Below are 110,863 nucleotides of genomic sequence, written 5' to 3'. Positions count from 1 at the left end.
CGACGTTGAGGAAGATCCGGATCTTATCCCAATCCAAGGCAAGAACCCCTACCAGCGCGAGCTCGTCGCCCATGCCCGAAGGAGCCGGGCAGGCGGCGTACGAAGCGGATCACCGGGCGAACTGCGCGGTACCGATGGCGGAGAGGGACTCCCGGCACCGCGCGGGTATGCAATTGCTGCATCCCGGCGCAGTCAGCACTCCTATGCGCATGGTGCATGATCCGGCGCAAGCACCCGGATCGGGAAGTTGTTGAAAGCGTGGCCCGCCAGCACCGGTTGTGTGCTGGCGTCGGCGCCTCATTCGGCCGCGGCAGCCTGGACCGGACTCTCGCCAATCTCGAGGTTGGCCAGGAACTTCTCGGCCTCGAGGGCGGCCATGCAGCCCATGCCGGCAGCGGTGATCGCCTGCCGGTAGACGTCGTCCGTCACGTCGCCCGCCGCGAAGACGCCCGGGATCTCGGTCTCGGTGGTACCGGGCTTCACGCTCAGGTAGCCGCCGTGGCGCATGGGCAGCTGCCCCTCGAAGATCGCGGTCGCCGGCTGGTGGCCGATCGCCACGAACACGCCGTCGGCCTTCACCTCGCTGATCTCCCCCGAGCGCGGGTCCTTGAGCCGGACATGGGTCACGTTCGGCGCGGGCTTCTGCACGCCGCAGATCTCGGCGATCTCCCGGTGCCAGAGCACCTCGACGTTGGGATGCTTGAACAGGCGCTCCTGCAGGATCCGCTCGGCCCGGAAGCTGTCGCGGCGGTGAACCACCGTCACCTTGCTGGCGATGTTGGCGAGGTAGAGCGCCTCCTCGACCGCGGTGTTGCCGCCGCCGACCACCACGACCTCCTTGCCGCGGAAGAAGAAGCCGTCGCAGGTCGCGCAGGCCGAGACGCCGCCGCCCTGGAAGGCGGCCTCGGAGGGGATCCCGAGCCACTTGGCCTGGGCTCCGGTGGCGATGATCAGGGCATCGCAGGAATAGGTCTCGCCGGAATCGGCCTCCATCCGGAACGGCCGCTGCTTGAGATCGACCTTCGTGATGTACTCGGAGACGATCCGGGTGCCGACGTGCTCGGCCTGGAGGCGCATCTGCTCCATGAGCCACGGGCCCTGGATCGCCTCGGCGAAGCCCGGGTAGTTCTCGACATCCGTGGTGATCATCAGCTGGCCGCCCGGCTGGAAGCCGGAGATCAGCAGCGGCTCGACCATGGCGCGGGCGGCGTAGATCGCCGCCGTGTAGCCGGCGGGTCCCGAGCCGATGATCACGAGCTTGGCGTGGGTGTGGGCCATCTGTCTCGATCTCCTCAGGCCGGTCCGGCCGCGCGGCGCGCAGCATAGGCGTCGGCGAGCGCCTGCGCGATCACCGGCGTCGCGTCGATGGGCTTGTACGACAGATCCGCCAACTGACCGGTGAACGGACGCAGGGCTCCGGCGATCGCCAGCCCGGCGAACATCCGCCGATGCCGGATATAGGTGCGCGGCAGGTCGAACAGCAGGACCGGCGCGCCGGTGGACACGGCCTCGCTGACCATGTTGGCCGAATCGGAGGTCACGACGATCGCCTCGGCGAGGGCCAGCATGGCGACGTAGGGGTTGTCGCCGGTGCCGTCCCAGAGGAAGCCGCCGGTCTCGGCGGCGAGCGCCTTGACGGCGTCCCGGAGCGGGTTCGGCGTCCGGCGGGAGATCGTCACCATCAGCCGGCAGCCCTGCTGGGCCAAGCCGCGCAGATCCTCGACGAGGCGCGCCATATCGGTCTTGCGGTAGCTCAGGTGGCGGCTGTCGCCGCCGACCAGGACCGCCACGCGCGGGCCGTCGAGGCGCGCGAGCCGCGGATCCGGCCGGGCGCGGGCTGCGGCAGTGCGCGCCGCGGTGACCAAGTGCGGGGCCGTCAGGGTGGTGAAGACGTTGGGACCGCGCAGATCGTCGTAATCCGGCACCCAGATGAAGTCGGCGCTGTCCGCGCCGGTCCGGGGGTCCTTCAGGAAGGCCGTGAACGTCCGGCCGTCCGTAGCGCGGCGCACCGCCCGCAGATAGGGCACGGACCGGCGCCCGGAAGCGATCAGGAGGTCGGGATAGGGTCCCGACAGGGCGCCGCCCCGGCGGCGCGGCCCCTCGCGCGGATCGATCGGTCCCCAAGGCGCCATCCAGCCGAAGGGCCCTGAGGCCGGCACCTGTCGAATTTCGAAGTCGAGGCCCAGCGTCTCGGCGATGCCGACGCACTGGTTCTCATCGCCGGCCTTTCCGTCGGTGACGATCCAGGCGCGCGCGCGGGCCAGTTCGGGCATAGGTTGAAATCGCGCGTCCGGGCGGTTGCGCAGGGCGGATGTCGCCTCCGTTACATCGATGCTTGCCATGCGCTCTGCTCGGGAAACCCGCTTCTGCCCCGGTGCCGAGCCCGACCGCCGGAGCACCGTATTTCGAGATCAACTCTCAGGCTTACTCCCGCGGGAGATCCCGGGCGAGCCACTGAGCGTAGATGTCGGCGATGGCGGCGAGGCGACGCCCCTCGAATTGCGGCCCATACCACGCGCCGCCATAGCTCGACGGCGTCGCGGTCATCTGCGGATGCCGTCCGAGCACCTGGCCCTTGGGCCCGACCAGCAGGGCCTCGCCCTCCATGTAGTCGGTCTGGAAGTTACCGCCGAAGCCCGGCCGGCCACCGCTGCCGGCATAGGGCCGCAGCGACAGTCCGCTCACCACGACGACGAGGCGCGGCCCACGCCCACCGATCCGGCCAGCGAAGTTCTTCCGCAGGGCGTCGGTCAGGTCGGCCGCCAGCGCCTCGGCCTGCAGGCCCGCGCCCTTTTCAAGCAGGGGCCGGACATCGACGCGGATGTCGGAGAAGAGCGGTGTCGCGGGGAAATCGCTCGCCGCCGCGGATCCCGCGACGGCACCGAGGAGCAGGCCGGCGAGCCGGCCCCAGGAACGCGGCGGCATGATTCAGGCGCCGTACTGGACGGCGACGACCTCGTAGGATTTGCCGCCGCCCGGCGTCGTGACCTCGACCGTATCGCCGACGCCCTTGCCGATCAGCGCCCGGGCGATCGGCGAGGTGATCGAGACGCGGCCGGAGCGCACGTCGGCCTCCGGCTCGCCCACGATCTGGTAGGTCTTCTCCTCCTCCGTGTCCTCGTCGACGAGCTTCACGGTGGCGCCGAACTTGATCTTGTCACCGGAGAGCTTCGTGACGTCGATCACTTCGGCCCGCGCGATCATGCTCTCCAGCTCGAGGACGCGGCCCTCGTTATGCGACTGCGCCTCCTTGGCGGCGTGATACTCGGCGTTCTCCGACAGGTCGCCCAGCGCGCGGGCTTCCGCGATCGCCTGGATGATGCGCTGGCGCTCCACCTGCTGGCGGTGCTTCAGCTCCTCTTCGAGGGCTGCGAGCCCGCGCACCGTGATCGGAACCTTGTCTATCGCCATCGTCTCGCGCCACAATGAAGAGGCCCGGCCGAGAGTGTAGCACTCCCTCCGGGCCACGAAATGAAGTCAGCGGAGCCCTGAGGCTCAGGCCGCGAAGTATTCCTGCAACGCACGAACCTTGAGATCGCCTTCTAGATAGGCCTTGATCCCCTCGGCCGCGGCCATCGCGCCGGCTAGAGTGGTGTAATACGGCACCTTATGCAAGAGGGCCGCGCGCCGGAGCGAGCGCGAGTCCGACAGCGCGCCGGCGCCCTCCGTGGTGTTCAGGACGAGGTGGATGCCACCGTTCTTGATGGCGTCGACCACGTGCGGCCGGCCCTCGAGAACCTTGTTGATCCGCTCCGCCGGGACGCCGTTCTCCACCAGGTAGCGCTGCGTACCGCCGGTCGCCAGGATGGTGAAGCCGAGGTCGGACAGGAGCTTCATGGTCGGCAGGATGCGCGCCTTGTCGGCATCGCGCACCGAGACGAACACGGAGCCGGCCTTCGGCACCTGCGTGCCGGAGCCGAGCTGGCTCTTGGCGAAGGCCACGCCGAAGCTGGCATCGAGCCCGATCACCTCGCCGGTGGAGCGCATCTCCGGCCCGAGCAGCACGTCGACGCCGGGGAAGCGCGCGAAGGGGAAGACCGCCTCCTTCACGGCGATGTGCGGCAGGGTCTTCGGCTTGAGCCCGAAGGTCTCCAGAGGTTCGCCCGCCATGATCCGCGCCGCGATCTTGGCGATCGGCTCGCCGATCACCTTGGCGACGAACGGCACCGTGCGCGAGGCGCGGGGGTTTACCTCCAGCACGTAGATGACGCCGTCCTTGATGGCGTACTGCACGTTCATCAGGCCGACGACGTTGAGCGCCAGCGCCATCGCCTTCGTTTGCCGCTCCAGCTCGTCCATGGTCTCGGGCGAGAGCGAGCGCGGCGGCAGGGAGCAGGCCGAGTCGCCGGAATGGATGCCGGCCTCCTCGATGTGCTCCATGATGCCGGCGATGAACACGTCCTTGCCGTCGCAGACCGCGTCGACATCGACCTCGACCGCGTCCGACAGGTAGCGGTCGAACAGGAGCGGGTTCTTGCCCAGCACCGTGTTGATCTGGCCGGTCTTGTCGTTCGGGTAGCGGGCCTTCACCTCGGAAGGGATCAGGCTCGGCAGCGTGTCGAGGAGGTAGTCGGCGAACTGCGTCTCGTCGCGGATGATCGCCATGGCGCGGCCGCCGAGCACGTAGCTCGGGCGGACCACGAAGGGCAGGCCGAGATCGGCCGCGACCAGCCGGCTCTGCTCCACCGAGTAGGCGATGCCGTTCTTCGGCTGCTTCATGCCGAGCTTGTCGAGGAGTCGCTTGAACTGGTCGCGGTCCTCGGCGAGGTCGATGGCGTCGGGCGAGGTGCCGAGGATCGGCACGCCGGCGGCCTCCAGCGCCCGGGCGAGCTTCAACGGGGTCTGGCCGCCGAACTGGACGATCACCCCGTGCAGGGTGCCGGCCTGCCGCTCGGTCTCGATGATCTCCAGCACGTCCTCGGCGGTCAGCGGCTCGAAGTAGAGCCGGTCCGAGGTGTCGTAGTCGGTCGAGACCGTCTCCGGGTTGCAATTGACCATGATGGTCTCGTAGCCGGCGTCCGACAGCGCGAAGCAGGCGTGGCAGCAGCAATAGTCGAACTCGATGCCCTGGCCGATCCGGTTCGGGCCGCCGCCGAGAATCACGACCTTCTTGCGGTCCGAGGGCTGCGCCTCGTCGACGACGGTGCCCGCGAAGGGCGCCACGTAGGTCGAGTACATGTAGGCGGTGGGCGACTTGAACTCCGCCGCGCAGGTGTCGATCCGCTTGTAGACCGGGCGCACCGCCAGAGCGCGCCGGGCCGCGCTGACGGCGGCCTCGTCGGTCTTGGCCAGCACCGCGAGGCGGGCGTCCGAGAAGCCGGCGGCCTTGAGCTGGCGGAAGGCGCCGGCCGTCTTCGGCAGGCCGTGGGCCTTCACGCGGTTCTCCAGGTCGATGATCGCCTGGAGCTGCTCCAGGAACCACGGGTCGATCTTGCAGGAGGCGTAGACCTGCTCGTGGCTGACGCCCAGGCGCAGGGCCTGCGCGACCTTGAGCAGCCGGTCCGGGGTCGGGGTGCCGATGGCCGCCTTGATGGCGTTGTGGTCGTCGCCCTTGCCCAGCCCCTCGATCTCGATGTCGCCGAGACCGGTCAGGCCGGTCTCCAGCGAGCGGAGGGCCTTCTGCAGCGATTCGGCGAAGCAGCGGCCGATCGCCATGGCCTCGCCCACCGACTTCATGGCGGTGGTCAGCGTCGGCTCGGCGCCCGGGAACTTCTCGAAGGCGAAGCGCGGGATCTTGGTGACGACGTAGTCGATCGTCGGCTCGAACGAGGCCGGCGTCGCGCCGCCGGTGATGTCGTTGGCGATCTCGTCCAGCGTGTAGCCGACCGCGAGCTTGGCCGCGACCTTGGCGATCGGGAAGCCGGTCGCCTTCGAGGCGAGCGCCGAGGAGCGCGAGACGCGCGGGTTCATCTCGATCACGATCATCCGCCCGTTCTCGGGGTTGATCGCGAACTGCACGTTCGAGCCGCCGGTCTCGACGCCGATCTCGCGGAGCACCGCCAGCGATGCGTCGCGCATCACCTGGTATTCCTTGTCGGTCAGCGTCAGCGCCGGGGCGACGGTGATCGAATCACCCGTGTGCACGCCCATCGGGTCAATGTTCTCGATGGAGCAGACGATGATGCAGTTGTCGTTCTTATCCCGAACGACCTCCATCTCGTACTCTTTCCAGCCGAGCACGCTCTCCTCGATCAGCACCTCGTTGGTCGGCGACGCGTCGATGCCGCGCTCGACGATGTCGAGGAACTCCTCGCGGTTGTAGGCGATGCCGCCGCCGGTGCCGCCCATGGTGAAGGACGGCCGGATGATGGCCGGAAGGCCGACCTCGGCCAGCGCGATCAGGGCCTGACCCAGGGCGTGCTCGCCGTAGCGCTTGCACCGCTCCGTCTCGCCCGCGGCCCAGCTCTTCTCGTAAGCCGTCAGCGCCGCCTGGCGGGCCGCCGGATCGGTATTGGCCGCCTCGATCCTGGCGATCTCGGCCAAGTAGGCCTGGCGGTCGGCCTTCTTGGCCGCGGAGGCGTTGGCGAGCGCCGATTTCGGGGTGTCGAGCCCGATCTTGGTCATGGCGTCGCGGAACAGGCTCCGGTCCTCGGCCTTGTCGATGGCCTCGGCCGTCGCGCCGATCATCTGCACGCCGTACTTGGCGAGCACGCCCATCTTCTGCAGCGACAGGGCGCAGTTCAGCGCCGTCTGGCCGCCCATGGTCGGCAGGATCGCGTCGGGGCGCTCCTTCTCGATGATCTTGGCGACGATCTCCGGGGTGATCGGCTCGACATAGGTCGCGTCCGCCATGTCCGGGTCGGTCATGATCGTCGCGGGATTCGAGTTCACCAGGACGATGCGGTAGCCCTCCTCGCGGAGCGCCTTGCAGGCCTGGGTACCGGAATAATCGAACTCGCAGGCCTGTCCGATGATGATCGGACCCGCACCGATGATCAGGATCGAGGAGATGTCGGTGCGTTTGGGCATCGTGGGCCTTCTCAGGCCAAGCGCGCCCGATCGGGCACGGCTCGACTGTGGCCCTGCTCCCGGACGCGCGTGGCGGGAATGTCGTTGAGCCCCGCGTTTACACGGGCCACGGGCGCTTTGGAAGGCCGGTGCAACCGCGCAGCCGGGCTACGCGCCCGGCGCATGGCACCTGTTGAAATCTGGCTCAGAACCCGGCGTGGAGCGCCGCCAGGGCCCGGTCGATCGACAGGTAGAACACCCCGAACGCGACCACGGCTGCGGCCGCGAACTCGACGGCGACGTTGGAGAGCGTCTGCGCGCGGCGCAGTGCCTCGCGGCCGAAATAGACGGAGACCCAGGCGAGGGCGAGGACGGCCGGCATGGCGAACAGGTAGGACACCGTGCTCTCGACGCGGTCGAAGCCGCCCGTCGGATCGATCAGGGCCCGGATGTTGCGCACCCAGGGGGCGTAGAAGGCGGCATAGAGGGCGGTCAGCCAGGACAGGCCCACGGCGACGCCGAGATGGAAGGTGAAGCTGCGGTGCAGGCGAGAGAAGTCGTCGCGCGCCTCGTCGATGGTCATCCGGCATTCCCCTGCGACGGGCCGCCGCCGGCGGGCGCGGATGCGCCGCCATTCACAGGCCGTCGTAGGGATTCTTAAGCCGTCCGATCTGGCGGATTTTATGGCCTCGGCGCGGCTCGATTGGGGTCCGGCCTCAGGCGCCCTTCGTCGTCTCCGGCTCGCCGGAGCGCATCAGGGTCACGAACCGCTCGAACAGGTAGTGGCTGTCACGCGGGCCGGGCGAGGCTTCCGGATGGTGCTGCACCGAGAAGGCCGGGCGGTCTGTCAGCGTGAGGCCGCAATTCGAGCCGTCGAACAGGGAAACGTGCGTCTCCACGGCCGAGTCCGGCAGGCTGTTCGGATCCACCGCGAAGCCGTGGTTCATCGAGACGATCTCGACCTTGCCGGTGGTCTTGTCCTTCACCGGGTGATTCGCGCCGTGATGGCCCTGGCCCATCTTCACGGTCCGGCCGCCGAGGGCGAGGCCCATGAGCTGGTGGCCGAGGCAGATGCCGAAGGTCGGCACCTTCTCATCCAGCAGCTTGCGGATCACCGGGACCGCGTAGGCGCCGGTGGCCGCCGGGTCGCCGGGGCCGTTCGACAGGAACACCCCGTCCGGCTTCATCGCCAGGATCTCGTCGGCCGTCGTGGTCGCCGGCACCACGGTGACGTCGCAGCCGGCCTGGGCGAGCAACCGCAGGATGTTGCGCTTCACCCCGTAATCGATGGCGACGACCTTCAGACCCTCGCCGGGCGCACGCTTCCCGTAGCCATTGCCGAGCGCCCAGACGGTCTCGGACCATTCCGACGGCGCGCGGCTGGTCACCGGCGGCACGAGGTCGAGGCCTTCCATCGGAGCGAGCGCCGCGGCGCGGGCCTTCAGGGCCTCGCGGTCGAATTGGCCCTGGGGATCGTTGGCGATCACCGCGTTGGGCATGCCCATGTCGCGGATGCGGGCGGTGAGCGCCCTTGTGTCGACGCCGGTGATGCCGACGATGCCGCGGGCCCTGAGCCAGCCGTCGAGATGCGAGGACGAGCGCCAGCTCGACGGCTTCGTCACCGCCGATGCGATCACCGTCCCGCGGACGCCCGAGGCGGGCGCCGCCTCCAGGCTTTCCAGATCCTCGTCGTTGGTGCCGACATTGCCGATATGCGGGAAGGTGAAGGTGACGATCTGCCCGGCATAGGACGGGTCGGTCAGGATCTCCTGATAGCCGGTCATGGCCGTGTTGAAGCAGACCTCGCCGTCGGCGATTCCGGTCTGGCCGATGCCGAAGCCCTCCAGGATGGTGCCGTCGGCGAGCACCAGCAGAGCCGTCGCGACGGGTTCGGCCCAGGGCTCGGGAGCCCGAGCCTCGGGGGCATGCGCGGCGGCGTCTTGCAGCATCGGGTGAGTCTCGCTTATGTCCGGCCGAAGGCGGGCGCCGGGTTGCGGCGCTCTCGGCTTGCGGCATGATCGTGTGCGGCGCTCTTAGCGAGCGGCCCGCGATGGGGTCAATGTGGCCTCGCTTCCCGCAGGGCTCAACACCCGCAAATCGCAGGCCAGCCCTTCGTTTCGACCGTTGGAAGGTTCACCCAGATGCTGCGCGCCCGCTTCACCACCGAGATGAAGGAGGCCATGAAGGCCGGCGACAAGGGCAGGCTCGCCACCGTGCGGATGATCCAGGCCGCCCTTAAGGACAAGGATATCGAGGCGCGGGGCCTCGGCAAGGAGCCGGCCTCCGATGAGGAGATCCTGTCGCTGCTCCAGAAGATGATCAAGCAGCGCACCGAATCGGCCGCCGTCTACGAGCAGGGCGGCCGCCCGGAACTCGCCGCCAACGAGCGCGCCGAGATCGCCATCATCGAGAGCTTCCTGCCGAAGCAGATGGACGAGGCCGAGACGCAGGCCGCCATCGAGGCGGCGATCGCGGAGACCGGCGCCGCCGGCCCGAAGGACATGGGCAAGGTGATCGCCGCCCTGAAGGGCCAGTTCGCGGGCCGGATGGATTTCGGCAAGGCGAGCGGGCTGGTGAAGGCGGCTCTGGCCGCGAAGGACTGAGGCTGTCCCCGTAATCCCCGGCCATTTGAAGCTGACGGACGCTGCCGGGACTCCGACAGGTCCGGCACGCTATACTCGGCGGTCCCGCAAACCCTCCCAGGCCCCGTGCGCTACCCGCCCCATATCCTGGAAGAGATTCGTGCCCGGCTGCCGGCCTCGTCGGTGGTGGGGCGGCGCGTGCAGCTCAAGAAGGCCGGCCGGGAATGGCGCGGCCTGTCGCCGTTCAACGCCGAGAAGACGCCGTCCTTCTACGTGAACGACCAGAAGCAGTTCTACCACTGCTTCTCCTCCTCCAAGCACGGCGACATCTTCACCTTCCTGATGGAGACGGAAGGCCTGAGCTTCCCCGAGGCCGTGGAGCGGCTGGCCGGGGAGGCGGGCGTCAGCCTGCCCGCGCCGACCGAGGACAGCCGCGCCGCCGAGACCAAGCGCGCCGGCGCCATCGAGGTGATGGAGATGGCCGCCCGCTGGTTCGAGGACCGGCTTCAATCCGGGCAGGGCAGCGAGGCGCGCGCCTATCTGGAACGCCGGGCCCTCGGGCGCGAGATCCAGGAGAAGTTCCGGCTCGGCTACGCGCCGAACGACCGCTACGCCCTGCGCGATCATCTGGCCGGGCAAGGCGTCGAGAAGGGCCTCATGCTCGAGATGGGGCTGCTGGCGACCGGGGAGGGCGTCTCGGTCCCGTACGATTATTTTCGCGACCGGGTCATGTTTCCGATCACCGACACGCGCGGCCGGGTCGTGGCTTTCGGAGGGCGGGCGCTCTCGAAGGATGTGCGCGCCAAGTACCTGAACTCGCCCGAGACACCGCTCTTCCACAAGGGTCGCACGCTCTACAACCTCCACGGCGCCCGCAAGGCCGCGCACGAGCGGAGCTCGATCATCGCGGTTGAGGGCTATGTCGACGTCATCGCCATGACGCTCGCCGGCCATCCCGAGACGGTCGCGCCTCTCGGTACGGCGCTCACGGAAGAGCAGCTCGGCCTGCTCTGGCGCCATGCCGACGAGCCGATCCTCTGCTTCGACGGCGACAAGGCCGGACAGCGGGCGGCGTTTCGCGCCCTCGACCTCGCGCTGCCGCTCCTCGAACCGGGCCGCTCCCTCCGGATCGCGCTCCTGCCGGGCGGTCAGGATCCCGACGACCTGCTGCGCTCAGGCGGCCCCGGGGCGATCGATCAGGTGCTCGCGGCGGCCCTGCCGCTCTCCGAGCTGCTGTGGCGGCGCGCCGTCGAGGCCGGGCCGGTCGATACGCCCGAGCGGCGGGCCGGCCTGACGCAGACGCTGCGCACCACGGTGGCGACGATCCGCGACGAGACCGTGCGCCGCTACTATCGCGACGACATCGAGGAGCGCCTGCGCGGCCTGTCGCCCCGCAGCGCCCGCGCCGCCGGGCCGAGCCCCCGCGGCCGACCGCGCTTCGTCCGGCCCGGCGAGCCGGTATCCCCGCGCATCACCGGCAGCCCGAGCCCGTCGGTGACCGCTTCCGCGGGCTTCACCGGCGCCGCCCCGGTGCGCGAGGCGGTGATCGTCGGCACCCTGCTGGCGCATCCCGAGATGATCGCCGAATTCGGCGAGGAGATCGCCGAACTCGACTTCGAGGATCCGGACGCCCGAGGGCTGCTGTCGGTCCTGCTGGCCTGCGCGGCCGAGGACGAGCGAACGGCGCCTGAAGTGTTGCAGAACCGCATCAACCGCGCCGGACTCGCAGCTGCGGCCGACAGAATCCTCGCGCTCGCACGCTCTCGGGACCGCACGACGCTGGCTCCGCATGCCGACCCCGCACTCCGCGCAGACGCGCTCCGACAGGCGATGATCTTGCACCGGCAGGCAGGAGCGCTACATAGCGAACTTCGCGAAGCACGGCAGGCGTTTGAGAACGATCCGACCGATGCCGGATGGGCATGGCTCTGCGAAGTGAAGGCGAGGCTGGAAACCGTCATCGCCGCCGAGGCTGAGGCCGACGTCCCGGTGTCGAGCGACTCGACGGCCGCGTGATCGCTGTGCAATGGCGGTGGCGGCGGGCGAAATCCCGCCATAGTTAACAATCGGTCAAGCCTCGGGCTTGCATACGGAAACCGACGACTCAAGGCGACTGGAGCGATCCGGCGCCGTTCTCATATAGCGGCGCTGCCGGCGTGGAGCGGCCTCCCTGGGCCTCCGCGGCGCGCCGCACGCGAAACAATAGGCTGATCATGGCGACGAAGGCAACGGAACGGGACGAGACGGACGCTGCCCCCGAGCAGCAGACCGACGGGCCGCTCCTCGACCTGACGGATGCTTCGGTCAAGCGGATGGTCAAGCTCGCCAAGAAGCGCGGCTACGTGACCTACGAAGAGGTCAACGAGGTTCTGCCCGAGGGCCAGTCCGATCCGGACCAGCTCGAGGACGTGCTGTCGCAGCTCTCCGAGATGGGCATCAACGTCGCCGAAGCCGAGGAGACCGATGAGGCGGCCGGCGAGAAGGCTGCCGAGGGCGAGGAAGAGGAGGCCGAAGGCGGCGAAGTCGCCGAGGTCGCGCCCGCGCGCGCCGTCGCGGTGGCCACGACCACCAAGGAGCCGACCGACCGCACCGACGACCCGGTGCGCATGTACCTGCGCGAGATGGGCTCGGTGGAGCTCCTGTCCCGCGAGGGCGAGATCGCCATCGCAAAGCGCATCGAGGCCGGCCGCGAGGCGATGATCGCGGGCCTCTGCGAGAGCCCGCTGACCTTCCAGGCGATCATCATCTGGCGGGACGAGCTCGTGGAGGGCAAGGTCCTCCTGCGCGACATCATCGATCTCGAGGCGACCTACGCGGGTCCGGACGGCAAGAACGCGCCGCAGATCGCCGAGGGCGAGGATTCCGAGGACGGCGAGCCGCCGGCGCCCCCGGAGGGCGGTGACGACGAGGACGACCTCGAGAACAACGTCTCGCTCGCCGCGATGGAAGCCGAGATCAAGCCGCGGGTCCTGGAGACCTTCGACGCGATCGCCGCCAATTACCGCAAGCTGCGCAAGTCGCAGACCGAGGGCACGGAGCGGAAGGCCGCGGGCGAGAAGAACACCCCGGCGCAGGACCAGAAGCAGATCGAGCTGAAGGACACCGTCGTCGCCGACGTGAAGTCGCTGTCGCTCAACAACAACCGCATCGAGGCGCTGGTCGGCCAGCTCTACTCGATCAACAAGCAGCTGATCGGCCACGAGGGCCGGCTGATGCGCTACGCCGAGAGCCACGGCGTCGCCCGCGACGAGTTCCTGCGCCACTACCAGGGCTACGAGCTCGATCCGAACTGGATGGAGCGCGTCGGCACGCTAGGCGGCAAGGGCTGGAAGAACCTGGTCGAGCGCGGCTCGAAGCAGGTCGCCGAACTGCGCGCGCAGATCCTCGATCTCGCCTCCGAGACGGGCCTGGAGATCGGCGAGTACCGCCGCATCGTCAACATGGTCCAGAAGGGCGAGCGCGAGGCCCGGCAGGCCAAGAAGGAGATGATCGAGGCGAACCTGCGCCTCGTGATCTCGATCGCCAAGAAGTACACGAACCGCGGCCTGCAGTTCCTGGACCTGATCCAGGAGGGCAACATCGGCCTGATGAAGGCGGTCGACAAGTTCGAGTACCGGCGCGGCTACAAGTTCTCGACCTACGCCACGTGGTGGATCCGGCAGGCGATCACCCGCTCGATCGCCGACCAGGCGCGCACGATCCGCATCCCGGTGCACATGATCGAGACGATCAACAAGATCGTCCGGACCTCGCGCCAGATGCTGCACGAGATCGGCCGCGAGCCGACCCCGGAGGAGCTGGCCGAGAAGCTGGCCATGCCGCTGGAGAAGGTCCGCAAGGTCCTGAAGATCGCCAAGGAGCCGATCTCCCTCGAGACGCCGATCGGCGACGAGGAGGACAGCCACCTCGGCGATTTCATCGAGGACAAGAACGTCGTCCTGCCGATCGACGCGGCGATCCAGTCCAACCTGCGCGAGACCACCACGCGGGTGCTCGCCTCGCTGACCCCGCGCGAGGAGCGCGTGCTGCGGATGCGCTTCGGCATCGGCATGAACACCGACCACACCCTCGAGGAGGTCGGCCAGCAATTCTCGGTGACCCGCGAGCGCATCCGTCAGATCGAGGCAAAGGCGCTGCGCAAGCTGAAGCACCCGTCGCGCAGCCGGAAGCTCCGGAGCTTCCTCGACAACTGAGCCCCGCCGCGGCTCCGGCCGCGGTGCTCTCCCGCTTACCGCGTTGCCACGGCGCTCCGCGGCATCCAATCTGGCGCCATGCTCGAACGCCGCCCGCCAACGCCCGGATCGCCGACGGCCTTCGCGGATGGCTCGGAGGCCGACGACGTGCCCTTCGGCGCGCTCCAGCCCTCCGTCGGCATCCGCGACTGGCTGCTCGGCGAGGGGGCCCGGATGCCCAACGCCGAGGAGATGCTCGCCGGCCTCGCCGAGCGGCTGATCTCCATCGGCGTGCCGGTGGACCGCGCCTCCACGGCGATCGACACCCTGCACTCGGAATATGCCGGGGTCGGCCGGATCTGGACCCGGGACGGCGGCACCTCCGTGCGGCTGTTCCCGCACGGCGCCCGCTCGACGGACGCCTATCTCAACAGCCCATTTCACACGGTCCACGAAACCGGGGAGTGGCTGATCCTCGACCTCTCCGAGACGCCGGACGACGCCTACGCGATCATCCCGGACCTGAAGGCGGGCGGCTACACGCACTACGTCGTGGCGCCGCTGTTCTTCACCAACGGCACCAAGAACGGCATTACCTTCGCCACCCGCGCGCCGGAGGGCTTCGGTGAGGACGATATCGCGATCCTGCGCTTCGTGATGCCGGCGCTCGCCGCGGTGGCGGAGATGCGGGTCCTCAACAAGCAGCTCGACCACGTCCTGCGGCTCTACGTCGGCGACGAGCCGCACCGCGCGATTCTGGCGGGGGACATCCGCCGGGGTCAGGTCACGCGGATCCGGTCGGCGATCCTGTTCGCCGACATGCGCGACTACACCCGGACCTCGGCCGACATGACCCCCGAGGAGGCGGTCGGCCTGCTCAACGTGTTCTTCGACTGCCTCGTGCCGCCGATCGAGCGGGAAGGCGGCGAGGTGCTGAAGTATCTCGGCGACGGCCTGCTGGCGATCTTCCGTGAGTCCGGCGACGATCTCGGTGGCGCCGCCAAGGGTGCACTTACGGCCGCCCAGCACGCCCTGGCGGCCCTCGATGAGGCCAATGCCCTGCACCAATTCCCGGTCCCGGTGGCCGCCGGCATCGCGCTCCATCACGGCGAGGCGGCCTACGGCAATGTCGGCTCGGGCTCGCGGCTGGATTTCACGGTGATCGGGCGCGACGTGAACCTCGCGAGCCGCCTCGCGCAGCTAAACCGCATCCTCGGCGAGCCGCTGCTGATGTCGAAGCCGTTCGTGGATTTCCTCTGGGGCGATCCGATCCCCCTCGGCGAGCACCAGCTGAACGGCTTCGCGGAGCCCATGGCGGTGTTCCGCCCGAAGTTCCTGCGTCCGCGCAAGCCGAACTGACGTTCGACGCGACGACCGGACCATCGGCCGGAACTGCCCTCCGAACCGGGGGCGGGGAGAGCGTCTCTGGGACTCGGCGCAATCTGCACGCACGTGCGGCGCCGGGTTTCAGGCCCTCACAAGTGCCAGGACGGGAGGAACTCCGACCGGTAGGATGACGGCTGACAGCCCCAGGCCGGATCGATCATCCCGGCGAGGGCTTGACGCGCGAGCGCGCTCGTCCGTGACAGAACATCCCCCGGAACGTCCGGCTGTTTCAGGATGTCGAGACAGGCCGACAAACAGGCGCGAAGCTGACCCGTGTGGAAGGCATGAGCAGAAAATTCCTCCCGCAGCCCGTAGCTGTATACCCAGGGATGCAGGGAGATCCCTTCAGCCGGTAGCGGCAGGGCAAGCCCAGCTTCAGCGTATCGATACCCGGCGGCGAACTTCCTTCTCCGTCTGCAAAAACGGCTGGCGCCGAGCCGCGCTTCCGCCCTCGCCGGGCAGATCGGGATCATTCGATCGTACAGGGCCAGCACAGCACCTTCGGGCTCATTCAAGGCCTCCATGATGTCGGCAGCGCACAGCAATCCGATGTAAACCTCTTCGCTCCAATACCCTAGATCGGCTCTTTTCAGATAATACTCTACGGCCTTGCGGGGCTCTCCGCCGTCCCGATACGAGTTCGCCAGATAGAATGTGTATCGGGCGACCATGAAGGGATCGTCCTCGACGGCCAGGGCACCTTCCAGCACAGCGATGTCGCGCGACTGGGTCCCGTCATCGCGATGCCGCGCCCCATCATTGCCGCGACGCATCGCCAGCGGCAGGGTCGTCAGACTGGGATTTTCAGGGCACTGCAGAAATTCGTGCAGAACGCCGCGGTAACGCCAATCCTTCCGGTTATCGACGAGTTGTGTCCGCCAGTATCGCGTGGCTCCATCCACGATTTCGAGGTTGTACCCGGCCTCGGTGAGCCTGGGCACGACGAACCGTTCCGCATCAATCAGTTCGTCATCGGCGTCGATGATCAGCGCATAATCCGCGTGCGGACGCGCCAGCGTCAAAGCCTCGGTCCGGTTGAAGGCGAAATCGACCCACGGTCGCTCCACGAGAGCACCGGGCAGATCGGCCAACGCTGCCCGGATGACATCCTGGGTCCCATCGGTCGATCCGGTGTCTACGATCACCCAGTGATCAATAAGAGTCCGAACAGAATCTAAGCATCTACGGATGACATGAGCCTCGTTCTTGACAATCATCGACAGGCAAATCGTTTGTCCAAAGCTGTTCATGTCGATTTGAAGCCGATCGTTTTTGAGTGGCGCGCACAGAGACTATGAAAAGCCGCCTGCGTCACCAAAATTGCGTGACGTGGAACGGTGTGAGGCTGGGGTGCGCGCGCGGAAATACGCAGGCTGGATCGACCCGGACTGGTGCGGAACCTTCGGTGCTGCGCTTGGATGCGATTGACCCGCGTTGACGCCGCTTGGCGTGCTCATCCTTGCCAAACAGGCGTAAATTCCGACCTGTAAGCAGAGTGCTGCAGCCCCCAGACCGGGTCGATCATGGTGGCGAGTGACTGTCGGGCCAAAGTGCAAACGCGCGAGCAAACCTCCTCGGGAACTTCCGATTGCTCGAGTATGCTCAGGCACACAGACAGACAAACTCGAAATTGCCCTGTGTGATAAGCGTGAAACGCCAATTCATCTCGCAAACCATATGCATACACCCACGGATTCAGGGATAGCCCTTCGCGGGGCATTGGCAGCAGCACGCCGGCCTCGGCATAGCGGTACCCGGCAGCGAAGTTGCCTGTGATCCTGCAATACCGGCTAGCGGCGTGGCGCGCCTCGGCTCGCGCGGGACAGACGAAGATTGCACGATCATAGACCGTCGAAATCTCCTCCTCGGGCCTGCCCAGGGTTTCCATGATAAGGGCGGCGTTAAGCAGACTGAGGTATACCTCTTCCTCCCAATACCCGAGATCAGCTCGCTTTAGATAAAACTGGAGAGACTTAGCGAGATCACCAACGTCACGGTAGGATCTCGCCAGATAGAAGGTGTACCGTGAGATCATGAAGGGGTCGGTCTCGACGGAAAGCGCCTTCTCCATGGTCGTCAGATCGCGGTATTCTGACATTTCATCGCGGTGACGCGCGCCGTCGTCGCCGCGGCGCATCGATACCGGCAGCATCGGCGTGCCTGGATTCCCCGAACATTGCAAAAATTCGTGGACCACACCGCGATAATGGCAGTCGAAACCATTGTTTATCATCTGTATTCTAAAATATTCTGTCGCCCCGTCTAAGATTGCAAACATATACCCGGCTTCCGACAGCCTCGGCAAAACGAAGCCTTCCGGAACGATAAGCTCGTCGTCGGCATCGATGATCAGCGTGTAGTCGGCGTGCGGACGCGCGAGTTTCAGCGCCTCGGTCCGATTGAAGGCGAAGTCGACCCACGGTCGTTCCACGAGGCGACCCGGACAATCGGCCACCGCCGCTCGGATGACGTCCTGCGTCCCGTCCGTCGATCCGGTATCCACGATGATCCAATAATCGATGAACGGCCGCACAGAATCGAGGCACCGTCGTATGACATGTGCTTCATTCTTGACGATCATCGACAAACAGATGGTCTGACCAAAAGCGTTCATGGAAACGATATTCAAGCTTATATGAATGACCGGTAGAACAGTGATCACGTGCGTAGCATCAAATTAGGTAGCCACAAAGTGGCCTCGTAAAGAATAGAAACCGCTTGTCAGCTTACGACGCGCGTAATATTGGAATGATCTACCGAATAATATCGTGCCGATCATCAATTTTTACAACAATTACGAGTTGTTAAACTTGCTATAATGAGATATGGCGATCTGAATGATGCGCGTTTGCGAGCACGACGGTAAACAAGCTTCCTTTCCGGGCCAAATGGCGCAGCGTGGCATACGCAGGCGCCACTGCGATCTGGCCTCCCTGTGGCCGGTCCGGGTTGCAGGCGTTCGCTTCGATGATGTCCCACGCGGCGGCCCGCCGGATTCCCTCGGCCGACGGTCTGCCAGGGGCATCCGGGCGCGGCGTCGGTACGGGCCTCGGTGACGCCTCAACCCCGCAGGGTCATTGTGCCGCCGCTGACGGTGAAGTCGCGCAGGCGCTTCAGGAACGACATGCCGAGCAGGCTCGTGCTGAGACGCCCCCGCGGAATCACCACCGCGTCCACGTCCCGCACGATGATCGAACCGACCTGCAGGACGGCGATCCGGATCGGCGCCACCCGAACCGTCCCGTTCGCGGTGTTCCAGACACGGCTGAAATCGCCCGCACGGACCCGGATCCCGATCCGCTCGGCATCCTCCTCCGAGAAAGCGCAGGAGCTCGCGCCGGTATCGACCATCATTGATAGAGCGCGACCGTCCATCAGGGCATTCACGAAGAAGTGGCCGTTGCGCCCGGCCTGAAGTGCAACGCCGGCCACCGCGCCGTCGGGAACCGGCGTCGTTGCCGCGGCGGAGGCCGGCGCAGCCGGATCCGAGCGGGTCCGCTCGCGCAGCTTCTGGAAAGCCGTCACCGACAGGAAGCCAATCGTGCAGACGACCACGAATGTGCGCACGCTTCCCGCCCCGGCCCTTCAGAGTGGTGAATTCTCGCCCGGATCCGTGAAGGGCTGGTGCCCGGCAGCCGGATTTCATCCGGCTTGGTATCCGGGCGATGACTGCGTCCGAGGAATGTCCGTCCGCCGGGTGATGCCGATCGGCGGCGGGGTTGACCGATGCGGCGAGGGCGACCAAATCTATCCCCGTTCCAGGGAGATCCCCGGCAAGGGGCTGAGAAACCGCTGGCACGTCCGTCAGGACCTGCGGCGCGGAAATCCTTCGAACCTGATCCGGCTCATACCGGCGTAGGGATTGGACCGCGGCCGCCCGAAAGGCAGGCCACAGCTTCTCACCGAAGCACACGGCCCGGTTCCCGCGACGGCAATCCGCGGAGATGCCCGTGCACCTCGACCGCCCCGCCTCACCGATCGGCCGCCGCCGCAGTCCCGACGGCGGTGTCGCGCCCGCGGCCCTGCCGGCGCGGACCGACGTCGCCGTCATCGGCGGCGGGCTGATCGGCCTGTCGATCGCGTGGCGGCTCGCTCGGGCGGGCCGTGCCGTGACCGTGCTGGAGCGGGACACGATCGGCGCGGGCGCGAGCCTCGCGGCCACCGGCATGCTGGCCCCCGCCGCGGAGCATGAGCCCGGATCCGACCCGCTGCTGCCGCTCGCCTTGGCGTCGCTCCGGCTCTGGCCGGAGTTCCGCGACGCCCTGGAAGCCGAGTCCGGCCGCATGATCGATTACCGCCCAGATGGCACCCTGGTCCTGGCGGTCGGCCGCGACGAGGTCGAGCGTCTGCGCTTCCGCTTCGATCTGCAGCGCCGGTCGGGGCTCGAGGCGGCTTGGCTGCCGGGCAGCGAGGTGCGGCGGCTGGAGCCCGGCCTGCGCCCCTCGGTCACCGCCGGGATCCACTGCCCGTTGGACCATCAGGTCGATCCCCGGATGGTCATGGACGCCCTTACCGAGGCCTGCCGCCGAGCCGGCGTAATTTTGGTGGAGCGGACCCCCGTCACCGGCCTCGACTGGTCGGGCGGCCATGTCGCGGGCGCCCGGGCCGGGGATCGCGGTGTCGCGGCCGAGACCGTGGTGCTGGCCTCCGGTGCCTGGAGCGGGGAGGGCGGCTTGCTGCCGGAAGGGCTCGCCCTGCCGGTCCGGCCGCTCAAGGGCCAGTCCCTGGCCCTGCGCACCACCCCGCGCACCGGCACGCTTGGCCGGATGATCTGGACCGAGCAGGTCCACATGGCGCCGAAGAGCGACGGTCAGCTCATCGTCGGCGCTACCGTGGAGGATTGCGGTTTCCGGCCCGGCGTCACCGCGGGCGGCCTCTACGCCCTGCTGGAGGGCGCACGCCGGGTGCTGCCCGGGATCGAGGAGATGGAGGTCGAGGCCGTCTGGAGCGGCTACCGCCCCACCTCGGACGACGACGCGCCGATCCTCGACGTGATCGCCCCCGGGCTCGTCGCCGCGACGGGCCATCACCGCAACGGCTACCTGCTTGCCCCGATCACCGCCGACGCCATTGCCGGCTTGGTGACGGACGGCGTGCTGCCTGAGGTCGCCCGGCCGTTCACCCTTGCGCGGTTCGGCCGCCCCGAGCCCCGGAGGGTCTCGGCATGAAGCTCTTCGTCAACGGCGAGCCGCGCGAGTGCGCCGCCGAGACCGTGGACGCCCTGTTCCGCCTGGAGGCGGAGGAGAACGGGATCGAGAGCCCGCAGGGCGTCGCCATCGCGCTGAACGGCCGGGTGCTGCGTCGCCGGGACTGGGGCGAGACCCCGGTCGCGGACGGCGACCGCGTCGAGATCGTCCGCGCCATGCAGGGAGGTTGAGCATGGACCAAATTCTTACGCCGCTGCGCCCGGAGAGCGGGGACGACAGCCTGACCATCGCCGGGGTGAGCCTGTCGTCCCGGCTATTCATCGGCACCGCCGGCTACCCGACCCAGGCGATCATGCGCGACGCCGTCGCGGCGAGCGGCGCCGACGTGGTCACCGCCTCGATCCGCCGGGTCTCGCTCCAGGGACACGGCTCGGACACGGTCAAGATCCTGAAGGGCAAGCGTTTCCTGCCGAACACCGCGGGCTGCGAGACGGCCCGCGACGCGATCATGACCGCCGAACTCGCCCGCGAGGCGCTCGATACCAACTGGATCAAGGTCGAGGTGATCGGCGACCGGGAGACGCTCTACCCGGACGTCACCGAACTGATCGAGGCCTGCCGCCATCTCGTGGACGACGGCTTCGTGGTCCTGCCCTACTGCAACGACGACCCGATCATCTGCCAGCGCCTGGAGGATCTCGGTTGCGCCGCCGTGATGCCGATGGGCTCGCTGATCGGCTCCGGGATGGGCGTCGCCAACCCGGCCAATCTCGAGCTGATCTGCCGCCGGGCGAAGGTGCCGGTGGTGGTCGATGCCGGGATCGGCACCGCGTCCGATGCGGTGATCGCCATGGAACTCGGCGCTTCCGCCTGCCTGATCAACACCGCAATCGCCAAGGCCGACGATCCCGTGCGGATGGCCTGCGCGATGGGCCGGGCGGTGGAGGCTGGGCGCGACGCGCATCTGGCCGGGCGGATCCCCCGCCGCGGCCGGGCCGAGCCGTCGAGCCCGCAGCTCGGCCTCGTCGGCTCGTGAGGGCGCTGCCGTCGCCGCTGCTGGCGGTGACGGACCGGCACGGGCATCCGCGGCCGCTCGTCGAGACCGTGCAGGCGATCCTCGACGGCGGCGGACGCTGGATCTGGTTCCGCGATAGGGATCTGGAGCCGGAGGCGCGGAAACGCCTGGGTGAAGCCGTGGCCGGACGCGTGCGGGCTATGAAGGGCGTCCTAACGGTCGGAGGCGACGTCGCGCTGGCGCGCGCCCTCGGTGCCGACGGCGTGCATCTCGGCGGCGGCTCGGGATCGGAGGCGATCGGGGCGGCGCGGTCCGCATTGGGCGAGGCTGCGTTGATCGGCGTTTCGGCACACACACCGCGCGAGGCCGTGACCGCCGCGCAGGCCGGCGCCGACTACGTGACCCTCAGCCCAATCTACGCAACCGCGAGCAAGCCCGGCTACGGACCGGCGCTGGGCCTGACGGGACTCGCGGACAGCCTCGGCGCCGGCCTGCCCGTGGTGGCGCTTGGCGGTCTCGGCCCGGGGACGGTCGGGTCTTGTCGCGCGGTAGGGGCGGCGGGTTTCGCCGTCATGGGCGGCCTGATGCGGGCCGCGGATCCGGCCGCCGCGACACGGGCGCTCCTGAAGGCCTGGAGCGCAGCGGAGACTTCAGCGGCTCGGGCGAGCCCTTGAAGGTCCCCGAGGCAACGTAAAAAACATCCGCCGTCTTTGCGAGCACAGCGAAGCAAGGACGGCCGGTGACGTCACTGCTCTAGGAGCTGGAAGGCCCATATGGCGGGCGCGGAATGGCCCGGTGCGCGGCCCGGAGCGCCGCCGACCAGCGCTCGCGCAGGTCGTGGAAATAGCCCTCGCCGGCCTCGATCCGGTGGTTCACCTCCAGCGTCAGCGCGCTCCGGCGAGCCAGGGCGATGTCGATCGGCAGGCCGACGCCGAGATTCGACCGCATGGTCGAATCCATCGAGACGAGGCTGACCTTCAGGGCGTCGTACAGCTCGGTCGTGTACTTCACCGCCCGGTCGAGGATCGGCTTGCCGTACTTGTGCTCGCCGATCTGGAGGAACGGCGCGTCGGTGCTGCACTCGATGAAGTTGCCCGCCGAGTAGATCAGGTACAGCCGCATCTCGCCGTTCCCGATCTGGCCGCCGAACAGCAGCGAGATCGAGAACCGGATATTGGCGGCCTCGAACCCATCCTTCTCGATCGATCGCACCCGCCGGATCGCCCGGCCGATCAACTGCGCCGCCTGGAACATGGTCGGCGCCTCGACGAGCTTCTGCGGCGGCTCGCCGTCCTCCTCGCCGGGCACGCCCTCCTGGAGCAGGCTGAGCACCGACTGGGTGATCGAGAGATTGCCCGCGGAGGCGAGCATCATCACCCGCTCGCCCGGCACGTTGAAATGGTGGAGCTTGCGGTAGGTCGAGATGTCGCCGAGCCCCGCATTGGTGCGGGTATCGGCGACCATGACTAATCCTTCCTCGACCAGGACACCGACGCAGTAGGTCATCGTCTTCGGGCCCTCGTGCGGTCGGCGGACCGGTGTCTGAACGATCAGGATTGAGCGGAGGCCCTGCCTTGCTCGACCCGAAGCTTCACGTCCAGTGTCTCGGTGCCACCCCCGGTGCGGCTGCCGCGGATCGGCGCCGCGCCGAGGTAGTCGAGACCCGTGGCGACGCGGATGTAATTGTCCGCCGGACTGACGTCGTAGCAAGGGTCGAAGGCTACCCAGCCGAGGTCCGGGACCAGGGCCTCGACCCAGCCGTGGGGCGCCTCGACATCCGCTTGGCCGTCGTCCCGGGCCCGGTAGCCGGCGACGTAGCGGGCCGGGATGCCGATGTGGCGGGCCGCGGCGATGAAGACGTGGGCGAGGTCCTGGCAGACGCCGCTGCCAGCCGCGAACGCTTTGGCGGCCGGAACCGCGTTGCTCGCGGGACCGGGCTCGTAGGCGACGGCGCCCTGGACGGCGCCCATCAGCCGGTGGAGCAGGGCCAGAACCGCGCCGTCACCCTCCGTCGCGACGCGCTCGGCGAAGGCGTGCAGCTCGGGGCTCGCCGCGCACAGATCCGTGTCGCGCAGGTAGAACGGATCCGGCAGGCGCTCGACCGTGCCCCGCACGACGCCGTGCGTGTCGTCGGTGTCGACCTCGCCGGCGACGCGAATGGTGAGCGAGTCGGCCGGCTCGTCCGGGGTAAACCAGTGGACGACGTTGCCGAACCCGTCCTCCCGGGCGGTCAGGCGACCGTCGACGGTGGTGTCGATCCGCCACGTGCGGACGTACTGCCCGTCATGGTCGCGCGGCGTCAGGCGCAGGACCTGCACCAGCCCGCGGGCCGGCTGCTCGTAGGTGTAGATGGTCTCGTGAACCACGCGGATGCGCATGCGCTGTCCCGTCTGTCTCGTTCAGCCGACCAGATACTGCTTGGCGATCGCTTCGCCTACGCTGTTGTTCTCGGCGATGAACGCCTCCACGAACTCGTGCAGCCCCCCGGCGAACACCCGGTTGATGTCCTCGCCGTCGAGCTTCGCGAGCATGTTGCCGGCGAGCCGCTGGCTCGGGCCCCGGCGGCCGTAGGCGTCGGCGATCAGGTCGAGATACTCGACGATCACGCCGTAACAGTTCGCGAAAGAGCGCGGCATCTGCTTGTTGAGCATCAGGAGGTCGGCCACCAGCACCGGCTTGATGCTCTCCCGGTAGACCCAGTGATAGGCGTTGAAGGCCGAGACCTCGCGCAGGATCGTAGTCCATTGGAAATAGTCGAGGCTGCCGCCCACCGTCTCGTCGTGCGGCAGCAGGATCTGGTACTTCACGTCGAGGATGCGGGCGGTGTTGTCGGCCCGCTCGATCGCCGTGCCGAGCCGAGTGAACCAGAAGGCGTCGTTGCGCAGCATCGTCCGGAAGGCCGAGCCGTCGAAGGTGAGCGAGACGGTCTTCACCCAGTCGAGGAAACGGCCGAACTCGTCGCGGTTCAGGTCCTTGCCGGCATAATTGCGCAGCTCAAGCCACGCGCCGTTGATCGCGTCCCACATCTCGGTGGTGAGCGCCGTGCGCACCGAGCGGGCATTCTCGCGGGCCGCCTCGATGCAGGAGCGGATCGAAGACGGGTTGTGCGGGCTGAACGCCAGGAAGTCGCACACCGTGTCGGCGTTCACCGCGCTGTAATGGGTCTTGAACGCGTCCGGATCGCCGGCCGAGGCGAGGGCCGATTCCCACTCGTTGCTGCCGCCGCCGCCGTAGCTCGTCGGCAGCGACGCGAAGCGGTGGGCCGCGTCGAGGATGCGGGCGACGAAATCGGCCCGCTCGACGTAGCGCGAGAGCCAGAAGAGGTTGTCGGCAGTCCTGGAAAGCATCGGTCTTCAGCCAAGTCGTGCGGACCACGATGTCCGCGCCTCGGAACGTCCGGACGTTAGGGCCCTCAGGCGTCGAGAACCCAGGTGTCCTTCGTGCCACCGCCCTGGCTGGAATTGACCACCAGGGAGCCTTCCTTCAGCGCCACCCGGGTCAGGCCGCCCGGCACGATGCGGATCTGGTCGGCGCCGCACAGCACGAAGGGCCGCAGGTCGACGTGGCGCGGGGCAACCCCGGAGGCCACGAAGGTCGGGCAGGTGGAGAGCGACAGGGTCGGCTGCGCGATGAACCCGTCCGGGGCGTGCTTGAGCTTCTTGGCGAAGTCGCCGATCTCGCGCTTGCTCGCGTGCGGCCCGACCAGCATGCCGTAGCCGCCCGAGCCGTTGACCTCCTTCACGACGAGTTCGGACAGGTTGTCCATCACGTACGCGAACGCGTCCTTCTCACGGCAGCGATAGGTCGGCACGTTGTGCAGGATCGGCTCCTCGCCGGTGAAGAACTTCACGATCTCCGGCATGTAGCTGTAGACCGCCTTGTCGTCCGAAATGCCGGTCCCGACCGCATTGGCGAGGGTCACGGAGCCACGCTCGTAGGCGTTCATCAGCCCCGGCACGCCGAGGACCGAATCCGGGCGGAAGACCAGCGGGTCGAGGAAGTCGTCGCCGAGGCGGCGGTAGATCACGTCGACCTTCCGCGGCCCCTCGGTGGTGCGCATGTAGACGACGTCGTCCTTGGTGAAGAGGTCGGACGCCTCGACCAGCTCGACGCCGAGCTTGTCGGCCAGGAACGAGTGCTCGTAGAACGCGGAATTGTAGCGCCCGGGGGTCAGCAGCACGACCGTCGGGTCGCGGGTCGCCGAGCCTGGCGCGAGGCTGCGCAGGGTGGCGAGCAGAGCGTCCGGGTAGTTCTCCACCGGCGCGACCCGGTGCTTCGAGAACAGGTCCGGGAACAGGCGCAGCATCACCTCCCGGTTCTCCAGCATATAGGAGACGCCGGACGGGATCCGGGCGTTGTCCTCCAGCACAAAGAAATCGTTCTCGCCGGTGCGGACGATATCGATGCCAGCGATGTGCACGTAGAGGTCATGCGGCACGCGGAAGCCGCGCATCTCCATGCGGTAATGGGCGTTGCGGTAGACGAGGTCGGCCGGGATGATGCCGGCCTTGATGCATTCCTGGGCGCCGTAGATGTCCTTCAGGAACAGGTTGATGGCGGTGACGCGCTGCTTCAGCCCCCGCTCCAGGAAGCCCCATTCCGGCTTGGTGATCACCCGGGGGATGATGTCGAACGGAATCAGGCGCTCGGTCGATTCGTTGTCGCCGTAGACCGCGAAGGTGATGCCGATCCGGCGGAACAGCAGCTCGGCCTGGCTGCGGCGGGTGTTGAAATGCTCCGGCGGCGTCGAGTCCAGCCACGCCTTGAGCTGGCCGTAAGCGTCGCGAACGGCGGTCGGATCGGCGGCGCTGGCGCCGAATCCGTTCATCTCGCCGAAGGCCGTCACCGCCATCTCGCTCCTCCCCTACGCTCCCGCTCTTGAGGCAAGAGGCGCGCCACGCGTTCATGGCTATAGCCGCAGGCGATAACGCTCAAGGCGGCTGGAGGATCAGATCAATTTCAGACCTTTCAGGCTGGCATGACCGTTCCGGCCGAGGATGACGTGGTCGTGGACGACGATCTTCAGCGGCGCCAGCACGCTCACGATCTCGCGGGTCATCGCCACGTCGGCGCTGGACGGCGTCGGATCGCCGGAGGGATGATTGTGGGCGAGAATGATGGCGGTCGCCGAAAGCTCCAGAGCCCGGCGGGCGACCTCGCGCGGATAGACGGGCGTGTGGTCGACGGTGCCGCGGCCCTGCACCTCGTCGGCGATCAGGTGGTTGCGCTTGTCGAGGAACAGCACGCGAAATTCCTCGCGGGGCGCGAACGCCATGGTAGCGCGCAGGTACTCGTGGAGGGCGCTCCACGAGTCGAGCAGCGCGCGCTCGCGAACAGCACCGCGGGCGAGGCGCCGGGCGGCGGCCTCAATCACCTTCAGGTCGGAGGCGACCCCGGCACTCACACCCTCCACTTCCATGAGCCGTGCCGGCTCGGCGCTCACCACCTCGGCGAAGCTGCCGAACCGGGCGACCAGGGCCTTGGCGAGGGGCTTCACGTCGCGCCGGGGAATCGCCCGGAACAGGACCAGCTCGAGCAGTTCGTAATCAGGCAGAGCGTCGCCGCCGCCAGCCGCGAATTTCTCCCGCAGGCGGTCGCGGTGGCCGTGATAGTGAGGCGGCTCCTTCTCGACAGGGGACGGAACGGCACTGTCGGCGAACAGCCCCGCGTCACCGTCGTCCGCCCCGGGGATCACGACCGGTCAGGCGGCGGGATTGACGGGCTGGTGCAGCCCCTTCGGCGAGATCGTGAAGATCTCGACGCCAGTCTCGGTGACGCCCACGGTGTGCTCAAACTGGGCCGAGAGCGAGCGGTCGCGGGTCACGGCGGTCCAGCCGTCGCCCAGCACCTTCACGGCGGGCCGCCCGAGATTGATCATCGGCTCGACCGTGAAGAACTGGCCGGGCTTGAACGGAACATCGTAGCTCGCCTCGACGTAGTGCAGGATCGTGGGCGCGTCGTGATAGGTCCGCCCGAGCCCGTGCCCGCAAAAGTCGCGCACAACCGAGCAGCGCTCGCTCTCGGCATAGGTCTGGATCGCCCGGCCGATATCGTTGGTCGAGCCGCCGGGCTTCACCGCCGCGACGCCGCGCATCAGCGCCTCGTAGGTGATCTCGCACAGGCGCTGCGCCTTGCGGGGGACCTCGCCGACATAGGCCATGCGGCTCGAATCACCGTGCCAGCCGTCGAGGATCAGGCAGATGTCGAGGTTGACGATGTCGCCCTCGCGGAGCGGCTTGTCGTTCGGGATGCCATGGCAGACCACGTGGTTGATCGAGGTGCAGATCGACTTCGGGTAGCCGCGATAGAGCAGCGACGCCGGATAGGCGCCGTGGTCCATGGCGAATTCGTAGGCGAGCTTGTCGAGCGCCTCGGTGGTGACGCCGGGCTGAGTCGCCTCCATCAGCAGATCGAGGGCCTCGGCCGTGAGGCGGCCGGCCCGGCGCATCCCCTCGAAGCCCTCGGGACCGTGGATCGGCGGCTCCGGGGCGCGGCGCGTGCCCTGCGCGGTGGCCTGTTCCTGCTGCATCGTCGGGACTTTTCGCGGGTCATCAATCGGGCGTGCGACCTATGTACGGTCTGGGAGGCAGCAGGCCAAGCGGGGCCCGGGCAGAGGCGGGCGAGGCTTGCGCCGGTCGCGGGGCTGGCGGCATAAGCGGCCGCGAGGCACCCGGGCGTGCGCAGGCAGAGTCGCCGCGCAATTGGGTTCGGGTCAGGCGAGGGCCGGATGGCAGGCAAGGCGGTACCGCACTTCCACAACGAGCCGGGCGTCCCGGTGATCACGGTCGGCGTGAAGGAGTTCATGTGCATCGGCGCGCTGCCGCCGTTCGACCACCCGCATGTCTTCCTCGACATGGGCGCCGACTCTGAAATCATCTGCCAGTACTGCTCGACGCTCTACCGCTACCGCGCCGGCCTGAAGGCCGACGAGGCGGAGCCGCAGGCCTGCGTGTGGCGGGACGACGCCAAGCTCGCGGCGGAGTAGGCGCGCACTCGCAGTGTCCTCGGACCTTCGACCTCTGCGCATCGGGATCGTCGGGGCCGGGATCGGCGGTCTCACGGCGGCGCTCGCCCTGTCGGATGCCGGCCACGCCGTCACGGTGATCGAGCGCCGCACGGGCTTCAGCGAGGTCGGAGCCGGGATCCAGATCTCGCCGAACGCCAGCAGGGTACTGGCCGCCTTGGGCCTTTCGGCCGCCCTGCGCCGGGCGGCGAGCGAGCCGCCCGGGGTTGAGGTGCGGGCCCTCGACAGCGGCCGCCGCATCGGCGGCGTCGCCTTCGGCGCGGAGGCGCAAAGGCGATTCGGCGCGCCCTATTACGTGATCCACCGGGCCGACCTGCAGACGCTGCTGCTCGACGCGCTGCGCAGCCGTCCAGCGATCCGCCTGATGATGGGACGCACCGTCGCGGCGCTCGCCGAGACGCCGTCCGAGGCCGTCCTGACGGTGGAGGGGGCGAGCGGCTCCCAGGATCTCGCCTTCGATCTCGCCATCGGGGCGGACGGGCTGCGCTCGCGCCTGCGGCCCCACCTCGATGCGGCCCCGCTGCGCCCGGGTCGGGCCGCGGCCCGGCGGGCGCTGGTCCCCATGGAGGCGGCTCCGGAGTTGTTGCGCGGCGCCGCGACAGGACTGTGGCTCGGCCGCGGCCGGCATGTGGTGCATTATCCGGTGCGGGACCGCCAGTTCCTCAACGTCGTGGCCGTGGTCCCCGAGGCGGTGGGCGACGAGGGCTGGGGCCGCCTCGGCGAGCCGGCCGTGCTGCGCGGGCATCTCCGCGGCTGCGCGCCCCCTGCGCGACCTCCTGCGCCTGCCGGATTCCTGGCTGGTCTGGTCGCTCGCCGACCGGGCCGTGGCGCGCCCGCTCGCCCGCGGCCGGATCGCGCTGATCGGTGACGCGGCCCATCCGGTCCTACCCTATCTCGCGCAGGGCGCGGCCCTTGCGATCGAGGATGCGGCTGTCCTGACGCGCGTTCTTGCGGATCAGGCGGATGTGCCGGCGGCGCTCGCCGCGTTCTCCGACGCCCGGACCGCCCGGGTGCGGCGGGTCCAGAAGGCGGCGCGGAGCAATGGCCGGACCTACCATGCCGGCGCCTTGGTTTCGCTCGCGCGCAACGCCGTAATGGCCCGCCTCGGCCCAGACGGCATGCGCGACCGCTACGCCTGGCTCTACGGCTGGACGCCCCCGCTTGATCAGGCCCGCAGCGCCCGCTACCGAAGGCGGCATGCGGACGTGGCGGAACCGGTAGACGCACGAGACTTAAAATCTTGCGGCCGCAAGGCCGTGCGGGTTCGAGTCCCGCCGTCCGCACCAGCACTTAGCAGGTTTCAGGGTACCCGGCCGAACCGGTCGGGGTATCATCTGGGGTAACAGCACAGGCCAGCGCGATCGGTCGGCAGCTGCCTTCGGGACACGTGCGCGGTCCGATCTGCTGCTCAAAATTTCAGCAATTCACTTCTCGGCTGCCTGCGCCGGACGCGCGAGCGGCGTTCGTGAGGGGCGGACATCAACCGGACATGTTCGCGGCTCCAAGGGGAACGGTCAGTGTCGCAGCTGACCTCCACGCCCGCCTTCTCAGTCCGAACCAACTGCCGGGCGGGCGTGGATGCTCGGATCATTCCTCCAAATCCCGATCGCCGCCTCTCAGCCACACCACCTGTGAGGCATGGCCCTCGGGCGCCCCAAGGCTCGGCTCCGAATCACCGCCGTCCTCGAGGTCTGCATCGCCGTCGATGATGTCGAGGGCCGCCACGAGGTGGTCGACGGTGTCGAGCGCCAAGGCGAGGGCCCCCTCGATGCGAGCACGGGTGTCGAGGATGACCGGTCGTGTGCGGCGCCGGAACGGAATGACGTTGCTCATGGTCAGGCTCCCCACGTGGCGTTGATCTCGGCGATGAGTTCGGGGTGCTCGGCGACGCCGCCGGTCAGCACCATGTGCGAGAGCAGCGTGTTCGCCCGCTCCTCGGCTTCGTCATCGCCGACGGGTTGCCGGCGGCGGATCTCCAGGACGACCTCTGAAGCAAGTCGATGCATCCGGTCCGTCTCCCAGTTGATGATGCATCCGGCGTCGGTTCGGGTCTGATCCGCATACCAGAAGCACGGCGCGCTCTCAGCGCTGCTCAACACCTCGCTGGCGCGCACCAGCACAGGGTAGAGGCGGGCGAGTTGCTCGACCGAGAAGCCGCTGAGCTCGGGTTTGAAAGGGGCGCAGGATCTGGGTGGCACGGGCTCGGTCACGGGCAAACCAGGAATTTCCCGGTTTGAGGCTGCCGACATGGGCATTCCCACATCGCGCACGTTGACCAGCCGTGCCGCCCCCTGCTGCACCTGGCGCAGCACGTTCCACCAGCTGTCGGCCGGACCGTGAGGCTCGATCGGCGCGTGTGGACCGGAGGCGTCACTGTCGAGGCGCGCCAGGAGCAGCGCCTTGATGCCGTACCCCGCAACCGTCACAGCCGGGGTATGCACGATCTTCCGGGCGATGCGCGAGCAAGCTCGGTACTCCGGCTCGTCGCCGTTTGCCTCCTCGGCCACCCAGGCGGCCATGAACTGCTCGCCAAGGGCAAACAGGGCGGCATCGGGATGCGTGCCGCCTGTCCTTAGCCGCCCAGCGGCATCACGAGCCTGGGCGGCGCGCTGGCGGAGGTCTCGAGCCTCCGCGGCCTTCGCTGTGTTTGGCTTCCTCATGGCAGCCTCCTCACGCGACCGGCAGGTAGCCGTAGGCGAACACGCCCCCGGCGATGATGAGGGTGGCGGTCAGCAACTCACCGGCCAGGTCGAGGAAGCGCGGGGCCCGGACGTGCGCCGTGTCGGGTCGGATCGGCGCGACGGCCTCCCAGGCTTCCACGGTGCCGGGCGCAGCCTCGTCGGCCTCCAGCGGCGGTTTGGCGCGATTGTAAAGTGCCGAGGGCGAGCGAGAGCGTTCACCGGCGCGCGCCGGTGCTGTAGAATGACGGGTAGCCATGATCGTCTCCGACGGACGTGCGTGGTCAGGGCCGATCGAGTGTTGCAAGCGCTCGGTCGGCTCGTTATTATTAGCGCTAGAAAATGGAGGCCGCAATAGCTAGCGCTAGAAAATCTTCGCGCGGTCGGCCTCGGATCGACGCCACGCCTGTGAACGTGCGGCTGCCGCCTGAGCAGTTGGCGCCGCTCGACGCCTGGATCTCAGATCAGCCGGAGCCCAAGCCTACGCGCCCAGAAGCGGTGCGACACATTCTAGCGGATTGGCTTTGCGCTCATGGCTCCAGGCCAAAACGCCAGGACTTAATCTAGTATGATCAAGCATTTCAGCTAAATATAACTTAATTGCGTGATTTCCGACGCTCATCAAGATCGTTGGATCATGAACCAGTTTTGGGATCATTGTGCCATGGCAGATCGTATCAGGCTCAATTTCATTAAAGCGGAGCGCATCGCTTGCTTCGATAAAATCCGGATTGATTTCAATCCTCGGTACAATTTGATTTGTGGAACCAACGGCGTCGGCAAAACTTCTCTGCTGCTTCTAGCCTCTTCTTGCTTCAACGGTGCATTTCAAAACCAAATGGTCAGGCGCAACACTGCTGCGAGCATGCCAGGCGAGATCGTATATCAGGTCCAAGAAAACGATCGGATCATAAACGCTCAGGGATTTGTAAATAACACTGACCCGGCAGGGGGTGATCAGCCATATGGACAGCGTAGCTTAGCAAATAATGTAATCTTCCTGAACACAAATAGAGATTTCCAGTACCATCGACTTCCGCACATCAGTCCTGGAGAAATTCGCCAGGAGCATATGAATAATGAATTTGCGCAAAGAGGCATTCAATACAACGATATAAAAAATTGGTTTGCCAATAGATGGCTTTTTGAGCCCAGGAGCGACTCGTGGCCACCAGAATACAGGAAAAATCTGGAATTGTCTTTGAAGTGTTTTTCTCTTCTGGACCCAACGGTAAGTCTGTCTCACGTTAACGTTCAAACATATGATGTAATGGTTAACACAAGATACGGCCTGGTGCAGTATGAGTTGCTCTCCTCTGGATTTCGGGCGTCGCTGTCTTTACTACTGGGAATAATAAAAGAAATCGAGGCCCGCAGCTTAGGAGTGGCGGCCGAAGAGTTCGCCGGGATTATAATAATAGATGAGCTTGATTTACATCTCCACCCTGTGTGGCAGAAAAACATACCTCTTGCGCTTCAAGGAACTTTCCCAAACGCTCAGATCATAGTCACGAGCCATAGTCCTCATATGATTCAGAGCGCGAAATCCGATCAAGTTATTGCATTGGTGAATTTTAACGGTGGCTTTCCTCGTGTTTCGGACTTGCCACATTCTGATTATGGCTTCCAAGGGTGGACTATCGAAGAAATCTTGGAAGACGTTATGGGCATGGAGGATACGGACTCTGAAATAAAGAAAGAACTATTTCGCAGTTTTGAAGAAGCCTTAGATGATGAGGATATTGCGCGACTGAGATCAAGTCTGCACGCGATTGAACACATGCTCCATCCAAGAAACAATATGCGCAAGCTCGTCAGAATTCAGGCCGCACCCGTGCTGGGTGCGGATAAATGATCAGAGTCAGCCGCGCTCCGTCACCCGCCGAACTAACCCAGCAAGTGCAGACAGAATTAATCGCAGAATTCGCGAGAAGCGAAGCCTCGGTGTGGAACAAAGATTATATTCGATCCACGTTGATGGCCATGTCTCATTCGAAATGCGTTTATTGCGAGGCTATTGTAAATGAAGAGTCTAAGTACATGGAGGTAGACCACTTTTTATGTAAGAGCAATCACGCACATTTGGTCGTTGATTGGTTCAATTTGTTGCCATCCTGCAAGCGCTGCAATGTTCAGAAAGGGGGTTACGACGTAATCGCCGAGGGTGACATTGTCGATCCAACCCGGGCAAATCCGAAAGATCATCTCTGTCTGAAGAATTATCGCTTTAAACACCTCAGCACTGAAGGTGAAAATACTATTGAAGTATTGGATTTAAATAACTCGCTTAGAATGACGAAGGTGCGTTTCGAAATCGGAGAATCCATAAACGAGAGATTGCTCGACGCTGATACTATATATCGTCAAGTGTTAGGAGCTGTTCGGCCGATGCGTCCGTTGCGAAGGCTGACCCGGACAATCGAAGGATTGCTTGATGAGTGTGGGCCTACGAGGGAGTACAGTGCAACTGCGTCCACGATACTGACTGGGAGCGATATTTACATCAAGTTGAAGGCTTATCTTGAGGCGCAAGGGCAATGGACGATCACAATGGGTATTGCCCATGCAGTAGCTGTAGATGCAGCTATGCCGTGCACGAACTAGGTCGTTCTATGACAAGGCGGATTGAGGAGCGCGCGCCTTACGGACGACTCAACAGCTTCGACTTTCTCTTAAGTTCAGGGATCTCTCCCCATTTTTCGGCTCGCAAAATTTAGCTATCCTACCGCCATGCGCACAGCCCTCGCCGCCCTCGCTCTCGTCGTCGCTGCCGGTGGGGGTATCGACAGGGCCTGGGCTTGGGACGCTTGTGAGGCGATCGCGTTGCGCGATGTCCCGGCCATCGAGGCTCCCGACTCGATCCTGGCGAAGGGAGACATCGACGCGGCCATCACCCAGTACCGGGTCAGCAAGGCGACGAAGCGTGCCGTGTTCTGCTCCCATGGCGGCTACTGTTACCCGACGCACGTGACGATCAAGGGCGAGAAGGTCGAGGCGCTGCGCCTCACCAACTGCAAGATTGGCTCGAAGTCCGACTACCAGGATGACGAGGACACCTTCTATCCGGTCGACATTATCCGCGAGAAGTTCACGCCCGCGCAGCTCCGCCGGTACGACACGGAGGACACCCTATCGCAGATGGGGCTTTGCTCTGCCTGCGTAGGTGATGTGGCAGGCCAATACCTTAGCAAGCCGGAGTCCCGGTGTGGCCGGCTGGTGAAGAGTGCCTTTGAGGGCAATCCGAAGGCAAAAGATGCCCTGCAGAACCCGCCGAACGCCTGTCAGCGGGAGTAAGGCTTAGTCCGCCCGGCGCATCTGAGCGCCGCTGCGTTGCACGACGTCCTGGAACAGCTTGCCGCTGGCCGTCGTCGCCACCCGGGTCTTAGGGCCGGGCTCCAGAACGTTCACGACCACGCTCCCGTTGTTCTCCACCTTGGGCATCGCCACGACTCCGGCACGCGCAGCGGTCGCCGCTACCCTCGCTCCGCCGGTCCGTAAGCCAGCCGCCTCGGCCTGCTGAGCCTCGAACGTCTTCCGTGCGGCTTCCCGTGCCGCCCAGCCGGCGCCGTCGGCTTTGCCTTCGCGCATCGCGGCTGCCTGATCCATGGTCAGGCCGTGCGCACCGCCCATGCTGTTAGGCCGTATGAGCCGAGGAGCGCCGCCCGGCAGCAGATCGGTGCCGTCACCATCCGCGCGCTCGGCAGTTGGGCCAGACTGATCGCGACGTAGTCGGTCGAGGAAGGGTTTGCGGATCGCGTAAGCGAGATCCTTCTTCTGCGGGTTCTCGTATCCGTTGATGCCGAACCGCAGCGAGCCCTCGCCCGTGCCGTTGCGCTTAATCGCGTCGTAGACGTGCCTGTAGCCGCCACGTCCCTCCCGCAGCATCTCGGCCCGGTACATCTGCTGCTGCACGCTTACGTCGCGCCAGTCCTTGCCCATCCGCTCGGCGAGCGCCCGAAGCATCGGAAATCGCTTGTTGCCGCGGGCGTCACTCCACTGGACGGTGCCGAAGGCGTGAGGGTTGATCTTCCGTATAGGGTCCTCGTGATCGCCCTCAGCCGCCGGGTTCAGGTTGAGCCCGCTCTCACCCTGCATCATCGCGATCTGGCCATAGGCCTCGTCACGGGTGAACCCCATTCCGCCCTGGTCGATGGGGCGCTGCATGAATTCCAGCCACGACGCGACGCGCTCACGACCGCCAGTCGTCATGCCGCTGCGAGCTGCCCTGCGCCCGTCATTGCCCGTGTAGCCACCCGGCAAATCAATGGACGGCACTGCCGGCCGCGGCCCGATCGGCGGGATGCTGGGTCGGGTCCCGCCCAGGCCATTGAACCGGCCGCCGCCGCCGAAGCTGCGCCCCGCAAGTCCGCCGAGTCCCTGCTCACCGCGGTAGCCCGGCCCAGATCCGCCTCGGCGCTCGACCTGTGGGCCAGCCGGGCGTGGGCGATCCACCTGCGGACCCGTCGCGTGGCCCCCTTGCGGGCCGCCGTGAATGACGGGGTCATCACCACCCACGGGCAGGTTCGCACCCCCGCCGTAGCCGCCGAACCGTCGGAATCCGCCTCCGCCGCCGAACGCAGCCGTCTGCACCGTGGCGCCACCGAACAGGCCACCCTGCGTGTCCATGGACTGCTTCTGGACGGTGGCGCCGCCGCGACTGGCCTTCATCTCGTCGGTGAGGCCGTCCACGCTCTTGCGGAGCTTCTCGGACGCCTCGAAGTCCTTCTGGCGCTGCTCGGGCGTGCGGCCCTGGAGCGCCTTCAAGCGCGCTTCCGCTGCCTCAAGATCCTTGCCGGCCTGGTCCGAGCCTGGGAGCAGGCCGAGGCGCTGCTGCGTCCGGCCGATGAGGTGCTGCCCCGCCTCGTCGGCGACCTCTTTCATCTTGCGCAAGCGGTCGACGTTCTCCTGAGCGTCGATCTCATCGTCGCCGACCCGTGGGGCCAGCGCGCGAGCGAGCGGCCCGGAGGCGCCGTCGAGGCCACGAGCAGCCTGAGCATACTCACCGCCGCGGATCGCGTGGATGGCCTCTGCAATCTCGTGCATCGTCCTGGCGAGTGAACCGGCCAGCGCCGTTCCGGCCTGCAGGCCCTTCACCGTGTCCTCGCCGAACTGCTTCCAGTTGATCTCGCCGAGCTCCTTCTTGACGCCCTGCAGGCCCTCACGGAGCGATTTGGTCACGTCGGCGCGCTGGCCCGATACAAGCTCGTCCGCCCAGGTTGTCAGGTCCGTGGCCGGGCCCAGCACCTCCCGGGCGATCGTCGTGCCGAGGCGCTGCATCGAGCCCTTGAGGCTGTTCAGCGAACGGTCGAACTTCTCGGCGTCAATGACGTCCTCGATCTTGAACTCGCCGAGCTTTTCGCGCGCCTTCCGAAACAGCTCCAGGACTGGTCCAAGATGGCCGTCGGCGATGCGGCCGAGGTCCTGATTCCCGAAGAACTGCTGAGCGAAGATGCCCCGCTCAACCGGGTTACGGATTGTCTCCATGAAGGCGAGCGCCTTCTTGAGCTTCTCGCCCTCGTCCGAGGTGTGCTGCAGGTCGGTCGCGAAATCCTGGAACGCCTTGCGGCCAGCCGCATCACGGCCCTGCCGGATCACCCAGTTGAAGGCGTCACCGGTGCCGATCGAGAACGTCCGCATCTGAGCGGCGAAGTTCTTGGTCGCGGCGGCAACAGCATCCTGCTCAATGCCGAACCGGCCGGCCACAGACGAAAATTCTTGGAGCGTCTTGGCCGCTACTCCGCTCTCTCGGCTCAACTGGCCCAGACCGGACATGTTGGTGGTGAGCTTGTTCAGCGCAGCCGAGATTCCGGCGACGGCCGCGCCTGCCGTGAGGCCGGTCACGCCGAGCGCGGCGAAGGCCGGGTTGACGACGCTCGACGCGGTGCGAGCGGTCTTCTGAAGCGCGCCCTCGACGGCGCCGAAGCCCTTGGCCAGCGTCTCGCTGTGATTGTTGCCGGTGCGGGCGGTGTCGAGCAGCTGGGCTCGCAGTGCCTTCAGCGGGCCGCTGTAGCGGTCCTGCACCTCGGCTTGCATGCGGAGGACTTCATCGGACACGGCGCTCTCCTACGTGGCAGGCGGATGGCGGGCGGTCAGGCGGCCGCCGCGGTGCCGAGGTCGGCGCGGGTCAGAGGGCGGAACGCGACGCCCGGATCCGGGGCCTTCTGCACGGCCAGGAGCGTGATCGGCGTGGCGGAGGTGTCGGCGACACTGCCGACCCAGCTGCCGTCCTGCAGCGCGGCCTGGACGCGGCTGTCGGGCACGCTCTCAATCGGCACGCGGATGTTCGAGGCGCGAGCCTCGATCGCGCACCCGGCGTAGCTCCAGGCACTCGCATCGCGGACGAACCAGAGCCGGCCCTTGCCGGCGGGATCCTTGGCGGCCAAAGCCGCGAGGTCGTTGTAGGCGTCGGCCATGTCAGGTCTCCAGGGTCGGGATGATGCAGTCGGCGAAGCGGAGTTCGATCGCCCGCTCGGCGGTCAGAACGGTCTCGGCGGCGCGCAGGGCGGTCAGCTCGTGCCGCAGCAGGCCGGTTCGGCGGGACAGAACGTCGAGGTGCGTCGCGTCAGCGGCCTCAGCGGTCGCGGCCGGCACAGCACACGCTCTGCGTCCGCCCGGGTCGCGTCGGCCGACCACAGGCCGCGGGCGAGGCGCCGAAGTTGCTCGGCGGTGACGTGGTGCGGAAGGTCTGTGCCTGCGTCGGCAAAGTGGTCGCCGGCGACGCCCGCCGCGTGCAAGCCGATGGCGCCGGTCGCCTCGATCGCAACCGTGTGGCCGGCTGCGGCGACGATGGCGCCCATGCTGAAGGCTGCCCGGATCGTCACTTCTATCCGCCGGCCGCACTCGCGCAGGATGGTGTAGATCGCCAAGCCCTCAGCGCAGGATCCGCCGGGCGTATCGACCACGACCCGCACCGGGCCGGTCGAATCGATCTCCAGGAAGGATCGGCGCAGGGCGGCCGCGCTGACCCGATCCGGGTAGATCGGCCCATTGATCCAGATCGCGCCGTCCGACCGCGCGAGGGAGTAGCGCCTCACTGGGCGGCCTCCGGAAGCGCGGCGAGCGTGTCGGGCATCGTGCCCAAGTCGACCGGCGGCGCCGCGGGTGGCAGGCCCTTGCCTCCCTCGCCCAGGGCGCCGCTGAATTTCACCACGCGCACCGACCCGTTGCCGTCGGTCTCGAAGCTGGCGTTCGGCTCAATCCGGAGAGCCCGCGTGATAGTCTGGCCGGCCGCGCTGCTCGGCGTGAAGCCGATGCCCTTCGCGATCGCGGTCTGCGCCGCCGGCTCCGGCAGCTCGATATTGCCGGGGAACAGGTCGATCCGGTGGCCCCAGGCGCCTTTGTAATATGCCGGCTGGGCGAGACAGACCCGCACCATCGGGTACGCGATCGGCGCCGGTATCGCCAAGGGCTTCTGCGGTAGCACGCTCGGCGCCGAGCCCTGGCGGATCGCGCGGGCGTTCTCGCGCATGGCCGCCACGGTGCCGGCCGCCGCCGGCACGGCGCCGATGTGGTGGACGTTACCCATGTAGGCCATCGGGTTTTCGCGGGAGAGGATACCTGCGAGGCGGCCCGCGGCGGTGATGATCCCGCCGTCCGGACCGTAGCCCAGGACCGGATCGTGCGGGGCCGAGGTGCGGCAGACGGCTACGAGCCGCTCGCGGGCGGTGTCGAAGGCAGTCGCGGCTCGGTCCAGCTCGGCGGCGGCAGCCTCGATCGCGGCAGCGCCGGCCTCGATCTCGCCGGCGGTCCGGTCCCGCTCACGCCGGTCGCGCTCGGCGGCCAGCCGAGCTTTCGCGTCCTCGATCAAGCCGGCCAGCGTGCGGGCCGCATCCTCGAGCGCTGCACGGTCGTCAGCGGCCTTCCGGCAGGCCTCCGCGACGGCCTTGGACTGCCGGGCGTCGGCGCCGTCCGTGTCGACGAGGAAGCGCCGCTGCTCGGCGATCGCGGCCTCGTGGCGGGTGGTGGCGTCGGTGAGCCGGTTCATCACGCCCGTGCGGCGCACCTCCAGGCTCTGAACCTCGGCCTCCAGGCCCTTCGCCTTGTCCCGTCGTCCCAGCATCTGTGCTCCCCGGATCTGGGGAGCGGCGCCAAGCCCGCGAGGAAAGGCGCCGCTCCTGCCGCGCAGCCCGGCATGACCTCCGGTGCGCAACGAGGAGCAGTGTCGGTGAGAGCTACGGGCCCGGGGAGGTCACAAAAGGCGACAATGGGCCGTCGCGGGGGTCACAAAACGCGACAAGCTGCCGCCAAATTACCCTGAAATTTTGCGGCTTAGCATTACGGCAACATGCCACTCATGGCAATTCTGTATAGTACAATTTGAGATTTGTCTGCGTCCTTCTTATCTGAATCTATGGCAAATCTGCCGGAATAGTTTGTAACAATGCACTTCTTTAGCTCAAAAGAGTCGTCTTTGTCTTTAGCTTTCTTTTGCGCTGCCTTAATATCTCTAAGAGTTTGCTTGACTGTTCGATTGGCTACCAGAGTTGTGTCCGGCAATTTGATGTACTTGTCATTTCTTACAATGAAGTTGACCCATCCAACCTTTTCGAGAGATTTCTCAAATGCTTCTCGACCACTTGATTTATTGTCATGTGTATCGAAGGCGATAAGTTTTGCAGGCAAAGTAAACCCCCAAAGTACATCGAGTTGGGAACAATTGCGAATAGGTGGTTGTTACCCTGCGGGATTCTCTCACAGAGCGCCCCACCTCAGCGGTAACGCGCAAACCTCCCACCATTTCCGCTGCGGATTCGCCGCAAAATGGTGGGAGGCCGTCGCTCGCCATGCTGCTGACGCCCCCTTACGCTGTTCATCGCTTGCCAGCTTTTGCGCCACGTGCCCTGGCCTGCTGAACTGGCTCGATGTCCTCACCGGCGGACAGGTCGGACAGCGCCTCTCGGATCTCGTCCTCGACCCACCGAAGCTGCTCGGGCGACAGCTTCCCGCTGAGCCGGCCGGTGATGCTGAGCGAGCGCTCACGGACCACCGAGAACTCACGCTCTACGACAACGCCCACCTCCTCGATGTTGACGAGCTCGCCCCGGCGCTCGGCGTTCCTCATCTCGGTCTGTTCGGCGAGCGCCCTGTCTTTCCGCGCACGTTCCTGCGCCGGATCCAGATCGCCCTTCGGTATGCCTACGGTTGTGCGCGCGGCCGCCCGAGCCTCAAGCCAATCCAACACGGCGGCCGAGTTGAAAATCCACTCTTTGCCTTTGCTGCCGCGGCCTTTGTACGGGCAGCCAGCACGCACCCACGCGTCGATCGTGGGCAAGCTGCGGCCGGTGTAGTCGGCCAGTTCAGCGCGGTTCAGTGCGCGTCCTCGATGATCGGACATAAACAACAACCCCCTATGCAAATTTCATCGCTGGGAAAGGCCCGAGCCTCGCGCGTTACCTCCGGGGTGGTACCCCTCCAGAAGGACCCAGAGAACTGAGCACCCTCCCTCGCCGTCGTCCCGGCAAGGCAGTGGAGTGCCTGGGTCCCGGACCGGCGCGAAAGCTTTCGTTAACCACGATGCCATCCACTGAAGTGCCTGCGGCCGCGCTCTGGCGCAGGCGTTGCAGTTCTCACCGGCGGAGACATGCGATGGATCAGCAAGCCGGGGACGATCACGAAGACCGTCAGCAGATGGAATGAGGTGCAGCGGGGCACCTCACCGATCACGCCCGCCGCGGCATGTGATTGAGCCATGTAAGTGCAGGCCTCATCTCGGGACTGCATAGCTCGGCCATGACGACTGATGTCCCGCACCCCTATTCGATCACCGTCGAGCCCCTGAAGAAGCCGGAAGGGCAATTCGGCTGGTTGCTGCGCCGGAACGGCACGCTGATCGAGCGCTCGGACCGGCCTTTCACCACCGAGGCCAAGGCCTTCGAGAACGCCCTGCGAGCGATCGAGATCGACACGAAGCCGAGGGTCGGCGGACCTCGCTGATCTACCCATCGGTCGGCTCCGGCTGGCTGGGCATATGCAACTGCAAGCGACCCCCGACCTTCCGTGCCCGGCCAGACCGCAGGCCACGCTGCGCTCGACGCCGTGCGGCCATGGGCTCGATCCCCAACTGACGGGCGGCCAGCTTCACCGGCAACCACTCCGGCCGCTCAGGCTCGGCCAGCGGCGGCATCGTCACGGCGGTCTCGGCGAGCATCCGACGCTGGACGCTGATCGCCTCGTCGAGCGCGACGCGCATGCTCTCCAACTTCTCAAGGACGTCGAGCTGCTCGGCCCTCTGCTCGGCGGCGTTCACGGCGCCACCTCACGCCACGCGGTAGCGGTCCAGCCCGTCGGAAGCCGCCGCCAGTACGGCGCCGGATGCCGGACCGTGCCGCCCGGGTTCCATTTGCAGCCGGCGAACACCTCGACGCGCAGGCGCTCGCCCCCGGCCATCCACCGCTCAGCCTGCAGGTCGATCCGCCGGTCTCGGGGTGCGGCGGCCATCGGCTGCCAAGCAGAACCCGTCACTGGACCGGGTCCTGAGCGGTGCAGGTCATATCGGACAACCAGCGCTCCGCCTTCCTGCGGGCCACCAGCGCCTCCGAAACGCGCTGCTGCTGCTCGCGGTAGCGGGCCAGGGTCTCTCGGCAGGTGGTCAGGACCTCGCTGATCTCGGGCAGGAACTTGCTCTCCCGCCGGATCCGCTGACACGCGGCTGCCACGACGGCCGGCGGAAATCCCTCATCTCGCAGATCGTAGATTAGAGCCTCGAGGTAGATCGGCAGGTTGTGAGGCACCCTGACCCGGGTGTCGATCAGCGCTGCCAAGCACCCCTCGATCACCCCTTCATCTGGCTCAGCACCCAGGGCGGCGCCTAGTGCATCGCTGATTGCCTCCAGCGTCGACATGCTGGCCGCGCCAGCAAGCATTGCTTCAAGGGCGTCGCGATGCTCAGCCTCCAGCAGCGCCCGCCTCTCCGGCGTATCTCTGAGCCCACCCGCCCGCAGGGTCGGGAAGTAGGTTCTGGCCACCGATCTGCCGTGCTCGCGCAGCAGGTGCTCGATCTTGAGCAGTTTTCTCGGATCGGCCGTTGCCGCAGGGCGCTGCTCGAGCGGCACAATCGTGGTCGGCGACAGGGGGTGATCAGCCATGGCTCATCCTCCTGGCCCGGCGCTCCATCAGGTAGGCCGTGGCGCTGTTGGGTTTGATGTCGGATTGGTGCAGCCGGGCAGCGCTGCCGTTATCGGGATTCCGATGACGGGCCGGCTCATCGGTCCAGCGCTCGCCGTTCAGCCATGTCTTGGCGTGAGCGATGTGTTCGGGGTCTTTGCCGGCCGTCGCGGCTGCATAGCGCTCGGCTCCCGCCACCAGCTCGTCGGCAGTAGCCTGCGCCTTGCTCAGGATCCGGTCGAAGACTGGTCGGGCTGCAGCCTTCGCGACCTTCCTGGGATAGACCATCCAGAAGCGATCGAAGGCTGCATCGTCGATCGATTCAGACTTGGTTCCTTTTCCTTGGTTCTTCTTACTAGGTTCGGGGGACCGTTTGGTCCCTACCTCCGCGCACCGTTTGGTCCCTACCCTAGGGACCGTTTCGTCCCCAGGGGTAGGGACAGCCTCGTCCCTAGGTAGGGACCGTTCTGTCCCTAGGTCGCCGCGCTCGAACGCCGGCCGGAAATGGTTCGAGGCGAACGCACGCCCGTCCTCGCGGATCGCGTGCTCGCGGTCGATCCAGCCCTTCACGCGCAGCTCTTTCACGGCCCGCACCACTGATCTCCGCGCGAGCCCTGAGGTACGGGCGAGCCGGTCCAGTGACGGCGTGCACTGCCCTGTCTTGCTGTTGTAGTGGTCGAGGATCTGGGCCAGCACGGCCCGCGCGGCCGGCGACAGGCTCTGATCGCAGCAGGCCGCCACCAGCAGCCGGAATCGATCCACGAGGTCGCCGGCCATCGCTCAGGCCTCCCGCGCGAGGAAGTCGACGGCGAACAGCTCGGAGGCGATCCGGTAGGCCCGGGTCATCTCCTCGCACGTCGAGGTCGGCCACATTGCGCGGATCCAGCGGTAGACCTCGGCTTGGCCGAAGTCCTCAAGGAGGCATCGTTCTAGAATCGCCTGCGCGATCGCCGGGGCTGGATCGCGGCGCGACAGGTGTGCAGCGATAAGCTGGTGCAACGCCGGGGAACCCGTCCCGAGGCATTGGACGATCGCGGGAGCGAGGTCGCGGCAGGTCATCGAGCGCCTCCGCTGCTACCCATCAGACTGCCCAGCCTCGCGTGGAAGGCGACCTCGGCGAGCTCGATCAGGATCTCCGTCTCGGCCGAGTGCGGCACCGCCCATTCGGTCAGGACGCACTTGAGAGCCCGCTCGATCTCGCTGCAGGCTGCGAGCCGCGCAAGCTGGATCGCATCCGGCGGAGCATCTGCATGAGTGGCGGCCTCGGCCGCAAAGATTTCAGCGCCGGCGGCCCCTATCTCCGCCGTCATTTCTCGCAGTACCTGGATGACCTGTTCGGGCTGCACGTCGATGTCGGCTTCATCAAAAGCCACCCGGAGGGCCCGGCCATAGTGGGGGAGCTTCATGCGCGCGCCCTCCAGCTGTCGACGGCCGGGTAGGCAAGCTCGGCGAGCACCGCCGCTGTAGCGGGCGGGAGGCCGAAGCGGCGGGCCAGGAACAGGTCTTGTCGAAGGGGCTGAACCGACGTAAATCTCTCGACGCTAGCCGCCACAGCAGCATTCGAGAGACCCGTGTCGCCCCGCGATGCGGGTTTTCTCATTTCAGGCGGCCTCCCTCTGAGCAGCCTGCCGGGCCTCGAAGGCCTGCAGGTCGGCCAGCCGCCAGTAGCGGCGCCCGTTGATGCGGATCGGCTGCGGGAAGCTCAGTCTAGCGGCCTTCAGCCAGCGGAAGAGCGTCATGTCGCTGACCTGATAGCGTGCCAAGACTTGGGCCGCCGGCAGCATGTCTTCGGGTGATCGCTGAATGCGAGGGTTCATTGCGTCGCTCCTCTGAGGAACACGCTATCTATTGATGCCAGGTGTTGGGGTTTGTCGCCGGGGAAACCGGGAATAACCGGGCAAACTACCCTTCGGAGACTGCCCGACCGAAGGCGCTTATGGCTGCCGCAACGAACCTCTCAACGTCACGCTCATCAGGGGTTTGCCCCTGCTCGACTCGAAACCAGTCGAGCATGAACGCCTTCAGCTTGGAGCCTTCCTGAATGCCCGTCCCATGCATGTGCCCGGCCAATGCACCGCCGGCCATCGCCCAATCATATTTGGCAGGGCGACCGCCCTTGCTCTTCTGCAGGGCGATCCTCGGCCCTTGTTCCGCTGGTGCAGCAACAGGCTGCACAATCTCAATGGCGAGCAGCGGATCATTGGCCCGCAGGAATGCAACCGCCGCCGGGCGGTCCACTGCCAGTGATGAAGTCAGCCAAACTTGACGCTTATGGAAGAAACGAAAATACGGGTGTCGGTCATGCCAGCTTACTTGCACGCTCGCCCAAAACACCTGCGGTATGACGAAATCTTCCTCGCTGAAATCCTCGTCTGTATGGTGCGCGGCTGAGCTTTCCGGTCGGCGCGTCGCGTGAGCCGCCACGGCCCGCAGCGCACCCTTAATCATCGCGGCGTGGATCAACTCTCCGGCCTGTGCATCCGAAATGCCCGCAGAGCTCGCGAGGCGGTCACGAATCCATGCGATGTCGACATGGTCGCTCATCGAGCAGCCTCGCCCACGATCGCCTCGACGTGCTCCGCCCAGGTCGCCAGCGCAGCACGCTTCTCATCCAAGTAGGCGTACCGGTTGTAGATGCCGGCGAGGCCGCCGAGCGTGCCGGACCGATGGTTCAGCACGGCCTCGGTCACGTGGAGCGGGATCCCCAGGCGCGCCATGCCGGTGCTGGCCGTGCGCCGCAGGTCGTGCAGCCGCCAGGGCTTCAGCTCCACACTGCCGGGATCTTGGCCGGCCGCCTCCGCGTCCTCGCGAGCGATCGCCAGCATGGCCTTGTCCAGGCGCGCCTTGGTGGTGGTGTAGTCCGACATCGGCGCGTCGCCGGACCTAGTGAAGACGTACCCTGCGGCGCCTGCAATCCGCGGCACGGCGTTCAGGATTGAGAGGGCAGGGGGCGCCAGCGGCACGAGGTGCTCGAGCGAGTTCTTCGTGCGCTCGGCCGGCAGGGTCCAGAGGTCGCCGTCGACCTCACTCCGGACCATGCGGATCACCTCGTCGCGGCGTTGAGCCGTGAGCAGGAGCAGCTGCGCGGCCGGTCCGAACGGGAAGCCGATGGCATCGGCGGCACGCCAGACCAGACGCACCTCGGCCTCCGTCAGGACACGGTCGCGGCTGGTCTCGGCCAGCGGGGGCTTGAGACCCAGGAAGGGCGTGGTGGCGATGAGCTCGCGCCGCAGAGCAAAATTGAACAGGGCGCGAGTCGCAGCGAACACGCGGTTGGCGCCCGTCGTCATCCCAGCGTCGGTAAGGCCATCGATCAGAGCGACCACCTCACGCTTGGTCACGTCGCCGATCCGCCGCTGGCCCCAGCGCGGTACGATGTGGTTGCGAAGTAAGCCCTCCTGAGTCTCCGCGTAGCCGGGCTTGCCGTTCGGCTTCAGGTGCCGCTCGACGTAGAGGGTCACGACCCGCTCCACGCGATCCTCGGCGGCCACCTTCGCAGCTTCTGCCGTGGCCTTCTTCACCAGGATCGGATCCTGGCCGAGCGCGACGAGCTGCAGCGCCTCCCGGGCCCGGGCCCGAGCGGTGACCAGGTCGAAAAGCGGGTAGGGGCCGATCGTGTGCTTCCGAGGCCTCCCGGCGATCCGATAGCGTATCGCCCACGATTTGAAGCCCGACGGCTGCACGATCAGGTAGAAGCCCGGCAGGGCCGCGTCCGGGATTTCCAGACGAGCCTCGGGCCGTGGCTTGTGGCGTTCGACGCTTTGCACGGTCAGCACCTTTGCTGCCACAAGACGCGCCTTTCGGGGTAACACCGGGGGATGCAGCTTGGCCCGTTAAGGACCGAATTGCAATGTTAGGCGGTGTTGCGCGTCTTCGGCCAAAATGCCAATCGCTGGAGCGGCTTGCGGCGCAAAAATCGTGAGAACTGTTAGGCCGGGTTACCCCGCTGCGCAGTTCTTAAAATCTTGCGGCCGCAAGGCCGTGCGGGTTCGAGTCCCGCCGTCCGCACCAGCGCGCTCACAAACCATCCGCCGCCCGATACACTCTGCCCCGCGCCGCCGTTGGATCGGGGCGCCGGAGGGACAAGGCGTGGTGTACGTATTGATCATCATGCTGGCTGGATCGGGCTCCGCCGTTGGATCCGTCGAGTTCAACAGCAAGCAGGCCTGCGAGGCCGCCGCGCAGATGGTCGCCCACGCGGACCGCCCTTATGGCGGAGCCTCCGCGATCACGGTGTGCGCGCCCAAGGGTTAAGGCAGCGCGCGTCGCAGGGAATCGGCGGCATTTGAGCGATCGCCGAAACCGGGCCTTGTCGTCTCCCTGTCAGGGTCGGGCCCGGGAGATTCCGGCATGATCGACGCCCTTCAGACCGCCGCGACCGGCATGACCCGGGCCACCGACCGGCTCGGGAAAGCCGCCGAGACCATTGCGGCGAGCGGTGCCCCGGTCGGCGACACGGCCCTGCCGCCCGCCGCCCAGCTCGACCTGTCCGGGGCCGCCGCTGACCTGATTGGATCGAAGTCGGCCTTCGCGCTGAACGCCGCGGTGGCCAGGACCGCCGACCGCATGATGGGGCAGATCCTCGACATCAGCGCCTGAGGGCGGGGAGAGCGAGGCAGGCCAGGATCCCGGCCGCCGCGAACAGCAGCGCCACGCCGATGAGGCGATAGGCCACCACGCCCACCGCCCCGCCGACCAGGAACGCCGCGACGGTCAGAAGGTGCAGCCGCAGCCGCTCGGGATCGTGCGGCTTCAGCGGATCTGGGACGGATGCGCCGCGGTCGAGCCAGCGGGCGAGCTCGATGCCGATATCGGTGATCATGCCGGTCACGTGGGTGGTTCGAACGCGCGCCTCGGAGATCTTGGTCACGGCCGCGTTCTGCAGGCCCAGAACGAAGCTCAGGCCGAGAACCAGGGCGTGGCTCCGGACCGGCTCGTGGAGCGGCAGCACCAGCAGGCCGAGGGCGACCAGCAGGATTGCCTCGGCGCAGACGCCGTAGGCGTAGGCGCTCGGTCCGGCCGTCCGGCGGCGGCGACGGATCAGGAGCGTCGCGGACGCCGCGCCGAGCACGAACAGGATGACGAGCAGGCAGGCCTGGACCGCCAGGGCGAGATCGCCCGTGCCGGCACGGTCGGAGATCGCCGAGACGTTCCCGGTCATGTTCGAGGCGAAGAGGCCGACGGCGTAGAACCCCGCGGTGTTCAACGCGCCGGCCACCGCCGCGAGGGACAGGGCGAGCGCCCGGTCGGCCTCGGGTGTACGCGTCTCACCTTCATGGACCAGCATGGATTCGTCGGTCTGGTTGCGGGAGACCGAATTCAGCCCGGTCTCGCCGCAGCCTTCAAGTCATCCGGTGCCTCACCAGCCGCGATAGCCGTCGCCACCGTCCCAATCCCGATGCCAGTGGCGGGCCGGACCGTAGCCGACGGGCACCCGCTCGTAGGTCACCGTCCGCCGGGTGGCGTAGACCGGAGCGTCCTCCTCGTAGACGCTATAGGCGGGGGCCGGCCGCACCACCACCGGAGCGGGCGCGTAGCCGTAATCCGCATAGCCATAGCCGTAGCCGGGGGCCGCGTGGGCCTGGGTGGCGGCGCCGATCAGCGCGCCGGCGGCGAGGCCGCCGATGATGCCGGCCGCGATGGCCCCGCCGCCGCGGGCTTCGGCGGCCGAGGAGGCCAGGGTGCCCGCGCCGATCAGCGCGGCGGCCGAGAGCAGAGCGATGCGTGTCATGACCTGTCTCCGAGGGAAGCGCGGGACGCCGAAGGCGTCCCGGATCACGGATCGGACCATCCCATAACCGCGCTGCACCGCGCCTGAAGTCGCTCTGCAGCTGCGGTTCAGCTTGCCGGTTCGCCGACCGCACCGGGCAGGGCGCGGACATAGCCGCGGGAGATCAGACGGCTGCGCTCCCGGGTCCGCCGCTCGGCCTCCATCAGGTCGGACAGCGCGTCGGCGATGGCGCAGCGCAGGGCAATCCCGGCATCGCCGCCGGCAAAGCCTAGATATGCGGCGCTGATCGCCTCGACCGGACAGGCATGGTCGTCCCGCGCGGCAGCGGCTTGGGTCAGCATCGTGGCCTCCTTCGTTGCGATCGCGAACGAAAAGAGAACAAGCCACAATGGTTAACGTTTGATCAACGCCGCCGACTCTTCCCCGATCGCCCGCCGGAAGCCTGTGGAAAACGGGGATCCAGCTCCCCCGCGTCTGTGGATAAGGCCGGTCACTCCGGCATCCGCGGCAGGGGCTTACCGTCGGCGGGAATCGCATAGCGCGCCGCGTTCAGCTCCATCGCCAGAAAGGTGTAGTAGCCCGAGATCGCCGCCAGATCGGCGACGCCGGCCTTGCCGAACCGGGCCTCGGCCCGGGCGAAGGTCGCGTCCGAGACGCGCTTGGTGTCCTGCAGCTCGGAGGTGAACTCGTACACGGTCGTCTCGTCATCGCTCATCTGGGCCGGCCTCCGCCCGTCCCGGATCGCCGCGATGATCTCGGGTGCAATCCCGGCCTTCTGGGCGATCGGGGCGTGCACGTACCATTCGTAATCCTGCGTCCAGCGTCGGGCGGTCATCAGAATCACCAGCTCCGAGAGCGTGGTGCCGATCTTGGGTTTGTAGCGGAGGTAATCGCCCATCGACCGGGCCAGGGTCATCACCTCGGGGGAGTACATCAGCGGCTCGAAGGGGCCGAAGGGCGGCTTGCCCCGGGCCTGCGCGAAGGCCTCGGCGGCCTGCTTCTGCTCCGGCGTGTAATCCTGGGGCGGGATCGTCGGCAGTCGGTCCTGGGCCTGCGCCGCCGCGAGCGTCGACAGGACGGCGACCGGTAGCGCGGCCAGCGCCAGTGCGCGGCAAAGACGTGTCATCGTTTCACTCCCAAACTTTCTTATTCTCGCGCGGCACGATCGCGTCTGCCCGCGCGATCGGCCAGGGCCTCGATGACCGGAGCAGTACCGAAACCCGCGCGCCGTCACCGGCCGGTCGGAAAGGTTGCGCTGAGCGGCGGGCCGTTCCATCAGCGGCGACGATGCCTGCTCCCTCAACCGCGCTGCCGATCGAGGCGGCGCTCCCGGATCTGCGCGAGGCCCTGGCCGCTCGGAATGGCGCCGTGCTGGTGGCCCCGCCGGGCGCCGGCAAGACCACGCGGGTGCCGCTCGATCTGCTGGACGCGCCCTGGCTCGCCGATCGCAAGGTCGTCCTGCTGGAGCCGCGCCGGCTGGCGGCCCGGGCTGCCGCCGCCCGCATGGCCCAGACCTTGGGTGAGCCGGTCGGCGGCACGGTGGGCCTGCGCGTCCGGCTGGGCTCGAAGATCTCGGCGCGCACCCGGATCGAGGTCGTGACCGAGGGGGTGTTCACCCGCATGATCCTCGGCGATCCGGAACTCTCCGGCATCGGTGCTGTCCTGTTCGGCGAGTTCCACGAGCGCTCCCTCGACGCCGATCTCGGGCTCGCGCTGGCGCTCGACGCGCAGGGCGGATTGCGGGAGGATCTGCGCATCCTGGTCATGTCGGCGACGCTCGACGGCGCCCGGGTCGCGCGGTTGATGGGCGAGGCACCGGTGATCGCCTCCGAGGGCCGCGCCTTTCCGGTGGAAACCCGCTACGTCGAGCGCGACCCGAACCGGCGGATCGAGGAGTCGGTCGCCGACGTCACGCTGCGGGCGCTGCGCGCCGATCCGGGATCCGTCTTGGTGTTCCTGCCCGGACAGGCGGAGATCCGCAGGACCGCCGACCTCTTGGCCGATCGGGTCGATCCGGAGGTTCAGGTTGCCCCCTTGTACGGCGCGCTGACGCCGGCCGAGCAGGATCGCGCGGTCGCGCCGGCACCGGCCGGAACCCGAAAGGTGGTTCTCGCCACCAGCATCGCTGAGACCTCGCTGACCATCGAGGGCGTCCGGATCGTGGTCGATTCCGGGCTGGCGCGGGTGCCGGTCTACGAGCCGGGCCTCGGCCTGACACGCCTGGTCACGGCCCGCGCATCCAGGGCCTCCGTGGACCAGCGCCGGGGCCGCGCCGGCCGCACCGAGCCGGGGCTGTGCTGGCGCCTCTGGTCCGAGGCCGGGACCAAGGCTCTCGAACCGTTCTCGCGACCGGAGATCCTGGCGGCGGATCTCGCGGGCCTGTTGCTCGACTGCGCCGCCTGGGGCGTGGCCGATCCGCGAACATTGGCGTTCCTCGATCCGCCGCCGGCGCCGGCCCTGGCGGAGGCCCGCACCATGCTGGTCGATCTGGGTGCGCTCGACGCGGACGGTCGCCTCACCGAAACCGGGGGCCGCCTGCGCGCGCTGCCATTGCCGCCGCGCCTCGCCCGCATGGTGACGGTCGCGGCCGCCGCGGGCGAGGCGCGCGCGGCCGCGGATCTCGCCGCCGTGCTGGTCGAGCGCGGGCTCGGCGGCGACGGCATCGACCTCGACGCGCGGATCGAGCGCTTCCGGCAGGATCGCGGCGGCCGGGCCGCCGACATGCGCCGGCTCGCGCAGGGCTGGGCGCGGATCGCCGGCGACGGCCCGCAGGATCGGCCGGCATCGGCCGGCCCGCTCCTGGCGCTCGCCTATCCCGACCGTGTCGCCCGGACTCGCGGCCGGGACGGCGAGTTCGTGATGGCGAGCGGCCGCGCCGGCCGCCTCGACTGGCGAGCCCCCTCGCGCGGGAAACCTACCTGGTCGTCGCCGAGCTGGCCGGCGCGGCCGGAGAGGCCCGGATCCTCGCCGCCGCAGCGATCGAACCGGACGCGATCGAGCGGCTCTTCGCCGGCCGGATCGAATTCCGCACAGAGATCACCTTCGACCCATCGGCCGGCGCCCTCCGGGCCCGGGCTGTCCGGCGCCTGGGCGCGGTCAACCTGGGCGCGCGGCCCTTGCCGGTCCCGGCGGAGCCGGAGAGCGCCGAGATCCTGGCGAACGGCATCGCCGCCCTCGGTCTCGACAGGCTGCCCTGGACGCCGGCGCTGTCGCAGTGGCGAGCCCGGGTGCGGTTCCTGCACGCCGCAGAAGACGATGGCTGGCCGGACCTGTCGGACGAGGCCCTGACCAGGGATGCGGGTGCGTGGCTCGCACCTTCGCTCGTCGGCCGAACCTCCGTCGCGGCGATCACGGCCGAGGACCTCGCGGGAGCCCTGCAGGGCCTCGTACCCTGGCAGCTCCGGTCCCGCCTCGACGCGGAGGCGCCGACCCATGTCGAGGTGCCCACCGGTTCACGCATCCCGGTGGATTACGGAGCCGAGGAACCGGTGCTGGCCGTCCGGGTCCAGGAGCTGTTCGGCCTCGACCGTCATCCCGTCGCCGGCGGTCGGCCGCTCGTGCTGCACCTGCTCTCGCCCGCGCAAAGGCCGATCCAGATCACCCGCGATCTGCCGGGTTTCTGGCGGGGTTCCTGGGCGGCGGTGCGCGCGGAGATGCGCGGGCGCTACCCGCGCCATCCCTGGCCGGAAGATCCGCTCAGCGAAGCTCCGACACGCCGGGCTAAGCCGCGCGGGACATGACCCCGGCCGCCCCTTCCACGTTCCCGATATCCGGATAGGACGCCATGACGACCGAGACGAACGCCTTCGACCCATCTGCAGCCGGCTGGACGCTCGTGCAGGACGAAGGCTTCATCGCCCATGTCGGCCCGTTGCACATCCGCGGCACGGACGGCGCCTACGCGTTCCGGGCCGAGCAGAAGCACGCCAACCTGATTGGCGTCGTCCATGGCGGCATGCTGATGAGCTTCGCCGACCGCGCCCTCGGCGAGACCGCCATGCGCGCCGCCGACGGCGCCAATTGCGTGACCATTCAGCTGGAGATGAAGTTCATCGATGTCGGGCGTCTCGGCGACTGGGTCGAGATCCGTCCGCAGGTGGTCAAGCGCACCGGCTCCCTCGTGTTCATGCGGGGCGACGTTCGTGAGGGCACACGCCTCCTGGCCTCGGCCGACGGCGTCTGGAAGATCCTGCGGCGGCATCCGGGTTGACCGGAATCAGGATATCAGTCCTAGTATCGCGGCTTGCGCCGCCGATTTGAGCGGGCAAAGGCTGGGGGGCCGCATGCCAGATTTGCAGACGAATCCGTCCGTTAAAGGGGCCGCAGGCGGGCGCGTCGCGCCGTCGCGACGTGCCGTTCTCGCGGCCGCCGGGTCCGTTCTCGCGACAGCCGGCAGCGCAGCGGCTCGACCGGCGCCGCCCAGCACCATCACCGATCCGCCGCGGGACTTCCGACCCGGTGCGGCACCGACCACCTATTTCACCGATCCCGACGTGATCACGGTGGACCCGGCCTTCGATGCGTATGTGGTGCCGAACAGCGCCATTCGCCGTCTCTGGACCGGCGCGCTCTGGGCAGAGGGACCGGCCTGGAACGCCGTCGGGCGCTTCCTCGTGTGGAGCGACATCCCGAACAATCGCCAGTTGCGGTGGCTGGAGGAGGACGGGCACGTCTCGGTGTTCCGCGCGCCGAGCGGCAACTCGAATGGGAACAGCTTCGACCGCCAGGGCCGTCAAGTGTCCTGCGAGCATGCCGCCCGTCGGGTGGTCCGCTACGAACTCGACGGCTCGGCAACGGTGCTGGCCGACAGCTTCGAGGGCAAACCCTTCAACGCGCCCAACGACGTCGTCCAGCATATCGACGGATCGTACTGGTTCACGGATCCGCCCTACGGCGGCCAGCTCTACGAAGGGCTGCCGGACGAGGCGGGCGGCCCCTCGAACCCGAAGGGCCATCTCAATCCGCGGCTCGGGCAGCCGGCCGGGGTCGTGACGGCGCGGCGCGTCCTGCCCAATGCCGTCTACCGCATCGATCCCGCCGGCCGGATCGATCGGGTCCTCACCGACGATCAGGTTCCGGATCCGAACGGCCTGTGCTTCTCGCCCGATCACCGGACGCTCTACATCTGCTCCACCGGGAAGGGCCCCGGCGACACGGGCCCCGGCGGCAAGGGCGAAATCTACGCGTTCGATATCGGGAGCGGCGGCGCCTTGTCGAACAAGCGCCTGTTCGCGGATTGCGTCGTCGATGGCGTCAGATGCGCGCCCGACGGTTTGCGGACCGACGTCGACGGCAACCTCTGGGTGTCGAGCAACGCTGGCCGGGCGGTCGGCTACAACGGCGTCACGGTCTGGAGTCCGGCGGGGACGCTGATCGGGCGGATCCGCCTGCCGGAGGTCTGCGGCAACCTCACGTTCGGCGGCCCGAAGCGGAACCGCCTGTTCATGGCGGCCAGCCAGTCGATCTATGCCCTGACGGTGAACACCCAGGGCGCAGGTCCGGCCTAGACGTCGTCGGAGCATCCTGCGGCTCCGGCGCAGGTCTGCGCCGGTGAGACCGTGTCGTCGGCCATGGCTGACGACACGGCGGAGCGCTATCTGTAGCGGGCATGACCGCGGATTCCCTATCAGACGACCCCACCTTGAGCCGGCTCAGTGCGGCTCTCGGGGATTTGCCGAAGCGCGGGCTACCGCCGGTCGAGCGGTGGAATCCGCCCTATTGCGGCGCGATCGACATCCGCATCGCGGCCGATGGCACGTGGCACCACAACGGCTCGCCGATCCGGCGCAACAAGCTGGTCAAGCTGTTCTCCACGATCCTGCGGCGCGAGCCGGACGGGCGCATTGTTCTGGTCACGCCTGTGGAGAGCGTCGGGATCACCGTCGAGGATGCGGTGTTCGTGGCCGTCGAGATGGCGGTCGATGGCACGGGAGAGGCGCGGCGCATCGCGTTCCGCACCAACGTCGGCGAGCTGGTGAGCGTCGACGCGGACCACGCCCTGCGCTTCGAGGAGGGGCCCGACGGCGCGCTCAAGCCTTACCTTCACGTCCGGGGCGGCCTATGGGCGCTGATCACCCGGGCGCTGACCTACGACCTCGTGGATCTTGCCGAGGACCGCGTGATCGACGGGCAACCCTGGCTCGGTCTCTGGGCCGGCGGCGTCTTCCACCGCATAGCTCCGGCCTCCGCCGCGTGAGCGATTCCCTCGCCGATTTTCTGGCCCGGGCCGCATCCGGTCTGTCGCCGCATCCACCCGGACCGGACGATCCGACCTCCAATCCGCGCGGTGACCACAGCCTGGATCCGGACGGCGCGGCCCTGATCCCGCCCCCACCGCACCGGCGGGCCGCGGTGTTGGTCCCGGTGGTCTTCCGTGCCGCCGGGCCGAACCTCGTGCTGACGCAGCGCGCCGCGAACCTGCGCGATCATTCCGGTCAGGTTGCGCTGCCCGGCGGAAAGATCGATCCGTCGGATCCGGGACCGGCGGATGCGGCCCTGCGGGAGGCCTTCGAGGAAATTGGCCTCCTTCCCGAATCGGTGCGCCTGCTCGGCTATATTGACCCCTACCTGTCCGGCACCGGCTTCCTCGTGACGCCGGTCATCGGTCTGGTCTCCGAAGAGGCGACCTTCCGGCCGAACCCCAGTGAGGTTGCGGACGTTTTCGAGGTGCCCCTGTCGGTGCTGATGGATCGCGAGCGCTACCGGTTGCGGTCGCGGGAGTGGCAGGGCCGTACCCGATGGTTCTACGCTCTCCCCTTCGGAGAACGTCTGATCTGGGGCGTCACCGCCGGGATCCTCAACAACCTGCGGGAGCGGCTCTACCCGGAACCGGAGCCGAGTCAGGTCCGCCGGTCGGCGGGATAGGCTACGAATCGCCATGCTGCGTCGCGTCCTCGAAGAGTTCGGCCTCTTCCTCATCCCCTTCGCGCTGTTCCTGATCTATCTCGTCCTGGCCGGGCGCAATCCGCTGCGCCGGGTGCATTGGGACGCTCATCTCTGGCGCCTCATCCTCGCCGGCTTGGCGGTGGTGATCGGCACGCTCGTCTACGAAGGCCTGTTCTCCGAGCGGCGCGCCGGCGGTTACGTCCCGACCCACATGGAGAACGGCCGGCTCGTCCCGGGTGGCTTCCGGTGAAGCGCGACCTCGAACGCGGCGGCCTCTCGGCCCTGCTCGATCGCCGGGGAGTGCGTCAGGCGCTCGCGGCCCTGGATGCACCCGGCGCCGAGACCCGGTTGGTCGGCGGCTGCGTCCGCGATGCGCTGCTGGGGACGCCGTCAGCCGATATCGATCTCGCGACGACGCTGCTGCCCGAAGAAGTGATCGCCGCCGCGGGGCGCACGCCGGGGCTGAAGGCGGTTCCCACCGGAATCGAGCACGGCACCGTCACGCTCGTCACCGAGGACGGACCGATCGAGGTCACCACCCTGCGCGAGGATGTCGAGACCGACGGGCGCCACGCCGTCGTCCGGTTCGGTCACGATTTCGCCCGCGATGCCGAGCGGCGCGACTTCACCGTAAACGCGCTCTCGCTCGGTCCGGACGGCCGGCTGCACGACACCGTCGGTGGTCTTCCGGACCTCGAAGCCGGGCGGGTGCGCTTCATCGGCGACCCCGCGACCCGCATCCGCGAGGACGCCCTGCGGATCCTGCGCTTCTTCCGCTTCCACGCCCGGTTCGGCGGTGCCCCCCCGACGCGGAAGCACTCGCTGCCTGCGTGGCCGCACGCGACAGCCTGGACCGGCTGTCGCGCGAGCGCGTCCGTGCGGAGTTCCTGAAGCTGCTGGCGGCCTCCGGCGGTGCGGCCCTGGTGGCGACCCTGAGCGGTACCGGCCTGCTGCTCCGGATCACCGGCGGCGTCGGCGAGCTCGGGCGACTGGAACGCGCCTCGGCCGCGAAGCTGTCCCCGATCCTGCGCCTCGCGGCCCTCGCGGTCGGCGCCCGTCACGATGCCGACCGCCTGCAGGTCCGCCTGAGGCTGTCCAAGAGCGAGCACGCGCAGCTCACCGACTACGCGAAGGTTCTCGCCGTGCTGCACGATCGAGCCGCGCTCGACGGCGCGGCTTTGCGGGCCCTGGCGGCCCAGCATGGCCTGGCGCCGCTGGTCGACGCCCTGACGATCGTCGCCGGCGAGCCGCGGCCTGCCCTGACCGGGGACGCACGGAGCGTTCTCGACGCGCTCGGCGGGGAGGGCGGTTCGCCGGTCTTTCCGCTGGCGGGCGCGGATCTGGTGGCGGCGGGCATCGCGCCCGGTCCCGCAATCGGCCGCGGACTCGCCGCGGCTCGGAAGGTCTGGCTGGAACGCGGCTGCCCGACGGGCGCGGCGGCGCGGGCCGACCTGCTGGCGCGGGCGCTGGACAGCGCCCGCTGAAGCGCGGTCAGAGCTTCAGGAGCGCCTTGGTTTCCTGCAGCTGGACGATCTGGCCGTTCAGCTCCTCGCGCTTCTGAAGGTCCTCGGTGGCATCGCGCTGCATCTCGACCGCCTCGATGTCGCGGTCGAGGGATTCGTGGGTCAGCTCCTCGATCGGGGCCGCGCGCTCGGCCAGCACGGTCACGGACGTCGGCCCGATATCGGCGAAGCCGCCGCGGACATAGATCCGCTTGCCGCTGCCCTGGCTCTCGGTGACCACGATGACGCCGACGCGCAGAGAGGTCAGCACGGGCGCGTGGCCCGGCATCACGGTCATCTCACCCTCGGTGCCGGGCAGCTGAACGGCGGTCACCTCGCCGGAATACAGCGTCCGCTCGGGGCCGACGAAATCGAAGTGGAAGGTGGCCATCTCAGGACGATCCCGGATCCGCGACAGGCTCTCCTCCCCGTTTCGGGGAGGAGGTGGAGATGGGGGTGGTGCAGAAGGCACCGGGGCGCTTCATCCTGAACCGACCCCACCCCCGACCCCTCCCCAAAGTGGGGAGGGCAGGGAAGCACGGCCTCTTACGCGGCCTTCAGCTTCTTGGCCTTCTCCTGGGCCTCCTCGATGGTGCCGACCATGTAGAAGGCCGCCTCCGGGAGGTCGTCGTAGTCGCCGTTCACGAGGCCCTTGAAGCCCTTGATCGTGTCTTCCAGCGCAACCTGCTTGCCCGGCGAGCCGGTGAAGACCTCGGCCACCGAGAAGGGCTGCGAGAAGAAGCGCTCGATCTTGCGGGCGCGGGCCACGGTCAGTTTGTCGTCCTCGGACAGCTCATCCATGCCCAGGATCGCGATGATGTCCTGGAGCGCCTTGTAGCGCTGCAGGGTCTGCTGGACCCGGCGGGCGACGTCGTAATGCTCCTCGCCGAGGATCGCCGGCGACAGCATGCGGGAGGTCGAGTCGAGCGGATCCACGGCCGGGTAAATGCCCTTCTCGGCGATCGAGCGCGACAGCACGGTCGTGGCGTCGAGGTGGGCGAAGGAGGCGGCCGGCGCCGGGTCGGTCAGATCGTCGGCCGGCACGTAGATGGCCTGCACCGAGGTGATCGAGCCCTTGGTCGTGGTGGTGATGCGCTCCTGCAGGGCGCCCATGTCGGTGGCCAGCGTCGGCTGGTAGCCCACCGCCGAGGGGATGCGGCCGAGAAGCGCCGACACCTCGGAGCCCGCCTGCGTGAAGCGGAAGATGTTGTCGACGAAGAACAGCACGTCCTGGCCGTCGTCGCGGAACTGCTCGGCGATGGTCAGGCCGGTCAGGGCAACGCGCGAGCGGGCGCCCGGCGACTCGTTCATCTGGCCGTAGACCAGGGCGCACTTCGAACCCTCGGCGGAGCCGTGCTCCTTCGGGTCGACGTTCACCTTGGACTCGATCATCTCGTGGTAGAGGTCGTTGCCCTCGCGGGTGCGCTCACCCACGCCGGCGAACACCGAGTAGCCCGAGTGCACCTTGGCGATGTTGTTGATCAGCTCCATGATCAGCACGGTCTTGCCGACCCCGGCGCCGCCAAACAGGCCGATCTTGCCGCCCTTGGCGTAGGGGGCGAGCAGGTCCACCACCTTGATGCCGGTGACGAGGATCTGCGCCTCGGTCGACTGCTCGGCGTAGGACGGCGCCGGCTGGTGGATGGCGCGGTAGGTGGTGGCCTGGACCGGGCCGGCCTCGTCGATCGGCTCGCCGATGACGTTCATGATGCGGCCGAGGGTGTTCATGCCCACCGGAACCTTGATCGGCTCGCCGGTGTCGAAGCACTCCTGGCCGCGGGTCAGGCCCTCGGAGGTGTCCATGGCGATGCAGCGAACGGTGTTCTCGCCGAGCTGCTGGGCAACCTCGAGGACGAGACGGGCGCCGTTGTTCTTGGTCTCCAGCGCGTTCAGGATCTCGGGCAGGTGGCCCTCGAACTGCACGTCGACCACGGGGCCGATGACCTGGGTGATCTTGCCGGACTTGTTGGAGCCGGTGCCGGGGATTGCGGTGTTCGCCATCGTTTACCTACCCTTCAAGCTTTGCGGTCGGGTCGCGGTGCCTCAGAGGGCTTCCGCACCCGAGATGATCTCGATGAGTTCCTTGGTGATCATGGCCTGACGCGTGCGGTTGTAGATCAGCGTCTGCTTCTTGATCATCTCGCCCGCGTTGCGGGTGGCCGAGTCCATGGCGCTCATGCGCGCGCCCTGCTCGGACGCGGCGTTCTCCAGGAGCGCCCGGTAGATCTGCACCGTGAGGTTCTTCGGCAGCAGCGTCTCCAGGATCGCCTCTTCGGACGGCTCGAACTCCAGGGCGGCGTTGCCGGCGGTCGCTTTCGCGGTCGCGTCGGCCGGCGGCAGCTCGGCCGGGATCAGGCGCTGCGCGGTCGGGATCTGCGAGATGACCGAGCGGAACTCGGAGTAGAACAGGGTCGCGACGTCGAACTCGCCGTTCTCGAAGCGGGTCAGGATCTTGTCGGCGATTGAGGCCGCGAAGTCGTAATCCACCGGGCGGTTGCCGCGGATGTCCATGCTCTCGACGATCTGGTCTCGGTATTGCCGGCGCAGCGCGTCGAGGCCCTTCTTGCCGACCGTCATGATCTTGACGGTCTTGCCCTCGGCGGCGAGCTTCTGCGCGTGCTCACGCACCGCAAGGCGGACGATCGACGAGTTGAACGCGCCGGCGAGGCCGCGGTCGCCGGTGCAGACGACGAGGAGATGCGTCTGCTCCGAGCCGGTCCCGGACAGGAGCCGCGGGGCGCCGACGCCGCCGACGAGGTTGCCGGCCAGGTTGCCGAGCACCGCCGACATCTTCTCGGCGTAGGGACGGCCCGCCTCGGCGGCCATCTGCGCGCGGCGCAGCTTGGCGGCGGCGACCATCTGCATGGCCTTGGTGATCTTCTGCGTCGCCTTCACCGAGGTGATGCGGTTGCGCAGGTCCTTCAAACTCGCCATCGGGTGAGGTCCAGGTCCATTTGAAAGGGCCTCTCCTCCCCCTTGCGGGGAGGAGCCGGAGGTGGGGGTGGTACAGGCTGGAGCGGTACGGTGCCTCCTGCACCACCCCCACCCCTGACCCCTCCCTGCAAGGGGAGGGGGACATGCCTTAGCCGATCGACTTGGCGACGCTCTCGGCGACGCTCTTCAGCTTGCCGGCGTTCTCGTCCGACAGGTCCTTGGAAGCGGCGATCGAGTCGAGCAGGTCCTTGTGCTTCGAGCGGAGCGTGCTGAGCAGCGCATCCTCGAAGGGTCGGACCTTGGCGACCGGGAGCTTGTCCAAGTAGCCGTTCACGCCGGCGTAGATCACCGCGACCTGCTCTTCCATCTTCAGCGGCGAGAATTGCGGCTGCTTCAGGAGCTCGGTCAGCCGCGAGCCGCGGTTCAGGAGCGCCTGGGTGGAGGCGTCGAGATCCGAGCCGAACTGCGCGAAGGCCGCCATCTCGCGGTACTGCGCCAGCTCGCCCTTGATCTTGCCGGCGACCTTCTTCATCGCCTTGGTCTGGGCCGAGGAGCCCACCCGCGACACCGAGAGGCCCACGTTCACCGCCGGGCGCACGCCCTGGTAGAACAGGTCGGTCTCAAGGAAGATCTGGCCGTCGGTGATCGAGATCACGTTGGTCGGGATGTAGGCCGAGACGTCGTTGGCCTGGGTCTCGATGACCGGCAGAGCGGTCAGCGAGCCGGCGCCGGCGGCATCGCCCATCTTGGCGGCGCGCTCCAGCAGGCGGCTGTGGAGGTAGAACACGTCGCCCGGGTAAGCCTCGCGGCCCGGCGGGCGGCGCAGCAGCAGCGACATCTGGCGGTACGCCACGGCCTGCTTGGACAGGTCGTCATACACGATCACGGCGTGCATGCCGTTGTCGCGGAAATACTCGCCCATGGCGCAGCCGGCGAACGGCGCGATGAACTGCATCGGCGCGGCGTCCGAGGCGGTGGCGGCGATGACGATGGAGTATTCCAGGGCGCCCTGATCCTCGAGCACCTTCACGAACTGCGCGACGGTGGAGCGCTTCTGACCCACGGCGACGTAGATGCAGTAGAGCTTCGCCTTCTCGTCCGTGCCGGCATGGGCCGGCTTCTGGTTCAGGATCGTGTCGAGGGCGATGGCGGTCTTGCCGGTCTGGCGGTCGCCGATGATCAGCTCGCGCTGGCCGCGGCCCACCGGGATCAGGGCATCGATCGCCTTCAGGCCCGTGGCCATCGGCTCGTGCACGGACTTCCGTGGAATGATGCCCGGGGCCTTCACGTCGACGCGGCGACGCTCGGTGGACTGGATCGGGCCCTTGCCGTCGATCGGATTGCCGAGGCCGTCGACCACACGACCGAGCAGGCCCTTGCCGACCGGCACGTCCACGATGGCGCCGGTGCGCTTGACGGTCTGGCCTTCCTTGATCTCGCGGTCGGAGCCGAAGATCACGATGCCGACGTTGTCCTGCTCGAGGTTCAGGGCCATGCCGCGCACGCCCGACTCGAACTCGACCATCTCGCCGGCCTGGACGTTGTCGAGGCCGTAGGCGCGGGCGATGCCGTCACCGACGGACAGGACCTGCCCGACCTCGGAGACCTCGGCCTCCTCGCCGAAGTTCTTGATCTGCTCTTTCAGGATCGCGGAGATCTCGGCGGCGCGGATGTCCATACTCGGGCCTCTGTCGCTGATGCGTCTATATGTGTTCGGGTCGGATGGGGGCGCTTACGGCGCGGCCCGCATCGCGAGGCGGATACCGTTGAGCTTGGTCTTGAGGGAGGCGTCGACCATGCGCGAGCCCATCTTCACGACGAGGCCGCCGATCAGGCTCGGGTCGATCACCAGGTCGACGTCGACATCCGCCTTGGCGATATCGCGCAGCGACGCCTTGATCTCCTCGATCACGGTGTCGGAGGGCTTCTCGGCCACCCGGACCTGGGCGCGCACGATCCCCTTCGAATCCTGGACCAGGGTCCGGAACGCGTCGATCATGTCGGGGAGCGCGAAGAGACGGCGGTTCGAGGCCGCGAGGCGGATGAAGTTGCCGGCGAGGCCGCCGATCCCGGCCTTGTCCAGCACGGCGCCGATGGCGGTTTCCTGCTCCTCGGCGCTGAAGACCGGGCTGCGGACGAGGCGGCGAAGATCCGCGCTCTCCTTCAGCAGCGTGTCGAATTGATTGAGGGAGTCGGCGACCGCGTCGACCTGGCGCTCGTCGCGCGCGAGATCGAACAGGGCGGAAGCGTACCGGCCCGCCACGCCTGCGACCAGGGGACCAGCCTCGGAACCGTTCTGCGCCACCCGTCGCTCTCTTCTCTGGTTGCCCGCCCGCTCCGCGCGCTCCGGCAGGAGCGCGGTGCGTGACCGTTCGGGACGTGGGATCGCGCCGGCAACGGACAGGGTCGAGAACTGTCCTCGCGGCGCGGCGACCGCCTAGCATGCCAGCATGGCCGCGCGCAACACGGCAGGCGCGCCTCGCTGCGCGTCAGGACGGCGGAAGTGTGACGCAGGACCCGCCTCAGCAGGCGAGCCGGTCGCAGCGCCGGACGCTGGCGATCATCTTGGCCATGGCGCGGGCACCCGGATGACCGAGGATGCCGCTGTTGCCGAGGACGTAGGACGGGGTCGCGTAGAGACCGAGATCCGCCGCCATGCGCATCTGGCTCTTGAGCGCCGCGCGCACCTCCTCGCTGTCGGCGATCTCCTCGACTTCCGCCTGCGGGATGCCCAGCGCGGCCGCGGCGGCGAGGGCGCCGGGCCCGTCGATCCGTCCGGGCTTGCCGAGCAGCGTCTGATAGAAGCGCCAAGCAGCCTCCGAGCCGAGCCTGCGCTGGACGGCTAGCATCACCTTGGCGGCCTGGGCCGATTGGGGCGACAGGATCGGATTGTGGACAAGACCGATCCGCAGCTCCGGGTCGCTGTCGTGCAAGGCAACCACGTCGGCGGCCGCCTTCCGGCAGTACGGGCAGTTGAAGTCGTAGAACTCGTAGAGCGTGGTTCCGGCGTCCCGCGGTCCGACATACGTGACCCCGCGCAGGGCCGGGATCTGTCCGGTGATCTCGCCGGGCAGGATCGAGTTCGCCACCGCCTTGCCGTCGTCGCCGGTGACCGCGACGCGCTGGCCGTAGGACTGCGCCCAGACAGGCTTCAAGCCGGCCCCGAGGGTGGCGGCTGCGGCGAGGAGAAGGCGTCGCGAAACAGGCATGGGACTCGTCCGGGGCATCGCTGTCCCGCTCCGGCCGCGCCGAAGCGGAGCCGGACCAGAACCAGGGGGTCGAGTCGGTTTGATGGCCGAACGTCGTGAACGCGGCCCTACCGCAGCCCCTTCGGCCGGTCGCCCGTCGCCCAGGCCAGGGCCTGGTCCAGGCGGTCATTGCCCCAGAACAGCTCGCCGTCAACCGCCAGGAAGGTCGGCGCCCCGTAGATCCCGCGCGAGCGCGCCTCCTCGACGCTGACCCGCAGCTTGGTCTTGTTGGCCTCGGCGGCCGCGGCCCGAACGGTCTGCGTCCCGTCAAGCCCGAGCGAATCGAGGATCTCGGCCACCGCCGCCGGCTCCGCGATGGAGCGTCCCTCGGCGAAGCTCGCGGTGAACACCGCCTTCGAGAACGGCACCAGCCAATCCTGGTCCTGGCCGAGGATGGCGACCCGCACCGCGCTGAGGCTGTTCTGAGGGAACTGGGCCGGGCGCGTCACCGGTGGCAGGCCGAGGCGCGCGGCCTCGCGCTCGACGTCGCGCCACATGTTCTTGCCCTTGGCCGCGTAGAGGTTGAACGGCGAGGTCGTCCAGCCCTGCGAGGCGAAGAGCGGCCCGACCAGGAACGGCCGCCACCGGATCGCGACGCCGGCCTCGGCCGCCGCCGCCTCGATGCGCATCGCCGCGAGGTAGGAGTACGTGGAGGCGAATTCGTACCAGAACTCCAGAATCGGCTGGCGCGCCATAGACTTCGCTTCTCCGATGCACTCTTGCGGCGATGACGACTGGCAACGCCCGCGCCATTTCTTGCACGGCCGCAAGGCCGCCGTGAGGCGAAACGCGGCCGATCTTCCGGCATCTGGCCTACGCGCGAGACGGCGCGCCGGTTGCAGGCCGGTGACACCCGCGATAAGCCGCAGACGCCCCGCCTCAGTTCCGGAAGCCGCATGTCCGTCCCCGCGAAGAGCCCCGTGAAGAAGGTCGTGCTGGCCTATTCCGGCGGCCTCGACACATCGATCATCCTGAAGTGGCTGCAGACCACCTACGGCTGCGAGGTCGTGACCTTCACGGCCGATCTCGGCCAGGGGGAGGAGCTGGAGCCGGCCCGCCGCAAGGCCGAACTCCTCGGCATCAAGCCGGAGAACATCTACATCGAGGACCTGCGCGAGGAATTCGTTCGCGACTACGTCTTCCCGATGTTCCGGGCGAACGCCGTCTACGAGGGCGTCTACCTGCTCGGCACCTCGATCGCGCGACCGCTGATCGCCAAGAAGCAGATCGAGATCGCCGAACGCGTCGGCGCCGATGCGGTCTGCCACGGCGCCACCGGCAAGGGGAACGACCAGGTCCGGTTCGAGCTCGGCTACTACGCGCTCAAGCCCGACGTGACGGTGATCGCCCCGTGGCGCGAGTGGGACCTGCGCTCCCGCGAGCAGCTCATCGCCTTCGCCGAGCAGCACCAGATCCCGATCGCCAAGGACAAGCGCGGCGAGAGCCCGTTCTCGGTGGATGCCAACCTCCTGCACGCCTCCTCGGAAGGCAAGGTGCTGGAGGATCCCGCCGTTGAGGTGCCGGACTACGTCTACTCGCGCACGCTCTCTCCCGAGGAGGCGCCGGACCAGCCGACGATCATCACGATCGGGTTCGAGCGCGGCGATGCGGTCTCGATCGACGGCGAGAAGCTCTCACCCGCGAGCCTGCTGGCCAAGCTCAACGAGCTCGGCCGCGCCAACGGCATCGGCCGGCTCGACCTCGCCGAGAACCGGTTCGTCGGCATGAAGAGCCGCGGCATGTACGAGACGCCGGGCGGCACGATCCTGCTGCCGGCGCATCGCGCCATCGAGTCGATCACGCTGGACCGCGGCGCCGCCCACCTCAAGGACCAGCTCATGCCGCAATACGCGGAGCTGATCTACAACGGCTTCTGGTTCTCGCCGGAGCGCGAGATGATCCAGGCGCTGATCGACAAGAGCCAGGAGAAGGTCACCGGCACGGTGCGGCTGAAGCTGTACAAGGGTGGCGTCCACGTGATCGGCCGCGAGAGCCCGCACTCGCTCTACGACCAGGACCTCGTGACCTTCGAGGAGGGCGCCGTCGCCTACGACCACCGCGACGCGGCGGGCTTCATCAAGCTCAACGCCCTGCGGCTGCGCACCCTGGCACAGCGCAGGAAGCGCGAGGGCTGAGCCCTCAGGCCGGCTGCCAATCCGAGGTCGGAGCCGGACGCCGGAACGCGCCCGGCCCGAGATCGGCGTAGCGCAGGAAGATCTGAAGAGCCGGCTGCATCTCGCGGTGGAGCCGGATCCGGTGCGTCTCGCCGTCCTCGTCATCGTTGGCGGCCGTCTCAGGCACGGCGGCGAGAAGGTCCGCCATGGCGGCAGTGTAGGGTCCTGTGCCGCCGTAAGGTTGCTTCGGGTCCACGCAGGGCACGTTCCGCGCCGCATCCCAGCCATAGGCGAGGCGCGGGATCAGCGCGAGGTGCTCCGCCGTCACCGCGAAGGTTATGTGCTCGGGTGTCTGTCCGGTCTGCGCATCCCGGAAGACATCGCCGACCTCGCCGTGGTCGAGCTTGGCCAGCCCGTTGTGGTACTGGTAGCGGCCGGGCTTCAGCAGGGCGTTCTGGGCGAAGACCGCGAGGCCGTCCTCCAGCGCTCGATGCTCCTCCTCGGCCCCCTCGTCATCGCCCGTGACATTGGCGATGTCGCCGTCGCGGTCGAGGCTGCCATAGGGCGCGTCCGGGTGGACGGTCGGCGCGCCGGGCTCGGCACCACCCCAGGCGACGACCATCCGCCGGATCAGGGCGATGCGCTCCAGGGTGAGGTCGTAGACGGCGTCGCTCATCGAATATCGGTCCCGGACTCTGGCTCTGAAGGCCGTCTTACAGAGGCGGGGCGGCCGCTGCTACCGGCGGACCGGGCCCGATGTTCTTGGTGTTCAGTCCGGCCGGCAGCCAGCCGGGCATTAGCTGCGACCCGTGACGCCCACACGGCCGTCGGCTGAAACACTCCCGTGCCGCCTACCGGCGCACGCAGCCCGTCAAACCCTCGATCTGGCCCATCATGGCCTGGATCTGCGCGGCGCGGCGGCGGACGCCGGGGGAGGGGCGCCCGGCGCTGCGCGTGATCGGGTTCGGCAGGACGGCGGCGAGCAGGGCGGCCTCGCCGCGGGTCAGCCGGCTCGCATCCTTGTTGAACCAATGGCGGCTGGCGGCCTGCGCGCCGTAGATCCCGTCGCCCCATTCGGCGACGTTCAGATAGATCTCCATCATGCGGCGCTTGCCCCACAGGGTGTCGAGCGCCAGCGCCAGCGGGATTTCGACCGCCTTGCGGATGTAGGAGCGGCCCGGCCACAGGAAGACGTTCTTGACGGTCTGCATCGCGATCGCCGAGGCGCCCCGGCTCGGCGAATCCTCATCCTCGACCACCTCGCGGATTGCCCCGAGATCGACGCCGTGGTCGAGGCAGAAGCGCTGGTCCTCCGAGGCGATCACCGCCTGCGGCAGCGCCGGCGCAATCTCCGAGAGGCTCACGGCATCGCGGCTCACAGGCTGAAGCGTCAACCACCGCCCGAGCATCAGGGTCGACGGCGGCATCACCGCGCTATAGACGAGCGCCAGCGTCAGTACGACGACGAACGCGACGGCGGGGAGCAGGATCGTTGCCCCGACGATCTGGCGGACCGGGCGGGAGCGCCGCGGGCGCGCGAGCGGAAGGTCACGACCCGCCGCTCCCCGCCTGCGTCCTGCCTCGCCCACCGCGATCTCGTTCCCGCTCAACTGACACTCGATTGGTTTTCGCAAGGCCAGGACCGGACGCAGCGCCCGATGACCCCGACCCCCTCAACGCAGGCACCGACCGGTTCGGTCAAGGCTGACACGCAGGCCGTCGCGTTTTCCCACAGGCTGGCTGAAGTCGCCGGCATGGTCGAGACCTTCTTGGTCGAACGCCTTGGCCGTGATCTCGGCCCCGGCGAGATCGCGCGGCCGCCCCGCCTGATGGAGGCCATGCGCCACGCCGTGCTCGGCGGCGGCAAGCGCCTCCGGCCCTTCCTCGCCATCGAGACCGCCCGGATGCTCGGCGGCTCCGAGGCGGCGGCGCTCGCCGCCGGCGCCGGCGTCGAGCTGGTGCATTGCTACAGCCTCGTCCACGACGACCTGCCGGCCATGGACGACGACGACATGCGCCGCGGCAAGCCGACGGTGCACAAGGCCTACGACGAGGCCACGGCCATCCTGGTCGGCGACGCGCTCCAGACGCTCGCCTTCGAGATCGTCGCCGACCCGACTTGGCAGCCGGACGCCCGGATCCGGGCCGACCTCGTGCTCGGCCTCGCCCGGGCCTCGGGCCTGGGCGGCATGGTCGGCGGCCAGCTCCTCGACCTCACCGCCGAGGGCCGGTTCGGCGCGGCCAACATGGATGTGGACGACACCCTGCGGATGCAGGCGATGAAGACCGGAGCGATCCTGGCCTTCTCGGTGGAGGCCGGCGCGATCGTCGGCGGCGCCGACGAGGGTCAGCGGGCCGCCCTCCTGCGCTACGGTCTCGCCTTGGGCCAGGCCTTCCAGATCGCCGACGACATCCTCGACCGCGAGGCTTCGCCGGAGGCCATGGGCAAGGCGACCGGCAAGGACAAGGATGCCGGCAAGGCCACGCTGGTCGACCGCCTCGGCATCGATGGGGCTCGGGCCGAGTGCGACCGCCTCGTCGGTGTCTGCGAAGATGCGGTCGCATCCTGGGGTGAGGGTGCCGCCATCCTGCGGGATGCCGCCCGTTTCACGGTCGCGCGCAAGACCTGAGCGGTTCGGCCGGCGGCGCCCGATCCGACGGTTCAAGGGGCCGCCGGATCATCCCCGGCGTTCTCGCCGATGGGTTCATAGCGCGGAGCGAAGCGGTCCGGGGAACGCAGCATTACAGGGACTTGGCGCCGCTGGATCGTGTCGTTTCGCTCGCAAAGACGTATCTGCGCTGTGCCGATCCCATCCGCGCGAAGCGGACGGGATCGGATTGTGCAGGCCCTCAGGCTCGGTTGTTCTTGTTGTAGACGTCGAGGCAAACGGCGGCGAGCAGGACGATCCCTTTGATCACCTGCTGGTAATCGACGCCGATGCCTAGGATGGACATGCCGTTGTTCATCACGCCGATGATGAACGCGCCGATCACGACGCCTGAGACCTTGCCGATGCCGCCGGACGCCGAGGCGCCGCCGATGAAGCAGGCCGCGATCACGTCGAGCTCAAACCCGACGCCGGCCTTCGGCGTCGCGGTGTTGAGCCAGGCGGCGAAGATCATGCCCGCGAGGCCTGCCAGCGCGCCCATATTGGCGAAGGTCAGGAAGGTCAGCCGCTCGGTCCTGATGCCTGAAAGCCGTGCGGCCTTGATGTTGCCGCCGAGCGCGTAGATCCGCCGCCCGATCGTCGTGCGGGTCGTGACGAAGCGGTAGAGCATCACCAGCGCGAACATCACCAACAGCACGTTGGGCAGGCCGCGATAGGCGCTCATCTGATACGCGAAGGCGAGGATCACGATTGTGGTCATGCCGTTGCGGAAGATGAACGCCGCCCAGGATTCGGCCTCACCGCCGTTGCGGAGCCGCGCGGCCCGGCGGCGCCCGTTCAGGCCGACGAGGATCAGCGACAGGGCGAGCGCGATGAGCAGGGCGGTCCAGGGGCCGGCGAAGTTGGCGAGGAAGCCCTTGGCGAGAAGCTGGAACACTTCCGGGAACGGCCCGATCGAGGCGCCCTGCAGGAGTGCCAGCGTCAGGCCCCGGAACACCAGCATGCCGGCGAGCGTGACGATGAAGCTCGGAATGCCGAGATAGGCAACGAAGTAGCCCTGCAGCCCGCCGATCGCCGCACCGACCGCCAGGCACAGGACGGTGGCGGTGAATGGATCGAAGCCGAATCGGACCATCAGAAGGGCCGCGAGCGCGCCCACGAAGCCGACCACCGAGCCGATCGACAGGTCGATATGGCCGGCCACGATGACCAGCAGCATTCCCAGCGCCATCACGACGACGTAGCTGTTCTGCAGGATGAGGTTGGTCAGGTTCAGCGGCTGGAACAGCACGCCGCCGGTGGCATACTCGAAGAACAGGGTGATCACCGCCAGGGCGAAGACCAGGCCGTAATCGCGCAGCTGTGCCATCGCCAAGCGCCCGCGCCGGACCTGCGGCTCGCCCGCGGCCTTGGTGCCCGGAAGGGGTTCGGTCAGACGGATCATGGCCTTGCTCACAGAGATCTCGCTCATCCGTTCAGTTCCTTGGAGCGCATGATCGCGCGCATGATCGCTTCCTGGCTGGCCTCGGCGCGCTGGAACTCGTCCACGAACCGCCCCTCGTTCATGACGTAGATGCGGTCGCACAGGCCGAGCAGCTCGGGCATCTCGGACGAGATCATCAGGACGCCCCGGCCGCCCTCGGCCAGCTCGTTGATGATGCTGTAGATCTCGTACTTGGCCCCGACATCGATGCCGCGCGTCGGCTCGCCGAGGATGAGCACCTTGGGCTGGGTGAACAGCCATTTGCTGAGCACGACCTTCTGCTGGTTTCCGCCCGACAGGTTCACGGTCTGCTGGCCCACGCCGAAGGAGCGGATGCGCATCTTCGAGCGGTAGGCATTCGCGACTCGGTGCTCCGCATCCTCGCCGATGACCGCGGCGGTGGAGACTCCGGGCAGGTTGGCGAGCGTGGTGTTCTTGGTGATGTCCTCGCCGAGCACGAGCCCCAGCTGCTTGCGGTCCTCGGTGACGTAGGCGATGCCCGCCGCGATCGCCTTGTCGATCGTCGAGACATCGACCTCCCGGCCCTCGATGCGGACAATCCCGCTGGTGCCCTGGCCGTAGGACCGGCCGAAGACGCTCATGGCGAGTTCCGTCCGGCCGGATCCCATCAGGCCGGCGATCCCGACGATCTCGCCCCTGCGCAGGTACAGGCTGACATCGCGTACGACCGCCCGCTCGGCATGAACGGAGTGGTGGACCGTCCAGCCCTCCACCTCCATCAGCACGTCACCGATCCGCGGCTCGCGGACCGGGTAGCGGTTGGCCATCGTGCGGCCGACCATGCCGCGGATGATCCGATCCTCGCCGATGCCGCCGTTCCGGCAGTCGAGGGTCTCGACAGTGGTGCCGTCGCGCAGCACGGTGATCCGGTCGGCGACCTTGGAGATCTCGTTGAGCTTGTGCGAGATCAGGATCGACGCAATGCCCTGGGCCTTGAAGCTGAGGAGTAGCTGCAGCAGCGCCTCGCTGTCCGTCTCGCTCAGGCTCGCGGTCGGCTCATCGAGGATGAGCAGCTTGACCTTCTTGGACAGCGCCTTGGCGATCTCGGCGAGCTGCTGCTTGCCGACGCCGAGATGGGTGACGAGGGTGTCGGGATTCTCGGCAAGGCCGACCATGGCCAGCAGCTCCCGGGACCGGGCATAGACCCGGTCCTGGTCGATGATGCCGAAGCGGGCGGGCTCGTTGCCGAGAAAGATGTTCTCGGCGATCGACAGGAACGGGACCAGAGCCAGTTCCTGATGGATGATCACGATGCCCCGGCGCTCGCTGTCGGAGATGTCGCGGAACTGGCCGGGCTGTCCCTCGTAGGTGATCTCGCCCTCGTAGGACCCGTGCGGATACACTCCGCTCAGGACCTTCATGAGCGTCGACTTGCCGGCGCCGTTTTCGCCGACCAGGGCGTGGATCTCGGCCGGTGCGATGCTCAGATTGACGTCGTTGAGGGCTCTGACGCCGGGAAACGTCTTGGATATTCCCCGCATTTCGAGGACGGGCTGCATGCGACCCCTTCCGGCTCGGTCTGCACAGGATTCTGCCCGCGCCGGCGGCACCGGCGCGGAGACAGGTTCGGACGGGGTGGCGCAGGCCGCCGCGCTCACTTGAGCTGGTCGAGGGTGTAGTAGCCGGTGTCGGCGAGGGCCGGCTTCCAATTGGCCTTGGTGACGATCACCGGCGTCAGCAGGAAGGACGGGACGACCTTCTTGCCGTTGTTGTAGGTCTTGGCGTCGTTGATCTCGGGCTGCCGGCCGGCCTCGATCGCGTCGATCATCGCGACCGTCACCTTGGCTAGTTCGCGCGTGTCCTTGAAGATCGTCGCCGTCTGCTCGCCCGCGATGATCGACTTGACCGCCTGCAGCTCCGCATCCTGGCCGCTGACCACCGGCAGCTTCACATTGCCGGAGCCGTAGCCGACGCTCTTCACCGACGAGATGATGGCGGTGGAGATGCCGTCATAGGGCGAGAGCACCGCGTCGAGATGCGCGTTGCCGTAATAGGCCGAGAGCAGGTTATCCATCCGGGCCTGCGCGGTCGCGGGATCCCAGCGCAGCGTCGATACCTTGTCCATGCCGAACTGGCCCGAGCGCACGACGAGCGTCTTGGCATCGATGTAGGGCTTCAGCACCGACAGGGCGCCGTCGTAGAAAAAGTATGCGTTATTGTCGTCGGGCGAGCCACCGAACAGCTCTATGTTGAACGGTCCCTTCCCGTCCTTCAGGCCGAGCGCGTCGACGATAGAGGTCGCCTGCTGAACCCCCACCTTGTAGTTGTCGAACGTGGCGTAATAATCGACGTTCGGTGTTCCCTTGATCAGGCGGTCGTAGGCGATGACCTTCACGCCGCGCTCGCTCGCCTTTGCCAGCACATCGCTGAGCGTGGTTCCGTCGATCGAGGCGATCACCAGCAGCTTCACGCCCTTCGTGAGCATGTTCTCGATCTGCGCGAGCTGTGTCGGAATGTCGTCGTCGGCATGTTGCAGATCCGGCTTGTAGCCCTTGGCCTGGAGCAACTTCACGATGTTGTTGCCGTCGTCGATCCAGCGCTGCGACGATTTGGTCGGCATGGCGACGCCGATCGGATCACCACCGGCCGCCCGCGCCGCCGGCGCGGCCAGCGCGCTCAGGAGTGAGACGCCCAGGACGAACTTGAGAAACATTGGTTTGGCGATCATGGCTCCCCCGTTCTTGCTGTCTTTTCCGGACCTGCGGTAAAACTTCAGAACCGTCGACCGGATCAACGCCGACTTGGACACTCGGTTAAAATCCGAGATCGATCATCACGCGCCCCAGACTTATCGTTATATACGCGCTCTTCTCTGCAGAACGACTTACATCGACAGCAGATATATTCACGAAGATCGTCGCAAATCGTCGATCGCACACATCAGCACGGTGCAGCATTGCCGGTTGAGACGGTGTGCAGTCGGCGTTTTCCCTCTCCGATGACACCGGGTTGGGTCCCGACCGTTCTTCGTTCTCTTATTTGTATGAGTTATGAAAACGGTCGTCAATCGTGGGCATGCGGGGCTGGCCTCGCAGCGGCCGCCTGTGGATGGCGTCTGACGCGGGTCGGCGCGCCCGTGATCAGCGTGCGGCTGGACCGGGACGTTCGCGGTTCGGGATTTGTGCAAGCCGCCGGTTGTCGAGTCGGGACTGCTCGCCCGAATCTCAAACCTGTCGGGATGAACGGGCCGGACGGGCCCGGATTCAAGGGCCCGGCGGCAGCCCGGGAAGCATCGCTATGCGGATCATGTGGTCCGCATAGCGGGACAGGAGCGGCGGCTCAGCCGCGTCCGACGAACGGCATCTTGGTCGCCATGATGGTCATGAACTGCACGTTGGTTTCGAGCGGCAGGCTCGCCATCGTGAGGACCGCCTGTCCGACGTGATCCGGATCCATCACGGCTTCGGGCCGGAGCGACCCGTCCGCCTGGCGGACGCCCGCCTTCATCTTTCCCCCCATGGGCGTGTCAGCGTTGCCGATATCGATCTGCCCGCAGGCGATGTCGTAGGCACGGCCGTCGAGGGACGTCGCCTTGGTCAGGCCGGTCACGGCGTGCTTGGTCGCCGTGTAGGCGATGGAATTCGGCCGCGGGGCGTGTGCCGAGATCGAGCCGTTGTTGATGATCCGGCCGCCGCGGGGATCCTGGTCGCGCATGATCCGGAAGGCGTGCTGCGTGCACAGGAACAGGGCGGTGAGGTTGGTGTCGACCACCTGCCGCCATGTCTCCAGCGGCAGGTCCTCGAGGGGCACCGGCGGGGCTCCGATCCCGGCATTGTTGAACAGCAGGTCGAGCCGCCCGTATTCCGCCCGCGTGCGGGCGAACAGGTTGGCGATCGAATCGGGATCGGTCACATCGGTGGGCACCACGAGCGCCCGGTCACCGCCGATCTGGGCCGCTGTCTCGTCGAGGGGCGCGGGCCGCCGCCCGGACAGCACGACGCGCCAGCCGGCTCCGGCCAGCGCCAGGGCCGCGGCCTTGCCGACCCCCGTCCCCGCCCCGGTCACGATCGCGATCCGACCTGCTTCCGACATGCGCTCCTCCCGGCCTTGTTGTCGCCCGGCTGTAGCGGATGGCCGTCGCGGCGCGAAGGCATCGGCGTTTCAGATGCGCGGCTCGGTCACGCGGCGCCCGCTTGACGGCGGGCGCGCTATGGTGGCCCGAAATGGGAGAGCGTGGAGGGGACGGAACGATGCGGCGGAGACCGACGGCAGAGCTGCGCCGCGTTGCGTCTCCGGCGGTGCACCGGTGAGCGCGCCCGAGATCCCGTTCCTGTCCGGTCTCGATGCCGCGGCCGCCGCGGCGGTCCGGGCCCGCATGGTCCCGGTCGCGGTGCCGGGCGGCCAGATCCTGTTCGAGCAGGGCGCCTCGGGAGACGCGCTCTACACCTTGGTCTCCGGGGCAATCGGCGTCTCGGCCCGCGACCACAACGGCAGCCCCACCCGGATCGCGCGCCTGCGCCCGCCCGAGACTTTCGGCGAGATGGCCCTGCTGTCGGAGGCCCCCCGGGCGGCGACCGTGATGGCCCTGCGCGACTCCCATCTGCTGAAGCTGACCCGCGACGCCTTCGAGGCGGTGATCGCCGAGCATCCGCAGACGCTCCTCTACTTCGCCCGCATGCTGGCCGACCGGCTGCGGGCGATCTACGACGGTTACTCGGTGCATCACGCGCCCCGGATCTTCACGATCCTGGCGGTGACCGAAGGGCCGAACCCAGAAATCCTCGCCCGGCAGCTCGCGGCCGCCTTCGACGCGCTCCTGCCGGGCGAGACCGGCTGCCTCACGGACTGGCCCGAGGGCGCCGACGAGGCGTGGTTCCAGACCTTCGAGGGCCAGCACGCGCGTACGATCTTCGCGGCGCATGAGATCGACTGTCCCTGGTGCCGGCAGAGCCAGCGCCGGGGCGACCACGTGCTGCTGCTCGCCGAGCCCGGCGCCCCGCCGCGACCGGGGGCGGCGGAATACCTAGAGCGGGTGCGCTCCGACTGGATCCGCATGGACCTGGTGATCCGGCAGGATCCCGATGTGCGGCGCCCGAAACCGCTCCATCCCGCCGTCTCGGCGCTGCCGGCCGCGATGCGGATCCAGGTCCGCCACGGACGGCAGGACGACCTCCACCGTCTGGCCCGGCTCGCCAGCGGCGCGGCCCGGGGTCTGGTGCTCGGCGGCGGCGGCGCCCGCGGCCTCGCCCATCTCGGGGTGCTGAAGGCCCTCGGACGAGGTCGCCTGCGCGCCGGACTTCGTCGGCGGCACCAGCATGGGCGCGATCATGGCGGCGAGCCTCGCCATGGGCTGGCCCATCTCGGAGATCCAGTCGCAGATCGAGGCATTCTTCGCCACCAGCAACCCGCTCAACGACTACACCCTGCCGCTCCATGCCCTGACCCGGGGCGCCAAGGTCGATGCCGGCCTAGCGGCGCGCTACGGCGGCGTGCGCATCGAGGATCTGTGGCTGCCGTTCTTCTGCGTGTCGTCGAACCTGACCACCGGGAACACAATGGTCCATCGCTCGGGCGACCTGCCGAAGGCGCTGCGGGCCAGCATCGCCATCCCCGGGCTCCTGCCGCCGGTCCTGTGCGACGAGGGCGTGCTGGTCGACGGCGGCATGATGAACAACCTTCCGGCCGACGTCGCCGCCGGGCTGGAGCGCGGCCCGGTGCTCGCCGTCGATGTCGGCAGCGACCGGGCCTTCCAGGACATGCCCCATCGCGGCTGGAGGGGCCGGCTCGTGCGCAAGCTGATCGGCTCGCCGCTGGCCATGCCCGGCCTCGCGCCGCTGCTGCTGCGCGCCGCGACGGTCTCGAGCGACGCGCAGAGCCTGATGGCGGCGGCCCACGCGACCGCCGTGCTCAAGCCGCAGCTCTCCGGCATCGACCTGCGGGCGTGGTCGCGCTTCCGGGAATCGGCCGAGCTCGGCTACCGCGAGACGCGTGCCGGCCTCGACGCCGGCACCCTGGCGCGCTGGCTCGATCCGCTGCGCTGACGTGTCCCCGTGCGGCAGCGCACGCGCATGTCCCAAGCCCCTGTAACCCCGGGCGCCGGGCGCCGATCTCCCGTCAGAGACGGAATCAGGAGACCAGCGCCATGACCCAGTTCGCCACCCTTCCGGCCGAGGCCCCCGCCGCGCCCTCCCGGACCCTGCTGCACGGCGCGGCCTTCGTGCTGCTCTGCCTGTGGACCCGCAGCTCGCCGGACGAGCTGCGCGACCAGCTGTCCGCCGAAGCCGGCGCCTGCGCGGCGCTCGGATTCTAAGCGGATCGCCCACACGGGTGCGGGCGTTCTCCGCCGATCAGCAGGGAGCGCCGAAGCGGATGGACGTTGCGGGTGTGAACTTTCGCCAAGTCGCTCTGCCGGAGGTGCGCCTGCACGTGGCCGAGGCGGGTCCGGAGAGCGGCCCGCCGACCATCCTGCTGCACGGTTTCCCCGAGTTCTGGTTCGGCTGGCGCCACCAGATCGGGCCGCTCGCCGAGGCTGGCTTACGGGTGATCGTGCCGGATCAGCGCGGCTACAATCGCAGTGACAGGCCGCAAGGCCTCTCCGCCTACCACCTCGACAGGCTGGCCGGCGACGTGCTGGCACTGGCGGATGCCTACGGCCTCCCCACGATCCGGCTCGTCGGCCATGATTGGGGCGGTCTCGTCGCGTGGTGGCTGGCCAGCCGCCATCCCGAGCGGATCGAGCGGCTCGCGATCCTCAACGCGCCGCATCCCGGCATCGTCGGCGCGTATATGCGGCACCATCCCGGCCAGTGGCTGCGCAGCGTCTATGTCGGCCTGTTTCAGCTCCCCGGCCTTCCCGAGCGGCTGCTGACGGCCGACCGGTGCCGCGCCCTCCGGCACGCGCTGACCTCAACCAGCCGGCCGGGCGCGTTCTCGGCTGCCGATCTCGACCGCTACGTGGAAGCGTGGCTCCAGCCCGGCGCGATGACCGCCATGCTGAACTGGTACCGGGCCCTGGTGCGTCTGCCGCGGGACGAGCCGGCCCAGGTCCGGGTCCCGACCCTCATCCTCTGGGGCAAGCAGGACACAGCCCTTCAATCCGGCCTCGCGGAGGCGAGCCTCGCCTTCTGCGACGCGGGCCGGATCCGCTGGTACGAGCGCGCCAGCCACTGGCTCGCGCACGAGGAGCCGGATTCCGTCAACTTGGAATTGACGCGTTTCCTGTCCTGATCAGCACGGGCGAACGCGACAGAGGCATACGCTGCCAGATTGCACAAAGCATCTGGCTTCGCTTTTAAGTTATAAATTCCCCCGCGCCGAATGTCGGCACCACGCGTCACGCGATAATTCATTCCACGTCAGAGACGAAATCGACAGCTTCATTTTTCCTGCACGCTCCGGAACTTCCCTGCGACCATTCTCTTAGGTGGTGGCTCATACGGTAGGATCGGAGTTACTCGTACATGTCTATGCGTTCTCTTCTGACGGCAGGCCTGTTGATCGGCGGCCTGATGGCCGGCGCGGCGACCGCACAGGCGGCACCGTCCATGCCTCAGCCCGGCCTCGCCGGCCACGACATGGTCGAGTCCGTCGTGATGCATCGCCATTACTGCATGCATCACCACCGAATGCACCGGCACCACACCACGCGGCACGAGCGGCGGATGCGCCGGCTCAACACCATGCGTCACGGCAACCCGAACGCGAAGAATCCCGCCCTGCGCGGCTACCAGCAGAACCTGGGCGGCACCACGAACGGCCCGCGCTACTGAGGCGCGGCAGGTCTTCGACGCCGGCCGTGGACGCGTTCGCCGTGCCGGTCCCTCGTCCGCGATGAACCCATCCACCGCCGACGCGGCTTCTCCCCAGCCGCGTCGGTGTGCGTGTCCTGATTCGCGGGCGGCGCTCTGCTAAGAGGCGGCATGGCCCGTACCGCCGTCCGCCCCGCCGCCGACATGACGCCCGCCCCCGGCCTGGATCCGGCCGGCGCGACGCCGATGATGGCGCAGTACATCGAGATCAAGGCCGCCAATCCGGACTGCCTGCTGTTCTACCGGATGGGCGACTTCTACGAGCTGTTCTTCGAGGACGCGGAGATCGCGTCTCGGGCGCTCGGCATCGTGCTGACCAAGCGCGGCAAGCACGCGGGCAGCGAGATCCCGATGTGCGGTGTGCCGGTCGAGCGCTCCGACGACTACCTCAACCGCCTGATCGCCCTCGGGCACCGCGTCGCCGTCTGCGAGCAGACCGAGGATCCGGCCGAGGCCAAGAAGCGCGGCCCGAAATCGGTGGTGCGCCGCGAGGTCGTGCGGCTCGTGACCCCGGGGACGATCACCGAGGACCGGCTCCTCGACCCGGCCAGGGCCAACCTCCTCCTGGCGATCGGCCGCCGCAAGACCGGGGAGGGCGCCGTTGCCTACGGCCTCGCGGCCGTCGACATCTCCACGGGGCGCTTCGCCTTAAGCGAGGTTGCGGGCGGCGATCTGGCCGGGGCGATCGCCCGGCACGATCCGCGGGAGATCGTCCTGTCCGAGGCGATCCACGCCGATCCGGCGCTCGCGCGGATCTGGCAGGAGAGCCGGGCCGCCATCGTGCCGCTGGCGCAGGCCGAGCTGGAACCCGCCGCGGCGGAGCGGCGCCTGCGCGAGCAGTACGGGGTCTCGACGCTGGAGGGCTTCGGCCAGTTCACCCGTGCCGAGATCGCGGCCGCCGGGGCGGTACTCCTCTACATCGCCCGCACGCAACTCGCGGCCCGGCCGACCCTGGCCGTGCCGACCCGCGAGGACAGCGGCGCGACTTTGGCGATCGATGCGGCAACGCGCGCCAACCTCGAACTCACCCGAACCCTGTCGGGGGAGCGGACCGGGAGCCTGCTCGCCACGATCGACCGGACCGTGACGGCCAACGGCGCGCGGCTGCTGGCCGAGCACCTCGCCGGACCGCTCACCACGCTCGACGCGATCGCCCGGCGTCACGCCGCCGTGGCGCATCTGGTCGATGACGGCTCGCTGCGCGGCGCCCTGCGCGAGGCCCTGGCCCGGGCGCCGGATCTCGCCCGGGCGCTGTCGCGCACCGGCCTCGGCCGGGCGGGGCCGCGGGATCTCGCGGCGATCCGGGACGGCTTGGCAGTGGCGGCGCAACTCGGCGCCCGCCTCTCCGCCATCCCGAACCTGCCGGACGAGCTCGTCCGTCTCGCCGGGCACCTGGCCGAGGCTGATTCGGAGCTGATCGCGACCCTGGCGGCGGCGCTCGCCGACGATCTTCCGTTGAGCCGCCGCGACGGTGGGTTCGTGCGGCAGGGCTATCTTCCAGAAATCGACGAGGCGCGGACGCTGGGCCAGGATTCCCGCAAGGTGATTGCCGCCCTGCAGGCCCGCTACGCCGAGCAGACCGGCTGCCGGACCCTGCGCATCAAGCACAACAACCTGCTCGGCTACTTCATCGAGGTCCCGCAATCGGTCGGCGAGGCTTGCCTGAAGGGTCTGCAGAGCGAATTCGTCCACCGCCAGACGATGGTCGACGCGATGCGCTTCACCAGCGTCGAGCTGGGCGAGCTCGAATCCAAGATCTCCGGCGCCTCCGACCGGGCGCTGGCCCTCGAAGGCGGCGTGTTCGACGACCTCTCCGCCCGCGTGCTCGCTGAGGCCGACTCCATCGCCGAGGTGGCCGAGGCGCTGGCCGGGGTCGACGTCGCGGCGAGCCATGCCGAGCTCGCGGTCGAACTCGACTGGCGACGGCCCATGGTCGACGACTCGCTCAGCTTCGTCGTGGTTGGCGGCCGCCACCCGGTGGTCGAGGCGGCCCTGCGCCGGGCGGGCGAGCCGTTCATCGCCAACGATTGCGATCTCTCGGGGGACACGCGCGGCCGGATCCGGCTGATCACCGGCCCCAACATGGGCGGCAAGTCCACCTTCCTGCGCCAGAACGCGCTGATCGCGGTGCTCGCCCAGATGGGCGCCTTCGTGCCGGCCGCCGAGGCGCGGATCGGGCGGGTCGACCGGCTGTTCTCCCGCGTCGGCGCCGCCGACGATCTCGCCCGCGGGCAATCGACCTTCATGGTCGAGATGGTCGAGACCGCGGCAATCCTCAACCAGGCAACGCGGCGCTCCCTGGTGATCCTCGACGAGATCGGCCGCGGCACCGCGACCTTCGACGGTCTCTCCATCGCCTGGGCCTGCCTGGAGCACCTGCACGAGGTGAATGCCTGCCGGGCGCTCTTCGCCACCCATTTCCACGAACTCACCGCGCTGGGCGACCGTCTGGCCCGGCTGGAGAACGCGACCCTCAAGGTCGCCGAGCATCGGGACGGGGTCGTGTTCCTGCACGAGGTCGTTCCCGGCGTCGCCGAACGGAGCTACGGCCTGCAGGTGGCCCGGCTGGCGGGCCTGCCGGGCAGCGTCGTGTCGCGGGCCGGAGCGATCCTCAAGAGCCTGGAGAAGGCGGAGCGCGGCCGCCCGGCGCGGGCGCGGATCGACGACCTGCCGCTCTTCGCGGCCCTCGCGCCGCCACCGCCGCCGGAGCCGCCGCCTGAGGATCCCCTCGGGGCGCTGCTCGATGCCATCGACCCGGACGCGCTCACGCCCCGCGAGGCGCTCGACGCGCTGTATCGGCTGAAGCGCGAGCGGGTGGGAGGGCGCTGAGCGGGCGATCCAATCCCATCGCCTCAAGAGTAGAGGTAACCGCAACAGACGCCCGTCATCCCGGGGCCGCGCAGCGGAGCCCGGGATCCAGACCCGCCGACGCGCCAAGGACTTGCAGGGGCTGAGGGTCTGGTTTCCGGGCTCGCTTGCGGCGCCCCGGAATGACGGGGTGACGCCCCATCCGAGCAGGCACAGAGCCAGAGGCTGCGTGGGGGAATGCTCAGACCGGGGCGGGCGAGAAGCCGTCCGGGCAGGCCGGCTCCTGGCGGCCGGACCGGCGATCCGCTACGTAGTCGAGGGTGCTGGCCACGACACGCTCGGAATAGGGTTTCGCGATCACGCCGATGGCGCCCGCGAAGTCGTTCGGGATGCGCTTGGCATTCGCGGTCATGAACACCACGGTGGTGCGCTGGTCGGCGGAAAGCGCCCGGGCGACCTCGATACCCGTCGGTCCGTCGACCAGGTGGATGTCCACCAGGGCGACATCGGGCGCCGTGGACCGGCCCATCGCGATGGCCTCGGCGGCGTTGCCGGCAACGCCGACCGTCACGTGCCCGAGGTCGTCCAGCAGGCTCTCGAGTTCGAGCGCGATCACGGCCTCATCCTCGACCACGAGGATGCGGAGCGCGGTTTCCACGGCGGCGTTCCCGGTCCCCATGCGCTCTCCGATCCCGGCTTCGCGGCCGCTGAGCTTGAAACGTCCGCGCGGATTTCTCAAGCCGCGGGTTGCAGCGGGATATCGATCTCCACGGTCGTGCCGGGACCGGCATCCGACCACGCGACGGTTCCGCGCATTTGCCGGACGACCATCTCCACCAGATTCCGTCCGAAGCCGGCCGGGTTGGGGGGCGTTGCCGCGAGGCCGACCCCGTCGTCCCGGATGGTCAGGTGCATGCCGCCTTCGTTGCGGCGGGCCACGATCGAGACGCGTCCCTCGCGCGCGTCCGGGAAGGCGTGGCGCAGGGCATTCGCGGTCAGCTCGTGGATGAGCAGGGCGAGGGGCGCCGCCATCGCGGCCGCGACCGCGATCGGCTCGACATCGGCCTCGACCCGGAGGTGATCCGGGTCCAGCCCGGCATTCATGTCGGCCAGAAACTCGGCCGCGAAGTCTCCGAGATTGAAATGCGTGATGTCGCCTTCGGAGTAGAGCATCCGGTGGGCGGTCGACAGCGCACCGATCCGTTCCGCCATGCTCTGAAGCGCGTCGCGTGCCTCGCCCTCCGGGGTCCTGCGGGCCTTCAGCAGCATCAGCGAGGAGATCACCTGCAGGTTGTTCTTTACCCGGTGATCGACCTCGTGGAGTAGCGCCGTCTTCTGCTCCAGCGCCGCGCTGAGGTCGTGGGTCCGCGCGCTGACGAGGCGCTCCAACTGATCGTTGGTGCCGCGCATGGTGACTTCCATCTGGTGGACATGAGTCATGTCCGCCTGGGCGGCGTAGAAGAAGGCCACGCCTTCCGCGTCGGAGACCGGCGTGATGGTCATCGCATTCCAGAACGCCGTGCCGTCCTTCCGGTAGTTGAGCAGCTCGACCGAGATCGGCTCCGCGGCGCGAACTGCGTTGCGGATCCGGTCGACCGTGGCTCGGTCCGTGGCCGGCCCCTGCAGCATGCGGCAATTGCGTCCGACGATCTCGTCCGCGGCGTAGCCGGTCGCCTGGAGGAACGCGTCGTTCGCCCAAGCAATCGGGTTGTCGGGCGCGCGGGCGTCGGTGATCACCATGGGGGACGGGCTGCGCGCGAACGCGTCGACCAACATCGCGGGCGGTGGACTGGGCTCGGGTCGGGCACTCAACTCGGTATTCCACACTCAGGCGGCGTCAACCGTTCGTCCTGCGGCACCTTGATCGCGCCACGCCGCGCGGGACGTGGGCGCCGCGTTAAGCAAGCTTCGATCAAGATTGAGGCAAAAGACATCACAATCCAGCGAAATTCCATGCGGCGTAAGGCTGCCACGATTTCGCGGGATCAAGGCCACGAAGGCTCAGGAGTTCCATGCCATGGCCAACCAGCCACAGGCGACGCGCCGTTTCCGGCTCCGCGACATCGCCGAGGATCGGCGCATCATGCTGATGCTCGCCCTCGGGTTCTCCTCGGGCCTGCCCCTGCTGCTCGTCCTCGGGACGTTCACGCTCCGGCTCGCCTTCTCGGATATCGACGTGCGGGCCATCGGCCTGTTCAGCTACGTGGCACTGCCGTACTCGCTGAAATTTCTCTGGGCGCCCGCGATCGACCGCCTCACCGTGCCGGTCCTCGGCGCGCGCCTGGGTCGCCGCCGCGCCTGGATGGTGACGACACAGGCGGCCGTCGCCCTGTGCCTCGTCCTGATGGCCTTCTCCGACCCGAAGACCAGCCTCGCGCTCCTCGGCCTCGGGGCGTTTTTGGTGGCGTTCTGCGCCGCCAGCCAGGACGTGGTGATCGACGGCTGGCGCATCGACGCGGCCGGCAGCGACTTCCAGGGCATCCTGGCGGCGACATCGAACCTCGGCTACCGCCTCGGCCTGATCACGGCCGGGGCCGGAGCGCTGTTCATCGCCTCGGCCGGGGGCTGGACTCTGGCCTACCTGATCATGGCCGCGCTGATGCTAGTCGGGATGATCGCCGCCCTGCTGGCCCCGTCCTTCGACACGGCCCGCGCCGCCCAGGCGGAGACACCGGCCCGTTCCCGGCTCTGGTCGATGCGCCGCGCCGTGCTGGAGCCCCTGACCGAGCTGCACGGGCGCTTCGGCGGCGCGCTCTGGGGCATCCTGCTGCTGGTGGCGCTCTACCGCCTACCGGACTTCCTGTCCGGCGTCATGGCGAGCCCGCTCTATCGGACGCTGGGCTTCGACCTGAAGGAGATCGCCACCGTCACCAAGCTCTACGGAATCTGGATCGGGATCGCGGGCGGCTTTGCCGGCGGCTGGGCGCTGGCCCGGCTCGGATTGTTCCCGACCCTGCTTCTGGGCGCCTTCCTGGCCGCCTCCTCGCACCTCGCCTTCGCGTGGCTCTCGGCCGGACCGGCCGACCTGTGGCGGCTGACCGTGGCCATCTCCATCGAGAATTTCTGCGGCTCCTTCGCGGGGATCGTGCTGATCGCCTACATGTCGAGCCTCACCAGCGCGGCCTATGCGGCGACGCAGTACGCGCTGTTCTCCTCCCTCTACGCGCTGCCCGGCAAGCTAGTCGCGGGCTCATCGGGCTTCGTCGTCGCAGCGATCGGCTACCCGGCCTTCTTCGTGATGACCTCCCTGGTGGGCATCCCGGTACTGGCGCTCTGCCTCGCGGTCGGGCGCCGCAGCGGCCGTCCGGCCACGAAACCCGCGTCGCGCGAGGCCGACGAGGCGGGGAACCGCATCCCGGGGCCCGAGCTTCCTTCCACGGCGCGCGCCCCGGGGGCGGCGTGAGCGGGATCAATCCAGGGATTTGCGGATGAGCACGAGCGACCTCACCCTCGCCGGCGAGACGCTGCCGGCAGCGGCCCCAGAGACGGTCCTGAGCGAAGCGGATCTGGCGGCCCTGCGCAGGGCCGTTCAGGTCCTGGAGCGCCCGAGCCTCGCGGCCCGCCTCTCCGCGGCGGCGGGCGCCCCACTCGACATCATCGGCCGCTCGCTGCCCGCCCCGGTCACTGAGGCGGTCGGCCGCAGCACCGAGGCCGCCATGCGCGGCGCGATGCGCGTTGCCCTGGCCACCCTCCCGCGCAAGGAACTCGTTCCGGCCGAAGGCGGGGATTTCGGCTCGGCCGCCGGGAAGATCGAGGGCCGGCTCGCGCGCCTGCTCGGGTCGGGAGAGGCCAAGCACAAGGCGATGGTGGCCCTTTCCGGCGCGGTCGGCGGAGCCTTCGGGCTCACGACGCTGGCCGTCGAGCTGCCGGTCTCCACCACCCTGATGCTCCGCTCCATCGCGGAGATCGCCCGCGAGGAGGGCGAGGATCTGGAGACGCCCGAGGGCGCGCTCGCCTGCGTTCAGGTCTTCGCACTGGGCGGCCGCACCGCTGCCGAGCCGGAGGCGGGCTCGCCGCTGACCGAGAGCGGCTACTTCGCGGTCCGGGCAGCCCTCGCCAAGACGCTGGCGGAAGCGGCCCGCTACGCCGGCAGCAAGACCCTGCTCGATCAATCTGCCCCCGCGCTGATCCGCTTCACCGCGCAGATCGCGGCGCGGTTCGGCCTTGTGGTCTCGCAGAAGGTTGCGGCGCAGGCCGTGCCGATCCTGGGGGCTTTCGGCGGCGCGGCGGTCAACACCGCCTTCATGAACCACTTCCAGGGGACCGCGCGGGCGCATTTCACCGTCCGGCGCCTGGAGCGGAGCTACGGGGCCGCCGCCGTCCGAGCCGCCTACGAGGTCGAGAAGGCCGCCCTCGGCATCGCTTGATAAGCCGGCTCAAAATCCGCAAGGATCGTCCGCTTTCGCACATGGCGGATGATGGGAGGCGGACCTGATCGGCAACGCGGAGATGGTAGCCCGGCTGGCGCTGGCGGCACTGTTCGGCAGTGTGATCGGCCTGGAACGCGAGCGCCTGCTCTGGGCGGCGGGTCTGCGGACCCACATGCTGGTCTGCGTCGGCTCGTGCCTGATCATGCTGGTCTCAGCCTTCGGCTTCGCCGACGTGCTCGGGACCGACCATGTCGTGCTCGACCCGTCCCGTATCGCCGCACAGGTGGTGTCCGGCATCGGCTTTCTCGGGGCCGGCACGATCCTGCTGCGCGGCGAGGTCGTGAAGGGCCTGACCACGGCGGCCAGCCTCTGGGGCGTGGCGGCGATCGGGCTCGCCATCGGCAGCGGGCTCTACGTGCCGGCGCTCGCCGCCACGGCGCTGATCGTCGGCATCCTGGCCGGGGTGAAGCCTTTCGAGGAGCGCTGGCGCGACCGGATGCGGGCCCAGACCCTGCGACTCACCGCGCGCAAGGGTGCGCTGTCGATCGACACCCTGCAGGCGGCGACCGGCGAGCGCGCCTCGCGGGTACGGACCTTCACGGTCCGCCCGAGCGCCGACCCGGACTTTGACGAAGTCACCGTGACCTTTGTCCGCCTGTCCCGCACGAGCTTCGAGGCGATCGCCGCGAAGCTGCGGGCTATGCCCGACGTGACGGCGGCAGAGGAGGCGGACGAATGACCGGGGTGCCGGCTCACGCCGCGCCGGCACCCTCGCCGTCGAGGAACAGGCGGTAGGCCGGGTTCTCGGTCTCGTCCGTGGCCGGGTAGCCGAGCGCCTCGATGACCGCGTCGAACCGGGCCCGTTCGCCCGGCGGCACCGCGATGCCGGCTAGCACCCGGCCGTAATCGGCGCCGTGATTGCGGTAATGGAACAGCGTGATGTCGAAGTCCGGGCCTAGCGCCTCGAGGAACTTCATCAGCGCGCCCGGCCGCTCCGGGAACTGGAAGCGGAACAGCCGCTCGTGCGCGACCCCGACGGCCCGGCCGCCGACCATGTAGCGGACATGGACCTTGGCCATCTCGTTGTCGCTCATGTCGAGGACCCGGTAGCCGGCCTCGCGCAGGGAGCCGATCAGCGCCTGCTTCTCGCGCTTGCCCCCGCTGACGTTGATGCCCACGAAGATCTGCGCCTCGGCGCCGGGGGCGTGGCGGTAGTTGAACTCGGTGACGGCGCGCGGACCCAGCGCCTGGATGAAGGCCCGGTAGGCGCCAGGCCGCTCCGGGATCGTCACCCCGATCAGGACTTCCCGCTGCTCGCCGATCTCCGCCCGCTCGGCGATGTGGCGCAGGCGGTCGAAGTTGAGGTTGGCCCCCGACGAGATGGCGATCAGCGTGCCGTCGCCGCCCTCGCGCTCGGCATAGAGCTTCGCGCCGGCCAAGCTCAGCGCGCCGGACGGCTCGGACACGGCGCGGGTATCGCCGAAGATATCCTTGACGGACGCGCACATGGCGTCGGTGTCGACGGTGATGACCTCGTCGAGATGCTCGCGGCAGAGCCGGAAGGTCTCCTCGCCGGCCTGACGCACGGCGACGCCGTCGGCGAACAAGCCGACGGAGGGCAGGCTGACCCGCGTGCCGGCGGCCAGTGCCGCAGCCATGCAGGCGGCATCCTCGGGCTCGACGCCGATCACCTTCGTGCCGGGCCGCAGGTACTTCACGAAGGTCGCGATCCCGGCGGCCAACCCGCCACCGCCCACCGGCACGAAGATCGCCTCGATCGGTCCGGTATGCTGCTCGAGGATCTCCTTGCCGATCGTACCCTGGCCGGCGATCACGTCGGGATCGCCGAACGGGTGCAGGAAGGTCAGGCCCTGCTCGGCCTCGAGGATCTTGGCCTGGGCCAGCGCCTCGCCGAAGGCGTCGCCGTGCAGCACCACCTCGGCACCGCGGGCCCGGCAGGCATCGACCTTGATGGAGGGCGTGGTCCGCGGCATCACGATCACCGCCCGGGCGCCGAGCTTGGCGGCGGCCAGCGCCACGCCCTGCGCGTGATTGCCCGCCGAAGCGCAGACCACGCCGCGGGCGATCTGGTCCGCGCTCAGGCCCGACATCTTGTTGTAGGCGCCCCGCAGCTTGAACGAGAAGACCGGCTGCAGATCCTCGCGCTTGAGCAGCACCCGCCGGCCCAGCCGCTGCGTGAGGCGCGGCATTGCGTCGAGCGGGCTCTCGATCGCCACGTCGTAGACGCGGGCGGTGAGGATCTTGCGGATGTAGTCCGTCACGGTGTGGGGTCTCGGCCGATCTGCGGGGCTATGCCGGCCCAATAGACCCTCCGGCCCGTAGATGCGAGCGCGCACCCCTGGCGCAGATCAGCCCAGTCGCTCGATCAGCGCCGCCACCCAGACCAGCAGCGCCGCCACCTGAGCCATGAAGGTGCCGGCGGAGGCGAGGTCCTTCACGGTGCCGATCATCGGATGGTGGCCCGGATGGACGTGGTCGCAGAGCTTCTCGACGGCGGTGTTGAGGAACTCGGCCGCCAGCATCAGCAGCAGGCTGACCATGAGCGCGACGCGCACCCACAGCGTCGCACCGAGGAGCAGGGCGACCGGCACGCCGAGCGCCAGCAGGACCAGTTCCTGCCGCACGGCCCGCTCGGTGCGGGCCCCGTGGCGCAGGCCGCGCCAGGAATTGAGAAAGGCGAGGACCAGGGCGTTCATCGGGCCGCCTCCGGCACGGAGCGGCTGATCCACTTGGCGAGCAGCGGGCCGGTGAGCAGCACCACGAACAGGCGCAGCGTCTGCACCGCCAGCACGAAGGACACGTCGGCCTTCGAGCCGACCGCGATGATCGCCACGGAATCGAGGCCGCCGGGGCTCGTCGCCAGCACCGCGGTCAGCAGGTCGATCGGAAGCAGCAGGGTCAGCCCAAAGCCCCAAGCGGCGCAGAGGGCAATCACCGAGAACGTCGCCGCCAGGATCCCCGGCAGGGCCGTGAAAGTCAGCCGCAGGGTCTCGCGGGTGAAGCGCAGGCCGACATAGACGCCGATGCAGGCATAGGCGAGCTCGAGAAGGGGCACGGGCAGCGCCATGCGCACGAGCCCGGTGGCGTGGAGCAAGCTGCCGAGCACCATCGGGCCGACCTGCGCGCCGGCCGGGACCCGCAGGGCGAGCGCCGCCCCGGCGCCCACGACGGCGACTGCGAGCGTCGCCAGGAGGGAGAGCGGCCCGGTCACCTCGCCGGCCCCCGCGGCGGCACCCGGAACCGGGGTCTCCATCAGGAAGCGCGCCGCCAGGGAGGCCGAGAACACCACGGCGGCCACGCGCACATACTGCATGAAGGCGACGAGGCGCGGATCCGCGCCGAAATCCTCGGCCATCGCCACCATGGCGGAGGCGCCGCCGGGCGAAGAGCCCCAGGCCGCAGTGGTGCCGGGGAGGACCCGCAGGCGGGTCAGAATCCATCCGACGAGGCCGCTGACCGCGACGGTCACCAATACGACCGCGACGATGAGCGGTCCGTCCTCCAGCAGGGTCTGGGCGATCTGACCCGTGACGGCGTGCGCAACGAGGCAGCCGATGGCCGCCTGCGAGGCCTGGAAGGCGGCGCGCGGCACGCGCAGGCGTGAGCCGCCGACCCCGAACGCGATGGCACCGATCATCGGCCCGAGCAGCAGTGCGGCCGGAAACTGCGCGCGCACCAAGCCGTAGGAGATGAGCGCGGACGCAGCGATGAGGGCGGCCCAGAGGCCGAGTGTGCGGGGAGAGAGCAAGGCGACCGACGAGGAGGTGCCCGCAAGGACCGTCGGGCGTCAGGCGCGCTATAGCGCAATCTTGGCCCTGTCGCGGCAGAGTTTCGGCACGGCGGCCGTGCGCGGCCGTCAGGGCTCTTGCCTCAAGGCTCCTGCGTCAGGGCCGCGAAGGCCTTGTCGAGGCGCGCCCGGGCATCGGTCAGGCTCTGGCGCCGGCTCTCGAGCCAGCCCCGGTCCGTCTCCAGCCGCGCCCGGGCGACGCCGAGCATGCGCCGGATCTCGGCGGGCTGCGGTCCGCCGAGGCCCTTGGCGGCATCGATCATGCCCCGCGCCGACAGCGCCGCCCGGAAGCGGGCCTCGTCGAGGGGCAGCTCCGGCTTCAGCCCGGACCCGGCGGCGGCCTCGGCGTAGATCTTCTGCACCTCCGGGAACGGGAGATCGGCCGGGCGCAGGTCGTGGCCGCGGCCGTAGCTCACGAGTTCGGACGCGAAGTGGTGGCCGAGCCGGAACGGCACGTCCGCCTCGCGCTGGAGCGTGTCGGCGAGTTCGGTGGTCGTCGCGTAATCCGCCGCGACCTCGTCGGCGGCCCGCGCCCGGTCCACGACCAACCCGTCCAGCACGCGGGTCCAGCGCCGGCACATCTCGGCGGCCTCGGCGAGAGTCCGGCCCGGCGGCTCGGCCTGGTTGCGCTTGTAGTCCGGCATGCCCGAATCGACGTTGTGCGCCATGATCACGAAGGCCTGCGCGGCACCGACCACGTCACTTGCTTTCATGCGCAGCCCGTAGAGCGCCACCGGATTGCGCTTCTGCGGCATGATGCTGCTCGGGCCCGTCAGCGCGCCCTCGCGCAGCAGGATCCACGGCCGGGTCTGGTGATACTGCGCGTAGAGATCCTGCGCGAAGCTCCCGGCGGTGGTGGCGAGATTCGCCGCGAGCCCGGTCAGTTCCAGGCCCATATCCAGCGGCGCGAGCTGGCCCGCGTCATAGCTGTTCTCCACGGGCGCATCGAACCCGAGCAGATCCGCCAGGCGCCTGCGATCCACCGGGAAGCTCGACGTTCCGAGCGCCGCCGCGCCGAGGGGCGACAGGTTCAGGCGCGCCCAGGTCTCGCGCAGGCGGTCCGCGTCGCGCGCGAGCGCCCCTGCATAGCCGAGGAGATAGTGGCCGAGGGTCGTCGGCTGCGCCTGCACGCCGTTGGTGTAGGCGGGGATGATCGTGTCCGCCTCGCGCTCCGCCACCGTGAGCAGGGCCGCGCGGGCCGCATCCAGGGTCTCGGCCAGGGCGAGGAGGCGGTCGCGCTGCTCCAGTTTCAGCACCGTCGGGATGATGTCCTGGCGGCTGCGGCCGGAATGCATACGCGTGGCATCCGGACCGGCGATGGCGGTGATCAGCGGCTCGATCTTCAGGTAGTCGTCGGGACGCTCGGCCCCCGGCTTGGCGGCATCGGCGGCGACCTGATCGAGGGCGCGGGCGATGGTCGCCCCAAGGCTGCGCGGGACGATACCGGTCTCCACCGTCATCACCAGCGAGGCGCGGTCGATCGCGTCGATGCGGGCGAACGTGTCCCGGGGCTCGGCACGGGCACCGGGGGCGAGCAGCGCCAGAACCGCCCAGATCGTCGTGCGCCGCATCGGTCCGCTCCGTGGCTTTCGCGGAGGCCAGATAGACCGTTTTCGCGCAGCGTTCCTATTCACATCCTCATGCTGAGGTGCTGCGTGAGCCGCCTCGAAGGAGGGTGTCGTTGGGAAGGCCATGGGCGCGTGGCCTGATCGGCCGGAACGCAGCGCCTCACGCCACCGCATCCCCGTCGCGGCAGGCCGCCGTGCCCGGGGGTGCATGCGCGCGGAAGAACGCGGCGAGGTTCGCCAGCCCGGCGGCGCGTGGGTCGCTCGCCCGCCAGACCAGCGCGATGGTCCGCCCCGGCCCGTCGACGTCGAAGGCCCGCGTCACCGTCAGCCCGGTCGGATCGGGGCCGGAGGGCACGGCCAGAGCCGGGAGCAGTGTGTAGCCGGCGCCCGCCGCCACCATCGAGCGCAGGGTCTCGAGGCTCGTGGCGTGCCGTCCGACCGACGAGCCGGCGCCGCAGGCCGCGATCGCCTGGTCGCGCAGGCAATTGCCCTCGTCGAGGAGCAACAGGTCCGGCCCGGCGATCTCGGTTGCCGAGAGCGCACCGCCCCGGGCGAGGGCGTGCTCGGCCGGGCAGGCCAACCAGAACGGCTCGACGAAGAGCGGCGAGACGGCGAGCCCGTGCAGCGGCAAGGGCAACGAGATCAGCGCCGCATCGATGCGGCCGTCGCGCAGGCCTTCGGCGATCTCGGCGGTGCGCGATTCGGACAGCGACAGCATCAGCAACGGGTACTGCTCGCGCAGCGGACGCAGCACCAGCGGGAAGAAGTAGGGGCCCAAAGTCTGGATCGCCGCCAGGACCAGCCGCCCCGTCAGCGGCGAGCCGCGCCCCTCGCTGGCGAAAGCCAGCAGACGCTGCGCCTCCGACAGGACCACCCGTGCCTGCCGGACGATCGCCTGCCCGGCCTCCGTCAGCAGGACCCGCCGATTGGAGCGCTCGAACAAAGTCAGGCCCAGCGCGGTTTCCAGTTTACGGACCTGCACGCTGAGAGTCGGCTGGCTCACGTTGCAGCGCTCGGCGGCCCGACCGAAATGCCCCTCGTCCGCCACGGCGACGACGTATTCGAGGTCGCGGAGCGACAAGCCGGCGAGATTCATAGGCTGCGCCTATCACAACCTTTGCGACGATGCATTTGCCTCGGGGTCACGCCGGGGTCATAACCATTCACCAGAACGGTTCCAGGTTGGCCTCGTCGTCTGCCGAGAGCCTTCGAAATGGAGAGACGGTACGCATGAGCGATCAACGCCCGATCCTGACCACCCGCCAGGGCCATCCGGTCCGCGACAACCAGAGCACCCGCACGGTCGGCGAGCGGGGCCCGGCGACGCTCGAGAACTACCAGTTCATCGAGAAGATCACGCATTTCGACCGTGAACGGATCCCGGAGCGCGTCGTCCACGCCCGCGGCGCCGGCGCCCATGGCTGGTTCGAGGCCTACGGCAAGATCGGCGACGAGCCGGCCTCCAAGTACACCCGCGCCCGCGTGCTGAACGAGACCGGCGTGAAGACGCCGATGTTCGTGCGCTTCTCGACCGTCGCCGGCGCCAAGGAGAGCCCGGAGACCGAGCGCGATCCGCGCGGCTTCGCGGTCAAGTTTAAGACCGTCGACGGCAACTGGGACCTCGTGGGCAACAACCTCAAGGTCTTCTTCATCCGCGACGCGATCAAGTTCCCCGACATGATCCACGCGTTCAAGCCGGATCCGGTGACGAACCGCCAGGAGGCGTGGCGCTTCTTCGACTTCGTGGCCCAGCACCCCGAAGCGATCCACATGGTGACCTGGCTGAAGTCGCCGTGGGGCATCCCGGCCAATTACCGCGAGATGGAAGGCTCGGGCGTCAACACCTACAAGCTGGTCAACGACCAGGGCGAGGCGGTGCTCTGCAAGTTCCACTGGATCCCCAAGCAGGGCGTCCGGAACCTGACCTCGAGCCAAGCCTCCGAGATCCAGGCCAAGGATGTCGGCCACGCGACCCGCGACCTGTACGACAACATCAAGGCCGGCAACTTCCCCGAGTGGGAATTCGCCGTGCAGATCATGCCGGACGGCCCGAACGACCATCTCTCGTTCGACCCGCTGGACGACACGAAGCGCTGGCCCGAGGATCAGTTCCCGCTGCTGAAGTGCGGCCGGATGGTGCTTGACCGCGTGCCGGACAACTTCTTCGCCGAGGTCGAGCAGTCGGCCTTCGGTACCGGCGTGCTGGTCGACGGCATCGACTTCTCGGACGACAAGATGCTGCAGGGCCGGACGCTGTCCTACTCGGACACGCAGCGCTACCGCGTCGGCGCCAACTACCTGCAGCTCCCGATCAACGCGCCGCAGCCCGGCGTGAAGGTCTATTCCAACCAGCGGGATGGCCAGATGACCTACGGGGTCGACGGCACCGGCCCGAACAAGCACATCAACTACGAGCCGTCGACGCTGGCCGAGGGCCTGCGCGAGGCGCCCAAGCCCGCCAAGGACTACCATCAGCCTGTCCAAGGCAATCTCGGCCGCTACCAGACCTCGCGCACCGAGGACGACTACACCCAGGCCGGCGCGCGTTACCGCTCGTTCGAGGATTGGGAGCGCGAGGACCTGATCGCCAACCTGGTCGGCGACATGAAGCAGTGCCCGGAAGCCATCCAGCTGCGGATGGTCTGGCACTTCTGGCACGCCGACGAGGATTACGGCCGCCGCGTCGCCGAGGGTGCCGGCATCGATCTGGAGAAGGCCAAGGCCCTGCCGCCGCTGCCGGGCCGCGCCGCCCCGGGCAAGCGCCTGCAATCCGAGACCTACTCGGACGGCTCGCAGGCCCATAAGGTCGCCGCGGAGTAAGCCTCGCGCTCTCGACCGCTGAAAAAATGCCCCGCGCGGTCACCCGGCCGCGCGGGGTTCTTGTTTGGAGATCGGGCGAGGGCGGCGATGGCGAGTCACGTGCACCACGGTCCGGGCCCGGACGCCATCATTGGCGGGATGCGGATCACGTATCTGGCGCGCAGCGACGAGACGGCCGACGGCCTCGGCATCTATCGGGTCGACATGGATCCGCATGCGCCGGGCGCCGGTCTTCACCGCCACGCCCGGCTGACCGAGACCTTCGCGGTCGAGGCAGGCCGGCTCGCGCTCCGCGTCGACGGTGCGGATCACGACCTCGGCCCCGGCGATTTCGCGCTGATCCCGCCCGGCGTCGCGCACGCCTTCGCCAATCGCGGCGATCGGCCGGTGCGCTTCACCCTGAGCTTCGCGCCGGCGCTGGGCCGCGAGGGTTTTTTCGAGGGCCTGGCGCGGCTGGCCGCGGAAGGCCGCCTCGCGGATCAGGCCGCGATGACCGACCTGATGGCGCGCTACGATCAGGAACCGCTGGCCGGGTTTGCCGGCTGGAGCGAGGTCAGCGGCTGAGCCGATGCGCCGTTCGGCGCCGGTTCGGCCGCGTTGACCTTGCGGTCGCGACCGGCGGCTTGACCAATCAGGATGGCCGCCGTGGCGATGCCGACGAACAAGGCCCCCGGCACGCCCCAGCCGCCCGTGGCGTCATGGGCAAGGCCGAAGACCAGCGGGCCCAGGCAAGCGCCGGTATAGCCGATGCCCTGCGCCATGGCGGAGAGACCGGCGGCACTGGCCGCGTCGGCGGCGCGGAGCACGATCAGGGTCAGCCCCAGGCCGAAGCAGCCGCCGATCCCGAAGCCCAGCGCGCCGGCAGCCGGGATGCGCAGCCAATCGGCCCCGAAGGCGAGGACTAGGAAGGCCGCGGCGGTGAGGCCCGGGATGGCGACGATCCAGGCCCGCTGATCCCGGGCGCGGGCGGCCAGCATGGCGGTCAGCAGCGCCCCGGGCGCCTGAACCAGCGTCGTGAGCGACGCGTAGAGCCCGGCATCCAGCGCACTGAGGCCGCGTCCCTGCAGGAGCAGCGGCAGCCAGCCGAACAGGATGTAGGCGAGCGACGATTGCAGGCCCATGAAGCCCGTCACCCACCAGGCCAGCGGGCTGCGGAGCAGCCGCCCGGCGGAGGGGGCCGCGCTGGACGCCGTTCGGCGGGCGAAGGGAATCCACAGGAAGGCGGCGGCGAGCGCCGGCAGCGACCAGATGGCGAGCGCCGAGGGCCAGCCGCCCGCGAGCGCGTGCTCCACCGGCACCGCCGCCCCGGCCCCCGCGGCCGCACCGAGGCAGAGGGTCATGGTGTAGAGGCCGGTCATCAGGCCGCCGCTGGCGGCGAAGTCGCGCTTCACCAGCGCGGGCAGCAGAACGTTGTCGAGCCCGATGCCGATGGCCGCGAGGGCCGTTCCGGCGAAGAGCGGCACCAGCCCGCCAAGGCCGCGGAGGGTGAGGCCTGCCGCCAGGATCGCCGAGCCGGCGAGGACCGCGAGGTCGGGACCGATCCGCCGGATCAGCGGCGCCGCCAGCGCGCAGGCGATGCCCAGGCACAGGACCGGCAATGTGGTGAGAATGGCGGCCCCGCCCGCACTCAGGCCGGTGCCGTCCCGGATGGTGGCCAGCAGCGGGCCGACCGTGCTCAGTGCCGGCCGCAGGTTGAAGGCGACCAGCATCAGCGCGACGCCGAGCAGCAGCCGGCCCGACGTTGCGCGGCTCGGGGCGGCGCGGTTCGGGGTCACGGACGCCGCGCGACGAGAGCGCCGCCGAGACAGGCGGCAAGCATCAGCGCGAACGCCGTGTCGCCGAACCTGCCGTACAGCGTACCGCCGGGGATCCGGGCGGGCAGGTCGGCATCGAGCCAGGTCTCCTCGCCGAGGGGTGTGCGGCCGAGGATACGGCCGTGGGGGTCGATCACCGCGGAGATCCCGGTATTGGCGTCACGGACAAGCGGTAATCCCTCCTCGACTGCGCGCAGGCGGGCTTGGGCGAGGTGCTGGCGCGGGCCCGGCGTGTCGCCGAACCACGCGTCGTTGGTCACATTCAGGATCAGTCCCGCCGGCTCCTGCGCCGGGGCCACGTGGCCGGCGGGCAGGATCGCGTGCGGGAAGATCGCCTCGTAGCAGATCGTCGCCGCCACCGACGGCAGGCCGGGCACCGACAGGATCTGTCGGGCGACGAGGGAGCCCGCGGAGAAGCCGCCCGGGATCGCCACGAACTGGCGCAGGCCGAGCGCCCGAAGGGCGGCGTCGAGGGGCGCCGGCAGGTACTCGCCGAACGGGACGAGGTGGACCTTGTCGTAGCTGTCGGAGATCCGGCCATCCCGCCCGATCACCATCACGGCGTTGAAGTAGCGCAGGCGCTCGCCGGGCAGGGGCTCCTCGGCGCGGGCCGCGCCGGTGATCAGGTGCTGCCCGGGCTTCAGGCCGGCAGCCACTTTGGCCAGGGCATCGGGATCGCGCTGTATCAGGAACGGAAAGGCCGATTCGGGCCAGACGATGTGGGTCGGCTCGGGCGCGCCGGCCTCCACGGGCCGCTGACTCAGCTCGATGTAGCGGTCGACGATGTCGGCCCGGTTCTCGGGCCTGAACTTGGCGTCCTGCGGCAGGTTGGGCTGGACGAGGCGCAGGCGAATCCCGGCCACGACCGGATCGGGCGGCCCGAGGCGCTCGGCGCCGTAGACAGCCATGCCGGCGAGGAGGGCGGCGGCGGCGGCAGACGGGCCGAACCGGCCGAGCGGACGCGGACCGGTGGCGAGCGTCGCGGGCGCGGCGCAGGCGAGCACCGCAAGAATGGTCAGGCCGTAGAGCCCGATCAGGGCGGCCCCCTGCATCAGCCAGAGGTTCTGGGCGAGCGCCATCCCGAGGGTGTTCCAGGGAAAGCCCGTGAACACATGGCCGCGCAGCCACTCGGCGGCGGCGATCCCGAAGGCGAGGGCGGCGATCCGCGCGGTTCCACGGCTCCACAGCAGGCCGGCGGCGCCGAAGCCCGCGCCGTAGAACAGGCCGAGGGCGAAGGGGAGGCCGATCACGCCGAGCGGCAGGGCCCAGAGGAACTCGTCGGCCTCCACGAGGAAAGCCCGGCCCAGCCACCACAGGCCGGCGGTCAGATAGCCGAAGCCCCAGGCCCAGCCGATCAGGAAGCAGGGCCAGAACCGCCGCAGCGCGGTGCGGCCGGACGCGGCGCCGTCCTGCAGCCAGACCGCGACCGTCAGCGACACGGCCAGGGCCGGAACGATGCCGTAGGGCGGCATCGCCAGGGCACCGAGCGCGCCGACGAGCCACGCGAGCCCGAGCCGGCGCCAGCCGGTCAGGCGCGCGATCGCCAGGACGGCCCCCGGCACGGCCGCGCGGCCGGGATCAGGGTCCCGTACCGGCGCGCTCGGAACCGCAGCGGACCGTGCGTAGCCGTCCACCAACCGCGTCACGCCGGGACCGTCACGGATGCGGTGTCTCGGCGGCCGGCGGGCTCGAAGGCGGGGGCAGGGCGAGGGGCACCACGTTGCCGATCCGCGCCGCGCCCTTGTGGAAGCGCAGCCGCTTGAGGCGGCGGGGATCGGCGTCGAGCACCTCGAATTCCAGATTGCCGGGTCCGGCGATCAGCTCGCCGCGGGACGGCACGCGGCCGACCAGGGTCACGATCATGCCGCCCAGCGTGTCGATCTCCTCGGCCATCTCGCCGACCGCGGCCGCGAGATCGACGCCGGTCGCCTCCGAGACCTCCGCCAGCGGCGTGCGCGCATCGGCCACGAAGACCTCGTCCTCGCCTTCGACGCGCTGGACCTGCTTGTCCTCCGCGACGTCGTGCTCGTCCTCGATGTCGCCGACCACGACCTCGATCAGATCCTCGATGGAGATCAGCCCGTCGGTGCCGCCATACTCATCGATGACCAGCGCCATGTGGGTGCGGGTCGCCTGCATCCGCACCAGCAGGTCGATCGCCGGCATGGACGGCGGCACGAATAGCACCGGCCGCTGGATGCGCGCGGCCGCCAGGGTCGCCGACAGGTCGACCTTGCCGAGATCGAGGCTGCGCGGCAGACGCGCCGACGGACGCCGCGGGCGCGCGGCGGCGGACGCGTCCGCGGCGCCATCCAGGGCCGCGTCGGCGGATTTCGCCGCGACCGGCGGATTGCGCCGGGACGGCTCGGCCTTGGCGGCGATGTGGTCGGCGAGGTCGCGGATGTGGACCATGCCGCGCGGGTCGTCGAGGGTCTCGCCGTAGACCGGAAGCCGCGAATGGCCCGCGGTGCGGAACAGCTTGAGCAGATCACCGAGGCTGGTGTCGTTGGACACCGCGACGATGTCGGCCCGGGGGACCATCACGTCGCCGACGCGCACTTTGTGCAGGCCGAGGACGTTCTTGAGCATCACGCGCTCGAGCGGGGTGAGGCCGCTCTCACCGGCATCCGGCTCCGCGAGTGCCTCCTCGAGACCTTCGCGCAGGGAATCGCGCGGCTTGAGGTGCAGCGCCTGGAGCAGGCGATCGTACCAGGGCTCCCGGTTCTGGGATTCGCCCTCGGTGGAACTGGGCGCGGCCAGGGCCGCGCCGCGACTTCGATCGTTGGTCATGTCTCTCGGATCTGGGAGCGTTCGGGCGTCGTGCGCTCAGGCGTAGGGGTCCGGGATGCCGAGGGTCGCGAGTGCCGCGACCTCCAGGGCTTCCATGGCGTCGGCCTCGGCCTCGCCGATCTCGTGGTCCTGACCGAGACAATGCAGGGTGCCATGGACGAGGAGGTGGGCGAGGTGATTCTGGAGCGGCTTCGACTGCTCCGCACTCTCGCGCACCAGGGTCTCGTACGCAAGGACCACGTCGCCGAGGGGCGTCGCGGCTTCGTCGTGCCGGGGCTGCGGGGCGGCCGGGAAGGACAGGACGTTGGTCGGCTTGTCCTTGCCGCGCCACGTCCGGTTGAGCTCCTGGACGGCGGCATCGTCGGTCAGCAGGACGCTGACCGCGACCGGGCCGTCCGGCTTCTCGGGGGCGATGGCGAGGCCGGCTTCCACGGCGCGCGCGACGAGGGCTTCGAGGCCGGGAATTTCGGTCTCCCACCGCGCGTCCTCGACGGCGAGATCGATCTCGTGCGGCATGCTCACGCCAGCGGCCGGCGCCGGGGATTCGGGTTGCGGTCGGCCTCGCCATCGCCGTGCGCGGCGCGCTCGTAGGCGGTGACGATCCGGCGCACGAGGTCGTGGCGCACGACGTCGACGTCCTTGAACCGCACGCGCCCGATGCCCTCGACACCGTCGAGCACGTTCACGGCCTCGACGAGGCCCGACTTCTGGCCTGGCGGCAGGTCGATCTGGCTGGGATCGCCCGTGATGATCATGCGGGATCCCTCGCCCAGGCGGGTGAGGAACATCTTCATCTGCATCGAGGTCGTGTTCTGCGCCTCGTCCAGGAGCACCACCGCGTTGGTCAGGGTGCGCCCGCGCATGAAGGCCAGCGGCGCGATCTCGATCGTGCCGGTCTGCAGGCCCCGGTCGACGTGGCGCGCCTCCATGAAGTCGTAGAGGGCGTCGTAGATCGGCCGCAGGTAGGGATCGACCTTCTCGCGCATATCGCCCGGCAGGAAGCCCAGGCGCTCGCCGGCCTCGACCGCGGGACGCGACAGGATCAGCCGCTCGGCATGACCCTGCTCGAGCAGCGACACGGCATGGCCGACGGCCAGCAGGTCTTGCCGGTCCCGGCCGGCCCCTCAGCGAAGACCAGCTCGTTGGTGCGCAGCAGCTTGATGTATGCGTCCTGCGCCTGGTTGCGCGCCCGCACGGCGCCGCGCTTGCGTGTGGCGATCTGGTCGAAATGCGGCTTGTCGGCCTCGGCAGCGACCTCGGCGGCCGGGAACAGGGTCGCCTGGGCGGTGGCTTCGCGGATCGCGCCGTCCACGTCGCCGAGCGTCAGCGTGCTGCCGCCGGTGCGCACCCGGGCGTAGAGCTTCTGGAACACCCGCCGCGCCGTCTCAACCGCGTCGGCCGGTCCCTTGATGACGAGGTGGTTGCCGAGCGCCGTGGCAGTCACCTCCAGCCGGCGCTCGATATGGGCGACGTTTTGGTCGTACTGGCCGAAGACGAGGCTCGCGAGGCGGTTGTCGTCGAAGGTCAGCGGCACCTCGACCGCCTCGTCCGATCCGGCCGGCCGCGCCGCCGGGCCGCGACCCCGCAGGGCGCCACGCGCGCCCGCACCGTCCGATGCGCTCAAGCCCTCATCCTCGCCATCTTCCTCTCCGTCACGCGGCCGCAGCCTCCGGGACCAGCTGCCCGAACAGGCTGTTGGAGCCCGACTCGGTGATCCGCACAGGCACCACCTGTCCAATATGGTGAGGCGCGGCGTCGAACTGCACCGCGAGCAGGTGCGGCGTCTTGCCCGCGACCTGCCCCGGATGCCGCCCGGGCTTCTCCACCAGCACGTCGAACACCCGGCCCTCGGCCGCCCGCTGGTAGGCGTGGCGCTGGCTGTCGAGAAGCGCTTGCAGCTCGGCGAGCCGCGCGGCCATCACGGCCTCCGGCACCTGATCGGTGCGGTCGGCGGCGGGCGTGCCGGGGCGGGGGCTGTACTTGAACGAGAACGCGCTCTCGAAGCCGACATCGCGCACGAGCCGCAGGGTCTCGGCGAAATCCGCGTCGGTCTCGCCGGGGAAGCCGACGATGAAGTCGGACGACAGGGCGATGTCCGGCCGCGCCGCGCGGATCCGATCCATCAGCCGGCGGTACTGGTCGCCGGTGTGCTTCCGGTTCATGGCGGCGAGGATCCGGTCCGATCCCGACTGCACCGGCAGGTGCAGGTAGGGCATCAGGGCCGGCACCTCGGCATGAGCCCGGATCAGCGGATCGTCGAAGTCATTCGGATGGCTCGTCGTGTAGCGGATCCGCGCGATGCCGGGGATCCGGGCCACGGCATGCACCAGCCCGGCGAGCCCGACGGACGCACCATCGGGGCCGTCCCCGTGATAGGCGTTGACGTTCTGGCCGATCAGCGTGATCTCGCGCACGCCCGCTTCGGCGAGTTTTTCCGCCTCGGCCAGCACGGCCGCGACCGGCCGCGAGACTTCGGCGCCGCGGGTGTAGGGGACGACGCAGAAGGCGCAGAACTTGTCGCAGCCCTCCTGCACGGTGAGGAAAGCCGACGCCCCGAGGGTCCGCCGCCGGGGCAGGTGGTTGAACTTGTCCTCGACCGGAAATTCGGTGTCGGCGACGCGGCGCTCCCGGGAACGGGTCAGTAGGTCCGGCAGGCGGTGATAGCTCTGCGGGCCGACCACGACGTCGACGGCGGGCTGGCGCGCCTGGATCTCGGCGCCCTCGGCCTGGGCGACGCAGCCTGCCACGACGATGCGCGTGTCGAGTCCCTTCGCCTTCCGCTCGCCCTTCAGGACGCGCAGGCGGCCGAGTTCCGAATAGACCTTCTCGGCGGCCTTCTCGCGGATGTGGCAGGTGTTGAGGACCACGACATCCGCATCCTCGACCGTGTCGGTCGCCGTGTAGCCCTCAGCGCCGAGGACGTCGGCCATGCGGGCCGCGTCGTAGGCGTTCATCTGACAACCGTAGGATTTGACGAAGGCCTTCTTCAACGCGCGCCGTCCTGAACCAGTCCGCTTTGATCCTCACGGCCGCCCCGCGAGGGCCGGCCGGCGGTGGCCTATAGCACGGATCGCGCGGGCCGTCGCGGAGGATGGACATTTGGGGAGCAGCGATCGCGGAGCCGTGGGCCCAATTCACCTCATCATTCCGGGGCCGCATAGCGGAGCCCGGAATACAGAACCACCGCCGCGGCAAGTCCTCGCACCGACGGTGGTTCTGGATTCCGTGCCCTGCTTCGCAGTCCCGGAATGACCAGGTGACGGGGCGAAGAAACCGGGCGGGGATCCGTCGCGCGAAAACGTTTCTGCTCCCGGACAGTCACGCCGGCCGCCCGTAAGCGACCGGCGTGACCCGTTTTGCTTCAGTGGGCCGCCGGCGCCGCCGCGGGCAGGTCGATGACCATGTGCTGGAAGAACGGCACGTAGGCCTGCAGCATCACGAACAGGCCGACGAGGCAGGCGAGCGCGATCGAGTGCCAGAACACGAAGCGCAGGATCTTGCCCTCCTGGCCGAAATAGCCGGTGGCCGTGGACGCGACGACGATCGACTGGGCGTCGATCATCTTGCCCATCACGCCACCCGACGAGTTCGCCGCCGACATCAGCACGCCCGAGAGGCCGAGCTGCTCGGAGGTGATCCGCTGCAGGCCGCCGAACAGAACGTTCGAGGCCGTGTCCGAACCCGTGAGCGCCACGCCGAGCCAGCCGAGCAGCGTCCCGAAGAACGGGTAGAGGATGCCGGTGCCCGCGAAGGCGAGACCGAGCGTGGCATCGACGCCCGCGTAGCGGGTGAGGACACCGAGCGCGAGCATCGCCGAGATCGTGATCAGCGAGTAGCGCAGGGCCCAGATCGTCTCGAAATAGGCCGTCACGAGGCGCAGCGGCGAGAAGCGCATGATCAGGCCGGAGATGATCGCGGCGATCAGCACGCCCGTGCCGGTGAACGACATGTAGGTGAACAGGAAGACGGCGCTTTCGGGAGCCGGCTTCGGCACCACCGGCGGCACCTTCATGATCACGTTGTGCAGGCCCGGCACCTCGTACTTCCAGGTGAAGAGCGGGTTGACGATGCCCTTGAACCAACCGGTTCCCCAGACCGCCACGATGACCGAGAGGACGATCCACGGCACCCAGGCCATCAGGATCTCGCCCTGCGAGGCGGTGCGGGCACCGACATGGACCGGGGGCGTGCCGGGCACGCCGGCGCCGAGCGCCACCGGACGGGGACCGGCCACGGCGAGCGACGGATCGTGGCCGCGCAAAGCCGGCGAAGTCCAGATCTCGCGGGGCTGCCAGACCTTCAGGAACAGGACCAGGGCCAGCATCGAGGCGAGCGAGGCGCCGATGTCGACGATCCACGGGTTCACGTAGTTCGAGATCAGGAACTGCGCGACCGCGAAGGTGGCGCCGCAGACCAGGATCGGCGGCCACACCCGGATCATGCCGCGGAAGCCCGCGAACACCCAGATCAGCCAGAACGGCACGATCAGCGAGAACAGCGGCAGCTGCCGGCCGATCATCGCACCGAGGATCTCGGGCGGGTAGCCGGTCACCGAGGCGAGGCCCTGGATCGGAGCGCCGAGCGCGCCGAAGGCGACCGGGGCGGTGTTGGCGATCAGCGACAGGCCCGAGGCGGCGAGCGGCGAGAAGCCGAGGCCGATCAGGATCGCGCCGGTGACGGCCACCGGCGTGCCGAAGCCGCCCGCGCCCTCGAAGAAGGCCCCGAACGCGAAGGCGACCAGGAGCAGCTGCAGGCGCCGGTCAGCCGTGATGCCGGCAACCGATTGCTGCAGGATCGCGAACCAGCCCTTCTCCACCGTCAGCCGGTAGAGGAAGATGACGTTGAGGATGATCCAGCCGATCGGGAAGAAACCCGTGACCATCCCGAGGATGGCCGCCCGGGTAGCGAGTTCGGTCGGCATCCCGAAGCCGGCAATCGCCACAAGCATGGCGAGACCGAGAGCGATGACGGCCGCGATATGAGCTTTCACGCGACCGCTGGCGATCATGGCGAGCAGTGCGATGACCGGCACTGAGGCGGCGATCGCCGAGAGCCAAGCGCTCCCGAACGGATCGTAAACCTGATTCCAGGCTTGCAACGGGCGTCCTCCACAATTCCCGACTGTTCCGGGTTGCGGCCTAGCTAGCAGAGCGGTTCGGACCGCTCAATGCGCTGCATCATGTATTTCGAGGCCATTCCTATGGAGCTTCGCAGGTCTAACCCGATTTAGACCTGGGGTTCAGCACGGCCTCTGCCGCTGATCACCGCGCGCGCGGACCGGCTCGGGCGCGCACGTATTGGCCAAACAAGCGCTGCCGCCATTGCTGTAACCTTGGATTGCGACGCGTCGAAAGTTCGGGAGTGCTGCACGAGCGGCACGATTTTCGAGGATTACGACATGCGCAGCTGGATCCGTCTCTCCTCCGCCACCCTGCTCGCGGCCGCGATAGCCGCAACGCCGGCCCTTGCCGCGGAGGGCCCGGGCAAGGACGCCATGAGCAGGAACGCCATGAGCAAGGACAGCATGGCCAAGGACTCGATGCACAAGGGCAGCGCGGGCAAGCCGGACGCGATGGGAAAGTCCGACGCCATGGACAAGAATACGATGAGCCGGAGTGACGGTTCGAAGAAGTAGCGCCGCGCAGAAGCGCGGTGGTAGCAGCGTGCGGTCTGAGAGCCCTCCGGCGCGTCTCAACCTGCCGTGTCAGGCGGGAAGCCCGCGCGCAGGCTCAGTCCTACCGGCCCCGGTCAGACCGGCGCGATCTCGGCGCCGCGCAGGCCGAGGTCGGGAGGCGCCGGCTGGTGCCCGGCGCGGGCGCATTGTCTCCGGTCGCCGCACCGACGCCCCGCAGAGCGGCCCGGACCTCGGCCTCGGCGGCGGCCGTGGCCGCCTTCCGATCGGTGCTGGCCTCGAAGGCGATCGGCGCCCCCCAGACCACATGCACGTCGATGGGGCCGCCCTGCACGAAGGCGGCGACGTGCGGCGCCAGTTCCATGTCGCCGTACCAGGCGATCTCGACGCGCTCGGCGCGCGTCACCGGAAGGCCGTTGCGCCGGGGATAGGTGATCGCCAAGGGCTGAAGGCGGACCCGACCGCGCCCGGCCTCGGCCTGCAGGGCCGCCCGGGCCGCGCCGACCAGGGAGGAGCGGAACGGCAGGAGCCGGGTGCCGTCACCGGTCGTACCCTCGGCGAACAGCACCACCAGCTCACCTTCGGCCAGGCGATGTCCCATCGCCGTGCTGACCGCGGCCGTCGCGCCGCGCCGCTGCCGGTCGATGTAGATCGTGCGCTGCAGCGCCGCGAGCGCGCTGATCACCGGCCAGCCGGCGATCTCCGACTTCGCCACGAAGGAGAGCGGGCGCAGCGAGCCGATCGCGACGATGTCGAGCCAGGACACGTGGTTGGCGAGCACCAGAGCCGCCTCGCCGGGGGCGGGTGGCGTCCCGCTCTGCGTCACCCGGACCGAGAACAGGCGCAGGAACACGCGGTGGAACAGGATCGGCGCCAGGGTCGCGCGGCGGCCCAGGAGCCGCAGGGCCAGCCAGTGCGGCGGTCCCAGGACCGCGAAGGCGAAGGCGAGGGCCGCGACGCGCCAGGCGAGGCCGAAACGGCTCACGGCGTCACAGGTCGGCGCTCATCGTCAGCGCGGTCGCCCGGCTGCCGTCGGCCTTGAGATAATAGCCGGTGCGCGCACCGACCTGCCGGAAGCCGTTGCGGGCGTAGAGCCGCAACGCCGGGGCGTTGCCTTCGTCCACCTCCAGATGGACCCGCGCGACGCCGGCGAGCGCGAGGCTCGACAAGTGCTCGCGGAGGAGCTTGCGGCTGTGTCCGCCGCCGCGGAGCGCCGGAGACAGCACGACCGTCAGGATCTCCGCCTCGTCGGCCGCCCGACGCGAGAGCACGAATCCCTGCAGGGTCCCCGTCCGCCAGAGGCCGTGTGCCTGGGTCGAGCGCTCGCAGAGCATCCGCTCGAACTCATGCGCATCCCAGGGCCGGGCGAAGGCTGTGGCGTGCAGGCGGGCGAGGGCAGGGGCCTGCGCGGCGTCCGTCAGCGGCGCCACGTAGGGCTCCGGGGTCAGCGCGTCCCACCACGCGAACCACCAATCGAAGGGCCAGAACGGAAGCGGACGCGTCATCGCCGGGCGATCCGCGCGTGGTCCTGGGGCCGCGCATCGGGGCCGCGCAGGTAGAGGGGACGCGCCAGCGCCTGAGCCGGATCGGCCACGAGGCCGAGCGATGCGACGGCGGCGATATCCGGGCCGCCGACACCGGCGACACGGGTGGTCACGCCGCGCTCGGCCAACGCGGTCGCGAGGATCGGCGCTCCAGACCCGGTCAGGACCACCGGTCCGCGTCCGAGCCGCTCGGCGGCCTCTTCGACCGCCAGATGAGCGGGCGCCAAGCCCTCGCCGTGGCCCAGCGCCTGGACGTAGACGGCCCCGTGCCGGGCATCGATGGCGGCCGCGATCGTCCCCTCGAAGGTCTCGGCCAGAAGCGGCGCGAGCAGCGCCGAGAGCGTGCCGACGCCGACGACAGGCTTTCCGGTCGAGAGCCCGATGGCTCGGGCGGCCGAGAGGCCGACACGCAGTCCGGTGTAGCTGCCCGGTCCGACCGTGACGGCGACGCGGTCGATCGCCGCGAAACCACCCTCCACACGGGCGATGACCCGCTCGATCAGCGGCAGCAGGGATTCGGCGTGGCCCCGCGCCATCGGGAGCGTCTCGGCGGAGAGCGGCGCCTCGGCATCGTCTGCCGTTACGCAGGCGGCGCAATGGTCCAGCGCCGTGTCGATGGCAAGAATACGCACGCTCACTCCCGCATGCCGGTCCGGACCGGCCGCCGCCTCCCTGCGGCCCCGAGGGGCGCGAAGAGTCTCAAGCGTTAGAGCAAAATGGCCGTCCCGTCAGCGTCGCGGCGGCGGCAGCACCTGCATCTGCGGTGGAGTGTTGCCGGCTTGCGCCGGTCGGCGCGCCTCTGAAAGGCGCGCCTTCAAGCGTCGCGGCGGTCGCGGTTCCCGACGCTCTGGCGACGCAGGATCCGATGCCGAACCGCCGCGCAGCGGCCGCTTAGATGGCCTGGACCTCACGGATCTCCGGCAGGAAGTGCCGGAACAGGTTTTGCACGCCGTGCCGGAGGGTCGCCGTCGAGGACGGGCAGCCCGAGCAGGCGCCCTTCATCTCCAGGTAGACCACACCCTCCTTGTAGCCGCGGAAGGTGATGTCGCCGCCATCGCCCGCCACCGCCGGCCGGACGCGGGTTTCGAGCAGATCCTTGATGGTCACGACCGTGTCGTGGTCGGCCTCATCGTAGAACTCGTCGCCGGCCTCGATCTCGCCGTGGCCGCCCTCGGCCATCACCGGCGCGCCGGACTGGAAATGCTCCATGATCGCGCCGAGCACGGCAGGCTTCACCTGCGCCCAGTCGGAGCCGTCCTCCGCCTTGGTGACGGAGATGAAATCGTGCCCGAAATAGACGCCGGACACGCCCGGCACGGCGAACAGCGCCGCCGCGAGCGGCGAGCGGGCGGCAGCCTCGGCGTCACGGGCTTCGAAGGTCGCTTCAGCGAGGACCACGCGGCCGGGCAGGAACTTCAGGGTCGCCGGGTTCGGCGTAGCTTCGGTCTGGATGAACATGATGGGCTTCACTCCGCTGCGCCGGTTCAAGGCCGGCCGGGACAGGCGCCGCGAGGCACCGCGTCTCATGTGGACCGGCGACCGAATTTTCTCAACCTGGGCGTGGGGCCGGGAGAGTGGACATTCCGCCGATCCCGCGACAGGACGACACCAATCGTGGTGCCAGAGGAGCCGGCTTTGGATGTGACCGGGGACGAGACGCGCGCGCAGGATCTGGCGACAGAGCTGCGCGCAGTTCAGGCCAGGCTCGAGGCCGCCCTGGCAGAGGCGGCGTCCTTGAAGGTGCTGCTCGCCGTGCGCACGCACCAGCACGATCAGACCTGGCAGGCCAGACAGCGCCTCGCGGCTGAATGCGACGCCGCCGGCGCCCAGGTGGCCGCGCTTGCCGCGGAGCGCGAGGCGGCCGCGTCGCGCGCCGCGGAGGCCGTGGCCGAAGCCGACGAGCGCGCCGAGGCGGTCCGCACGGTTCTGGGTGCCGTCCTCGCGAGCATCGGTGCACGCGCCCTCGATCGCCGACGGTTTCAGGATCTCATCGCCCGCGCTGGGCGTGAGGCGCCAGATCATGGCCCCGGGGCCGCACGGCACGCTGTGCTGCTGACCGAGGCGCGTCGCGTCCTGGGGATCCCCAGCCAGGGATCCTGAGACCGCACGATGGCTTGCGCGTGCCGGGCGAGCCCTCGTCATCCCGGGGGACCTGACCCCGCGCCGAGGCCGCTGAACGGGGAGGTGTTCCGGCACGTGGTCCCCGCGGCGTTGTCCGTCGGCGGAAGCAGTCGCGGTGCTGCTCATGCATCCTGCGCCGCGCGGCGGACAGCAGGGTTAACCGACGCTTAACCCTCGCCTCCCATCGTTGCATGCGGGACGTTGAGGAGATCACCGCATGCAGATCAGCGAGCACCACGTGCGCGAATGCGCGTACTACATTTGGGAGAACGAGGGCCGGATTCACGGGCAGGCCGCCGCGCATTGGCTCCGCGCCGAAGCCGAGCTGCGCGCCAACGCCATGCTGGCGGCCGGCGTCGCCGCCGAGGCGACCGTGAAGGCTGCGGCCCCGAAGGCTGCCAAGCCCGCGACCAAGTCCACGACCAAGACCGCCGCCAAGGCTACTTCGAAGGCTCCTGCGAAGGCCGTCGCGTCCAAGGACGCCGCGAAGGTCGCCGCGCCGAAGCCCGCCACCAAGGCAGCCGCCAAGCCGGCCGCGCCGAAGCCTGCCCGGGCCTCCAAGGCCGCCGTAACGGCGGGCCTCGCCGCCAAGGCGAAGCCCGCGCGCGCTCCGGCTTCGATGCACTGAAGCGACCGCGCTTCGGCGCGACCGAGCATTCGACGGAAGCCCGCCCTGCGACCCGGGGCGGGCTTCCGCCGTTTAGGCGGTCACCGACGGAACAGGCCGGTCTCCATCCGGTTGATTGCGCTGATGCGGGCGCCGTGCACCGCGATGAGGCTGCGATGCGCGCGGTGATCTTCGACATCGATGGGACCTTGCTCGACAGCGTCGATCTGCACGCACGCGCCTGGGTCGAGGCGTTCGCGCATTTCGGCGTGGAAACCGACCCGGCGGAGGTCCGCAGCCAGATCGGCAAGGGCGGCGACGAGCTGATGCCCGTCTTCCTTCCGCAGGCGCGGATCGACCGTGAAGGGAAGACGATCGAGGCGTACCGCTCGGACCTCTTCAAGCAGAAGTACCTGCCCGAGGTTCGACCATTCCCCGGTGTCCGCGCGCTGTTCGAACGGATCCGCGAGGCTGGCTTGAAGATCGCCCTGGCGTCCTCAGGCAAGCGCGCCGAGGTCGAGCGCTACACGGAGATTCTGGAGATCGGCGACCTCGCCGACGTCGCCACCAGCTCGGACGACGCGGACCGCTCGAAGCCGCATCCGGACATCTTCGAAGCGGCGCTGAAGAAGCTCGACGGGATCCCGCCAAGCGCGATCATCGTCATCGGCGACACCCCCTACGACGCGGAGGCAGCGGCGAAAGCGGGCCTGCGCACGATCGGCGTCCTCTGCGGCGGCTTCCCGGAAGCGGACCTTTCCGCCGCGGGCTGCGTGGCGATCTACCGCGATCCGCAGGACCTGCTCGACGGGTTCGAGCAGTCCTTGCTGGCAACCGGCTGAACGGCTGCTCTGGCAAGCCATCGCCGCGTTTTACGCACCGTCATCCACAGTTTCCCGCCACGCTGTTGCGCTGCGGTAACGGAGCATGATGCCGGCTACGCAATCCGACGAAAGGGGCTGGTGTCACCCGGCCGAAAGGCGTAGCGAGCCGCCCGCCAATCTGGATCCTTTCGAAGGACGAGCGCCTCGTATGCCCCAGACTCACCAGGCCAGCCCGGCCTTGCGCTTCGTGCCGGGAGCCAAGACCCTGCCGGAGCAGATCGCAGAGGCGGTCGGCAGCCGATCAACACCCTTGAGCCAGCTCCTCCGCCTGATGGCGGCGCTGGAGGCGGAGGGCGGCAACGAGGCGCTGCGCCTGCAACTGCGCGCCCGGATCGGCGCGCCGCTCAATGCCCGAATGCCGAATCCCGCGCGTCAGTGCCGCCGATGTCGGTGACGATGTCGGCGGCCTGAGCGCCGCGCGGTCTGGACCGAGGCTGGGCTGATCCGCTTCATGCAGGCGAAGTAGATCTGCCGCCCGACATCCTCGATCCCCAGACCGCTTGGATTCGGCGCGGAGAAGACCTTCGCGCGCGCCTCCATCCGGCAGGCCGCGTCCTCGGGACTGCGGATCGGCGGCTCGGCACGCACCGATCCGACCCACAGGATCGATCCCATCAGGATCCCGGACGCGATCAATGCGGGACGCGTCCCTCTTCCCCAAATATTCGGCATACGGAATGCTGTCCTCACGCGGTCGAAAGGCGGAAATAGAGCACCTTTGCGACCCGTGAAGCTTCGTCAGACTGCTGGCTTCGGTCGGCGGGCCCGCCGCAAGCCAAGCTCAAGGCACGATCCAGAGGCATCGACCCGCGCCGGCAATGGTCATGCATTCATAGGGCGCGCCGCCGATCATCGCTCGCTGTTCCACGGTCCCGATCTCACGGCGCGCGATCCGGCGGCATCCGGCCTCCGACGGGCCTTGGTGCCCCGACCCGGCGGCATCGATCCGGCGCGCGGCCAGCAGGGTGTCGCAGGCCGTGACGTCTGCCGTCTGAGCGCAGGCGCCGCTCGACCAGAGCACGACAGGCGCGATCACCAGAACAAGTCGGGACATCATGTTCGTCTCGTCGGAGGGCCGCATCGGCTGTGGTCAACCTTACGGCGGCCCTCAACGCAGGGGCACGCGCGAAGGTTGCCGATCGCCCAGCTCCGCAAACGCAACGACGCCCGCTTTGGGGGCGGGCGTCGTTTGATCGCGGGACTTCGGATGACTGTCGATCAGCGCTCAGCGCTTGATCTTGGCCTTGGCCTTCCGGGCGGCGTAACGGGCGTCGCGCTGCGCCTTCTTGGCCTCAAGGTCAGCCGACTTGCGCTCCTGCGCGGCGGCGAGTTCGGCCGCCTCGCGGGCGAGTTGCGCGGCCAGCTCGGCCTCCTCGCGCTGGCGCTTCTCCTCGGCAGCCTTCAGCTCGGCGGCGATGCGAGCCGCCTCGCGCTCGCGGGCGCGCTCCTCACGCGCCTGCGCGACCTCGGCCCGAGCCTTGGCCTTGGCAATCACCTCCGGGTCGTCGGCCGGCGGACGAGCCTTGAATTTGGCCAGCAGTGCGGCCTTGGCATTCTGGGAGTTCTGGCGACGGTCGTCGAAGTTCCTGTAGTCGAATGCGCTCATCTGACCTTTCTCGGTTAATACGCTGGGCGTGTCTCAGGGACTTCCGGCACAGCCGGTCACGTCGTCTCTGCAAGCCCCCATGGCGTCCCTGGCCATTGGAACTGCACCGATCCATCGATTCTACCGATGGTCAGACCCGAGCGCTGGCCCACGCCGGAGCGCTCGGGTCTGACCATGTGCCGAAAACGGAAAGCCCTTAACCAGAGCGGCGTGTCCTACGCAATCGCGTCGATCTGCGCCCAACGGGTGCAATGCGACAATCCTGGCGATCTCTGTATGGATTTTGCCGACCGGTGCCGAAAAACCTCAAGGCATCGGGGGCCCACCTGTCGGGAACAGAGTACGAGGTCATGCCGCTCTCTGATTGCCATCTTCACATATGTCGCTCAAGGATGAGCGGCAAGGTTGAGGGGCTGTCTCACCAGCGCTGCTCGATGCGTACAAAGGTGAGCCCGACTCCCACACGCGATTGCAGACACGCTCAACAGCAAAGCGCAGTGGCCGCAGCGCATTCGCAAGCAGCAACCCACGTCTGCAAATTTCACATCGGATACTTGATCGTTGTAGAAGCCATTGATCGCTGCTGGGTGCGTGTGGTCGAGCGGCGCCCACCCTGGCTTTCCGGGCGACGGGTGGCTCATGGGGCGGAGCCGACCGTGCATGCACGAACGCCAGCCACATGGTTGGCCCAACCATGCCGCAAGTAGACCTGCGAGCGGCGTGGCTCAATGAAGCCTCAGAATGACCGGACGGCCGGGCCAACAAAGGAACGCCAACCGGCCGCCTACGAAATAGGCAAACCGAGGTTGCGGCTCCATCTCGATCGAAGGGCGCGTTATCGTGCCTCAAAATGAGGCATACTCGGTAAAAGTCCGAAAAACGCCGTCCGCGGCATGAGCCCTGCTAAAGATCAGTCCCGGCAGCGTACCGAGGACAACGCGAGAACCCCGATGCTCGACCCATCCGCAACCTTCGATCCTGAAGCTTTTGCCGCAGCCGTGACCCCGCTGCTCGGGCTGCCCCTCGATCCACGCTGGATGGACTCCATCACCGCCAACCTCCGCGTTCTGGCGAAAGCCGCCGAGCTGGTGAGCGATTTCCCGCTTGCTGATGAGGTCGAAGCTGCGCCGAGCTTCGAGGCATGAGCGCGCCCCACCCCCTGAGCGCGGCGGCGCTCGCCGACGCGGTCAATCGTCGGCAGCGCAGCGCGCGGGACGTCGTGACCGAGGCTCTGGCTCGGATCGGCCGCCACGATCCATCCGTCAATGCCTTCACCGACGTGCTTGGCGGGCGTGCGCTGGCGCAGGCGGACGCGCTCGATGACGCCCTGGACGGGGGCGGCCCGCCCAAACCGCTCGCGGGCGTGCCCTTCGCGGTGAAGAACCTGATCGACATCGCGGGCCTGCCGACCCGTGCAGGCTCGAAGATCAACCGGGAGCGACCGCCGGCCAGCCGTGACGGCACCCTGGTTCGACGCCTGGAGGCGGCCGGGGCGATCTTGGTCGGCGCCCTCAACATGGGCGAATACGCCTACGACTTCACCGGCGAGAACGTCCACGACGGTGACGCGCACAACCCGCACGCCCTCGACCATATGACTGGCGGCTCGTCCGGGGGCTCCGGGGCGGCCGTCGCCGCCGGGATGGTGCCGCTGACGCTCGGCTCCGACACGAACGGCTCGATTCGCGTTCCCGCCGCCTTCTGCGGCTGCTTCGGGCTGAAACCGACCTATGGGCGGCTCAGCCGCGCGGGGAGCTTCCCCTTCGTCGGCAGTCTCGACCATCTCGGTCCCATGACCCGGAGCGTGAGCGACCTCGCGCTCGCCTATGACGCCATGCAGGGTCCGGATCCGGACGACCCCGTCGCGACGACCCGACCGCCGGAGCCCGCCATGCCGGCCCTTGAAACAGGGATCGACGGATTGCGGATTGCGGTGGCGGGAGGCTACTTCGCGCGCGGCGGCGATCCGGAAGTCTTCGCCGCGGTGGCGCGCGTCGCCGAGGCCCTCGGCGCGCGCCGCACCGTCGAACTGCCCGAAGCGGCACGCGCCCGCGCGGCCGCCTACCTCATCACCGCCGCCGAGGGTGCGACGCTCCATCTCGACCGCCTGCGCACCCGACCGCAGGATTTCGACCCGGCCGTGCGCGACCGGCTGATTGCC

Annotated in this window: 109 protein-coding genes, 1 tRNA gene, 5 pseudogenes and 1 riboswitch (2 of these 116 running past the window's edge); of the genes and pseudogenes, 43 read left to right on the top strand and 72 right to left on the bottom strand. The window is 68.6% G+C overall.

Annotation, left to right across the window (positions count from 1 at the left end; all coding sequences use genetic code 11):
- The 8 genes from M6G65_RS13510 to carA all read right to left on the bottom strand — a co-directional run.
- On the bottom strand, positions 1–37 hold the 5' portion of the coding sequence (locus M6G65_RS13510; RefSeq protein WP_192709032.1) for a LysR family transcriptional regulator. Its footprint begins 854 nt before the window's first position; only the first 37 of its 891 coding nucleotides appear in the window; the start codon lies at positions 35–37; the stop codon falls past the left edge of the window.
- A 260-nt stretch (positions 38–297) separates the two neighbouring features.
- Positions 298–1,278, bottom strand: a complete 981-nt coding sequence (gene trxB / locus M6G65_RS13505) for a thioredoxin-disulfide reductase (protein ID WP_238195382.1) — start codon at positions 1,276–1,278, stop codon at positions 298–300.
- A 14-nt stretch (positions 1,279–1,292) separates the two neighbouring features.
- Positions 1,293–2,342: a mitochondrial fission ELM1 family protein gene (locus tag M6G65_RS13500; RefSeq protein ID WP_250104048.1), complete on the bottom strand. Its 1,050-nt coding sequence runs from the start codon at positions 2,340–2,342 to the stop codon at positions 1,293–1,295.
- Between the two features lie 82 nt (positions 2,343–2,424).
- On the bottom strand, positions 2,425–2,925 hold the full coding sequence (locus M6G65_RS13495) for a hypothetical protein (RefSeq protein WP_238195384.1): 501 nt from the start codon (positions 2,923–2,925) through the stop codon (positions 2,425–2,427).
- A 3-nt stretch (positions 2,926–2,928) separates the two neighbouring features.
- Entirely contained in the window at positions 2,929–3,405 is a 477-nt protein-coding gene (gene greA / locus M6G65_RS13490; protein ID WP_192709080.1) for a transcription elongation factor GreA, read from the bottom strand.
- Positions 3,406–3,495: 90 nt separating this feature from the next.
- On the bottom strand, positions 3,496–6,969 hold the full coding sequence (carB, locus tag M6G65_RS13485; protein WP_250104047.1) for a carbamoyl-phosphate synthase large subunit: 3,474 nt from the start codon (positions 6,967–6,969) through the stop codon (positions 3,496–3,498).
- Between the two features lie 184 nt (positions 6,970–7,153).
- Positions 7,154–7,531, bottom strand: coding sequence for a hypothetical protein (locus M6G65_RS13480; RefSeq protein WP_238195386.1), 378 nt, complete (start codon positions 7,529–7,531; stop codon positions 7,154–7,156).
- 133 nt (positions 7,532–7,664) lie between these two features.
- Positions 7,665–8,897 (bottom strand): glutamine-hydrolyzing carbamoyl-phosphate synthase small subunit, encoded by a 1,233-nt coding sequence (carA, locus tag M6G65_RS13475; protein WP_238195387.1) that lies wholly within the window; start codon positions 8,895–8,897, stop codon positions 7,665–7,667.
- 192 nt (positions 8,898–9,089) lie between these two features.
- Here carA and M6G65_RS13470 point away from each other — a divergent pair, with 192 nt between their 5' ends.
- The 4 genes from M6G65_RS13470 (at position 9,090) to M6G65_RS13455 (ending at position 15,061) form a co-directional block, all read left to right on the top strand.
- Positions 9,090–9,551, top strand: a complete 462-nt coding sequence (locus M6G65_RS13470) for a GatB/YqeY domain-containing protein (protein WP_238195388.1) — start codon at positions 9,090–9,092, stop codon at positions 9,549–9,551.
- 105 nt (positions 9,552–9,656) lie between these two features.
- Positions 9,657–11,546: a DNA primase gene (dnaG, locus tag M6G65_RS13465; protein ID WP_238195389.1), complete on the top strand. Its 1,890-nt coding sequence runs from the start codon at positions 9,657–9,659 to the stop codon at positions 11,544–11,546.
- Positions 11,547–11,743: 197 nt separating this feature from the next.
- Complete coding sequence (gene rpoD / locus M6G65_RS13460) at positions 11,744–13,723, top strand: RNA polymerase sigma factor RpoD (protein ID WP_250104046.1); 1,980 nt, start codon at positions 11,744–11,746, stop codon at positions 13,721–13,723.
- A gap of 78 nt (positions 13,724–13,801) precedes the next feature.
- Positions 13,802–15,061 carry an adenylate/guanylate cyclase domain-containing protein gene (locus M6G65_RS13455; protein WP_238195391.1) on the top strand — a complete coding sequence of 420 codons (1,260 nt, stop codon included), beginning with the start codon at positions 13,802–13,804 and terminating at the stop codon, positions 15,059–15,061.
- 116 nt (positions 15,062–15,177) lie between these two features.
- Here M6G65_RS13455 and M6G65_RS13450 read toward each other — a convergent pair whose 3' ends face one another.
- The 3 genes from M6G65_RS13450 to M6G65_RS13440 all read right to left on the bottom strand — a co-directional run bounded on the left by M6G65_RS13450 (position 15,178) and on the right by M6G65_RS13440 (position 18,655).
- Entirely contained in the window at positions 15,178–16,305 is a 1,128-nt protein-coding gene (locus M6G65_RS13450; protein ID WP_250104242.1) for a glycosyltransferase, read from the bottom strand.
- Positions 16,306–16,541: 236 nt separating this feature from the next.
- Positions 16,542–17,702, bottom strand: a complete 1,161-nt coding sequence (locus M6G65_RS13445; RefSeq protein WP_238195393.1) for a glycosyltransferase — start codon at positions 17,700–17,702, stop codon at positions 16,542–16,544.
- 446 nt (positions 17,703–18,148) lie between these two features.
- Positions 18,149–18,655 (bottom strand): TIGR02281 family clan AA aspartic protease, encoded by a 507-nt coding sequence (locus M6G65_RS13440; protein WP_238195394.1) that lies wholly within the window; start codon positions 18,653–18,655, stop codon positions 18,149–18,151.
- A 184-nt stretch (positions 18,656–18,839) separates the two neighbouring features.
- Positions 18,840–18,968, top strand: a riboswitch (TPP riboswitch).
- 64 nt (positions 18,969–19,032) lie between these two features.
- Here M6G65_RS13440 and thiO point away from each other — a divergent pair.
- From thiO to M6G65_RS13420, 4 genes are read left to right on the top strand one after another with little or no spacing between them, the layout of a single operon-like run.
- Positions 19,033–20,256 carry a glycine oxidase ThiO gene (gene thiO / locus M6G65_RS13435; protein WP_238195395.1) on the top strand — a complete coding sequence of 408 codons (1,224 nt, stop codon included), beginning with the start codon at positions 19,033–19,035 and terminating at the stop codon, positions 20,254–20,256.
- On the top strand, positions 20,253–20,465 hold the full coding sequence (gene thiS, locus M6G65_RS13430) for a sulfur carrier protein ThiS (protein WP_238195396.1): 213 nt from the start codon (positions 20,253–20,255) through the stop codon (positions 20,463–20,465). The genes thiO and thiS overlap by 4 nt, the downstream gene beginning before the upstream one ends.
- A 2-nt stretch (positions 20,466–20,467) precedes the next feature.
- Entirely contained in the window at positions 20,468–21,271 is an 804-nt protein-coding gene (gene thiG / locus M6G65_RS13425; protein ID WP_238195397.1) for a thiazole synthase, read from the top strand.
- Positions 21,268–21,924: a thiamine phosphate synthase gene (locus M6G65_RS13420; RefSeq protein ID WP_238195398.1), complete on the top strand. Its 657-nt coding sequence runs from the start codon at positions 21,268–21,270 to the stop codon at positions 21,922–21,924. The genes thiG and M6G65_RS13420 overlap by 4 nt, the downstream gene beginning before the upstream one ends.
- A gap of 79 nt (positions 21,925–22,003) precedes the next feature.
- Here the strand turns inward: M6G65_RS13420 and M6G65_RS13415 are convergent, their stop codons facing one another.
- The 6 genes from M6G65_RS13415 to map all read right to left on the bottom strand — a co-directional run bounded on the left by M6G65_RS13415 (position 22,004) and on the right by map (position 27,779).
- Positions 22,004–22,756 carry a proteasome-type protease gene (locus tag M6G65_RS13415; protein ID WP_250104045.1) on the bottom strand — a complete coding sequence of 251 codons (753 nt, stop codon included), beginning with the start codon at positions 22,754–22,756 and terminating at the stop codon, positions 22,004–22,006.
- A 44-nt stretch (positions 22,757–22,800) separates the two neighbouring features.
- On the bottom strand, positions 22,801–23,628 hold the full coding sequence (locus tag M6G65_RS13410) for a transglutaminase family protein (RefSeq protein WP_238195400.1): 828 nt from the start codon (positions 23,626–23,628) through the stop codon (positions 22,801–22,803).
- Positions 23,629–23,649: 21 nt separating this feature from the next.
- The gene (locus M6G65_RS13405) at positions 23,650–24,597 is read right to left on the bottom strand and encodes an alpha-E domain-containing protein (RefSeq protein ID WP_238195401.1); all 948 of its coding nucleotides are present in this window, start codon (positions 24,595–24,597) and stop codon (positions 23,650–23,652) included.
- A 65-nt stretch (positions 24,598–24,662) separates the two neighbouring features.
- Positions 24,663–26,102, bottom strand: coding sequence for a circularly permuted type 2 ATP-grasp protein (locus M6G65_RS13400; protein WP_250104044.1), 1,440 nt, complete (start codon positions 26,100–26,102; stop codon positions 24,663–24,665).
- Between the two features lie 96 nt (positions 26,103–26,198).
- Entirely contained in the window at positions 26,199–26,945 is a 747-nt protein-coding gene (radC, locus tag M6G65_RS13395; protein WP_373323685.1) for a RadC family protein, read from the bottom strand.
- A gap of 6 nt (positions 26,946–26,951) precedes the next feature.
- Positions 26,952–27,779 carry a type I methionyl aminopeptidase gene (map, locus tag M6G65_RS13390; protein WP_192709010.1) on the bottom strand — a complete coding sequence of 276 codons (828 nt, stop codon included), beginning with the start codon at positions 27,777–27,779 and terminating at the stop codon, positions 26,952–26,954.
- A 198-nt stretch (positions 27,780–27,977) separates the two neighbouring features.
- Between map and M6G65_RS13385 the strand changes: the two genes are divergently transcribed.
- From M6G65_RS13385 to M6G65_RS13375, 3 genes and pseudogenes are all read left to right on the top strand, one after another.
- On the top strand, positions 27,978–28,235 hold the full coding sequence (locus M6G65_RS13385; protein WP_091779433.1) for a zinc-finger domain-containing protein: 258 nt from the start codon (positions 27,978–27,980) through the stop codon (positions 28,233–28,235).
- Positions 28,236–28,248: 13 nt separating this feature from the next.
- Positions 28,249–29,434 (top strand): annotated as a pseudogene (locus M6G65_RS13380) (FAD-dependent monooxygenase); the annotation flags it as partial.
- Between the two features lie 39 nt (positions 29,435–29,473).
- Positions 29,474–29,560, top strand: a tRNA-Leu gene (locus tag M6G65_RS13375).
- A gap of 301 nt (positions 29,561–29,861) precedes the next feature.
- Here the strand turns inward: M6G65_RS13375 and M6G65_RS13370 are convergent.
- From M6G65_RS13370 to M6G65_RS13360, 3 genes are read right to left on the bottom strand one after another with little or no spacing between them, the layout of a single operon-like run.
- Positions 29,862–30,107 (bottom strand): hypothetical protein, encoded by a 246-nt coding sequence (locus M6G65_RS13370; protein WP_238195404.1) that lies wholly within the window; start codon positions 30,105–30,107, stop codon positions 29,862–29,864.
- Between the two features lie 2 nt (positions 30,108–30,109).
- Positions 30,110–30,934: a hypothetical protein gene (locus M6G65_RS13365; RefSeq protein ID WP_250104043.1), complete on the bottom strand. Its 825-nt coding sequence runs from the start codon at positions 30,932–30,934 to the stop codon at positions 30,110–30,112.
- 10 nt (positions 30,935–30,944) lie between these two features.
- Positions 30,945–31,211 carry a hypothetical protein gene (locus M6G65_RS13360; RefSeq protein WP_238195406.1) on the bottom strand — a complete coding sequence of 89 codons (267 nt, stop codon included), beginning with the start codon at positions 31,209–31,211 and terminating at the stop codon, positions 30,945–30,947.
- 405 nt (positions 31,212–31,616) lie between these two features.
- Here M6G65_RS13360 and M6G65_RS13355 point away from each other — a divergent pair, with 405 nt between their 5' ends.
- The 3 genes from M6G65_RS13355 to M6G65_RS13345 all read left to right on the top strand — a co-directional run bounded on the left by M6G65_RS13355 (position 31,617) and on the right by M6G65_RS13345 (position 34,246).
- Positions 31,617–32,807 carry an AAA family ATPase gene (locus M6G65_RS13355; protein WP_250104042.1) on the top strand — a complete coding sequence of 397 codons (1,191 nt, stop codon included), beginning with the start codon at positions 31,617–31,619 and terminating at the stop codon, positions 32,805–32,807.
- Between the two features lie 185 nt (positions 32,808–32,992).
- Positions 32,993–33,556 carry an HNH endonuclease family protein gene (locus tag M6G65_RS13350; protein WP_250104041.1) on the top strand — a complete coding sequence of 188 codons (564 nt, stop codon included), beginning with the start codon at positions 32,993–32,995 and terminating at the stop codon, positions 33,554–33,556.
- A gap of 126 nt (positions 33,557–33,682) precedes the next feature.
- Positions 33,683–34,246, top strand: coding sequence for a hypothetical protein (locus tag M6G65_RS13345; RefSeq protein ID WP_238195409.1), 564 nt, complete (start codon positions 33,683–33,685; stop codon positions 34,244–34,246).
- Positions 34,247–34,249: 3 nt separating this feature from the next.
- On the opposite strand, the gene M6G65_RS13340 is transcribed toward M6G65_RS13345, so the two are convergent.
- The 5 genes from M6G65_RS13340 to M6G65_RS13320 all read right to left on the bottom strand — a co-directional run bounded on the left by M6G65_RS13340 (position 34,250) and on the right by M6G65_RS13320 (position 40,286).
- Positions 34,250–36,985, bottom strand: a complete 2,736-nt coding sequence (locus M6G65_RS13340) for a phage tail tip lysozyme (RefSeq protein WP_250104040.1) — start codon at positions 36,983–36,985, stop codon at positions 34,250–34,252.
- Positions 36,986–37,041: 56 nt separating this feature from the next.
- Positions 37,042–37,365 (bottom strand): hypothetical protein, encoded by a 324-nt coding sequence (locus tag M6G65_RS13335; protein ID WP_250104039.1) that lies wholly within the window; start codon positions 37,363–37,365, stop codon positions 37,042–37,044.
- 93 nt (positions 37,366–37,458) lie between these two features.
- Positions 37,459–37,986, bottom strand: coding sequence for an ATP-dependent Clp protease proteolytic subunit (locus M6G65_RS13330; RefSeq protein WP_250104038.1), 528 nt, complete (start codon positions 37,984–37,986; stop codon positions 37,459–37,461).
- A complete protein-coding gene (locus tag M6G65_RS13325; RefSeq protein WP_238195413.1) occupies positions 37,983–39,011 on the bottom strand; it encodes a hypothetical protein in 1,029 nt (342 codons plus the stop codon). Before M6G65_RS13325 ends, M6G65_RS13330 begins: the two co-directional genes overlap by 4 nt.
- Before the next feature lie 750 nt (positions 39,012–39,761).
- A complete protein-coding gene (locus M6G65_RS13320) occupies positions 39,762–40,286 on the bottom strand; it encodes a terminase small subunit (protein ID WP_238195414.1) in 525 nt (174 codons plus the stop codon).
- A 395-nt stretch (positions 40,287–40,681) separates the two neighbouring features.
- Here M6G65_RS13320 and M6G65_RS13315 point away from each other — a divergent pair, with 395 nt between their 5' ends.
- Positions 40,682–40,885 carry a hypothetical protein gene (locus M6G65_RS13315; RefSeq protein WP_238195415.1) on the top strand — a complete coding sequence of 68 codons (204 nt, stop codon included), beginning with the start codon at positions 40,682–40,684 and terminating at the stop codon, positions 40,883–40,885.
- Position 40,886: 1 nt separating this feature from the next.
- Here the strand turns inward: M6G65_RS13315 and M6G65_RS13310 are convergent, their stop codons facing one another.
- The 9 genes from M6G65_RS13310 to M6G65_RS13270 all read right to left on the bottom strand — a co-directional run bounded on the left by M6G65_RS13310 (position 40,887) and on the right by M6G65_RS13270 (position 45,822).
- Positions 40,887–41,198 carry a hypothetical protein gene (locus M6G65_RS13310; protein ID WP_238195416.1) on the bottom strand — a complete coding sequence of 104 codons (312 nt, stop codon included), beginning with the start codon at positions 41,196–41,198 and terminating at the stop codon, positions 40,887–40,889.
- A complete protein-coding gene (locus M6G65_RS13305) occupies positions 41,195–41,413 on the bottom strand; it encodes a hypothetical protein (protein WP_238195417.1) in 219 nt (72 codons plus the stop codon). The genes M6G65_RS13310 and M6G65_RS13305 overlap by 4 nt, the downstream gene beginning before the upstream one ends.
- Positions 41,410–42,036: a hypothetical protein gene (locus tag M6G65_RS13300; RefSeq protein ID WP_250104037.1), complete on the bottom strand. Its 627-nt coding sequence runs from the start codon at positions 42,034–42,036 to the stop codon at positions 41,410–41,412. Before M6G65_RS13300 ends, M6G65_RS13305 begins: the two co-directional genes overlap by 4 nt.
- Complete coding sequence (locus tag M6G65_RS13295) at positions 42,029–42,832, bottom strand: helix-turn-helix domain-containing protein (protein WP_238195419.1); 804 nt, start codon at positions 42,830–42,832, stop codon at positions 42,029–42,031. Before M6G65_RS13295 ends, M6G65_RS13300 begins: the two co-directional genes overlap by 8 nt.
- 3 nt (positions 42,833–42,835) lie before the next feature.
- On the bottom strand, positions 42,836–43,114 hold the full coding sequence (locus M6G65_RS13290) for a hypothetical protein (protein WP_238195420.1): 279 nt from the start codon (positions 43,112–43,114) through the stop codon (positions 42,836–42,838).
- Complete coding sequence (locus M6G65_RS13285) at positions 43,111–43,461, bottom strand: hypothetical protein (RefSeq protein WP_238195421.1); 351 nt, start codon at positions 43,459–43,461, stop codon at positions 43,111–43,113. Before M6G65_RS13285 ends, M6G65_RS13290 begins: the two co-directional genes overlap by 4 nt.
- A 195-nt stretch (positions 43,462–43,656) precedes the next feature.
- Positions 43,657–43,872 (bottom strand): helix-turn-helix transcriptional regulator, encoded by a 216-nt coding sequence (locus tag M6G65_RS13280; protein WP_238195422.1) that lies wholly within the window; start codon positions 43,870–43,872, stop codon positions 43,657–43,659.
- 85 nt (positions 43,873–43,957) lie between these two features.
- On the bottom strand, positions 43,958–44,599 hold the full coding sequence (locus M6G65_RS13275; RefSeq protein WP_238195423.1) for a hypothetical protein: 642 nt from the start codon (positions 44,597–44,599) through the stop codon (positions 43,958–43,960).
- Positions 44,596–45,822: a tyrosine-type recombinase/integrase gene (locus M6G65_RS13270; RefSeq protein ID WP_238195424.1), complete on the bottom strand. Its 1,227-nt coding sequence runs from the start codon at positions 45,820–45,822 to the stop codon at positions 44,596–44,598. The genes M6G65_RS13275 and M6G65_RS13270 overlap by 4 nt, the downstream gene beginning before the upstream one ends.
- A gap of 322 nt (positions 45,823–46,144) precedes the next feature.
- On the opposite strand from M6G65_RS13270, the gene M6G65_RS13265 reads away from it, so the two are divergent.
- Together M6G65_RS13265 and M6G65_RS13260 are read left to right on the top strand one after the other, a co-directional pair.
- Positions 46,145–46,309, top strand: a complete 165-nt coding sequence (locus M6G65_RS13265) for a hypothetical protein (protein WP_238195425.1) — start codon at positions 46,145–46,147, stop codon at positions 46,307–46,309.
- A 96-nt stretch (positions 46,310–46,405) separates the two neighbouring features.
- A complete protein-coding gene (locus M6G65_RS13260) occupies positions 46,406–46,654 on the top strand; it encodes a flagellar protein (RefSeq protein ID WP_192709007.1) in 249 nt (82 codons plus the stop codon).
- Here M6G65_RS13260 and M6G65_RS13255 read toward each other — a convergent pair.
- From M6G65_RS13255 to M6G65_RS13240, 4 genes are all read right to left on the bottom strand, one after another.
- On the bottom strand, positions 46,644–47,342 hold the full coding sequence (locus M6G65_RS13255; protein ID WP_238195426.1) for a YoaK family protein: 699 nt from the start codon (positions 47,340–47,342) through the stop codon (positions 46,644–46,646). The genes M6G65_RS13260 and M6G65_RS13255 overlap by 11 nt on opposite strands.
- Positions 47,343–47,414: 72 nt before the next feature.
- Complete coding sequence (locus M6G65_RS13250) at positions 47,415–47,786, bottom strand: hypothetical protein (protein ID WP_238195427.1); 372 nt, start codon at positions 47,784–47,786, stop codon at positions 47,415–47,417.
- Between the two features lie 107 nt (positions 47,787–47,893).
- Positions 47,894–48,127: a hypothetical protein gene (locus M6G65_RS13245; RefSeq protein ID WP_238195428.1), complete on the bottom strand. Its 234-nt coding sequence runs from the start codon at positions 48,125–48,127 to the stop codon at positions 47,894–47,896.
- Between the two features lie 149 nt (positions 48,128–48,276).
- Positions 48,277–48,912 (bottom strand): carboxymuconolactone decarboxylase family protein, encoded by a 636-nt coding sequence (locus M6G65_RS13240; protein ID WP_250104036.1) that lies wholly within the window; start codon positions 48,910–48,912, stop codon positions 48,277–48,279.
- A 161-nt stretch (positions 48,913–49,073) separates the two neighbouring features.
- Here M6G65_RS13240 and hrpB point away from each other — a divergent pair.
- From hrpB to M6G65_RS13205, 7 genes and pseudogenes are all read left to right on the top strand, one after another.
- Positions 49,074–51,526, top strand: a pseudogene (gene hrpB, locus M6G65_RS13235) (ATP-dependent helicase HrpB).
- A gap of 44 nt (positions 51,527–51,570) precedes the next feature.
- Positions 51,571–51,996: a PaaI family thioesterase gene (locus M6G65_RS13230; RefSeq protein ID WP_238195431.1), complete on the top strand. Its 426-nt coding sequence runs from the start codon at positions 51,571–51,573 to the stop codon at positions 51,994–51,996.
- A 73-nt stretch (positions 51,997–52,069) separates the two neighbouring features.
- Positions 52,070–53,293 carry an SMP-30/gluconolactonase/LRE family protein gene (locus M6G65_RS13225; protein WP_238195432.1) on the top strand — a complete coding sequence of 408 codons (1,224 nt, stop codon included), beginning with the start codon at positions 52,070–52,072 and terminating at the stop codon, positions 53,291–53,293.
- A gap of 101 nt (positions 53,294–53,394) precedes the next feature.
- Complete coding sequence (locus M6G65_RS13220) at positions 53,395–53,982, top strand: DUF1285 domain-containing protein (RefSeq protein WP_250104035.1); 588 nt, start codon at positions 53,395–53,397, stop codon at positions 53,980–53,982.
- A complete protein-coding gene (locus M6G65_RS13215; RefSeq protein ID WP_238195434.1) occupies positions 53,979–54,650 on the top strand; it encodes a CoA pyrophosphatase in 672 nt (223 codons plus the stop codon). The genes M6G65_RS13220 and M6G65_RS13215 overlap by 4 nt, the downstream gene beginning before the upstream one ends.
- 13 nt (positions 54,651–54,663) lie before the next feature.
- Entirely contained in the window at positions 54,664–54,921 is a 258-nt protein-coding gene (locus M6G65_RS13210) for a DUF6111 family protein (RefSeq protein ID WP_192708997.1), read from the top strand.
- A pseudogene (locus M6G65_RS13205) lies at positions 54,918–56,155 on the top strand (CCA tRNA nucleotidyltransferase). Before M6G65_RS13210 ends, M6G65_RS13205 begins: the two are co-directional and overlap by 4 nt.
- A 7-nt stretch (positions 56,156–56,162) precedes the next feature.
- Here M6G65_RS13205 and M6G65_RS13200 read toward each other — a convergent pair.
- The 7 genes from M6G65_RS13200 to M6G65_RS13170 all read right to left on the bottom strand — a co-directional run bounded on the left by M6G65_RS13200 (position 56,163) and on the right by M6G65_RS13170 (position 63,050).
- The gene (locus tag M6G65_RS13200; protein ID WP_192708995.1) at positions 56,163–56,564 is read right to left on the bottom strand and encodes a F0F1 ATP synthase subunit epsilon; all 402 of its coding nucleotides are present in this window, start codon (positions 56,562–56,564) and stop codon (positions 56,163–56,165) included.
- A 155-nt stretch (positions 56,565–56,719) separates the two neighbouring features.
- Positions 56,720–58,174, bottom strand: a complete 1,455-nt coding sequence (gene atpD, locus M6G65_RS13195; RefSeq protein WP_238195436.1) for a F0F1 ATP synthase subunit beta — start codon at positions 58,172–58,174, stop codon at positions 56,720–56,722.
- A gap of 42 nt (positions 58,175–58,216) precedes the next feature.
- Positions 58,217–59,107, bottom strand: coding sequence for a F0F1 ATP synthase subunit gamma (locus M6G65_RS13190; RefSeq protein WP_238195437.1), 891 nt, complete (start codon positions 59,105–59,107; stop codon positions 58,217–58,219).
- A 148-nt stretch (positions 59,108–59,255) separates the two neighbouring features.
- Positions 59,256–60,785: a F0F1 ATP synthase subunit alpha gene (gene atpA, locus M6G65_RS13185; RefSeq protein WP_250104034.1), complete on the bottom strand. Its 1,530-nt coding sequence runs from the start codon at positions 60,783–60,785 to the stop codon at positions 59,256–59,258.
- A gap of 54 nt (positions 60,786–60,839) precedes the next feature.
- On the bottom strand, positions 60,840–61,412 hold the full coding sequence (locus M6G65_RS13180; protein WP_238195439.1) for a F0F1 ATP synthase subunit delta: 573 nt from the start codon (positions 61,410–61,412) through the stop codon (positions 60,840–60,842).
- A gap of 217 nt (positions 61,413–61,629) precedes the next feature.
- Positions 61,630–62,316 (bottom strand): DsbA family protein, encoded by a 687-nt coding sequence (locus M6G65_RS13175; RefSeq protein ID WP_238195440.1) that lies wholly within the window; start codon positions 62,314–62,316, stop codon positions 61,630–61,632.
- Positions 62,317–62,423: 107 nt separating this feature from the next.
- Positions 62,424–63,050: a 2-hydroxychromene-2-carboxylate isomerase gene (locus M6G65_RS13170; protein ID WP_238195441.1), complete on the bottom strand. Its 627-nt coding sequence runs from the start codon at positions 63,048–63,050 to the stop codon at positions 62,424–62,426.
- Between the two features lie 201 nt (positions 63,051–63,251).
- On the opposite strand from M6G65_RS13170, the gene M6G65_RS13165 reads away from it, so the two are divergent.
- The gene (locus M6G65_RS13165) at positions 63,252–64,490 is read left to right on the top strand and encodes an argininosuccinate synthase (protein WP_250104033.1); all 1,239 of its coding nucleotides are present in this window, start codon (positions 63,252–63,254) and stop codon (positions 64,488–64,490) included.
- Positions 64,491–64,494: 4 nt separating this feature from the next.
- Here M6G65_RS13165 and M6G65_RS13160 read toward each other — a convergent pair whose 3' ends face one another.
- Both M6G65_RS13160 and mtgA read right to left on the bottom strand, forming a co-directional pair.
- Complete coding sequence (locus tag M6G65_RS13160; protein WP_238195442.1) at positions 64,495–65,145, bottom strand: hypothetical protein; 651 nt, start codon at positions 65,143–65,145, stop codon at positions 64,495–64,497.
- Positions 65,146–65,320: 175 nt separating this feature from the next.
- Positions 65,321–66,079 carry a monofunctional biosynthetic peptidoglycan transglycosylase gene (mtgA, locus tag M6G65_RS13155; protein WP_430929560.1) on the bottom strand — a complete coding sequence of 253 codons (759 nt, stop codon included), beginning with the start codon at positions 66,077–66,079 and terminating at the stop codon, positions 65,321–65,323.
- Positions 66,080–66,127: 48 nt separating this feature from the next.
- Here mtgA and M6G65_RS13150 point away from each other — a divergent pair, with 48 nt between their 5' ends.
- Positions 66,128–67,099, top strand: coding sequence for a polyprenyl synthetase family protein (locus M6G65_RS13150; RefSeq protein WP_238195443.1), 972 nt, complete (start codon positions 66,128–66,130; stop codon positions 67,097–67,099).
- Between the two features lie 220 nt (positions 67,100–67,319).
- Here M6G65_RS13150 and mmsB read toward each other — a convergent pair whose 3' ends face one another.
- The 4 genes from mmsB to M6G65_RS13130 all read right to left on the bottom strand — a co-directional run bounded on the left by mmsB (position 67,320) and on the right by M6G65_RS13130 (position 72,614).
- Positions 67,320–68,447 (bottom strand): multiple monosaccharide ABC transporter permease, encoded by a 1,128-nt coding sequence (mmsB, locus tag M6G65_RS13145; RefSeq protein WP_238195607.1) that lies wholly within the window; start codon positions 68,445–68,447, stop codon positions 67,320–67,322.
- Positions 68,448–68,545: 98 nt separating this feature from the next.
- Positions 68,546–70,081 carry a multiple monosaccharide ABC transporter ATP-binding protein gene (gene mmsA / locus M6G65_RS13140; RefSeq protein WP_250104032.1) on the bottom strand — a complete coding sequence of 512 codons (1,536 nt, stop codon included), beginning with the start codon at positions 70,079–70,081 and terminating at the stop codon, positions 68,546–68,548.
- Between the two features lie 95 nt (positions 70,082–70,176).
- A complete protein-coding gene (gene chvE / locus M6G65_RS13135; RefSeq protein ID WP_430929574.1) occupies positions 70,177–71,235 on the bottom strand; it encodes a multiple monosaccharide ABC transporter substrate-binding protein in 1,059 nt (352 codons plus the stop codon).
- Between the two features lie 626 nt (positions 71,236–71,861).
- Positions 71,862–72,614 carry an SDR family oxidoreductase gene (locus M6G65_RS13130; RefSeq protein ID WP_238195446.1) on the bottom strand — a complete coding sequence of 251 codons (753 nt, stop codon included), beginning with the start codon at positions 72,612–72,614 and terminating at the stop codon, positions 71,862–71,864.
- Between the two features lie 214 nt (positions 72,615–72,828).
- Here M6G65_RS13130 and M6G65_RS13125 point away from each other — a divergent pair.
- The 5 genes and pseudogenes from M6G65_RS13125 to mutS all read left to right on the top strand — a co-directional run bounded on the left by M6G65_RS13125 (position 72,829) and on the right by mutS (position 79,159).
- Positions 72,829–74,563 (top strand): annotated as a pseudogene (locus M6G65_RS13125) (patatin-like phospholipase family protein).
- A gap of 101 nt (positions 74,564–74,664) precedes the next feature.
- On the top strand, positions 74,665–74,832 hold the full coding sequence (locus M6G65_RS13120) for a hypothetical protein (protein ID WP_238195448.1): 168 nt from the start codon (positions 74,665–74,667) through the stop codon (positions 74,830–74,832).
- 59 nt (positions 74,833–74,891) lie between these two features.
- On the top strand, positions 74,892–75,749 hold the full coding sequence (locus M6G65_RS13115) for an alpha/beta fold hydrolase (protein ID WP_238195449.1): 858 nt from the start codon (positions 74,892–74,894) through the stop codon (positions 75,747–75,749).
- A 233-nt stretch (positions 75,750–75,982) separates the two neighbouring features.
- Entirely contained in the window at positions 75,983–76,291 is a 309-nt protein-coding gene (locus M6G65_RS13110) for a hypothetical protein (RefSeq protein WP_238195450.1), read from the top strand.
- A gap of 150 nt (positions 76,292–76,441) precedes the next feature.
- The gene (gene mutS, locus M6G65_RS13105) at positions 76,442–79,159 is read left to right on the top strand and encodes a DNA mismatch repair protein MutS (RefSeq protein ID WP_238195451.1); all 2,718 of its coding nucleotides are present in this window, start codon (positions 76,442–76,444) and stop codon (positions 79,157–79,159) included.
- A 220-nt stretch (positions 79,160–79,379) separates the two neighbouring features.
- Here the strand turns inward: mutS and M6G65_RS13100 are convergent, their stop codons facing one another.
- Both M6G65_RS13100 and M6G65_RS13095 read right to left on the bottom strand, forming a co-directional pair.
- A complete protein-coding gene (locus M6G65_RS13100; protein WP_238195452.1) occupies positions 79,380–79,817 on the bottom strand; it encodes a response regulator in 438 nt (145 codons plus the stop codon).
- Between the two features lie 56 nt (positions 79,818–79,873).
- A complete protein-coding gene (locus M6G65_RS13095) occupies positions 79,874–80,878 on the bottom strand; it encodes a histidine kinase dimerization/phosphoacceptor domain -containing protein (protein ID WP_250104030.1) in 1,005 nt (334 codons plus the stop codon).
- 277 nt (positions 80,879–81,155) lie between these two features.
- Between M6G65_RS13095 and M6G65_RS13090 the strand changes: the two genes are divergently transcribed.
- The 3 genes from M6G65_RS13090 (at position 81,156) to M6G65_RS13080 (ending at position 84,247) form a co-directional block, all read left to right on the top strand.
- Positions 81,156–82,541, top strand: coding sequence for an AmpG family muropeptide MFS transporter (locus tag M6G65_RS13090; protein WP_250104029.1), 1,386 nt, complete (start codon positions 81,156–81,158; stop codon positions 82,539–82,541).
- A 25-nt stretch (positions 82,542–82,566) separates the two neighbouring features.
- Positions 82,567–83,505 (top strand): EcsC family protein, encoded by a 939-nt coding sequence (locus M6G65_RS13085; RefSeq protein ID WP_238195455.1) that lies wholly within the window; start codon positions 82,567–82,569, stop codon positions 83,503–83,505.
- Positions 83,506–83,587: 82 nt separating this feature from the next.
- Entirely contained in the window at positions 83,588–84,247 is a 660-nt protein-coding gene (locus tag M6G65_RS13080; RefSeq protein WP_238195456.1) for an MgtC/SapB family protein, read from the top strand.
- Positions 84,248–84,260: 13 nt separating this feature from the next.
- Here M6G65_RS13080 and ilvA read toward each other — a convergent pair whose 3' ends face one another.
- From ilvA to M6G65_RS13055, 5 genes are all read right to left on the bottom strand, one after another.
- Entirely contained in the window at positions 84,261–85,790 is a 1,530-nt protein-coding gene (gene ilvA, locus M6G65_RS13075; protein WP_250104028.1) for a threonine ammonia-lyase, biosynthetic, read from the bottom strand.
- A gap of 87 nt (positions 85,791–85,877) precedes the next feature.
- Positions 85,878–86,225: a diacylglycerol kinase gene (locus tag M6G65_RS13070; protein WP_238195458.1), complete on the bottom strand. Its 348-nt coding sequence runs from the start codon at positions 86,223–86,225 to the stop codon at positions 85,878–85,880.
- On the bottom strand, positions 86,222–87,277 hold the full coding sequence (locus M6G65_RS13065) for an AbrB family transcriptional regulator (RefSeq protein WP_238195459.1): 1,056 nt from the start codon (positions 87,275–87,277) through the stop codon (positions 86,222–86,224). Before M6G65_RS13065 ends, M6G65_RS13070 begins: the two co-directional genes overlap by 4 nt.
- A 122-nt stretch (positions 87,278–87,399) precedes the next feature.
- Positions 87,400–88,887, bottom strand: a complete 1,488-nt coding sequence (locus M6G65_RS13060; protein ID WP_238195460.1) for an argininosuccinate lyase — start codon at positions 88,885–88,887, stop codon at positions 87,400–87,402.
- 157 nt (positions 88,888–89,044) lie between these two features.
- A complete protein-coding gene (locus tag M6G65_RS13055) occupies positions 89,045–89,980 on the bottom strand; it encodes a LysR substrate-binding domain-containing protein (protein WP_250104027.1) in 936 nt (311 codons plus the stop codon).
- 134 nt (positions 89,981–90,114) lie between these two features.
- On the opposite strand from M6G65_RS13055, the gene M6G65_RS13050 reads away from it, so the two are divergent.
- Both M6G65_RS13050 and M6G65_RS13045 read left to right on the top strand, forming a co-directional pair.
- Positions 90,115–91,704 carry a catalase gene (locus M6G65_RS13050; RefSeq protein ID WP_238195462.1) on the top strand — a complete coding sequence of 530 codons (1,590 nt, stop codon included), beginning with the start codon at positions 90,115–90,117 and terminating at the stop codon, positions 91,702–91,704.
- An 87-nt stretch (positions 91,705–91,791) separates the two neighbouring features.
- Positions 91,792–92,268, top strand: a complete 477-nt coding sequence (locus M6G65_RS13045) for a cupin domain-containing protein (RefSeq protein WP_238195463.1) — start codon at positions 91,792–91,794, stop codon at positions 92,266–92,268.
- Here M6G65_RS13045 and M6G65_RS13040 read toward each other — a convergent pair.
- From M6G65_RS13040 to M6G65_RS13010, 7 genes and pseudogenes are all read right to left on the bottom strand, one after another.
- On the bottom strand, positions 92,220–93,479 hold the full coding sequence (locus M6G65_RS13040; protein WP_250104026.1) for an MFS transporter: 1,260 nt from the start codon (positions 93,477–93,479) through the stop codon (positions 92,220–92,222). The two genes, M6G65_RS13045 and M6G65_RS13040, sit on opposite strands and share 49 nt — an antisense overlap.
- The gene (lnt, locus tag M6G65_RS13035; protein ID WP_430929573.1) at positions 93,476–95,152 is read right to left on the bottom strand and encodes an apolipoprotein N-acyltransferase; all 1,677 of its coding nucleotides are present in this window, start codon (positions 95,150–95,152) and stop codon (positions 93,476–93,478) included. The genes M6G65_RS13040 and lnt overlap by 4 nt, the downstream gene beginning before the upstream one ends.
- A 22-nt stretch (positions 95,153–95,174) precedes the next feature.
- On the bottom strand, positions 95,175–96,308 hold the full coding sequence (locus M6G65_RS13030; protein WP_250104024.1) for a hemolysin family protein: 1,134 nt from the start codon (positions 96,306–96,308) through the stop codon (positions 95,175–95,177).
- Positions 96,309–96,344: 36 nt separating this feature from the next.
- On the bottom strand, positions 96,345–96,824 hold the full coding sequence (gene ybeY / locus M6G65_RS13025) for an rRNA maturation RNase YbeY (RefSeq protein ID WP_238195608.1): 480 nt from the start codon (positions 96,822–96,824) through the stop codon (positions 96,345–96,347).
- A 2-nt stretch (positions 96,825–96,826) separates the two neighbouring features.
- Positions 96,827–97,932, bottom strand: a pseudogene (locus M6G65_RS13020) (PhoH family protein).
- Positions 97,933–97,960: 28 nt separating this feature from the next.
- The gene (miaB, locus tag M6G65_RS13015) at positions 97,961–99,298 is read right to left on the bottom strand and encodes a tRNA (N6-isopentenyl adenosine(37)-C2)-methylthiotransferase MiaB (RefSeq protein WP_250104023.1); all 1,338 of its coding nucleotides are present in this window, start codon (positions 99,296–99,298) and stop codon (positions 97,961–97,963) included.
- A 371-nt stretch (positions 99,299–99,669) separates the two neighbouring features.
- Positions 99,670–101,406 carry an L-lactate permease gene (locus tag M6G65_RS13010; RefSeq protein WP_250104022.1) on the bottom strand — a complete coding sequence of 579 codons (1,737 nt, stop codon included), beginning with the start codon at positions 101,404–101,406 and terminating at the stop codon, positions 99,670–99,672.
- 300 nt (positions 101,407–101,706) lie between these two features.
- On the opposite strand from M6G65_RS13010, the gene M6G65_RS13005 reads away from it, so the two are divergent.
- Complete coding sequence (locus tag M6G65_RS13005; RefSeq protein ID WP_238195469.1) at positions 101,707–101,943, top strand: pentapeptide MXKDX repeat protein; 237 nt, start codon at positions 101,707–101,709, stop codon at positions 101,941–101,943.
- A gap of 100 nt (positions 101,944–102,043) precedes the next feature.
- Here the strand turns inward: M6G65_RS13005 and M6G65_RS13000 are convergent, their stop codons facing one another.
- The 4 genes from M6G65_RS13000 to M6G65_RS12985 all read right to left on the bottom strand — a co-directional run bounded on the left by M6G65_RS13000 (position 102,044) and on the right by M6G65_RS12985 (position 104,942).
- A complete protein-coding gene (locus M6G65_RS13000; protein WP_430929572.1) occupies positions 102,044–102,868 on the bottom strand; it encodes a lysophospholipid acyltransferase family protein in 825 nt (274 codons plus the stop codon).
- Positions 102,869–102,929: 61 nt separating this feature from the next.
- On the bottom strand, positions 102,930–103,445 hold the full coding sequence (locus M6G65_RS12995; protein WP_192708959.1) for a GNAT family N-acetyltransferase: 516 nt from the start codon (positions 103,443–103,445) through the stop codon (positions 102,930–102,932).
- Entirely contained in the window at positions 103,442–104,116 is a 675-nt protein-coding gene (gene tsaB / locus M6G65_RS12990; RefSeq protein ID WP_192708958.1) for a tRNA (adenosine(37)-N6)-threonylcarbamoyltransferase complex dimerization subunit type 1 TsaB, read from the bottom strand. The genes M6G65_RS12995 and tsaB overlap by 4 nt, the downstream gene beginning before the upstream one ends.
- Positions 104,117–104,375: 259 nt before the next feature.
- On the bottom strand, positions 104,376–104,942 hold the full coding sequence (locus tag M6G65_RS12985) for a NifU family protein (RefSeq protein WP_192708957.1): 567 nt from the start codon (positions 104,940–104,942) through the stop codon (positions 104,376–104,378).
- Positions 104,943–105,125: 183 nt separating this feature from the next.
- On the opposite strand from M6G65_RS12985, the gene M6G65_RS12980 reads away from it, so the two are divergent.
- The 4 genes from M6G65_RS12980 (at position 105,126) to M6G65_RS12965 (ending at position 107,490) form a co-directional block, all read left to right on the top strand.
- Positions 105,126–105,584: an atp-dependent helicase gene (locus M6G65_RS12980; protein ID WP_238195610.1), complete on the top strand. Its 459-nt coding sequence runs from the start codon at positions 105,126–105,128 to the stop codon at positions 105,582–105,584.
- A gap of 238 nt (positions 105,585–105,822) precedes the next feature.
- Complete coding sequence (locus tag M6G65_RS12975; protein ID WP_238195471.1) at positions 105,823–106,233, top strand: DUF2934 domain-containing protein; 411 nt, start codon at positions 105,823–105,825, stop codon at positions 106,231–106,233.
- Positions 106,234–106,388: 155 nt separating this feature from the next.
- Positions 106,389–107,054: an HAD family hydrolase gene (locus M6G65_RS12970; RefSeq protein WP_250104020.1), complete on the top strand. Its 666-nt coding sequence runs from the start codon at positions 106,389–106,391 to the stop codon at positions 107,052–107,054.
- 190 nt (positions 107,055–107,244) lie between these two features.
- A complete protein-coding gene (locus M6G65_RS12965) occupies positions 107,245–107,490 on the top strand; it encodes a hypothetical protein (protein WP_238195473.1) in 246 nt (81 codons plus the stop codon).
- Here the strand turns inward: M6G65_RS12965 and M6G65_RS12960 are convergent.
- The 3 genes from M6G65_RS12960 to M6G65_RS12950 all read right to left on the bottom strand — a co-directional run bounded on the left by M6G65_RS12960 (position 107,469) and on the right by M6G65_RS12950 (position 108,702).
- The gene (locus tag M6G65_RS12960; RefSeq protein ID WP_238195474.1) at positions 107,469–107,711 is read right to left on the bottom strand and encodes a hypothetical protein; all 243 of its coding nucleotides are present in this window, start codon (positions 107,709–107,711) and stop codon (positions 107,469–107,471) included. The two genes, M6G65_RS12965 and M6G65_RS12960, sit on opposite strands and share 22 nt — an antisense overlap.
- 166 nt (positions 107,712–107,877) lie before the next feature.
- Complete coding sequence (locus M6G65_RS12955) at positions 107,878–108,153, bottom strand: hypothetical protein (RefSeq protein ID WP_238195475.1); 276 nt, start codon at positions 108,151–108,153, stop codon at positions 107,878–107,880.
- A 168-nt stretch (positions 108,154–108,321) separates the two neighbouring features.
- Positions 108,322–108,702: a DUF6481 family protein gene (locus M6G65_RS12950; RefSeq protein ID WP_192708952.1), complete on the bottom strand. Its 381-nt coding sequence runs from the start codon at positions 108,700–108,702 to the stop codon at positions 108,322–108,324.
- A 950-nt stretch (positions 108,703–109,652) separates the two neighbouring features.
- Between M6G65_RS12950 and M6G65_RS12945 the strand changes: the two genes are divergently transcribed.
- Positions 109,653–109,847, top strand: a complete 195-nt coding sequence (locus M6G65_RS12945) for a DUF4089 domain-containing protein (protein ID WP_238195476.1) — start codon at positions 109,653–109,655, stop codon at positions 109,845–109,847.
- On the top strand, positions 109,844–110,863 hold the 5' portion of the coding sequence (locus M6G65_RS12940; RefSeq protein ID WP_238195477.1) for an AtzE family amidohydrolase. 378 nt of this gene lie beyond the right edge of the window; the window shows 1,020 of its 1,398 coding nt (coding positions 1–1,020); its start codon is at positions 109,844–109,846; the stop codon falls past the right edge of the window. The genes M6G65_RS12945 and M6G65_RS12940 overlap by 4 nt, the downstream gene beginning before the upstream one ends.

The sequence above is a fragment of the Methylobacterium tardum genome, assembly GCF_023546765.1.
Classification (GTDB): Bacteria; Pseudomonadota; Alphaproteobacteria; order Rhizobiales; family Beijerinckiaceae; genus Methylobacterium; species Methylobacterium tardum.
This window is presented reverse-complemented; position numbering and strand designations above follow the sequence as displayed.

What these genes read in the sequence shown, in the direction of transcription:
- trxB (WP_238195382.1), bottom strand. Translation starts at nt 1,278, where the DNA reads ATGGCCCACACCCACGCCAAGCTCGTGATCATCGGCTCGGGACCCGCC.
- M6G65_RS13500 (WP_250104048.1), bottom strand. Translation starts at nt 2,342, where the DNA reads ATGGCAAGCATCGATGTAACGGAGGCGACATCCGCCCTGCGCAACCGC.
- M6G65_RS13495 (WP_238195384.1), bottom strand. Translation starts at nt 2,925, where the DNA reads ATGCCGCCGCGTTCCTGGGGCCGGCTCGCCGGCCTGCTCCTCGGTGCC.
- carB (WP_250104047.1), bottom strand. Translation starts at nt 6,969, where the DNA reads ATGCCCAAACGCACCGACATCTCCTCGATCCTGATCATCGGTGCGGGT.
- M6G65_RS13480 (WP_238195386.1), bottom strand. Translation starts at nt 7,531, where the DNA reads ATGACCATCGACGAGGCGCGCGACGACTTCTCTCGCCTGCACCGCAGC.
- carA (WP_238195387.1), bottom strand. Translation starts at nt 8,897, where the DNA reads ATGCTGCAAGACGCCGCCGCGCATGCCCCCGAGGCTCGGGCTCCCGAG.
- M6G65_RS13470 (WP_238195388.1), top strand. Translation starts at nt 9,090, where the DNA reads ATGCTGCGCGCCCGCTTCACCACCGAGATGAAGGAGGCCATGAAGGCC.
- rpoD (WP_250104046.1), top strand. Translation starts at nt 11,744, where the DNA reads ATGGCGACGAAGGCAACGGAACGGGACGAGACGGACGCTGCCCCCGAG.
- M6G65_RS13455 (WP_238195391.1), top strand. Translation starts at nt 13,802, where the DNA reads ATGCTCGAACGCCGCCCGCCAACGCCCGGATCGCCGACGGCCTTCGCG.
- M6G65_RS13450 (WP_250104242.1), bottom strand. Translation starts at nt 16,305, where the DNA reads ATGATTGTCAAGAACGAGGCTCATGTCATCCGTAGATGCTTAGATTCT.
- M6G65_RS13445 (WP_238195393.1), bottom strand. Translation starts at nt 17,702, where the DNA reads ATGAACGCTTTTGGTCAGACCATCTGTTTGTCGATGATCGTCAAGAAT.
- thiO (WP_238195395.1), top strand. Translation starts at nt 19,033, where the DNA reads ATGCCCGTGCACCTCGACCGCCCCGCCTCACCGATCGGCCGCCGCCGC.
- thiS (WP_238195396.1), top strand. Translation starts at nt 20,253, where the DNA reads ATGAAGCTCTTCGTCAACGGCGAGCCGCGCGAGTGCGCCGCCGAGACC.
- thiG (WP_238195397.1), top strand. Translation starts at nt 20,468, where the DNA reads ATGGACCAAATTCTTACGCCGCTGCGCCCGGAGAGCGGGGACGACAGC.
- M6G65_RS13415 (WP_250104045.1), bottom strand. Translation starts at nt 22,756, where the DNA reads ATGACCTACTGCGTCGGTGTCCTGGTCGAGGAAGGATTAGTCATGGTC.
- M6G65_RS13410 (WP_238195400.1), bottom strand. Translation starts at nt 23,628, where the DNA reads ATGCGCATCCGCGTGGTTCACGAGACCATCTACACCTACGAGCAGCCG.
- M6G65_RS13405 (WP_238195401.1), bottom strand. Translation starts at nt 24,597, where the DNA reads ATGCTTTCCAGGACTGCCGACAACCTCTTCTGGCTCTCGCGCTACGTC.
- M6G65_RS13400 (WP_250104044.1), bottom strand. Translation starts at nt 26,102, where the DNA reads ATGGCGGTGACGGCCTTCGGCGAGATGAACGGATTCGGCGCCAGCGCC.
- map (WP_192709010.1), bottom strand. Translation starts at nt 27,779, where the DNA reads ATGCAGCAGGAACAGGCCACCGCGCAGGGCACGCGCCGCGCCCCGGAG.
- M6G65_RS13385 (WP_091779433.1), top strand. Translation starts at nt 27,978, where the DNA reads ATGGCAGGCAAGGCGGTACCGCACTTCCACAACGAGCCGGGCGTCCCG.
- M6G65_RS13370 (WP_238195404.1), bottom strand. Translation starts at nt 30,107, where the DNA reads ATGAGCAACGTCATTCCGTTCCGGCGCCGCACACGACCGGTCATCCTC.
- M6G65_RS13365 (WP_250104043.1), bottom strand. Translation starts at nt 30,934, where the DNA reads ATGAGGAAGCCAAACACAGCGAAGGCCGCGGAGGCTCGAGACCTCCGC.
- M6G65_RS13360 (WP_238195406.1), bottom strand. Translation starts at nt 31,211, where the DNA reads ATGGCTACCCGTCATTCTACAGCACCGGCGCGCGCCGGTGAACGCTCT.
- M6G65_RS13355 (WP_250104042.1), top strand. Translation starts at nt 31,617, where the DNA reads ATGGCAGATCGTATCAGGCTCAATTTCATTAAAGCGGAGCGCATCGCT.
- M6G65_RS13350 (WP_250104041.1), top strand. Translation starts at nt 32,993, where the DNA reads ATGGAGGTAGACCACTTTTTATGTAAGAGCAATCACGCACATTTGGTC.
- M6G65_RS13345 (WP_238195409.1), top strand. Translation starts at nt 33,683, where the DNA reads ATGCGCACAGCCCTCGCCGCCCTCGCTCTCGTCGTCGCTGCCGGTGGG.
- M6G65_RS13340 (WP_250104040.1), bottom strand. Translation starts at nt 36,985, where the DNA reads ATGCAAGCCGAGGTGCAGGACCGCTACAGCGGCCCGCTGAAGGCACTG.
- M6G65_RS13335 (WP_250104039.1), bottom strand. Translation starts at nt 37,365, where the DNA reads ATGGCCGACGCCTACAACGACCTCGCGGCTTTGGCCGCCAAGGATCCC.
- M6G65_RS13325 (WP_238195413.1), bottom strand. Translation starts at nt 39,011, where the DNA reads ATGCTGGGACGACGGGACAAGGCGAAGGGCCTGGAGGCCGAGGTTCAG.
- M6G65_RS13320 (WP_238195414.1), bottom strand. Translation starts at nt 40,286, where the DNA reads ATGTCCGATCATCGAGGACGCGCACTGAACCGCGCTGAACTGGCCGAC.
- M6G65_RS13315 (WP_238195415.1), top strand. Translation starts at nt 40,682, where the DNA reads ATGACGACTGATGTCCCGCACCCCTATTCGATCACCGTCGAGCCCCTG.
- M6G65_RS13300 (WP_250104037.1), bottom strand. Translation starts at nt 42,036, where the DNA reads ATGGCTGATCACCCCCTGTCGCCGACCACGATTGTGCCGCTCGAGCAG.
- M6G65_RS13295 (WP_238195419.1), bottom strand. Translation starts at nt 42,832, where the DNA reads ATGGCCGGCGACCTCGTGGATCGATTCCGGCTGCTGGTGGCGGCCTGC.
- M6G65_RS13290 (WP_238195420.1), bottom strand. Translation starts at nt 43,114, where the DNA reads ATGACCTGCCGCGACCTCGCTCCCGCGATCGTCCAATGCCTCGGGACG.
- M6G65_RS13285 (WP_238195421.1), bottom strand. Translation starts at nt 43,461, where the DNA reads ATGAAGCTCCCCCACTATGGCCGGGCCCTCCGGGTGGCTTTTGATGAA.
- M6G65_RS13280 (WP_238195422.1), bottom strand. Translation starts at nt 43,872, where the DNA reads ATGAACCCTCGCATTCAGCGATCACCCGAAGACATGCTGCCGGCGGCC.
- M6G65_RS13275 (WP_238195423.1), bottom strand. Translation starts at nt 44,599, where the DNA reads ATGAGCGACCATGTCGACATCGCATGGATTCGTGACCGCCTCGCGAGC.
- M6G65_RS13260 (WP_192709007.1), top strand. Translation starts at nt 46,406, where the DNA reads ATGATCGACGCCCTTCAGACCGCCGCGACCGGCATGACCCGGGCCACC.
- M6G65_RS13255 (WP_238195426.1), bottom strand. Translation starts at nt 47,342, where the DNA reads ATGCTGGTCCATGAAGGTGAGACGCGTACACCCGAGGCCGACCGGGCG.
- M6G65_RS13250 (WP_238195427.1), bottom strand. Translation starts at nt 47,786, where the DNA reads ATGACACGCATCGCTCTGCTCTCGGCCGCCGCGCTGATCGGCGCGGGC.
- M6G65_RS13245 (WP_238195428.1), bottom strand. Translation starts at nt 48,127, where the DNA reads ATGCTGACCCAAGCCGCTGCCGCGCGGGACGACCATGCCTGTCCGGTC.
- M6G65_RS13240 (WP_250104036.1), bottom strand. Translation starts at nt 48,912, where the DNA reads ATGACACGTCTTTGCCGCGCACTGGCGCTGGCCGCGCTACCGGTCGCC.
- M6G65_RS13230 (WP_238195431.1), top strand. Translation starts at nt 51,571, where the DNA reads ATGACGACCGAGACGAACGCCTTCGACCCATCTGCAGCCGGCTGGACG.
- M6G65_RS13225 (WP_238195432.1), top strand. Translation starts at nt 52,070, where the DNA reads ATGCCAGATTTGCAGACGAATCCGTCCGTTAAAGGGGCCGCAGGCGGG.
- M6G65_RS13220 (WP_250104035.1), top strand. Translation starts at nt 53,395, where the DNA reads ATGACCGCGGATTCCCTATCAGACGACCCCACCTTGAGCCGGCTCAGT.
- M6G65_RS13210 (WP_192708997.1), top strand. Translation starts at nt 54,664, where the DNA reads ATGCTGCGTCGCGTCCTCGAAGAGTTCGGCCTCTTCCTCATCCCCTTC.
- M6G65_RS13200 (WP_192708995.1), bottom strand. Translation starts at nt 56,564, where the DNA reads ATGGCCACCTTCCACTTCGATTTCGTCGGCCCCGAGCGGACGCTGTAT.
- atpD (WP_238195436.1), bottom strand. Translation starts at nt 58,174, where the DNA reads ATGGCGAACACCGCAATCCCCGGCACCGGCTCCAACAAGTCCGGCAAG.
- M6G65_RS13190 (WP_238195437.1), bottom strand. Translation starts at nt 59,107, where the DNA reads ATGGCGAGTTTGAAGGACCTGCGCAACCGCATCACCTCGGTGAAGGCG.
- atpA (WP_250104034.1), bottom strand. Translation starts at nt 60,785, where the DNA reads ATGGACATCCGCGCCGCCGAGATCTCCGCGATCCTGAAAGAGCAGATC.
- M6G65_RS13175 (WP_238195440.1), bottom strand. Translation starts at nt 62,316, where the DNA reads ATGCCTGTTTCGCGACGCCTTCTCCTCGCCGCAGCCGCCACCCTCGGG.
- M6G65_RS13170 (WP_238195441.1), bottom strand. Translation starts at nt 63,050, where the DNA reads ATGGCGCGCCAGCCGATTCTGGAGTTCTGGTACGAATTCGCCTCCACG.
- M6G65_RS13165 (WP_250104033.1), top strand. Translation starts at nt 63,252, where the DNA reads ATGTCCGTCCCCGCGAAGAGCCCCGTGAAGAAGGTCGTGCTGGCCTAT.
- M6G65_RS13160 (WP_238195442.1), bottom strand. Translation starts at nt 65,145, where the DNA reads ATGAGCGACGCCGTCTACGACCTCACCCTGGAGCGCATCGCCCTGATC.
- M6G65_RS13150 (WP_238195443.1), top strand. Translation starts at nt 66,128, where the DNA reads ATGACCCCGACCCCCTCAACGCAGGCACCGACCGGTTCGGTCAAGGCT.
- mmsB (WP_238195607.1), bottom strand. Translation starts at nt 68,447, where the DNA reads ATGGCACAGCTGCGCGATTACGGCCTGGTCTTCGCCCTGGCGGTGATC.
- mmsA (WP_250104032.1), bottom strand. Translation starts at nt 70,081, where the DNA reads ATGCAGCCCGTCCTCGAAATGCGGGGAATATCCAAGACGTTTCCCGGC.
- chvE (WP_430929574.1), bottom strand. Translation starts at nt 71,235, where the DNA reads ATGTTTCTCAAGTTCGTCCTGGGCGTCTCACTCCTGAGCGCGCTGGCC.
- M6G65_RS13130 (WP_238195446.1), bottom strand. Translation starts at nt 72,614, where the DNA reads ATGTCGGAAGCAGGTCGGATCGCGATCGTGACCGGGGCGGGGACGGGG.
- M6G65_RS13120 (WP_238195448.1), top strand. Translation starts at nt 74,665, where the DNA reads ATGACCCAGTTCGCCACCCTTCCGGCCGAGGCCCCCGCCGCGCCCTCC.
- M6G65_RS13115 (WP_238195449.1), top strand. Translation starts at nt 74,892, where the DNA reads ATGGACGTTGCGGGTGTGAACTTTCGCCAAGTCGCTCTGCCGGAGGTG.
- M6G65_RS13110 (WP_238195450.1), top strand. Translation starts at nt 75,983, where the DNA reads ATGTCTATGCGTTCTCTTCTGACGGCAGGCCTGTTGATCGGCGGCCTG.
- mutS (WP_238195451.1), top strand. Translation starts at nt 76,442, where the DNA reads ATGGCCCGTACCGCCGTCCGCCCCGCCGCCGACATGACGCCCGCCCCC.
- M6G65_RS13100 (WP_238195452.1), bottom strand. Translation starts at nt 79,817, where the DNA reads ATGGGGACCGGGAACGCCGCCGTGGAAACCGCGCTCCGCATCCTCGTG.
- M6G65_RS13095 (WP_250104030.1), bottom strand. Translation starts at nt 80,878, where the DNA reads ATGGTGATCACCGACGCCCGCGCGCCCGACAACCCGATTGCTTGGGCG.
- M6G65_RS13090 (WP_250104029.1), top strand. Translation starts at nt 81,156, where the DNA reads ATGGCCAACCAGCCACAGGCGACGCGCCGTTTCCGGCTCCGCGACATC.
- M6G65_RS13085 (WP_238195455.1), top strand. Translation starts at nt 82,567, where the DNA reads ATGAGCACGAGCGACCTCACCCTCGCCGGCGAGACGCTGCCGGCAGCG.
- M6G65_RS13080 (WP_238195456.1), top strand. Translation starts at nt 83,588, where the DNA reads ATGGTAGCCCGGCTGGCGCTGGCGGCACTGTTCGGCAGTGTGATCGGC.
- M6G65_RS13070 (WP_238195458.1), bottom strand. Translation starts at nt 86,225, where the DNA reads ATGAACGCCCTGGTCCTCGCCTTTCTCAATTCCTGGCGCGGCCTGCGC.
- M6G65_RS13060 (WP_238195460.1), bottom strand. Translation starts at nt 88,887, where the DNA reads ATGCGGCGCACGACGATCTGGGCGGTTCTGGCGCTGCTCGCCCCCGGT.
- M6G65_RS13055 (WP_250104027.1), bottom strand. Translation starts at nt 89,980, where the DNA reads ATGAATCTCGCCGGCTTGTCGCTCCGCGACCTCGAATACGTCGTCGCC.
- M6G65_RS13050 (WP_238195462.1), top strand. Translation starts at nt 90,115, where the DNA reads ATGAGCGATCAACGCCCGATCCTGACCACCCGCCAGGGCCATCCGGTC.
- M6G65_RS13045 (WP_238195463.1), top strand. Translation starts at nt 91,792, where the DNA reads ATGGCGAGTCACGTGCACCACGGTCCGGGCCCGGACGCCATCATTGGC.
- M6G65_RS13030 (WP_250104024.1), bottom strand. Translation starts at nt 96,308, where the DNA reads ATGACCAACGATCGAAGTCGCGGCGCGGCCCTGGCCGCGCCCAGTTCC.
- ybeY (WP_238195608.1), bottom strand. Translation starts at nt 96,824, where the DNA reads ATGCCGCACGAGATCGATCTCGCCGTCGAGGACGCGCGGTGGGAGACC.
- M6G65_RS13005 (WP_238195469.1), top strand. Translation starts at nt 101,707, where the DNA reads ATGCGCAGCTGGATCCGTCTCTCCTCCGCCACCCTGCTCGCGGCCGCG.
- M6G65_RS12995 (WP_192708959.1), bottom strand. Translation starts at nt 103,445, where the DNA reads ATGACGCGTCCGCTTCCGTTCTGGCCCTTCGATTGGTGGTTCGCGTGG.
- M6G65_RS12985 (WP_192708957.1), bottom strand. Translation starts at nt 104,942, where the DNA reads ATGTTCATCCAGACCGAAGCTACGCCGAACCCGGCGACCCTGAAGTTC.
- M6G65_RS12975 (WP_238195471.1), top strand. Translation starts at nt 105,823, where the DNA reads ATGCAGATCAGCGAGCACCACGTGCGCGAATGCGCGTACTACATTTGG.
- M6G65_RS12970 (WP_250104020.1), top strand. Translation starts at nt 106,389, where the DNA reads ATGCGCGCGGTGATCTTCGACATCGATGGGACCTTGCTCGACAGCGTC.
- M6G65_RS12965 (WP_238195473.1), top strand. Translation starts at nt 107,245, where the DNA reads ATGCCCCAGACTCACCAGGCCAGCCCGGCCTTGCGCTTCGTGCCGGGA.
- M6G65_RS12960 (WP_238195474.1), bottom strand. Translation starts at nt 107,711, where the DNA reads ATGGGATCGATCCTGTGGGTCGGATCGGTGCGTGCCGAGCCGCCGATC.
- M6G65_RS12955 (WP_238195475.1), bottom strand. Translation starts at nt 108,153, where the DNA reads ATGATGTCCCGACTTGTTCTGGTGATCGCGCCTGTCGTGCTCTGGTCG.
- M6G65_RS12950 (WP_192708952.1), bottom strand. Translation starts at nt 108,702, where the DNA reads ATGAGCGCATTCGACTACAGGAACTTCGACGACCGTCGCCAGAACTCC.
- M6G65_RS12945 (WP_238195476.1), top strand. Translation starts at nt 109,653, where the DNA reads ATGCTCGACCCATCCGCAACCTTCGATCCTGAAGCTTTTGCCGCAGCC.